Below are 90,122 nucleotides of genomic sequence, written 5' to 3' on the forward strand. Positions count from 1 at the left end.
TTGTTACTCACCCGTCCGCCGCTAAGCATCAGAGGTGCAAGCACCTCATCAACTCCGCTCGACTTGCATGTATTAGGCACGCCGCCAGCGTTCGTCCTGAGCCAGGATCAAACTCTCCAAATTGGTGTTTGAAATGCTCATTACTTTTTTATCGCTTTTTCGCTTATCCCGAAGGATTTGCGAGGCAGTTATTACTCGTTGTTCAGTTTTCAAAGAACAATTCAATCTTTCGTGTCAACCGCGTGTTTCGTATCGGCGACTTTTATAATATATCACATTCGCCCAAGTTAATGCAAGCTTTTTTTTAAATTCTTTTTTCGAAGCTTGTTTACTTACTCTTGGGGCGAGAACTAATGTAGCACATAATTGAATACAGAGTCAACCTTTTCCTTAAACCTTTTTTTAAATTTGCTAAACCACCACCCACTGGAGCCCAACAATTAAGGCTACTCCAGGTACACCTAATGTAAGTACAGTTCCTATCGTTATAGGGTTCAGCGGGATATACATCCCTGGAACAAGACCTGAATAGTTTAACAAGTACAGCAAACCAGCCGCCAGAACAAGATGAAGCGAGAAGCTGCGCAGCCATCCCCACGATAACCTGTTCTTAAGCAGTACGACTGCTAACAGGAGAGAAGATCCAATAAAAATCGATAACCATATTGTCTTCACACTCTCACCCCTCTCCATGCTGGCCAGTTCTTGCTAGTACGCTTTGCCAATCGAAGCAGCATCTCATATCGCTTTTCTGCTGTGATCATACAATATATCGCGTAATCCACTTGATCCTTGCCGACTGCGTAATTAAAGAAACGATTCGCATTTTCCCATTCACGGTGTGCCTCAACGATTTCGGCTCGGATGTCATCCATTTGTTTCATCCCTTTTTTTAATTCGAGTTGGCCTGTATTGCTCATATCTATCCCTCCCGCTTGTCCTCACTACATCATGTTCATTACTATATGTATAAGCTTGGACATTAGAATAGAACGGGATATTAAACGGAGCACCTTATCAAGACGACAAAAACGGCAGATCGAGTAATTTCTCGACCTGCCGTTTTCTATATTGATTATGACTAGTTTATTTCTCTTCGACCTTCTAATGCTTTGGACAAAGTAACCTCATCCGCATATTCAAGATCACCGCCAACAGGCAAGCCATGCGCGATACGCGTAACTCGGATACCAAATGGCTTGATCAGCCGGGATAGATACATTGCTGTGGCTTCGCCTTCAATATTCGGGTTAGTGGCCAGTATAAGCTCGTGAACGCGTTCGTCGCTCAGCCTTCTTAACAGCTCAGCGATACGAATTTCGTCTGGACCGATGCCCTCCATAGGCGAAATTGCGCCTTGAAGCACGTGATAATGGCCTTGGAAGTCCTTCATACGCTCAATCGCAACAAGATCCTTAGACTCTTGAACAACACATATGATGGAGTTGTCACGTGATTTATCCTGACAGATTCTACATGGATCTGTATCGGTTATATTGCAGCAAACCGAGCAATAGAACAAATTGCGCTTAACGCTTACTAGCGCCTTCGCAAAATCAATGACGTCGTCTTCCTTCATTCGAAGAACATGAAACGCCAGACGGGCGGCCGTTTTGGGTCCAATACCCGGTAATCGCGTAAAAGCATCAATTAATTTCGCTATCGGTTCTGGGTAATACAAAACTGGGTACAGCTCCTTTCAAGCAAAAAACGCCTTCGGTGTCCCCTGGACACTGAAGCAGCTTTGACGGGGAAATAAAAGATAAGTATACACGTAATATACTTTCCTTTATTTCAAACAGAAGCAATACTGCTTCTTAGAACAATCCTGGAATTTTCATTCCGCCTGTGAATTTACCCATATCCTTATTTGCTAGATCATCCACTTTAGTTAGCGCATCGTTAACAGCTGTAAGGACAAGATCTTGCAGCATTTCGACATCTTCCGGATCTACAGCCTCAGGTTTAATCGTAATGCTAAGAAGTTTCTTATGGCCGTTCGCAGATACGGTTACTACTCCGCCGCCCGCTGTTCCTTCAACCGTCTTTGTTTCCAACTCTTCTTGAGCCTTCATCATTTGATCTTGCATCTTCTTCACTTGCTTCATCATTTGGTTCATATTGTTCATTACAATTCACCTCATCATTAGAATTTAATCTTTATCCTTCACTACTACTAAATCTTCACCAAAAAGTTTGACGGCCTCTTCCACCCATACCGGCCGACTTGCAGCTTGTGGTGAAGCAGAAGATTCGGGCTCAAGCTGAAGCGTCTCGCTCTTCTGCGTACTAGCGCCTTGTGCCGCTGCCGCCTGCCAGTCCTTCAACATAACCGTAACAATACGGAATGAACCGCCGAGCACATCATGCATGACTTTCTCAATAATCTCGCGATTGGCCGGCTTCTCGGTCGTTTCTCGGTGCATCGTATTCTTGAATGCCACGAGAATGGCATCGTCAGCAGAAGCAACCGGCTCACCGTCTTTTAGCCAAGCATGGACCGTAATCTTAGCGTCCTTCACACCCTGCAGCACATCGTTCCACTTCATTCTGAACTGATTGAATTCTGGACTGCCTGCTGTTGCCAGGTACGGATCAAGCTTGACTGAAGACCGTACTATGCCGCCTGAGCCGCCGAATGAACTGCGAACCGCATTAGTACGTGCTGCTTGCTTGCTGGCCGCACTGTCAGCCGAAGAAGCGCTGTTCCCGCTACCTACTCCATTTTGGATCGCTTGCTCTAGTTTACGCTCCAATGCCTCAATCTGCTGACGCAAACGTCCTACTTCAGCTGATTGTCCGCCGCTTGATGCTGAAGCTGCTGTACTTGCAGAAGCCGCTCCGCCTGACGATTGCTCGTCATTTAATGTGCAAAGCTTCATAAGCGCTACTTCAAACAAGGTTTGAGGCTGCGAGGCATGCTTAAGCTCCACTTGATAACGGTTCAACGTATCAATCATAGCGAACAATCGCTCTGGAGTGAAGGCCTCGGCCATCATTTTGAAGCGTTCAGGATCAACGATCCTCTCTGTTACTGCGCCTCCCTGCGGAGCAAGCTTCATAACAAGCAAATCACGGAAATAATAAATTAAGTTTTCCATGCATTTGTCCGCACTTTTTCCGGCTTGCATCAAGCTTTCCACAAGCGGCATAACAGCTGCTACATGTCGATCCTTCACAGCTTCCGCCAGCTGGTAGAAATGATCAGCGGCCATGCCGCCTGTCACATCTACTGCCGCGTCGAGAGTAATACGATCACCTGCAAAAGCAGAAACCTGCTCCAGCAAGCTGATCGCATCGCGCATTCCGCCTTCCGACAATCTTGCAATATAAGCAAGCGCATCTTCGTCGGCCTGTATGCTCTCTTCACGGCAAATCTTAAGCAAGTGCTGCGTCTGCTCTTCAAGCGATACCTGCCTGAAATCAAACCGTTGACAACGGGAGATAATCGTAGCAGGCAGCTTATGCGGTTCGGTCGTCGCCAAGATAAAGATAACATGCCCCGGCGGCTCCTCCAATGTTTTGAGCAAGGCGTTAAATGCCTCGGCCGTAAGCATATGTACTTCATCTATAATATAAACTTTGAACCGCACTTCTGAAGGTGCATATCGCACTTTATCACGAATATCACGAATTTCATCAATACCGCGATTAGATGCAGCATCAATCTCAATTACATCCATAATATGTCCCGCGGTAATCCCTATGCAAGCATCACATTCATTACATGGCTCTTCAGCCGGACCACGTTCACAGTTCACCGCTTTGGCTAATATTTTCGCAGCGCTTGTCTTCCCGGTTCCTCGCGGCCCATTAAAAAGATAAGCATGAGATACACGCTGCTCACGAATAGAATTTTGCAGCGTTTGAATAATATGCTGTTGTCCAACCATGTCCTGAAACGTCTGCGGACGCCAGGCACGGTATAAAGCGATATGTGACACGCAGACCTTTCCTTTCAAGTTGCCTTTTCATTTACAATAAGCAAAAGCACCTTCGGTCCTGTGGACGCTGAAATTGCTTTGCATTGCGAAATATAAGAGTAGTATTAGAAAATAATATACTTTCTTATATTTTAAACCATTGCTACTCCCCTATTATACAACAACTGTGTAGCAAGCAAAACTTTCTTTTGCTAAGACTTTACCCTATTAAAACAACAGCAATAAACAAAAACACCTGCATTCGCTAATTCCGACAAAAACATCGAACAGCGATCACAGGTGCTACTTTTGCTATTAGCTAATCATATTAGAAAATTTTAGTACCGTGCACCTACTCCTGATAAATACGACCCAGGCGACATCCTTGCACTACAGCTCGAGTCAGGCACTCCCCCGGCACATGAACTAATTTACTTATGGCTGCTTCCTTCCGGACCTGACCAAGTTCATAAACGTCCATTGCGGAGGACCCAACTGTCAACACTGCTCGCAAGTGCCAAGACCCTACATCAGTATAACCTCAAGTAGGAATTCAACCTCGCTACAGCGGATTGCGAGTTACAGGGCACCGCTACCTCCCCATCTAGCACGGCAAAAATAAGTATAGCCGATTCCGTCCTAAAGCGCAACTCGCGGTTGAAATTGGACGAATGCCAAGGCTACCTTTTGGCTTCTACATGAACCTTGTACCGAGGCATATTGTACTGCACGACCGACTGTGCCTTTGCTCGGAGCTCTTCGACTTGAACGTCGGACAGTGCTTTATTTGCTTTTACATTCACATGAAGATCGGTACCGTTAAAATAAATTTGCGTGTGCTCGATACCGGAAATCGGCTTCAACACCTGCTCAATGAATTTTCCATCTGCATTATAATTAAGATACTGATAACGATTCGGTAAATTGGGATTGCTGTTGGAATAACCCATGTATCCATCATGACCATAGGTTTTCAGCCTGTTTTCTTGCTTGCTTTTCCCATTTCCACAACTTGAGAGCGTCATGGCTAACAGAAATAAACAAGCGAGTAAGGCTGCCACTTGAAATAAACCTAATCGTTTACTCAAACCGAATGTTTGTTTATTCAATCAAAAAACCTCCCTTCTATCCAATAGGATGGCTGAGGGAGGCTCTTGTATTCTGCCAAATAAAGGCGGAACGATTTGTAGGATTAAATACCGTATTTCTTCTTGAAACGATCGACGCGGCCGCCAGCATCCAGGAACTTTTGCTTACCCGTGTAGAATGGGTGGCATTGGGAACAAACCTCTACGCGAAGACTCGGTTTAACCGAACCAGTCTCGAAGGAATTTCCACAAGCGCAAGTTGCTGTAATGACGTGGTATGTCGGATGAATAGCTTGTTTCATCTCGTTCACCTCTTTCTGCCCTGAATCGCATGCGGACTCAGAGTTAAATCGCACATCTCGGATTATAGCATGAACTTATTTGCAGTTGCAATGAATAATCAGTGATTTGGTTAATATTAGCTGAATTTACTACTCAGTAGGTACTTATCGACGTAATGCGGCTGGTGGAACATGTGTATAAGAGCCAATAACTACACCCGGCAGCTCTTCACGGAAAATTTCAAGCATTTGCTTCATCCCGTAAATCTCGCCTTGTGCCTTTGGAATAATCGCCAAGTAGCTTTCAGGATCGATATTCAGGTTGCGCATTTGAATGAGTTTTAGTCCGGTTCGCTTAACGAATCCAATCATCGCTTCTATTTCTTCCTCTCGGTCAGTGACCCCTGGGAAAATCAAATAGTTGATCGACGTATATACACCATTGTCAGAAGCATATTTCAATGACTTCTCAACATTTTTTAAGTTGTAGCCGCGAGGCTTATAGTAAGCATTATAGTGATCATCAAGTGCACTGATCGTACTCACGCGCATTAGATTAAGTCCTGCATCAACAATCGCTCGCATGAAATCAGTTAGTCCAGCGTTCGTATTAATGTTAATGTAGCCAAGCGAGTTTTGACTGCGCACGCGCTTCATGGCTTCAACAATAATTTTTGCTTGTGTTGACGGTTCGCCTTCACAGCCTTGACCGAAGCTAATGATGGATTCCGGCTCGCGCAAGTGCTCCATCATAATTTCAACGATTTCATCAACAGTCGGCTTAAAATTCATCCGAGTTTGCGGAGCGACAAAACCGCTATCATCTGGTTGTTCCGAAATACATCCAAAGCAGCCTGCATTACAAGAATACGATACCGGAACAGCACCCTCCCATCTTCCTAGAAACGTGTTGGAAGAGGTTAAGCACTCATAACCTAGAGCACAGTTCGACAGATGCTTATAAAGACGATTATCCGGATATTTAGCAAGAATACGCTCTACTTGAATACCTAGTTCGCCACGGTCGCAATTAAGCGGATCCCATCTTTCAGGATCGTCACTTTGCTCAGCCGTTACATAAAAGTTACCGTCTTTCCATACGACAGCTGTATAACCGAACAATGGCAGCTTCTCGTTCTTGTCCGCTTTCACATACCCCGGCAAGCATAGACGAGTAAATCCTTGCGGAAGCAAGGCGCCGACTGCTTGAGCTCCGCCTTGCAATGCCTGCATCTCACCCGTGCTCGGATTAAGACCAATGGGTCTAGTGAAAGGCAGGCTAACAAGAGTTGCTCCATTAGGAAGCGGAATTAATTCCTCCTCCATAATTTCGACAATCATATCGCCGCTTCTTCCCAAAGCTATAAAGTCGGGATGGTCAAATACATTTCCGTTTTTATCCGCATATACGAGATTCATGTTGTTCTCCCTCCTGCGGTCTTACGATCCGTGCGTAGTTCTAGGCGTAGGACGCCTGCTGGTCGCTGTAGTACTGCTCTTTATACCGGACCGCTCCGGCTTCGCTTCAACTGTTGTATCAAGAGACATGAGGAACTGTTCGTTGTTCTCACTATCTTTAAGTTTCTTCAAGAAATTATCTACATAATCAGGCGTATCCGTCATTCCTCTGCGGATGGCCCAAACCTTCTCCAGCTCTTCCTTCGTAAGCAGCATTTCCTCACGTCTAGTTCCAGATCTGCGCAAATCAAGCGCAGGGAAAATACGACGCTCAGAAAGTTTACGGTCTAGATGAAGCTCCATATTACCCGTACCTTTAAATTCTTCATAAATGATGTCATCCATACGTGAGCCTGTTTCGATCAGCGCAGTCGCAAGTATAGTCAAGCTTCCGCCCTCTTCCACGTTTCGAGCCGAACCAAAAAACCGTTTTGGACGGTGAAACGCTGCTGGATCAATACCGCCGCTAAGCGTACGACCAGATGGAGGAATAACCAAGTTATACGCTCTAGCAAGACGGGTGATACTATCCATCAAGATGACAACGTCCTTCTTATGCTCAACAAGACGAAGCGCTCGCTCAAGTACAAGCTCTGCTACTTTGATATGGTTCTCGGGCAGCTCATCAAATGTGGAGGCGATAACTTCACCCTTCACGGAGCGCTGCATATCAGTAACTTCCTCTGGACGCTCATCAATAAGCAGAACGAACAATTTGATATCGGGACGATTTTCGGAAATGCTGTGGGCGATTTCTTTAAGAAGCAAGGTTTTACCTGTCTTCGGAGGAGCAACAATTAGACCGCGTTGGCCAAGTCCTACAGGAGCAAGCAAATCCATCATTCGAGTGGAAAGCTTCGACTGTGTCGTCTCAAGCACTAGCTTCTTTTCTGGATAAAGAGGAGTAAGCGCAGGAAAGTGCAATCGTTCGGAAGCCGTTTCCGGATTTTCGCCGTTAACAGCATTTACTTGCAATAGACCAAAATAACGCTCATTCTCTTTCGGAGGACGACATTTACCTGAAACAAGATCGCCGCTTCTCAAATCAAATCTGCGAATTTGTGATGCTGAAATATAAATATCTTCCTTGCTCGGCAAATAGTTAATAGGCCGTAAAAATCCGAAGCCTTCTGACAAAATATCGAGGACGCCTTCCATGAACATAAGGCCACTCTTCTCTGCTTGCGCTCGAAGAATTGCAAAAATTAATTCCTTCTTCTTAAGTGTTCCGTAATAGGGAACTTGAAATTGCTTCGCCAATTTATAAAGGTCGGTCAATTTCATCTCTTCTAGATCTGCGATCTGAAGGTCTGTCATGTTCTCACCACTTTATTTAATTTTCATTATGATTTTGTATATCTAGTAAAATCATAGGATTGATTATCCATCATTGCCGAATTAGACGCCGTCTATTCCACAGCGTCTGCATCGTCCTATTCCTTATGAAGTGGCTTCCGTTTCACGCCATACTTCCGCACCCAGGCGGCATAAGTTTTCTACTAGATTATCATAACCTCGGTCAATATATTCGACGCCCGAAATTTCAGTAACGCCTTCTTCAACAGTTAAAGCAGCGACAACAAGTGCAGCCCCTGCGCGTAAATCAGCAGCCTTAACTTTTGCAGCACTCAGCTTGCCGCCTTCAATAACAGCTGAACGGCCCTCAACACGAATATCCGCTCCCATGCGAGTGAGCTCAGGAACATGCTTAAATCTAGTACCGTATACATAATCAGTTAAAATACTGACTCCATTCGCTTGTGTAAGCAAGGTTGTCATTGGAGATTGTAAGTCCGTAGGGAAACCAGGGTACACAAGTGCCTTTACATCAATGGACGAATAATTAGGTCCGCCAATAATTCGGATGGATTCATCCATCTCAATAACTTGAACACCCATCTCTTCAAGCTTAGCGCTCATCGCTTCCAAGTGTTTCGGAATAACATTATCAATAAGGACATCGCCGCGCGTTGCTGCAGCTGCAATCATATACGTACCGGCTTGAATTCGATCGGGAATAATGGAATGGCGGCAGCCATGCATCTGATCGACGCCTTCAATACGAATCGTCTCAGTCCCGGCACCTTTGATTTTTGCGCCCATGGCATTAAGGAGAGTAGCTACATCTATAATTTCAGGCTCTTTTGCCGCATTTTCAATAATCGTTATTCCTTTGGCCCGCGAGGCAGCTAGCATGATATTAATCGTTGCTCCAACACTTGAAACGTCAAGGTAAATCTTTGCACCTCGTAATTGCTCAGCATGAATTCGAATAGATCCATGATCATTAGTTACCGTGGCACCTAGTGCTTCAAACCCTTTAATATGCTGATCGATAGGTCTAGGCTCAAAGTTGCAGCCCCCTGGCATTCCGATTGTCGCTTCACCAAATCTACCAAGCATTGCCCCCATCAAATAATAGGATGCACGCAGCAATTTCACTTTGCCGTTTGGCATCGGTTTGGAGACAAGCGCGGAAGGATCAATGCGCATCATATCGCCGTCACGCTTTACGACAGCACCAAGCTCCTGCAAAATTTCACTGTATACAGCTACATCACTTATAATAGGCAAATTATCCAACACAACTTCTGATTCTGCTAAAATAGCAGCAGGTACAAGAGCCACCGCGCTGTTCTTGGCTCCGCTGATTTGAACGGTACCGCGAAGCGGCCGTCCACCGCGTATCATCAATTTCTCCATCTAATTATAGTTCCTCCCGTAGATTGGAAGAGAATAAAGGAAAAACCGCCAAAGCAAGCGAGTGTTAAACCCACTTGCCGTTATGAGGCGGTTTATTCCTTTGCTCCTGTTATTACACTTAGTTGTTACTTCCGAACAAACGGATTTTTGTTAGTAACAGCCAGCTTCTCAATTCGCACAGCTGTCATGTATTGGCGTAGTTCCAATGAATCAGCGTTAGCTATTTGTTTTCTTGGAATTGTATTTGTAAAAGCAACATGTTTCTCTCAATGGTATACTGCAACTGAAATTAATATCATGATCAAAATCAAATCGATTGGAAGACTAGATTTTTTTTGGCCCCGGCACACGCCATTGCAGCAGTGAATTGAATGCCCATATATTTCAAGGTGCTTTCGCTGACCTTACAAATAAACGGTGATTTTTCTTCCTTAGCAGCTTCAACAATCGTTTGTGTAATTACCCTGATGTCTGTGTTGAACTGGACTACTGTTTCTCGCTTGCTATAAGCGCCTGGCAAAATTCATTCATAGGAACTAACAAGATCGATGTCTTCCTCGTAAATGTTATCTTTCTTCCTCCAGCTCGGTCCGACTTGTCATTCTGAGACATTATAACATAATGAGCCTTGGAATAGTAAAGCTTGTTTTGCTATTGCCAATAAATGAAAAAAACGGCATCGCCTTCAAGTAAGAGACGATGCCGTTTATTTGCTAAATTAGGAGCCTATTGCAAAACGACTTGTGGAGTTGCCGCCTCGCAGCTGCATATTAACCGCAATTCGCATCTCATCGATGTCGAAAGGTTTCGTAAAGTGCATTAATGCCCCGAGATCCGTCGCTTCTTTAATCATATCCAATTCACCATATGCGGTCATCATGATGACTTTAATGTTTCGGTCGATAGCTTTCACATGCTTTAAAATTTCCAGACCATCCATGCCGGGAATTTTCATATCCAACAGAACAAGATCAGGAGCATCGTTCTTGACGATTTCCAAAGCCAGCTTGCCATTAGACGCTTGGAACGTATTATAGCCCTCGCTGCTGAAAACTTCCATAAGCAATACGCGAATACCGTTCTGATCATCAACGATCAACACTTTCTTCTTATCCAACTCCAAATCCCCCCGCAAATGAGTTTACCCAGAAAATGGCCAACTCTTCCATAATCGTTAATATATTCGCTAAAGTGGGTATATAATCCTTCTCGTTAAGAGAAAAACTTATCTGTTGTTGTTAAAGAATCTGCCATTGATCAAAAATGCAATATATTACTCAGAATGGTTAAGCGCTGCTTGTACAAATCCGCGGAATAATGGCTGCGGACGGTTCGGTCTAGACTTGAATTCCGGGTGGAATTGAACAGCCAAGAACCAAGGATGATCAGCCATTTCCACAACCTCAACAAGACGGCCGTCTGGGGAAGTTCCAGAAATAGTAAGACCAACAGATTCAATCGCTTCACGGTACTCATTGTTAAATTCATACCGGTGACGGTGACGCTCATAAACGAGCTCRTCGCCATATTCACGCTCAGCAAGCGTGCCTGGCTTAAGTTTACAAGGGTAGAGACCAAGACGCATCGTGCCACCCATATCTTCAACATCCTTCTGATCCGGCAGCAAATCAATAACCGGATATGGAGTGGATGAATTAATTTCAGAGCTATTCGCACCAGCTAGTCCCGCCACATTGCGAGCATACTCAATGACAGCTACCTGCATGCCAAGGCAAATGCCGAAGAACGGAATTTTGTTTTCACGAGCATATTTAATCGCTGAAATTTTACCTTCAATACCGCGATCGCCAAAGCCGCCTGGCACAAGAATACCATTAACGCCTCTAAGCTGCTGCTCGACATTCTCTTCCGTAAGCTCATCTGCATGCAGCCAACGAATTTTCACTTCTGAATCGGAAGCAATACCCGCATGCTCAAGCGACTCTACAATACTGAGGTACGCATCATGCAACGAGACATATTTACCAACAATTGCAATTTCCGTCTTCTTATGAAGCGACTTTACACGCTGAACAAGGCTTTCCCATTCGCGCATATCCGGCTGTTCTGTCTTAAGCTTCAGATGATTAACAACGATCTCGTCGAGGCCTTCCTCACGAAGCATCAATGGCACTTCATACAAAGTGGACGCATCGCGGCATTCCACGACTGCATTCGCATCGATATCACAGAACAAGCCAATTTTACGTTTCAAATCTTCAGCAAGCGGATGCTCTGTACGGCATACGATTACGTTCGGTTGAATACCGATGCTGCGCAATTCCTTAACACTATGCTGCGTCGGTTTTGTTTTCACTTCACCTGCCGCTTTGATGTAAGGAATAAGCGTTACATGGATGTACATTACATTGTCGCGCCCGATATCGCTTTTGATTTGACGAATAGCTTCAAGGAAAGGCAAGCTTTCGATATCACCAACCGTACCGCCGATTTCTGTAATAACAACATCAGAACCCGCTTCTTTGCCCGCACGGAATACACGGTCTTTAATTTCGTTCGTAATATGCGGGATTACCTGAACAGTTCCACCCAAGTAGTCGCCGCGGCGCTCTTTGGTAATTACGTTGGAATAGATTTTGCCGGACGTCACATTGTTGTTCTTCGACAAGTTAATGTCAATAAACCGTTCATAGTGACCAAGATCCAAATCTGTTTCTGCACCATCATCGGTAACGAATACTTCTCCGTGCTGATATGGACTCATCGTTCCTGGGTCGACGTTGATGTATGGATCAAACTTCTGAATCGTTACTTTGAGGCCCCTGTTCTTCAGCAATCGGCCAAGCGAGGCTGCTGTTATCCCTTTGCCCAAGGACGACACTACGCCGCCGGTTACAAAAATATATTTGGTCACTGTGATGATACCCTCCAAGCCCTATGGTTAATGTTTAGGTTTGCCCATTTACTCGATAAACATGGATGCGGATACACTCCGCCTATCCATCCAATTTGTGGGAATGCATCCTACAGACCCATCCCTCACAAACAAAAAAAGTGACACCCGTAGCAACGGGGCACTTTTCCTTTTTTGGCATATATAAAAATACAAGCAAGCATCAGCAATGCGTTATGCTCTACTTCTATTTCACCGCGAAACTTGACCTTCTCGTCAAAAGACGAAAACGAGTCGTTTGCGCTTGTATGCGTTATTTGTTAACCGAATCTTAAGCCCATGAGATAGTTTACTCTGCGCTCCTAGCAACTGTCAAGCGAAACTGACTGGATATTCCTCACGCCAGTTCAAACGACTAAGCCATCTGTATAGAGCAGAGCTCGTACCGCAGAAAAGTATAAGAAGGAGGATAAGCTGGGTGCTTAAACCGCCTTATACTTTCAGCAAACATTTACTTGTCAGACTCGTCGTCGTCTTCAAATTCCTCATCATCCGACTCATCATCATCCGCATCGAGTTCACCGTCGACTTCTTCCTCGTCCAGCTCCTCGTCGTCGATTCCAACTTCCTCATCGACTTCAGCTTCCTCTTCTGCCTCTTCGAAGTCCTCGCGGTCCTCGTCGAATACATCGTAGTCTTCTTCAGCCTCTGCGTAAGTATCCTCTTCTTCGTCCGCGAATACATCATCATCTTCGAGATCATCATCATCGTTAATGATACGCGTACGCTTCGCATTACCTACAGGATCTTCAGAACGCTCAACTGGATACCAGCGTTTCAGTCCCCACATGTTGCTGCCAACGCAAGCGAAACGTCCATCAATGTTGATTTCTGTATACACTTGGGCGATGAACTGGTTGATTCCGTCTGCGGAAAGACCGCGTATTTTAGCGATCTCCATCATTAGATCGCGATAGTAGTAAGGCGTATTAGCCGCTTTCAGCACTTCAAAGGCCAAATCGACCATAGGCATTTCCTTCATACGTTCAGGATCCAGCTTTAACGTGAAATTGCTGCTGCTCATATGGACACATCCTCTCTTGCCATTCAATTTATGTACTCGTTCTTACCTATAAAATGCAAGGATCGTGTACGTTATTCTCTTATACACCGCTCACATTTAATCGCAAAACGATCGGTAACTGCCAGAGGCTCGCACCCGTCGTTTACGCTAGTCACAGTATAGTAAAACCTATTTCCTGCAAAAAAGCAAGCGGACCACGCTGCTGCAGTATAGCTTGGACTTCTATGCAAAAAGCGAAAGGATAGTCCTTCCGCTTTGACTGTATCCATCCGGCCATGACACGAGGCAACGCACCTTGGTCGTAAGAGCCCCTGAGAACTCTTTGTTCATCGTATGTCCCCAGTCGATTTTTGACACGGTTTTCAGCCTAATTATGTGAAAAAAGGCAAGTTGCTCATGCGTTATAGAGCGCTCGTTCATACAATAGTTCAGCATGGTCCGTCGGGAGGGGAAGCCAAGTTTGGACACCGTCGCTTTTATCCGTATGTTGCAGGATACGATGGCTCGCACGGACACAACGACTGTTAAGCGTATCATTCGCTTTCAGCGTGCGAGCGACTACCGATACTTCCTACAGCAATTGCCTAAAGTCACTTCATCATCTTTACCGCAAAAAAGTATTAGACAAATGCCCAGCATTCTTGGAATAGCCTGCACATTGCCGGCCGAGGAATCATTAGAGCGATTCGCCGGGCGTGTTTGGATTGAGAAAGATTGTAAAATCAGCGTGCATTCTTCTCCACAAAAGTCGATTATTGTAGATAAGGGCATCCCCTGGGGTGTAAACCAGATTAAAGCCCCGCTGGCTTGGAGCACGACAACCGGTCACCGGGTCAAGGTCGGCGTCATCGATACAGGAGCTGACTTCAGCCATCCAGATCTTCGCCAATCACTTTCTAGGGGCATCAACCTTCTCAATCGCAGCATGCTCCCTCATGATGATAACGGTCATGGTACACATATTGCAGGTACCATCGCCGCAGCAAATCAATTACAGGGCATGATTGGCGTAGCCCCGCGGGCGTTAATCTCGCCTGTCAAAGCTTTTGACCATAATGGGAGCGCCTTCGTATCCGACATTATTCTCGGTATTGAATGGTGTATCCGCAATCGCATGAACGTCATCAACATGAGCTTCGGTATGAAGACAAAAAGCAAAGCGCTGCTTGGAGCTGTCATTAATGCTCACAATGCAGGCGTCATTATCGTTGCTTCCTCCGGCAATGACGGGAAGCGCCGTTCCGTTGATTATCCGGCACGCTACCCTCAAACGATTGCTGTTGGCGCAACGAATAAACTCCGCCGCGTTGCACCTTTCAGCAATCGAGGCTCCTATATTGACGTTTACGCGCCTGGCGACAAAATCGTATCCGCATGGCTGCGCGGCAAATACAATGAAATGAGTGGAACCTCCATGGCCACCTCGCATGTCAGCGGAGCAATCGCGCTTCTGCTCGCACATAAGCCGGGACTTACGCCTACCGAGATCAAGACAATTATTAAACGATCCGTTCAGCCCCTTAGAGGCAGTAAAGCCCGCCGAACGATCGGCGAGCTTGACGTGATGCGTATGATGCAAACCGTGGATAAGGTATGAGTCCACGGTTTATTTTTATGAAACAAAGCTTACATGCGTTCTGGAGCAGAAACACCGACCAAACGCAGCACGTTCGCAATAGCGATACGTACGGCTCCAAGCAAGGCTAAGCGTGCTTGCGATTGCTCAGCATCTTCTGTGATGACGCGCTCCGCTCTATAATAGCTGTGGAACTGGGAAGCCAGCTCGTATACATAACGAATAAGACGATGAGGCGCATATTGTGCTGCAGCCTCAGAGATCTCCTGCGGCAGCTCACCAACTTTACGAAGAAGATCGAACTCGCCCTCGGCAGTCAGCTTGCTGAAATCGATAGTGTCCGTGGATTTAAGAACAATGCCTTGTTCCTCCGCTTGTCTGAAAATACTGCAAATCCGAGCGTGCGCATATTGAACATAGAACACAGGGTTCTCATTTGAAGTAGAGATCGCCAAATCCATATCGAAATCAAGATGCGAATCCATGCTCCGCATGGAGAAGAAGTAACGAATCGCATCGATGCCCACTTCATCCATCAGATCCTGCATAGTAACTGCTTTGCCCGTACGCTTCGACATTTTCATTTTCTCGCCGTTCTGGAACAAGCTGACCATCTGTGCAATTAACACGGTCAGTTTCTTCGGATCGTTGCCTAGTGCCTCCATCGCTGCTTTCACACGCGGAATGTAGCCATGGTGATCGGCACCCCAAATGTTGATCATCTGATCGAAGCCGCGTCCGTATTTATCCATATGATAGGCGATATCCGGTGTCAAATAGGTATATGAGCCGTCATTTTTCACGAGCACGCGGTTTTTGTCGTCACCAAAAGTCATGGTAGACAGCCATGTCGCTCCTTCTTCTTCATAGACATGCCCTGTCGCCTTCAGCGTTGCAAGACCTTGCTCCACTTGTCCGCTCTCGTATAATGCTGTTTCACTGTACCAAACGTCAAAACCGACGCGGAATCTTCCGAGATCGCGTTTAATTTTATCAAGCTCCCGCTCAAGGCCAAACTGGCGGAAAAACGTAAAACGTTCTTGATCAGGCAATTCCAGCAGCTTATCGCCTTCTTGCTCGACAAGAAGTTTTGCAAAACCAATAATGTCCTCGCCATAATAACCATCCTCCGGCATTTCCGCCGCTTGACCAAGCGCTTGACGGTAACGAGCTTCGATGGATACAGCTAGGTTCTCCACCTGCTTGCCCGCATCATTAATATAATATTCGCGCGTAACATCATATCCCGCATAATCAAGTACATTGCACAATGCATCGCCAACTGCGGCACCGCGAGCATGTCCAAGATGCAGGCTGCCCGTAGGATTCGCGCTCACGAATTCTACCTGTACACTTTTGCCGGAACCATCCGAAGTACGTCCGTAGTTTTCTCCCGCTTCAAGCGCTGCAGCCACAACCGGATAGAGATAGCTGTTATCCATACGGAAGTTAATAAAGCCCGGGCCTGCAATTTCCGCTGCTTGAATAGAAGCTTGCTTCGTATCCAAATGCGCAATAATCGCCTCAGCGATTTGACGAGGATTTTTCTTCGCCAGCTTCGTCAGCTGCATCGCTGCATTTGTTGCCAAATCACCGTGCGATTTATCCTTAGGAACTTCGAGCACAAACGCTGGAAGCTCTTCCCGCGCTGCCAAACCAGCCGCTACCGCTGCATCAGCGATCGCTGCTTTGACTTGTTCATACATCTTCTCTAATACATTTGCATTCATTAATTTTGTTCCTCCTGTATATGGAGCCGGATATGAAACCGACCCGACATTTGATCACCAACGTACAATTCATACTCCCATTCAAGTGTAAAAGGCAGCTGATCGGGCAATGTGTCCATCGCTTTCATTACACCATCTTCACCCGGCGCATGAAGCCGCAGCCGCAGCGTTTCTGCTTCAAGCGATAAAGATGTCATTTGTGATTGATAGCTGCCAGCTCTCCTATGACCAGGAACAAAAAGCTGCTCCGATTCTATAGCGCCGCGCCGCACAACTGACATTTCTTCCGGCCGGAATCGAATAAGCGTCCGTATTTCACCAGCTTCTGTATCGCCTTCCACTGCCGGCTCGATGTAGCGGATAAATATGGATTTCTCCTTGCGGAACCAATCCCCTTTGTAAGCATGAGTATGCGAGCTTCCATCCTGCACACTCTCCAATGTAATTCGCACTTTCCTGCTGTCTGCCATCATCTTGCTCCTGTTATCAGTCTAATCTTATGTAACTACTATATACAGGTAGGCTCCGAATTTCAACGCTAGAGCCCGGTTAACTTGTTGCAAACGGTACGATTTCACGCCATGCCTCCACACGATCCTCGAGCGTTCGCATACGCGGAGTTGGAATCGGACTGGAGGAAGGCAGCTTGAGTAACGTGATGCTTCGAAAGCTTTCATGCCCTTTATAAAATTTCTGAAAGGTATCGTATGCCTTGCTTCCGTTAAATGCAAAGCAGCGCAGCTCTGGGTATTTGGCTACAAGCTCCGGCAGCTTCTGCGGTACGATTCCACGTATGTTCACATCCAAGCTGCCTTCGCGCTCGCAAGATTCGATAACATCCCATAACGCTAAGCGATGCTCCTTTAAGAATGCGAGACGGTTGTCATATACAGGGTCTGGGTCTGACTCATTAAATAAACGATATATAATTTTCCACATAAAGTTTTGCGGGTGTCCATAAAATTGCTTATGCTCAAGCGATTTTACACTTGGTGCTGTCCCAAGAATCAGCACGCGTGATCGCTCATCGATAACAGGCGGAAACGAATAAATGCGCATGTCGTATAGCCCCCTAATCTATTTTTAAAAGCAGCAATAACGTCTTATTATAAGCCCATTCTAGCCTTGATCATACGATCGCATTCTCTGTTTGTATTAGAAAAAGACGCTTCCCGCTAAGATTACGCGGAAAACGTCTTTTTATCAATGCGAATCGATTATTTGGCCGGAATCTTTATGCTTTGACCCGGATAGATTCTATTCGGGTTCTTTAGCTTATTGTAGCTGGCTAATTTCTGCCACGTCGTTCCGTGCTCCAAAGCTATTGCATAGAGAGTGTCCCCTGCTTTAACCGTATAAACCGAAGCTTGAGGAGTCGTTGGAACAGAAGTCGTTGGCTTCTCAGGTTTAGCTGGCTCTGTCGGCTTCGTCGGTGTTGTTGGTGTTGTCGGTTTTGTTGGTTCTACCGGCAACACTACTGACTTCGCACTTAGATTAAGCTTAAACTCTGCATAGCCATCAGCTGTATCACCCGTGTAGGAAGTCAACTTATTCGCTTCCGCTGCACTCTTTGCTTCCGGTGATGTCTTGATTGTCACGTTCACGGTGTCATTAATTGCCGCTAGCGACCAGTTGCGATCCGCTGCCGGATCAATCGTCTTGAAGGAGCGAATGTAGTCAATGACAACCTGGCGGTTCTCATCCGGGGACGCAAGAATAATACGTTTGCCGTCCGGGTTAGCGAATTTGCTGGAAGATGCACGGTAGTTGTTCGTTGCAACAACGAATTTCTGATCCGCCTTAATTGGTTTTCCTTCAAACTGCAAATTAACGATCCGCTTTGCGCTTTCGTTCTTGAGCGCGCCGCCAGCTTCATACTTCGTCGGTTGTGCAACATCGATCTGATAGGTCACACCGTCAATGACATCGAAGTTGTACGTTGGAAAATCATAATTGATCAGCTCTTGCTTCTCTGTGCTCGCTGCATCGATCTGCTTGAATTGACCAGCTGACCACTCGAGCCATTCTTTAATCTCCGCTCCTGTGACGAGTACAGCATTCACAGTATTCGAGTACAAATACAAATCGGCAACATTCTTGATTGCAATATCGCCCGCCTGAATATTGGTATAATAGTTCGGTCCTTGGCGGCCGCCAGCCTTAAACGGTGCTCCTGCCGAAAGAACAGGAAGCCCCTCATATTCCGTTCCCTGCAGCTGCTTCTCTACATACCATTTTTGTGCATTCGTAACGATTTGAATGGATGGATCATCTTGAACAAGAGCAAACCAGCTGTTGATTGACGCTGTCGTCTTGCCGACAGGCCCTCGCACATACGCCAGCGTATGCTCATGATCCTCTTTCACCGCATCGACAACAGCTTTGTCAGCTTCTACAAGAGGTACCTTATTTACCGCATCAAAGATAGGCTTAACCGTGCTTTTGGAATCGACAACGGCCCATTTCCCATCCTTGTTCTCCAGTGTTAAATCAATAATCCCAAGATTATTTCCCCAGAAGCCCGGTTCAACCGCAGGCACTCCGTTAATCGTTCCTTTGGCGAGATCGACACCCGTTTTTCCTTCAAACGATTTGTCAGGGAATACTTTATGCGCATGTCCGAACAAAATCGCATTAATGCCAGCAACTTTGCTTAAATAAAGCACCGAATTTTCCATGAGCTCTGATTGCGGGATATCTTCAAAGCCCGAGTGCGGAATCGCAACAATGATATCCGCTCCCTTCGCTTTCATTTCCGGTACAAACTTTTCTGCCGTTTTGACAACATCCTTAACGATAACCTTGCCTTCTAGATGAGCTTTGTCCCATGTTGTAATTTGCGGAGGCACAAATCCAATCACGCCTACTTTCAGCTTATGCTTCGCGCCCTTGCTGTCTGTTACCTCTTTATCAATAATGAGATAAGGCTTAAACAAATTAACATCATTCGTCTCATCCTTGTCTCCATCTACTTTATAAATGTTTGCATTTACATAAGGAAAGTCTGCGCCCGCGAGCGAGGTGTCCAGAAACGATAAGCCATAATTGAATTCATGATTGCCTAAGTTGCCTGCATCGTAGTTAAGCAAATTCATAGCTTTGTACACCGGATGCGTCTCGCCCTGCTTCAGCTTATCAACCGTAGCGACATAATCACCTAGGGGATTTCCTTGAATCAAATCGCCATTATCAAATAATAGACTGTTCGGAGCTTCCTCCCGCGCTTTCTTGATGAGCGTTGCCGTCTTCGCGAACCCATATTCATCAGTAGGCTTGTCCGCAAAATAGTCATAGTTCATCATGTTCACGTGCAGGTCCGACGTTTCCATAATTCGCAGTTGCACTGTATTCCCTGCACCCGCATCAGCCATTGCCGTGAACGGCATAGCCCCTAGACTAACGGTAATAGCAGCAGCTAAAGCACCCTTCCACACCGATTTGTTAACCAACAAAAACGCCTCCTTCATTCTCTTTCTATTAATAAGATGCTCTGCTGCAAGCACAAGATGAAATAATGTTTTCCTACAATATATTAATTTAAATATTCTGAATTGTCATTTATTTATTTTGTTAATCCAAAGTACCCTTTTACAATAAAAAAAAAGGCTTCACGCCACGCGGATAAATGACCGCTGGCAGTGAAGCCTTCACTCTATTTAATGACTATTTCAAAAAGCCTAGAAGCATCTCGCGAATAACCTTCGCCGCAACAATTTGCGTTTGCTCCGTCGGATCATAAGCTGGCGCAACCTCAACGAGATCGAAGCCCACGATGTTCACGCCGGAACGTGCAATGGCATGAACGGATTCAATAAGCTCCTTCGACGTAATGCCGCCCGCTTCCGCTGTACCTGTACCTGGTGCTGCAGATGGATCAAGCACATCGATGTCGATCGTTAAATAAACCGGACGTCCTTCGAGCTCAGGAAGCACCTTCTTAAGCGGCTCCAAAACCTCGAACGGATGGAAGTTGATGTTCTCGCGTGCATATTGCCACTCTTCGCGCGATCCTGAACGAATACCGAACTGGTAAATGTTCTGTCCACCCATAAGACCAGCTGCTTTGCGTAGCGGCGTAGAGTGAGACAATGGCTCGCCTTCATACGACTCGCGCAAATCAGCGTGAGCGTCGAAGTGAATGATCGCAAGATCAGGGTACTTTTTGTACACCTCTTGGAAGATCGGCCAAGAAACAAGATGTTCGCCGCCGAGACCAACAGGAATTTTACCGTCGTCTAGCACACCACGAACGAATTCGCCGATGATTTCCAGACTGCGCGCTGCGTTTCCGAAAGGAAGCAGCAAATCACCAGCATCGAAATATTCAATGTCCTCGAGGCTGCGATCTAGGTAAGGGCTGTATTCTTCAAGTCCAATCGACACTTCGCGAATGCGAGGAGGGCCGAAACGGGAGCCTGGACGGAAGCTAACCGTGAAATCCATCGGCATGCCGTAGATAACCGCTTTGGAAGCTTCGTAGTTGTCAGAGCTCAAAATGAAGACATTGCCTGAATATTTTTGATCCAATTTCATGAGGTATGTCCCTCTCTTTCCTGAAGCGTAGCCGCTTGTTACTTCACAAGATCTTCAACAAATTTAGGAAGCACGAATGCTGCTTTGTGAAGACGAGGCGTGTAATATTTTGTATCAATTTCTGGAATTGCTGTCTCATCAACAGCAAGAGGATCGTGTTTTTTGCTGCCCATTGTGAACGTCCACAGACCGCTTGGGTAAGTAGGAATGTTGGCGCCATATACACGAACGATCGGGAATACTTCCTTCACGTCTTTGTTTACGCTTTGGATCAGGTCCGCTTTAAACCAAGGGTTGTCCGTTTGAGCAACGAAGATACCGTCTTCTTTCAATGCTTCGTAGATGCCTTGGTAGAAGCCCTTCGTAAATAGGTTTGCCGCAGGGCCAACCGGTTCAGTGGAATCAACCATAATAACGTCATAGGTGTTTTTATGATCATGAATATGCATAAAGCCGTCGTTTACAAGCACTTCAACACGCGGGTTGTCGAGCTCGCCAGCGATGGATGGCAAGTATTTTTTGGAGTACTCGATTACTTTACCGTCGATGTCGACAAGAACTGCCTTCTTCACCTTCGGATGTTTCATTACTTCACGAATAACGCCGCCGTCTCCGCCGCCAACAACAAGCACGTACTCCGGATTCGGATGCGTAAAAAGTACAGGATGCGCAACCATTTCGTGGTAAACGAACTCATCCTTAACCGTGGTCATAACCATACCGTCGAGAACAAGCATCGTTCCAAACTCTTCCGTTTCGATCATATCAAGCTGTTGAAAATCTGTTTGTTCATTAACGTAAGTCTTAGTGATCTTCGCCGTTATGCCGAAGCTATCTGTTTGTTTTTCCGTATACCACAATTCCATGGTGTTAAATCCCTTCTTTCCTTCAATCGTTCAACCTGTATTATAGTAAAATTATTAAATCACTACAAGTACTCTAGACAATCCGTGCATTAACGTTTTTCAAAGATTTTATTAAGTATAATATCCTGATTTTCCGTACGATATGTAGATGCTGTTTCACAACAAAGGCTGTCCCACATAACATGGGACAACCTTTATTCATCTTGAAAAGGTCATACCTGTTCTTTTGTATACTGTCCTTCTCAACCATTTGCCAGCTTCACGCAGCCTGTCGTTTCACGAATGATCAGCTCTACCGGCAAAGCCTTGCACCTCTCCTGAACAGGGTTGCCATCAATCTGATCGAGCAGCATGCGGATCGCTTCCTGTCCTTTCTCCAAAATATTTTGAGAGACGGTCGTTAGCGCAGGCGAAGTAAAGCTAGAGATGGACAAATTGTCAAAGCCGATTACCGAATAGTCCTCCGGCACCTTTTTGCCTAGTTCTCGCAGCCGTTTAAGCAAGCCCATCGCACTTACATCCGAAAACGAGAAGATCGCCGTCACGTCCGCAAGCTTGATGAGCTGATCCGCAGCGCGATAGCCACCATCAAGCGATGTCGGGAGCCTGATCATTAAGGCTTGATCGTATGGAATACCCGCTTCTGCCAGCGCATCCTTGTAGCCTAACCAACGCTCATGCAAAACACCGTAATATGTGATGCTCTCAAGCGGAATATCTCCAATTAAAAGCGCAATTCGTTGATGTCCTTGGTCGATTAAATAACGAATCGCGCGATAGCTTCCTTTTCTGTCCTCTAAATTAACTTGATATAGATCCTCCCGCTTCAAGTAGCTATCAATAAAGACGGCAGGCATGCCTAAGTTTACAATACGATCAACTGCCTGCGAGCCCTCATTCGTCCCCATCACGATTAACCCATCCAATCGACGCTCCTTGGCGAATGTGAATGTTTCTGTGCTCTCATCAATACCCGATAAAATAATATGAAATTGGCGATCACGAGCCCCTTCTTCTACACCTGTAAGCAGGTCCCAATAAAAAGGGTTGTCCTGCAGCCTCCCAGGCTGCATCATCGGTACGACGAGACCAACAAGATGCGTACGCCGAGTCTTTAGATTTCTAGCAGGCAGATTTGGCGTGTAGCCAAGCTCGATAATTACCCGCTCGATATTTTCTTTCGTCGTGCCCGATACCCTTCCCTTGCCGTTAATAACATTAGATACCGTCGCAATCGATACACCAGCCACCTTGGCAACGTCTACGATGCTTACTTCATTTTTCATCCTCTTATCGCTCTCTTTCGTCTCAAAGCCCATCCGGCTCCTTGAGTTAAACGTTTTATCATAGTATAGCTTATTTGTGGAGGCACTAAAATTTGTACTCCGAAAATATAAAAAAAGAAGAAGCAAACCGGCTCAAGCGAGCCAGCCTGCTTCCCCTATATTGCATACTACCAGCCGCTGTTGCCTGCACCTCTAGTTATTACAAACTGATTATTCGGATTCGATAGGCCTCCCGATGCAGCCCCTGTGACCGTTACATTGCTAAACGTCCCTGATCCTGTAACGGAATCGAACAAAATCCCATAGGTGCCGACACCGCTGATATTCACTTGATTAAAGCTCACGTTTGTTATCGATTGATTGTAGCTGAATTTCACAGCTTCGTAGGTGCTGTCATTAATTTGAACATTATCGACAACGATTGGAGCTGAAATGCTCTGATTTTCTGCATAAATCCATAAACCGCCGAAGCTCGTGTTCCAATTGCGCTCCCAGCCGCCTGTACGGTTCAGCGTATTTCGTTTCACTTCAGTCGTGCCGCTAAATGCAACGGCATTAAACCTTGTACTGACCACGATGCCTGCAGAAGCCGTCACCGTGTCTGCACCGATGTTATCCCATATCTTGTTGTCCTTGCCGCCGTAAAGGGCGTAAGTATTTGCAAGAACAGGAACCTGGGCGATATTATAGCGGAACATGCTGTTCTCATTCGGTGAGCCGTCCGACCACATCGCGAAGGCGTCGTCCCCTGTATTGCGTACACTGAAATGGCTGATCGTTGTATTTTTGACACCGCCGTGAAGGTTTACTCCATCCGCCCATGTATTGCGAATCTTACCTCCGACTACATATAAACCGTCCGTTCCAGACTGCAGCCAGAAGCCCACCTTCGTATGCTCGATCCATACATTTTGAATAAGCGAGCCTGTTCCAAAGTTTCCTTCGAAAGCAGCGTGGTCCGCACCGTCGTTCCGATACAGCGAATCTCCCGTAATCGTAAGATCGGTAATCGTTACATTTCCACCTACGCCATAAAAGCCGCCTTTTCCGTTAGTGCCTTGCAAATTAGAGTACCACATGCCAGCGCCGCGAATATGGATACCGTTCACATTCACTCGGTCATTCATTCGGAAGGTGCCTGATGGAATCCACACGCCTGCTTTGCCTGTCGACTTCGCATTAGCAATAGCGTCGCGAATCGCTTGCGTATCATCACCTGTATCGCTCGCAACAGCTCCGAAGGAGGTAATGCTCACGAAATTAGCAGGCATTGTGTAGGCGGCATCTACTTGTTCCAAGTTAATAAGATCAATCGTATAGTAAGAAGCTGTATCGCCAGAATCCTTCTGCAGCTTCACCGTAGCTCCCGCAGGAATGTTTCCGACAAGGAAGCGGCTCTCATCATAAAAGCGATGTCCTTCGCCGTTCGCAGCATTGTCGTTGTACGGATAAGCGCCATACGTCCATGCATAACGTGACGTTAGGCTGAGTGTCTGTGTTTTAGCTCCGTTCACATAAAGGCTAAGTGTTCCATTCGTACCGCCGCCCTCAGCCGAATCAGGCATACTATACCTGACAACAACAGAGTTAGCAGCTTGTGGCGCTGTCCACTGCACATAGTGCCCAGTAGATGTCAGCTTTACAGCGCGTCTTCCCGACGATTCTGATTCAACAGTCAAATAAGTACGGTTTGCTGTAAGCACCTGAGCGTTCGTCGTGCCGCTCTCCGCTTCCAGCTCTTGATAAGGTACGGTTGCTCCCCGCGCCGCCAAGCCGATTCCACCTGCTGCGGAAATGTAATCGATCGCTATTCCACCGCTATTTCCGCTGTCATATTGATACGTAATTGTATTTAAACCTTTGCGAAGGCTCAGCGTCTCGCTTTGACTGCCCCAAGTGGTTGCTCCTCCAGTTGCTGAGAGCGTTGTTGTTTTAACAAACACGCCATTCACGTAAATATTTATCGTCTTGCTCGTCCCTGTTCCATTAGCGTAGCGAAGCTCAACAGCCGAGTTCCCTTCCGCAGTCCGGTTAACGGTGAAAATAGCTCTCGCACCGACGCTTGTAAAGTTCTGCAAATAGGTCGATGCTTTGGTTACTCCACCTGAGAAAAATTGATCCTCCGCTTGATACACAAATCCCGTGCCCGGCGTTGGGGTAGGTGTTACAGTAGGCGTAGGCGTTGGTGTCACGGTTGGTGTTGGAGTTGCTGTAGGGGTTGGTGTCGGCGTTGTTGTAAGAACACCTACAACGAGGTTATCCAAATTGATATTTCCAGAATCCGTCGTATCAAATTGAAGCCGAACGGCATTGCTGCCTGCATTCAGAGTAACGACTTCCAGCTTGGTGCCCCATGTGTCCCAATTCGATGTAGCTGGAAGCGTAACCTGACGAAGCTTTGTTCCATTAAGATAAAGGCTTAATGTTTTATCGCTGCCTGTTCCATTAGCATATCGGAACGTCAGCTCACGGCTTCCGGCTGCGGCTGGCGTAACTGCAAATTGTACCGCCGCGCTTCCTTTGTTGCCATCTGTGAAGCCGCCGACAAATCCGGTTCCCGTATAGCCCGTATGATCGTTAGCTATAGTTGTTCCTCCAGTAAGAGTCGCCGCTTCTGCTTCAAGGGTGTTTGGCGCAGCTGGCGCTGCTTCAACATCAATTTTGTCTAAGTTTACGTTTCCTGTGTCTGTCGTGTCGAATTTGTAGCGGATCGTATTGCTGCCTGCTGCGAGCGTCAATGCTTCCGTGCTGGTCGTCCAGCTGTCCCAATTCGCGGTTGCATTCAGCGTCGTTTGCTTCATTTTGACGCCATTTACGTATAGGCTCAACGTCTTCGCACTGCCATTCCCATTCGCATACCGCACGGTTACGTTATGAACCCCAGCTGCTGCCGCGCTTACCGTAAACTGAGCAGCTGCATTTCCCTTATTGCCATCTGTAAAACCGCCAACGAAGCCAGACCCGGAATAACCCGTATGATCATTCGCATATAAGGCTCCCCCTGAGAGTGAAGCCGACTCCGCCTCGTAAGAAGCTGCATAGCTGGATTGTGCCTGCGCGAAGAATGTGAGCACCATACTCATAATTATTAGTACGGATAGACGTTTCTTAAGACTAATCGTCATTAATCATCACGATCCTTTTCATATAATAGAAGCTCATTTACCTGCGTTGATATGAATAAGTGCGGTTCTAATGTAAACGCATACATAAATCGTCATCCACTATGTCAGGCAACACCACCTTTCAATAGAACATTTTTTGATCCATTAGCAGCATAATAAGGAAGGTTCATGGATCTTTGCATAATACCATGCCTTATTTTACGATTATGATAACCAATTAAACGTTTAACCAAGTAACGCTCGTCATCTATGGTTAAACCTTTAATCAGAGATTATCATGCGTTTTCCTTATCGTCAACATCCTAATTTCAAGCCTATTATTTTTGTACTGCAGGCTGCTCATTCTTTTGCCACGCTACTGAATAAAGTCCGAATATCAATCTATATAATGAGTACTATTTAAATCCCTTCTACAAATATTTACGATTACGCTCCTCTTCGTGAATAGGGTGTTCTTCGTTTTTCCATACTAAGGAAAAGCGAAGTTTTGCATTGAAGGGAGCCTGCTCCATGAAAAAAAATTCCAACCAGCAGGGTAAGCTGCGCCGCAGGCCTGCTTTTCCATTTATAACCGAGAGGTTCCTTCCCCAATTTCTAAAAATGAAGAAATGGTTGAGATGGGCAGCTGCCGCATTCACCCTTTTCATACTCATCTTGGCCGGTACACTTATCTTTTTACGTACGCAATCGCTGCCAGTCACCGCTATTAGCCAAACATCTCAAATGCTTGATTTGCATGGCAATGTCATCGATACGTTTCATGCTGGAGAGAACCGCCGTTCTGTACAGTTATCCGACATTTCGCATTATGTAATTGAAGCAACCTTAGCTATTGAGGATCGCCGCTTCTATGATCATCGCGGCTTCGATATGAAGGGAATGGCGCGAGCCGTTATGGTTAACGTCCAAAGCTTCTCGGCACGCCAAGGCGCAAGCACGCTTACTCAGCAGCTCGCACGTAATCTATATTTGACGCATGAGCGAACCTGGCAGCGCAAGCTGAAGGAAGCGATGTACACGGTTCAGCTTGAAATGAATTACTCCAAAGACGAAATTCTGGGCATGTATTTGAATCAAATTTATTATGGCCACGGCTCCTATGGTATTGAAGCAGCGGCGATGATGTACTTCAATAAACACGCTTCCGAGCTCACGCTTGCAGAAAGCGCGATGCTTGCCGGCATTCCGAAGGGTCCTAAGTATTATTCGCCATACCTTAACATGAAGAATGCAAAGGACCGCCAGCTTACTATTTTGCAGGCGATGCTTGAAGGCGGCTCCATTACATCCGAGCAGGCTGATGCCGCTTATAAGGAAATGCTGAGCTTCCAGACACTTGGCTCTGGCGACCAGGAAGGGTTTGCGCCTTATTTTCGCGATTACATCAGATATATTGCTGTCGACAAGCTGGGTATTAATGAACATTTGCTGAATGAGGGCGGAATTACCATCTATACAACGCTTGATCCGTCCGCGCAAGCAACGGCTGAAGAGGTCATTGCAAAGGGCTTTCCAGAAAACTCTGAGCAGCAAGCGGCGCTCATTGCTATAGACCCGCGCACCGGATATATCAAAGCGATGGTTGGCGGAAGAAATTATAAGAACAACCAATATAATCGAGTGTTTGCAAAGACGCGCCAACCCGGCTCCTCCTTTAAGCCTTTCTTATATTTAACCGCCTTGCAAAGCGGTTTTATGTCGCCTGTTACCCGTTATAAGAGTGAACCAACTGTATTCACTTATGATGAGGGACGGAAGACGTATGAACCACGCAACTATGGTGACAAGTATTTGAATGAGCTGATTGATATGAGACAGGCGCTGGCCAGCTCGGATAATATTTATGCGGTTAACACCATCATGACCGTCGGCGCTGATAAAGTTATTGAAACGGCAAAGAAGCTGGGAATTGAAAGTCCGATGAAGCCGGTCCCTTCACTTGCGCTTGGCACCTTTCCAGTCAGCCCATTCGAAATGGCTTCTGCATTTGGCACTTTCGCAAACGGCGGCATTCACATGGAGCCGATTGCGATTCTCCGCATTGAGGATCGCAAGGGACAGGTATTATATGAAGCGAAACAAAAATCAGTGCAAGCCATCACCCCAGCCGAAGCCTATGTTATGACCAGTTTAATGGAGAGTGTATTTGAAGAAGGCGGAACAGGTTTCCGCGTATCTTCTATTATTAAGCGGCCGATAGCAGGCAAGACGGGTACGACCCCCACAGATGCATGGCTTGTTGGGTATACGCCTGAACTAGCGACAGCAGTGTGGGTAGGTTACGATAAGGATCGCAAATTAACCGTTGCCGAGGCTTACCGAGCTGCTCCCATTTTCGCGAAATTTACGGAGCAAGCGCTGACTGCCATACCGCCGAAGATTTTCCCGATTCCGGAAGGCATCGTGAACGTGTATATCGATCCGACAAGCGGCAAGCTTGCAGAAAGCAGCTGTCCGCACAGACGATTAGAAACCTTCATCAGCGGAACGGAGCCGACTGATGTATGCGGCGAGCCTGCAGGTGCAGGAAATAACGACAGTGACGCCTCTCAAAATGGGTCTGGTACAGCAGGACGACGCTCTTGGTGGAATGACTTGAAACGCTGGTGGACAGACTAAACAAACAGCAGCCTTCCTTTAACGAGGAGGGCTTTTGTTCCTTCCAATATTGAACCAACCGTGATCTTTGCGCATTTTTGTCCAACTTATGATCAAAAAGTGAATTTTCTTTGAACAAAACCACAAAGTTGTGGTATAGTATGGATAAGAAAACACTTACAATTGATCGGGAGTGTTAAATATGACAACAAAAACCGCAACAATCAGCAACATTCAGCCTTCTAAATCAGATGTCAAGCGCCTCGTAAAGGCAATGACTGCCATCTCTTGGATCGTTTTATCTATTGGCGTTTTATTAAGCCTCATTAACTTAAGCCATTTCAGCGATAAAAATGTTGGACTTATGGTCGGCATCGGATTCCTAATCGGCAGCGTTCATATTTATGTTATTGGCACAGCGATCGGACTTGTTCATGCACGCCTTAACCAAGACCAGTCGTCAAAGGATTTTAATGAGCCTCAATAATTAAAATTAACTTCATCACTCTTAACCAATAGACAGTCACATTCGGTCAATGACCAGATGCGACTGTCTATTTGCTTTTACTGGGACAAAACAATTTTATTTGGGTAAAGTTACTATATGTAAGAATAATTCGCTGTCTGAACGCTCCTAAATCTAACAGTTGTCTAAGCCGTGAACTTTCTATTACAGAATAAAGACGAATTATTGACGTAATTGTTAACCCCGCAGTTATTACCTTGTGGATCTGCTATTGTAGTCGTAAGCAGTAATTTTGAGGAGTTGAACTGATGATGAGACCGTTTCTTCGTATGCTGACACCCGCACTGATTATGCTAATGGCCGTTATGCTTTCCGGCTGCGGCGAGCAATTCATCGTGCTCGATCCGAAAGGGCCAATCGGCGAGTCTCAGAAAGATTTGATTTATTTTTCAACCATTCTGTGTGCGGTTATTATCGTGCCCGTACTTATCCTGACAGCTGTTATCGTCTGGCGGTACCGTGATAAGCCCGGCAGTAAAGCTTCCTATAAGCCTAACTGGGAGCACAGCACGAAGCTAGAGATTACCTGGTGGAGCATTCCGATTGTAGCGATCCTTGTTCTTGCTATAGTCACCGTCAAATACACGTATGCGCTCGAGCCTTCCAAACCGATTGAGTCGGCTAAGGCGCCAATTACGATTCAGGTTACTTCACTTGATTGGAAATGGTTGTTTAAATATCCAGAAGAGGATATTGCGACCGTCAACTATTTGAAGATTCCTGAAGATACGCCGATTAGATTCCAGCTAACATCGGATACGGCGATGAACTCCTTCTGGGTGCCACAACTCGGCGGACAAATTTATTCCATGTCAGGGATGGCGATGACCTTATTCCTACAGGCTGATGAGCAAGGCAGCTATTATGGCTCCGGTGCTAACTTCACAGGAAAAGATTTTGCCAAAATGACATTCAAGGTCGATGCTACGTCCGAAGAGGACTATAAAGCTTGGGTAGGCGAGGTTAAAGCATCGTCGCCTGAACTGACAATGGAAGGGTTCGAGAAGCTTACTGAACCAGGTCCTTCTAATGTGCAGTTGTTCTCCAGCTTCCCTGAAGGATTGTTCAATAAAATTGTAACGCAATATGTAAAAGGCGACGGCAGCGCTCACCAGCATCATGGTGGAGGCGCAACAGAGCCCGCCGCAGAAACGGATAAAGAATCCATTACAGCGGATACGTCTGCGACGCAAAAAGAAACGAAAAGCAAACCAGATTTAAATGCTCATATTCATGCGGGTCATTAACCCGCTTTCAAGCAAATGCTTAAGAGGCGAGTTTGTGCCACAAACTTTTAGGAGGACCCCTCATGTTAGACAAAATTAAAGATTTCGCGTCCGAATTTTTCGTCACAGGCGATCCGCTTATTTTAGGGGCTCAAGTATCCATCGGCCTGTCGGTTGTGGCGATTATATTCACGCTTACCTTTTTCAAAAAATGGCGCTGGCTTTGGACGGAATGGCTGACCAGCGTCGATCATAAGAAGATCGGTATTATGTATATCATCGCATCTATTCTTATGCTATTCCGCGGCGGCGTTGATGCGCTGCTCATGCGTGTTCAGCTCGCAGCTCCTGAAGTGGAGTTTTTGCAGCCGGATCACTATAACCAAATCTTTACGACACACGGCGTAATCATGATCTTGTTCATGGCGATGCCGCTTATGTTCGGATTATTCAATATCGTCGTCCCACTGCAAATTGGTGCCCGCGACGTTGCATTCCCGTTCTTGAACTCCCTTAGCTTCTGGATGTTCTTCTTCGGTGCCATGCTGTTTAACGTATCCTTCATTATCGGCGGTTCACCTGATGCAGGATGGCTCGCTTATCCGCCGCTCTCTGAGCTGTCAGGAAGTCCGGGACTCGGACAGGACTTCTATATATGGGGTATTCAAATCTCAGGTATCGGTTCATTGGCTACAGGTATTAACTTTATCGTTACGATTCTAAAAATGCGCGCACCAGGCATGAAGCTCATGCAAATGCCGATGTTCGTATGGTCTGTTTTGTCGTCATGTGTAACTATTATCTTCGCATTCCCAATTTTGACTGTTACCTTGTTCCTATTGTTCATCGACCGTTATCTGGGCGCTCACTTCTTTACGCTCGACGGCGGGGGCAACCCGATGATGTATATCAACCTCATCTGGATGTGGGGACATCCTGAAGTATATATTGTTATCTTGCCGGCTTTTGGTATTTTCTCTGAAATTGTTTCGGCTTTCTCGAAGAAAAAATTGTTCGGTTATAAGTCAATGGTATTCGCGCTTATGTCGATCAGCTTCTTCTCCTTCTTTACATGGGCGCATCACTTCTTCACAATGGGTTCAGGCGCCAACGTCAATGCTTTCTTCGCTTTGACAACGATGATTATCGCAATACCGACCGGGGTTAAAATATTCAACTGGCTGTTTACGATGTATCGAGGCCGAATTAGGTTTACGACTCCGATGATGTGGACGGTAGCATTTATTCCCTGCTTCGTTGTCGGTGGGATGACCGGGGTGCTCTTGTCTGTCGCACCTGCTGACTTCCAGTTCCACAACAGTTACTTCCTGATCGCGCATTTCCATCAGGTGCTTATCGGCGGCGTTGTGTTCGGTTACTTCGCAGGCCTTTACTACTGGTGGCCAAAAATGTTCGGCTTCCGTTTGCATGAAGGTCTTGGCAAATGGGCATTCTGGTTCTGGAACATCGGCTTCTATGTTTGTTTCATGCCGCAATACGCACTTGGCTTAATGGGTATGACGCGTCGTTTCAACGAATATGACTTCGATATGGGCTGGCAGCCTTTGAACGTCGTCTCTACTGTTGGAGCATTCTTGATGGGTATCGCATTTATTTTCCAAGTATGGCAAATCGCTCACAGCATCAAGTTTTTCAAGAAAGAAAAGGATGGCGATGCATGGGATGGCCGTACGCTCGAATGGTCGATTCCATCACCTGCACCGCTATATAACTTTGCTCGCTTGCCACAGGTTACTAGCCAAGACGAGTGGTGGGAAGAAAAGCAGCGCATTGCGAATGGTCAGCCTGCTAAACCACTTGCGCCGCTTGAACCGATTCATATGCCGAAAAATTCAGGTATTCCATTCATTATGTCGATCTGCTGGTTTATTGCAGGCTTCGGCTTCGTATGGGATTGGCTATGGATGGCCATACCAGGTCTAGTCGGCGTAGCCGTATGTATGCTTGTTCGTTCGTTCTCTTACGATACCGATTATTACATTCCGGTGGATGAGATTGAACGTACGGAAGCAGCGTTAAGGGGGACAAAATAATGGCACATGCAGTTTCCACTCCAGCAGGAGCGCATGGCGGACACGGCGCTGGACACGGCGGCGGTCACCATGACGATCATCACGATCAAGAATCGATGAAAATGTTCGGCTTCTGGCTGTTTCTTATAACCGACGTTATTTTGTTCGGTACGTTATTTGCAACCTATGTCGTCCTCCGTCTCAACACTGACGGCGGACCGACAGGTGCCGAATTGCTTGAGATGAACGGTATTATCATTTCGACCTTCATTCTACTGACAAGCAGCTTTACAAGCGGTATAGCCGTTCTTGAAATGAACAAAGGCAACAAGCGCGGCCTTATTCTTTGGCTCGCTATTACAGCAGTGCTCGGCGCTTCATTTATCTATCTAGAAGTAAATGAGTTCATGCATTTGGTGCACGAAGGCGCTAATATCGGAACAAGTGCCTACTGGTCAGCCTTCTTCGTTCTCGTCGGCACACACGGACTTCACGTATCGCTTGGCTTAGTCTGGATGATTGCACTAATTCTTCAGATTAGACGCCGCGGCATTACACCCGTTACGAAGCGCAAAGTAGGCATCATCAGCTTGTACTGGCATTTCCTGGACGTCGTATGGATTTTCGTATTCTCAATCGTTTATTTGATGGGGGTGATGTAGGATGGAAAACCATAACACACATTCGCAGGACGCACACGGGTCCCACGGCGGATCGATGAAGTCATATGTGATCGGCTTCCTATTCTCCATCATTCTGACAATCATTCCGCTTGTCGTAGTAATGAATGACCTGCTTAGCAAAAAAGCTGCAACGCTGCTCATCCTTGTGACGGCAGTTCTGCAATTTGCTGTTCAGCTTATCTTCTTTATGCACATACGGGATGAGGAGAAACCTCGCTTCAACCTGATGGCGCTTATTTTCGGCCTCGTTATTTTGCTGACGATCGTCGCAGGTTCTGTATGGATTATGACTTACAATGCCGTTGCCGTCGCTTCATAATCGGCAATATGAATAAATATAAAGCTGTGCTAAAGTCTCTCTGACTTTGGCGCAGCTTTTTTTCGTTTGTTATTTAATGTTTATAGTCAAACTCTCCCTATCTAGGGCTGCTTCATCCGTGCCATAATCATCTTATATGAATACCGAAACGAAAGATGAGGTGGGACGCCATGTCCATTACACTACGCCCCTTGCAGCTGCCAGAGGACTACGAGCAGCTTGCACAATTGCTTAATCAAGTGTGGTCAGAACCGACGACTGCTGAGAACCTGCATGATGCAGATAAGAAGCTTTATGAGATTGGACATACATGGATGGATGAGAACGGACTGCTTGCCGGATACGATCGCGAGCGGCAGGTTGCAGTAAATGAGCAAGGCGATATTGTCGGCTACGCCTGGACGTGGCGGGCGCCTTGGACAGAGCCTGGCTACTTATGCAATACGCTTGTCGTATCAGAGTCTTATCGCAAGCAGGGAATCGGCCAATTGCTGTTAGCTCACATTGGAAAATGGGCTTTGAAAATCGGCGCTTCTACGCTCATTACTGAAGTATGGGACGATAATGAGGATGCGATTCAGTTTGCAAAGCGACATGCTTTTGTAATTGAACGCCATGCCTTCCAGTCCGTCCTTACACTTGGTGAACATGATGGAGCGCAACAACCGCAATTTCCAAGCATGCCAGACCTTGGGGCGCTACGCTTCCTAACGCTTGCCGATGAACCCGGTGAAGAAAGCGAACAGAAGCTGTATGAGATCTATAAAGAAACACTGGTAGACATTCCCGGTTATCTTGGTGAAGTCCCTGATTTCGTCGAATGGCGCAAATGGTATTTGAAAGTAGACGGCTATGCGCCTGAGCAAGTGATTATCGCTGCTGACGGCGACCGCTTCGTAGGGGTTACTAATGTCCTGCTTAATCCACAAACAAACGGGATGTATCATGAATATACCGGCGTAAGCAGAGCTTATCGCGGTAGGAAAATTGCTTTTGCTTTAAAGCTCAAAGCGATTGAGCTTGCTCAGCAGCATCTAGCCGCATACATCCGTACAGATAATGACTCAACAAATGCACCTATTCTCAGCATTAATCGCAAGTTAGGTTATATACCTCTTCGCGGCTCTTATCGTGTCCTAGCTCCTCTTCAAGAGGTGTTGAGTAAGTTGCCCATCGAAGTACAGCAATGAACGACATCTCCTCAAATCCCCTCTCTTAAAAAAAGCAGCTTGAAGCGAGAACATCCCGCTTCAAGCTGCTTTTCCAATTTCGCTACTAACGCCCCCGTTCCACGACCTCTACATCCTTCGGTACAATTAATGTCAGCTCCGGGCTGACAGTATCTGAGATGAGGCCGCCGTCCCGGTGATCGACGGAACCAACCATGACATACATCGTTGAGCCAACAACATCGGTTTTCAGCATTTTATTGTCCAATCGCTCATACTTCTCGGATGACCAATAACGAATTTGGCCAAACAGCTTAAGCTCACGTGTTTCCATTTGCTCAAGCGTCACGCCATCCAAGGTGTGCACAACAATCTTCTTAATATCAGCAGGCACCCCTATTTTCTTCGTTTCCACGAATGCCGATCGCTGCGTCATCTGCAGCCCTCGCTGCAGCTCATCGAACAAGCCCGTTGACATGAGCAGTGCAAGCCCGAGACTGGCTGTTCCAACCATTCCTACAAAAAAGACACTCATCCAGTCATAACGAACGATAGTACGCGCACTGCTAGAAAACTTCAAGTAAAGCAGCAGCTCCGCTCCAAGCATAATGAAAACGACGGGCGCGACCCACACGAGCACCTCGTAAGCCTCCATGTCCTGCCATAGAGAGACAGCTAACGCTGTCCCCACGAGAATCAGTGTCACGCCCATGGATAATGAGCCGACGCGCCAAGTGCGAACGCCTGATGGTTGATTGACAGACGGTTCAGCCATATTTACCGTGTTGGTGTTCAATGCGAATCCTCCTCGTACTTTCTTGGCATCGGCTTATGAAGCTCTGGCGGTTTACCTTTGCTCATTACCGGAGATGCCTTGCTTCCGAAAGCTAGACGCATGCCTACAATAATCATAATAAATGCGACAACCGCCGTTGGTATCATATATTTAATTTGCATGTATTGGGAATAAAGCTCCCTTGAGAAATGAGAAGTAACCTCTACAGCTACACGATCGAGCAGGTAATAAACGCCGAATCCCAGCAGCCCAAAACCAAACCAACGCTGATAAGGGACAAGCTGGGTCAATACCGGTTCATCGGTAAGCTCCTGACGCTCATAACGAGACGTCTGCTGCAGCGCATCGAAGAAAGCAAAGCACCAGAACAGCGGAAGCAGGAAAAAAAACAGCGACAAGCGCAAATTGTCCATAATATAGACGGCGAGAAGAAAACCACCCATTAGCTGCAGGCCGCGTTTTTGCAAACCTAGATACAGATGTCCTGCACCTGGAAAAATAGCTAATGCGATAGCCAGCACTTTGCTTTTACGCCCAGAGGCGATATACGATTCCATGTCCTCAAATATAGCACGGTCCGCCACATGCTCCCCGCGCTGCTTGGCATGCAGCTGGCTGATTGCATCAAACATGCTGTATATCCAAATAACAGGAAGCGCCAAAAGAAACACGAGCAGCTCTGCCCTGTGCGTTATCGTGCCTAAGAAGACGATAATCGCAAACCAGCCAATGAAGGAAATGAGGAAGGTAATGCCCCGCTGCATAAGCCCCATATTCATATGCCCTAGACCCGGAATCAGAGAGAACATGATCGTCCGCGACTTCTCGCGCTGGCGCTCCTGCTCCAAAGGAACAAAGCCTGGCGAGAAATGATCAGCAGGATGCTCGAATGGATGCTGGTTTGCCCCGCCTGACGGCAATCCCTTGCCTAGCAGCAGGAAGATGACCATATCAATCATATTGATGATTCCAGCCATCGCCGCTATAAAAAACAAAAAGATATAAACTGTATCCTCCATATACCCGCCCATTAATCCAAATAGAATACACAATCCTATCGAACCAAAGAAAGCTCCCCCGTACAAAACCGCACGTACTGGGCGACCTGCATAGGCATGTCCTACGCCAGGTAAAAAAGAAAGAAAGAACGCCGCTAACGGGCTTTTATTCATCATTTATTCATTCCCTTCTGTCTTCTTTTTTTCATTTATCTAAATCGAGAAGCTTTTAAGCCATCGAGCCACGATCCGGTTTGATCAACCATTCTGTCTGACCAAGATTCGGAATGTCCACCTGCCGCCGCTGGCGGATTCGGCCTTATATCCTGCTGTTTATTCTCATTCATATCAAGCTGAGCCAGCTTCTGTGAGAAGGAGGCAAAAGTCCCGCTGGCAAGCAGCAGCAGCGTAATCGAAGCAGCTATGGTGTAATGCGTTACCGGATGCTGAAGCCATGTCCGCAGACGGCGAGGCTTCTCTTGTATAGTACTCGTCACAACATGTGGCCCGACTTCTCTATGATCATCTTCCTGCTCCATCATCAATTGCTCCACGACACGCTTTTCTATTTGCTCCATGTTAGGCATCGGCGTCGTTAAATCAGAATCTGCCCGCTGCATCTCGCCCTCAGCTGTTTCAATCGCAATGACGAACAGCTGCAAACAGAAATCGCAAGCAGCCAAATGCTGCTCAACCGGTATACGCTCAGCCTCAACCAGTCTGTCGTTTACGTAACGGGACATTTGATCAGAAGAGATATGCTCAATCATCATTCGAAGTCCTCCTTCCGAAAATGGCGCTTCATCCAGCCTCTTGCACGGTACAGCCTGGACTCTACGCTTTTGCGTTCTAGTCCAGTTTCGGCTGCGATTTGTTCATATGACTTGTCTTCCATATAATAAGCAGTTATGACTTCACGATAGTTTTCCGGCATTTCATCAACTCGCTCTCGTATCTGCTGCCTATCCGCCTGTTCGATGGCTAATGTTTCTGCAGCAGGAGCAGACACAAGTTCTTCATGTACTTTTTCAGACATCGCTTCGCTATCCATTAGCTCCTCTGGTTTTCGTGCACGGCTGCGTTTGAAATCGATCGCTCGATTGACGGCAATACGGGTAATCCATGTTTTGAGCCCATCCAATCGACAATCCGGAAGGGAGCGATAAATTTGCAGCAGCACTTCCTGTGTAATATCCTCCGCATCATGCGGTGAACGAAGCACTGCGAAGACTGTTCTATATATATAAGGACCATATGCCTGTACAAAAGGACCAAAATGCTCGGGCCCGCCCTTCTGTACCTCTCTGATCCAATCCTCGTCTTGAATGTCGCTCCCCTCCTTCCCAATCTAATAGACGCCAGCTTGTCCCGCATACCCTGCACTTGCTGCCAAAAAAATTTTTTAAATGCTTTAACAGCCTCTATCAACGCGGAAAACCTCACCATTCGATAGGACTAGCCTACGAACGATGAGGTTCTCATCCATAATTCACGATAACGGTAATCTGCTGCTAATAACGCTAACTGCTATACGTCCAAAGCTTGCTTAAGCTCGTCTGGGGAGCGATCCCACCACTCAAGATTATGCTCCACAAGCAGCTTGCGAAGCGCCGATTTATCGACATCGCCAAGCTCGGACAAGTTATAGCGGCGTTTGAGTGATTGATCCAGCTTGTTCACGTGATCCGGGAGAAGCTTCCACCCGCGACGCGCCTCGGAATCAATCAGCATCTCGCATGCCGTAGCGCCCGCGTAATAGGAGCCTTCTTCATTGCGGTCAACCGCTACCCATACGATCCAGCATTGACGACCGTTCGGAGTATCCTCTTTGTTAGGCGTAAACTTAATGCCACGCTCTACTTTACTCTTTGCATGCATAGCGCCAACATCAATATAAGCAACGCCATCATCAATAATAACACAGGATACCGCGCTCAAATCGATCGTTCCTGCCCCAAAACCTTTATGTTGTTTGCTGCTCACTACGTTGAGCGACAGTGATTTCTTTTCTTTCTTTACCGGCTCCGCCGGTTGTCCTTGTTCTTCCGTCATGCGTATTCACACCTTCCCCGATACAATAATTCCATTTTAGCTAATAATCATCGAAAAGCAAACATATACATGCTGTAGATGCTTGTCAACGGGAGGGAAACGTTCAATGACTCCACGCTATTTCAAACGAATTTTACTCGTAATACTCGCAGTCGCGCTGCTCGGCATATCGATGCAGCATGACTTCGGGACTGCTTGGCAATCCCAATATACTTATGCTTTCGCCCCCGCCGCTAACGCCAAGCAAGCACTAGCGCCTGCTCAAAAGTCGGTCAAGCCGCCTGCCGTGCAGGAGCCGAATACGGTCATCACACCTAAACCGCAAGAGCTGAGCAAACGTGTCGTTGAGTACCATATCAACGTGCATTTAACGAATGATGCAAAGCAGCTGAACGGTGAGCAAACCGTAACTTGGACTAACCCTGGCAAAAAAACAGTGTCCGAGCTCTATTTCCATCTGTACCCGAACGCCTTTCAATCGGGCAAAACCACGTTTATGAAAGAATCCGGCGGCAAGCTGCGCCAGGACAAAGCAACAACCAATAGCCAAGGCTATATGAACCTGCTTACGCTAGAAACGCTGAACGGTGAGAGCCTTCTGCCACGTCTTCAATATGTACAACCTGACGATGGCAATGCCAATGATTTTACTTTGGCCAAAATCCGCTTGCCGGAGCCTATCGCTCCCGGCACCTCCGTAACGCTGCGAATGAGCTACGAGGTGAAGCTCCCAGAGGTATTCGCAAGAATGGGCTATTCCGGCAACTTCGTGATGGCTGGGCAGTGGTTTCCAAAGCTCGCTGTATATGAGACAGCCGGCATGCGCGGACGTACAGCTGAGGGCTGGAATGTCCATCAGTATCATGGCAATTCTGAGTTCTACAGCGACTTCGGCATATACAGCGTTCGGATTAATGTGCCTGAGAACTACACCGTCGCTGCAACGGGCTTCCAAACAAAGCCTATCGAGATCAAGGAAGCAACAAAGATTTACCAGTTTTATGCTGATGATATTCATGATTTTGCTTGGTCGGCCTCACCGGACTTCGTTTATGAAGAGACTGCTTATTCAGATACCGGCATTCCCGGTGTACGCATTAAGCTGTATCTTGATCCTGCGCATGCTGACCTTAAGGATCGCTACATGCATGCAGCCAAGTCCGCACTCTCAAGCTACGCCAAGTGGTATGGTGAATATCCTTACAGTACGCTGTCGATCGTCGTTCCGCCCAAAGGAGCGAACGGAGCTGGCGGCATGGAGTATCCAACACTCATTACCGCTTTCGCTGCAGAAAATGATAACCCAGGCTACGATCTTGAACGTACGGTCGTTCATGAGATTGGCCATCAATATTGGTACGGAATGGTCGCCTCTAATGAATTCGAGGAGGCATGGCTGGACGAGGGGTTTACGTCCTATGCCGAGGATAAAGTAATGGAGACGGCATACGGCTTGGAGCCGAATTTGCGCATGGAAGCGAGCTATATGACCAACCCTGCACCGCTCAAGCAGCAATCTTGGTCATACGCCAGCCACTCGCAATATGCCGAGAATGTATATCTGAGGGCAAAGCTGGTGCTCATTGGTATCGAGAATCAGGTCGGCTCCAGAACGATGCAAAAAATATTGCGAACCTATTTCCAAAAGTATAAGTTCAAGCATCCATCGACAGCAGACTTCCAGCGTGTTGTCGAACAGGTAACAAAAACGAAATGGAATGATTATTTCAGCCAATATGTCTACGGCAACAAAATGGCCGACTTTTCGATCGAATCGATTCATGTACGCCCAGTCACCCAAGATGGTGCTGAGATGTATGAATCTGTTGTACTCGTTAAGAAAAACGGCGGCAGCAATGGCGAGATTAAAGTGTTGATGAAGTTTACTGACGGCACCAAAATAACAAAGCTTTGGGATACTCAGGAATCCCATATGCAATATAAACAGCTGCATTCCGCTCCGCTTGAATGGGCAGTCGTTGACCCAAACAACAGCAATGTGCTTGATAATAAGCTCATTAACAACTACATGCAGGCTCAGCTGCCAGAGGATAAACGCACAAGATGGAGCCTCGGCGTTGTCCAACTAATTGAAGGACTGCTCGGGTCGCTGAGCTGGTAAGTAATTGCGTTCAAGGAGCGATAAACGATGAAAATACATTTGAAGCAAGGCTGGCGGTTAGCGGTAAAACATTTTTACATTGTTGTTTTATTATTTCTTTATCAGCTGATCTGGGGGTTCTTCCTTTACCGCTTCATTGATTCGGTCGTAGCTCCGCTGCTGCGTCGATATCCAAGCTCCGCTCCTTCAGAAGCAGCCGTTCAGCTATTCATGACCGAAGCACAATTCCAGCTGTTCAAGACCGATCTCATTAATCCTTACGTCTGGACGCTGGGCGGTCTCCTTGTTGCCCGAATGCTGATCACTCCCTTATTCAATGCCGGTCTATTCTATTCGTTAAATCAGTCCAGATCGAATGGAGGGACACGATTTCTAGAAGGTATTCGCAAAGCTTGGAAGCCTGTAGTTCTGCTTTACTGGATCGAGGTTATTTTATCTGTGGCTCCTGCTTGGTATGTGCTGCCGCGCTCACTGGATGCGCTTCTAGAGAGCGGCTCTATTCCAGAGCTGCTGCAAACGGTGCTGCCTAGCGCCCTTCTATGGCTCCTATGGGGCACAGTACTGCATCTGCTGTTTCTAGCCATGCAATTCAGCGCTGCATCAGGAGGAAGCATATTCCGTTCCTTATGGCACGCTCTCCGAAATTTCCTCACCTATGCAGCTGTGTCGCTCATCATGTGGGGGATTGGAGCGGCTGCTGGGCTTGTGGTGACAAGTCTCTCCATGCTGTGGGCCGGGCTGATTGCACTCATCCTGCATCAAGGCTATTATCTCATTCAAACACTGATGAAGGTTTGGACGATTGCCGCGCAATATGACTTTTTGGAAACGAAAAGAATGTAGCAAACCAAAAAAGCCTTCAGCGTCCTCTAGATGCTGAAGCAAAAATAAACCTTCATTCCACGCTTTGCTGTGGTGTGGAGGTTTTTTTTACAACTAACCGCAACTAAATGATGGCAGTTCTGTATAAATAACTGAAAGAAAATCAAAAATGGGGGATATTCACAAATGATGCGTAAAAAACTAGTTATTATATCCATGGTATTGCTCTTATCGGGCGGTTCATTGGTTGCAGCAGACAAACTATTTCAAAAGGTAACGCTCCTTTATAATAATAAGCAATCCACTGACGATGCTGTCGTTGTGGATGATAAGGTTTATATTAGCATTCGTTCTTTAAGTGACAGCCTTCAAGCCTTCGTCCAATGGAAGAGCAATGATAAGAAGCTCATTATTCAGAAGCCCAATGTGCATATGTTTCTAATGAACGAGAAGCGAGCTATGTTCGGACAGGTTGATAAAGGCAGTGTTCAGAAATTTTTAGTGCAAGCACAAATCGATAATTTGAATATGGCGATTTCAGAGTTCAAAGTGACCATCGTTGATCCTAATGATAAGGAAACGACAATCGACAGCCGCAGCCAGGATGATGATGATTTTAAAGAGTTCGTCGAAAAAGACACCTTTTGGTTCAGCTCCAAGCTCGTTTCCTACGATTTCAAAAATGCCGGAAAATACAAGGTACAGTTTTGGATGCAGCAAAAAAACAACGATCCACAGCTCATTTCTGAAAAAATCGTTACTGCAAAATAAATCTTTTTTTCGATTGCCCAAAGGGGGCTGTTCTCATGAACAGCCCCCTTTGTCTATTTCTGCCGCTCTATCTGGAGCAGCAGCTAGGCTGTCTGAATCTACGCTTATTCACGAGTGATATAGATGAGATTTTTCTAATTTATGAGGAGCAAAATGGTGAAATACCGCCGTTTACGGCACTTTAAGCTAGTCCTTGCGATATAGCGCCTAAAGGACAAATCGGTATATTTTACACAACATCCACATAATTAATGAAATTGACTCCATGTATTTAGTTAGAAAGCACTACTATGGCGTGTTTATATTACAGAAAGAACGGTTTAACGAAGCAAATTGTCAAAAGGTTACATGAGAATTATTAGAAATTGCCACTAAAGGCAGGAGATCATTGAAAATAATCGAATATTTCTCAAAGCAATAAAAAAACTGCCTAATTCCCTATTGGGATACGGGGGAACCACTTTGGGTGAATTGATTCCGACGTTTGAGTTTTTTTCAAACGCCCGAGGAATCATAGGGAGCCTTCAACCGAACCCCACAGCTAACCTCGTCGGCATTGGAAGGAGTTTCACAATTGAAGAAGATTACCGCATTAATCCTGGGTCTCGTTCTCGTGCTCGCTTTTCAAGCGGGAAGCGCTTTCGCTGACTCAAAATTGAACGGAATTGTTAATGATCTTATTGGCACTCCGTACAAAAGCGGCGGAACGTCGTCGAAAGGTTTTGATTGCTCCGGCTTCACGAGCTATGTGTTCGAGAAAATGGGCATTGAGCTTTCACGTACTTCTGGTTCGCAAGCAAAAGAAGGTACAAAGGTCGCTAAGGCTGACCTCATTGCGGGAGATCTTGTGTTCTTCGACACAGTTGGCGGCAATAATAGCGCCATATCCCATGTTGGCATTTACATTGGAGATGGCAAGTTTGTACATTCATCCTCGAGCAGAGGCGTTGTAACTGACAAACTTAACTCCGAGTACTATGAGGGACGATATGTAACTGCTCGTCGTATCATGGATGCTGATTCATACCAAGCCAACGTTGACGTAAAATAGAGCAGCCTAATCCCTCTTCTTGAGGGTTGAACGGGTAGACTCATCTAGCAAAGCCGCAGTTTTTTGTCCTCTGACGACAAATGACTTGCGGCTTTGCTGTTTCATTCCAGCTGGAATGCGGCCGTTCAATGTTGCGCTTATGGAAGGAGCTATCACTGATGTATTTGTTTATTCACCGCAAGGATTTGCGTATTGCAGATTTGCGCGCTTTTGATTATTTGAAGAAAAAAGAGAAACAAGGCATTCATTTGCTAATCATAGATCCCGTTATTACAGGAGATGGCCGTTTAACTAGTCATAGCGGCCGAAATTTCATGGCGCAAGCCGCCTCGCTTCTGCACAGCTATTCTAATGCAGGGAAGGAGCTGCATGTGCTTTATGGTAATCCTGCTGCGATCACCGAAGCACTGCTGCATGCGCATCCTATTGATGAGGTTATTGTTCATACAGACTATACGCCTTACTCAAGGCAGCGAGATGAGCAGCTTGGGCTGACCACACGCAGCCTTGGCCGCCGATGGATGTCTATTGCCGATTCACCTCTTGCTGATCTAGATGCTTTCCCGGCATTTGCTCAAAAAGTGGAGCCATACAAGGTTTTCACACCCTTTTATCGCAAGTGGAGCAGCTTTATGCTGGAGTGCTATAGCCCAATGAGTGAAACGACGATTCATGAGCTTGCTACCTTAAGCGAAATCAATGCCAAGGTTGCGCAGTCTTTCGCTTTGCCTGAATCCATTTCGTGCGCCCTAGGCGGCACGAACGTACAAGGATCATCCAAAGGATTATCCAAGCTGGAACGGTTCGTACGAGAACGCCTTGCCTCTTATTCCGAGATCAGGGACGCTTATGCCGATGATCATACAAGCCAGCTCGCACGTTTCCTTAATACGGGCGCCATCTCCGCTCGCCAAGCCTACGAAATGACCCAAGGGCTTCCGGGGTCTGAATCATGGATACGGCAGCTGGCATGGCGTGATTTTTATTTATATCAAGCGATGTATCATGATGATTTCTTTCGTTACGAGCAGCTCGCTGATATGTCCAAGCTCTCAGATGCTCATCTAGAAGCATGGGCTGCAGCCGCCACTGGCATTCCAATCATTGATGCGGCCATGACGCAGCTCAATCGTACAGGTGAGCTGCCCAACCGCTTGCGAATGGTAACAGCCATGTTTTTAACTAAAAATCTGCTATGCCCCTTCACGCTTGGAGAACAATATTTCCGCCTTCACTTAAGCGATTATGACAACACGCTTAATCGCGGCGGCTGGCTGTGGTGCTCTTCACTCGGGTATGACGCAGCGCCTTACTTCCGCATCATGAATCCCGCAACTCAGTCGCAGACGCATGATCCTAGTGGCAGCTATATTAGGCGCTGGCTGCCTCATTTGAATCATCTGACAGACAAAGAGATTCATCAGCCGCAAAGCGGTGCCATCGTCGACTTGAAAGCATCACGCGCGCGCGCCATAGAGGTATACAAAACCATTCTTAAATAGCTGAAAGCATTTAGAATAACACGTTTAATAATAAATAAACCTCCACACCCGCTTTGAAACAGCGAATGTGGAGGTTTTTTTTATAATTTGCAGTCCATTTAAGCCTTGGATCTTACGCTGTGAACTTGTTTTCTTCCGAGCAGGAGCATCGCCGCTAGCAGAAGCAGCATCAGTATAACCAAGCTGCTTATATACCATAACGTTGACTCTACGTTGTACTGATCCATTATCCAGCCAGTCACTCGTGGAAAAATCGCTCCTCCAAGCCCGCCGAATGCTACCAGCAGACTCGTTGTCCTCTCCGTCATACCCGGAATGAGCTCATTGGCATAAACAAGAGCGATACCGAATATACCCGAGAAGAATAACCCGCTAAGTGCGACAAAGGCAAGCATCCAGCTAAGCTCACCCATAAACGCCATTAATACAAAAACGACCGAGGCGCCTGCTGTAGCAATCAGCAAGTATCGCGAATAACCCATGCGATCAGCCAGTACCCCAGCAAATAGACGCCCTAGCACCATCGTTCCCCAGAACAAGCTGAGCACCGCTGCCGCACTGGAATCTCCTACGCCTGAACGAACAATGAGAATAGAAGGCAGATAATTGGAGAAGCTCATTTCCATTCCTACATAAAGCATAAAAAATAAAGCCGATAACAAGAGAAATGGAAGTGCTTTGCGCGGATAGCCAAAAAAAACAGATCCGCGAGTGGTTTGCAATCCTTCCAACTCATTCGAATGGCCTTCCTTCACTTCCGGTGTTCGAGCAACTATACCAAGCTCATCATCCAGCTCTCCAAAGGACATCGTCAGCCAGAGAACAAAGGTGATGCCTGACATCGCTGCCAGAATCGGAAAGGAAACCTGCCATATGCTATGCTGAATCAGATAAGCCGCTGCAATTGGAATCAACAATGCGCCAACACCAAAAAAGGTTTCCAATCGGCTCATCGCCGATGCCTTGCCGTTTTTCGCCATATCAATAATCATTGCGCCGACGACCGCTTCCGTCATCCCAAAGCCAAGACCCGCAAGAGGGGCAATCGCGAGCATCCAGCCCCATGGAAGCAGCAAGCTGTATGCCGCCTCACTCAGCGTCAGTACACCCATCGCAATCAGTACTGCGCCTCTTTTTCCAACTCTCGCAGTAATAGATGGCGCTAGCAGAACACCCACCAGGAACCCGAGGAATTGATTCATAATCCATTGCCCGCCATCTTTATAGGTTAAACCATAATGAGCAATGAGCTGTTCCAAGATAGATCCGCCCACAACATGGGCAACGCCGATGACTAAATATGACAAGCAGCCTAGCCAGATCAACTTCTTCATTTTGATGCTTCTCCTTATTTACGCGCGATCAACGCACGCCTATCTGTTATAATAAACCTATTTCATTCGACATTCGCTCTATTCAGCTACTTTTTTTCAAGCGGAGGTAAAAACAAATGACAAGCCATCAAAGCTCTATTCATTATAATCGAGATGAAGGCGATATGACCATATGCCCGCTCGAAACCGTTCATGCACAGCAACTATGCGGCTGGCGCTACGAGGCTCCATTTGATGTTTATAACTGGCCGGCTTGGGAGCAAATGAAAAAAGACGAAATCGAATTTGGCGATTCCGTCCTTCGTGCTGCCCAATATATGGCTGTCCTAGACGCTCAGTCTGCGCTCATTGGGTTCGCGCAGTTTTTTCCTTTAACAGGCGTAACGCGGCTTGGTCTTGGATTGCGGCCTGATCTTTGCGGTAAAGGCCTCGGCCTTGCCTTCACACGTCTCATTGTCGCAGAGGCAATAAGGCGCACCCCTCAAAACGAAATTGATTTGGAGGTACTTACTTGGAACACTCGTGCGATGCGCGTTTATGAACAAGCCGGCTTCCATATTACAGACACCTATGCGCGTTCTACACCCACTGGCTTTGCCGAATGCCATTGTATGGTTTATGAGCCAGCAGCTGCACATTATAGACGCTGAGCTCCTCGCTCAGAATCCTTCAAATCCATAAGTAAAATAAGACCTGGCGCTGCTAGAACAGATACGGTTCTAATCCATGCGTGTGAATCGAGATCGGTATAGGCGCGCGAAACGATTGCACGTCGATGCTCATTGAGCTGGACGAGATTAGGAACAAAATAGGGACGCCAACACCAATTGGCACCGCGGTATTGATCCTCTCGCCTCCAAGCCTTGTCCGCATCGCGATAATAGTTGGATGAGAGCTGAATACCGCTCTCATTGCACAAATATACCCGAATGCAATGGTCATAAAGCTCGGGAAGCAGCCCCTCTATCCATTCATCCTCATGATCCAGGTAACGCGTCTCCTGAACAAGCGCAACCCACTGCTCTGCCAGCTTCTCCGATTGCCGCTGCCAATAGCGTTCAGTTCCAACGAAATGCAGCAGATGCTGATCAAGCTCCGCTTCAATTAGAGATGCAAAACAAGCAGGCTCACGAAACTCCGGCTCTGCCCTTGCAAACATATAGCCTTGGACGTAACGGGCGCCTGCCTGAATTGCGCGAGCTAAATCCTCCCTTGTCTCCACTCCCTCGACGAGCAGCGAAGCTCCAATTTGCTCTGCTAAATCAGAGAAGGATCGCAGCACACCGAAATAACCGTCATGAGTCGCGCTTTTCTTAATCATATGAATATCGATTTTGAGCAGGTTAGGCTGAATGTGAGCAATCCGATCCGTATTGCTAAAACCACTGCCTACATCGTCGATTGCAATTAGACAACCCCTTGCCCGGTATATGTCGACAACAGAACGAAGCCTATCCATGGAACCTTGGAAGCTTTCCTCCGTTATCTCTATGACAATTCGTTTCGGGTCAATTCCGTACTTATCAAGCAGCGACAACGTGTAGAGCTCGCCGATCTCCTCATACCGATAAATCCAAGACGGCTTCAAATTAATGAATAACATCGGCTGCTCTTCTTCCATTGAAGCCAGCTTCGAGAATGCCTGCTCCCGCAGTATCCGGTCCACAATAATGTGGTCCTCTTCTGGAATTTGTTCATTGCAGAAGAAAGGTCCAAGACTCCGCACGGAATCACCCTTTACAGCTCGAGCAAGCACCTCGTAGCCCATAATGCGTCTTGTATCCATCGCTATAATGGGCTGATAAAATGCAGTTAATGTTTCACCATCTAATTCAAGCGCTTTCGGCAACAGCAACGATGATGAGCACTCATTCATGTCGTTCTCCTCTATGTTAGATCAATGTCAAATTATATGTCATGTTGTATTGAATAACATTGTAATAGAGTCGACATTAATTGTAAAGATCCGACAAGAGCACTACTTATATGAATTTTTATGCCGAATGCTTAGATCAATCTAATGATTTGTGTCACCTTATCGTCTTGTGAAACCTCTATGATGTGATGTTTGCTATTATACGTAATGACACCGCTGCCTACCTCAATGACCGGATTCTCTCCTAGCCCAAAGAAAACATCATCCGCCAAAGCCTCCATCACTTCATGCCGATCGCTTACAGGCAGCTGAGCCCATTCATCTGGTTCCATTTCAAAAAAAGTATAGCTATTCTCAATTTCAGCCACAGCTGCTGTAAAATCCTTCAATATATCTGAATATTCTCTTGCATGTCTTACGCCCATTTGCGTATACCACCTTTGCTATCGTCATTTTTTGTACATATCTCTCTACTATTCTACCGCATTTTATCATTTTTTAACGCATTCGCCTTAAATCATTCCATATACTCTAACTTCAGAATACCCATTTGTCGATAATATAAGAAGTAGAGAAATGTCGAAAATGTATTGGACGGGGTGTATGATGAAAAATTCAACAATTATTGGTTTGGTGCTAGGATTAGTCGCTGTACTTGGAGGCATGGTTTTAAAGGGAGCACACCTGTCCTCTCTTGCAAATCCAGCTGCTTTTATGATTATTATTTTGGGAACTATAGCCTCCGTCATGATCGCCTTCCCGATGTCCGAGCTATCTAAAGTGGGTAAACTATTCAAAATGGTGTTCACTGAGCAAAAGCTGCCTATGCGTGATGAGCTGATTCAGCGCTTCATGGAATGGGCTTCCATTACACGTCGCGAGGGTTTGCTCGCTCTTGAAGCAAAAGTTGACGAGATTGAAGATACATTTCTTCGTAACGGCATGCGTATGATTATTGACGGAAATGATCAAGATTTTGTACGCGATGTTTTACTTGAGGATATTGCCGCAACAGAAGACCGCCATAAAGCGGGGGCACTTATTTTTACGCAAGCAGGTACATATGCCCCTACACTTGGGGTACTCGGAGCAGTTGTAGGCCTCGTTGCCGCACTTGCTGATATGAGCGATATGGGAAAACTCGCACATGCCATCGCAGGCGCTTTTATCGCAACACTTCTAGGTATCTTTACAGGTTATGTATTATGGCATCCTATTGCTAATAAACTGAAGCGCATGTCTAAGAAAGAAATTCAAATCCGTCTTATGATGGTGGAAGGCCTTCTTTCTATTCAATCCGGCGTATCAACGATCGCTATTAATCAGAAGCTGTCTGTTTTCCTTACACCTACAGAAAGATTGAAGATGAGGGAAAAGGAGGAAGGCGCCGTTGAGCAGAAAGCATAGACATGAAGAACACGAGGAGCATGTGGATGAATCATGGCTCATTCCTTACGCCGATTTGCTCACCCTGCTGCTAGCACTTTTTATCGTGTTGTACTCCATGAACTCCGTCGACGTAAAGAAGTTTGAAGAAATGTCGAAAGCATTTAGTTTAGCACTCAGCACTGGCAGCGGTATTCTAACCGAAACGTCCGCTGTGAAAAGCGGCGAGGATGACGGGAAGAAGCAAAAAGAAGAAGGCGGCAAGCTTCCCGACAAGGATGTAAACAAAAATCAATCAGATGAAGAGAAAGCTCGCGAGGAACTTATTAAGCAGGAGCAGAAGGATCTCGAGGATCTGAAGAAAAAAGTAGATGCCTATATTAAGAAAAACGGCCTGACATCTGATCTTGAGACGAAGTTAAATCTCTCACAGCTGATGATTACGATTAGCGACAACGCATTATTTGCACCGGCACAAGCAACTGTTAAGCCTGAATCGAAGGAGCTTGCCGTTGCGATCAGCAAAATGCTGCAGCAGTACCCTGATTATGAGGTCATCGTTTCCGGTCATACCGATACAACGCCGATCTCGACTTACCAATTTAAATCAAACTGGGATTTGAGCTCTATGAGGGCGATTCGTTTCTTGGACGTTTTGCTCGAAAATAAACAACTGAAACCCGAGCGCTTTAGCGCAATCGGTTACGGTGAGTATCGTCCTGTTGCCGACAACGAGACGGTTGCAGGCAAATCCAAAAACCGTCGTGTAGAGGTTTCAATCATTCATACGTACGCCGATGTCACGAATGCCCAGCAATTAAATGTGAAAAAACCATAATGAAAAAACCTGAATCAACTCGCCCTAAGCGTGTGATTCAGGTTTTTTTGTCGTTATACGAATGAATGCTTCCTGCTTAGACCGGCTCATAACTTAATGTCTCGAACAAAGTCGCCTTCTCGGCTTCGCTCAAATCACGCCATTTGCCAACATGAAGACCGCCGAGCTGGATGTTCATAATACGCTGCCGCTGCAGTCTCCGAACATGATAACCGAATGCTTCGCACATTCTACGAATTTGACGATTGCGGCCTTCCGTTAAAATAATGCGGAATACGCGGTCCGTCACTCTTGTTATAACACATGGCAATGTCATGCTGCCTAGAATATGAACTCCGCTTGCCATTCCTTTTAAGAACGCTTCTGTCATCGGTTTATCTACAGTAACCAAATATTCTTTCTCATGCTTGCCCTCCGAGCGTAGAATCGGATTGACGATATCACCGTCATTCGTGAGGAGAATTAATCCCTCCGAATCCTTGTCCAGCCTCCCGATCGGGAAGATACGCTCCTCATGACCAACAAAATCAACAATATTGCCTCTAATATGAAGCTCGGTTGTACAGGTAATGCCTACCGGCTTATTAAGCGCAATATAAACATGATTTTTTTGCTCGCCGATTTTGCGGCCATCAACACGTACATCGTCACCTATTTCAGCTTGGCTGCCGAGCTGTGCCTTTTCTCCATTGATCGTAACACGTCCGCTGTCTACGAGCTTATCCGCCTCACGTCTGGAGCAATAACCTGTTTCACTAATAAACTTATTGATTCTCAAAGCTGCTTCACCCCGTTGTATGTAATGCCAAGTCGGCAATTTTGTCCGATGAATAATACTGAATCATCGATGACTTGCTTGCTGCCTTCATTTGTCCAGCTTGTCCCGCCGCTCTTCTCATTGCCAAAGCTACATCCTCACCCTTAATCGGCCGATACTTGCGCAGCGGACCAACCATTGCAAATTGCAGCCCTTTCGAAACGACAGCTCCAAACGCTTCACCAGGTCGAGCCTGCGGTCTTTCGCCTAGCAGAAGCGAGGGTTGGAACACTTGAACTAGCGGAATGCTCAGCTTAGCAATCGCATCCTGCAGTTCCCCTTTCACTCTGCTGTAAAATATTTTCGAGCTGGAGGAAGCCCCCATAGCCGTCACGATAGAAAATAATGAAGCATTCGTGCGTTCTGCAAACCGGGCAAGCGTGAGCGGATATTCGTAATCTACTTTGCGAAAGGCTTCTTGCGTCTTCGCAACCTTGATCGTCGTACCGAGCGTGCAAAATATGACGTCTGCATGTACCTGCTCCAGCGTTTGATCCAAATCCTCAAAGGAGATAACGATCATATTCAGTTTGGAGAGCTCATTTGCGCTGCCCAAAGTTTTCGTCTCTAGCGGCCGCCTTACAATAACGGTTACCATCGTCACCAGCGGATCACGAAGCAGCTGACGGAGCAAAGCTGCTCCGATCAAACCAGTAGCTCCTACGAGTAAGGCGCTGTAGCCTGAAGCATCATGAAGCACGTTCCCTTTTTGCCATGAACCATCTACAGAAGATTCCTGCTTCAACGAGAATCCCTCCTCTTACATTTCCGTTAGAAGCCCGATCTGTGCTTATGCTTCCAGTATACCGCTCTCCCGTGTTTCTTTCAAAGCTGGCAGCAGCAAATGTATCGTTGTTCCGACATTAACCTGGCTTTTAATATCCATCGTTCCGCGGTGGCTGTTAATAATACGCTGACTAACCATAATGCCGAGCCCTGTGCCCGTTTCCTTCGCTGTAAAAAAGGGATCTCCAATTTTCGGTATCATATCGTCCGGGATGCCCATTCCTTCATCCGTTATCGTGATCGAAATGTATTCCCGTTTATGATTAATATGAATATGGATTCGTCCACCATTTGGCATCGCTTCAATCGCATTTTTCAGCAAATTAATAAACACTTGCTTCAATTGATTTTCTTCACATGAAATTAAGCAAGAATCATCGGTTAGAGTAACACAAAACTCGATATTATGAAGAAGTGCTTCACTGTTCATTAACGCAATAACATCTTGCAGTACATCCCGTATGTCCTTGGTGACAAACCTCGTCGCTTGCGGCTTCGCAAGAATGAGAAACTCGCCAACAATGAGATTGATCCGGTCAAGCTCCGATAACATAAGCGTTACGTGGGAAAGTGCCAGCTTCTTGCTCTCCTGCTGGAGCTGCAGGAAACCGCGCAGCGTCGTCAGCGGGTTGCGAATTTCATGGGCTACGCCTGCTGCTAGCTGCCCTACTGTCGTCAGCTTCTCCGACCTGCGCAGCAGCTCTTCCATTTTGTTACGGCTCCTCATGTCTCTTGAAATGCTGGCAAAGGCACGAATCGTTCCGTCCGAATCACGAATTGGCGATATGGTTACACTTACAGGTATCAGCTCTCCAAGCTTTGTCATTCGTATCGTTTCCTGAGCTGGCAGTACTTTGCCCGACAAGATCTGGTTTAACATATCCCTCATCTCTGCATGATGAGAGTCGGGAAGAATAGGATTTATGAGACCAATTGCTTCTTCTTCCTCATAACCAAAGAGCAGCTCGAAAGCACGGTTTACTTGAATAACCTTACCATCCAAATCAATAAGATGAATCGCATCGCTCGTGTGATTAATAAATGACTCCAAATGCTCCTTCATCCGGCGGTTTTCCTCAAACGCTCTGCGCAGCTTGTTCATATATATACTTAGATTTTGCGACATCGCATTGACCTTAAGAGCCAGCAAGCCGAATTCATCCTTACGTTTAATTCGAATCGGCTGTTGAAACCTTGCAGATGAAACCTCGTTAACCTTCCATAAGATATCTTTTAGAGGTCTAATCATTACTCCTACCAGCCAATAGCTAATAAAGAGGACGAGCACCATCGATATGCCCGTATAAATGAATGAATCATTTCGCTTCTCCGCGATAAGCTCATTAATTCCCTTTCTGTCATAAACGACACTTATAATGTAATTACCCATCTGCTTCGTGTAATAATAACTTCTAAAATAACATTTTCCGTTGATCTCCATCTTTCGAAGCTCAAAACCTGTTTTCTTCACATCGGTTATAATAGATTGATCGCTATTTGAATCCAAATACGTGTAAGTACCGTAACGCACAGCCAACGTATCTTGCTCAAATACTGTAATTTCATTTATATTTGGATTTAATGTTTTTACGATATCAAAGATATGCCCAGGGCCTGAGCGATCCTTCTCCGGAAAGATATAGCCTGAACCTGACTTCTTCTCGTAAGAGGAAAATGTGTTCGCCACATGCATGGAAGTATCGTGCATCGCTCGTTTTGCTTGCTCACGCATGCTTTGAATCATCGAATACTCACTAAGCATGTGTTGGAATATAAAAAACGTCAAAACGATAAGCGTGATCAAGACTGAAAATTTCATCTTTATTGACAATGAATGACACATCCTTTTACACAAAAACGTTTTTATTAACAACTTATACACAATATCCACAATTACTGTGCACAGCTCTGAATAAATTGTGAGTATTTATGTGTATATCATGATAGTTATCCACAATGTTATCCACGACATGTTAACAACGGAATATTTGTTCGTTGTATAATGAATAAATAGTAAAGGAGTTATTGTATATGACAAGAGAGCAAGAAGATCAGAAATGGATGCTGGAAGCTATTGAAGAAGCCAAAAAAGCCGAGCAAATTGGAGAGGTTCCTATCGGGGCTGTTATCGTCAGAAACAATGAAATCATCGGAAGAGGCTACAATTTGCGTGAGACGAGGTTTGATCCAACCGCTCATGCCGAAATGGTAGCTATTCGTGACGCCTGCGATCGCATCGGCGCATGGAGATTATTAGATTGTACATTGTATGTCACGTTGGAGCCTTGTCCAATGTGCGCCGGCGCCATTGTTCAATCTCGGGTTAAACGTGTCGTTTATGGAACAACCGACCCGAAGGCTGGATGTGCTGGGACGCTCATGAATTTACTGCAAGAGCCCCGTTTCAACCATGAAACGGAGCTCACTAGTGGTATTTTACAGCCTGAATGCTCAAACCTGTTGACTCAATTTTTCCGACGGCTTCGAGAGAGATAATATTCTCTACATATCGTCGCGGCGTATCGTAATATGTGTTAGCTCGTTTCTTTGTATATGCTGTAACGCAACAATTAGTTGATCGGCCTCTTCGCTAATCGCTAGAACATCCGGATCTGTCAGACTGCCGCGCGCTTCGGCTATTTCATGAAGCTTTAGCCGCAACGACTGCAATTGTTTAAGCAAGTGTTTTTTGTCCATAGCTCGCTTCGGGGCACGCTCCTTATCTAGCACTCGTGTGGTAATGCTTCTATTATACTCGTAGAGCAATAAGGAGTTTGTAAAAACTTGTCGACGAACGTAGACAATTTTCGGGCATTATTCGACAAAATGAAGTTATTTTATCCAATTTCTAGTTCTTTTTAACTAGTAAAATCGATCAATATATGGAAAAAGTTACTTGCGTTAAATACAGAATAGTAAAATATACATATATATGAATAATTGAAAAATGTTAATAAAATCACAAATATGCTAATAACGCTCATCAAGTGCTTTAATGTTAACAATTCCGATAAATGGTTTCAGCTATTTACGGGTAATGGTGTCGAATGCCAGAAAAAACGGCTGTTAAAGAAGCTGTTTTAAGCGGCAGCATGCGCCTCGGATTTGGTCCAAATCCTCCACATCTTTGTAGCTATTATGAGGATAAATCCATTTGTATTATAAGAAAGTATGAAGTAAAATTATTTAAAACATTAGTCGTAATACAGGGAAATGAACATAAATTAGGATGTCGGGATGTGCCTTTGTGAATAATAAAGCAGTAATTTTGGGTTGTAATTATTATATAGGTTTAAGCACCATTCGTTGCCTAGGCATTAACGGTGTACATACGGTTGCCGTAGATTATTCGACTAAAGATACCTATGGCGCCGATTCAAAATATACGTCTGAGAGACTAATCTCTCCTCATTATAAAGAAGACACGGCAGCGTTCATTCGTTTCTTGAAGGAATATGCCCGCAAGCAAAGCGCTCCTCCTGTCCTTATTCCATGCCACGATTCTTATCTTGAGGTTATCGATGAGCATTTGGAAGAGCTTAGAGAACACTATCTCATACCACAAGACATTCCGGGCATATACTCGGATATGATGAATAAAGAAGTGCTGCAGCGCCTTTCTCTAGAAAATGGCGTAGCTGTTCCCGAAACGGTCCGTGTAGACGAAGATCGTTTTTTTGAGAAGATCGACGAAATCATTAAATATCCTTGTATCGTCAAACCAACAGATTCTCCGTCCTTCGTTGCCAAGTTTAGACGCAAGCTCTTTAAGGTACACAGCCGCGCTGAGCTCGAACAAGCGCTGGCCAAAGCGAAGGAAGCGAGCTTGGAAGTCATCGTACAGCGTATCATCCCGGGTTTCGACGATCATATGTATACGTTCGACGCGTATTTAAACCAAGATTCAAAGGTCACTCACTGGGTCACTTGTCAAAAATTCCGCCAATATCCGATTAACTTCGGCGCATCGGTGTATACAGGGCAGAGATACGTACAAGAGCTGTTCGATATCGGAGCTCCTTTTCTAGAGAAGATGAAATGGAAAGGCTTCGCGGAAATTGAATTCAAAAAAGACGCCGAAACTGGCCGTTTTTATTTAATCGAAGTCAATTGCCGGATTACCAACCTGAACAACCTGCTGTACCGAGTTGGGGTAAATATTCCATGGATTACTTACCAAGAGTTAACTGGCGGCAACCTTGTGCCTCCCAAAGCCGTCAAAGAGAATACGAACCGTGTTTTCTGGTACGGATATGAGGACATGCTTGCTGTTCGCGATTACATCAAGACAGGTCAATTGACTTGGAAGCAAGTATTCGTATCCTTGTTTAAACCGAAAGCTTATGCGATCTGGGATTGGAAGGACCCGAAACCAGCCTTTTCCTATGCGGCTATCATCGGTGGCAAGCTTACGAAAAAGCTTCTAAGAAGATAGCCTGCGAAAATAGTAATAGGTAATAGAATGGAGCTGATCGTATGTTATTGACCTCCTTACTGAAAGATCTGGATTACACGCTCGTGAAAGGCGATTTGCATATTGAAGTAAGCTCCATTGCCTTTGATTCAAGGGAAGCCGCAGCTGGCGGCGTGTTTGTTGCGATCACTGGCTTTTCGGTTGACGGACACCGTTTCATTGATAAAGCGATCGCACTTGGTGCGACGGTTGTTATTATAGAGAAGGATGTTGATGTACCCGAAGGCATAACTGTGTTGCTCGTTAACGACACGCGTGAGGCGCTCGCCCTGGTATCCGCTAACTTCTATCATCGTCCGACTGAGCAAATGAATCTTCTCGGCATCACTGGAACAAACGGGAAGACATCGACCACATATTTTCTAAAATCTATATTCGAGCAAACGGGGACAGCCCTCGGAATTATCGGCACGATCGGCACAGTTATCGGCGACAAGCTGATTCAAAACAAAAATACGACGCCGGAATCGCTGTATTTGCAACGAATCTTCGCCGATATGATCGAATCACATATGAAGCATTGCGTCATGGAGGTTTCTTCGCATGCGCTCAATTTGAAACGCGTTGCTCATTCCAGCTTCAAAACTGGCATTTTCACAAATCTAACGCCGGATCATTTGGAGCTTCACCATACGATGGAGGAATATTTCGAAGCGAAGGCTTTGCTGTTCGACATGACGACGGACTTTAACATTATTAATGCAGATGATAAATTTGGCCGTATTCTCATTGACCGCTTGCAGTATAAAGGTCCAAAGCTGGTTACTTATGGCATTGAGCAGGAAGCTGACATTTACGCGACGGATATTACTTATTATGCCGACTATACGACTTATAATGTAAATACGCCAAAGGGCAGCATCGCAATTAAAGTAAACCTGCCTGGGACGATCTACGTATATAATAGTCTAGCCGCTATTGCAACGGCTTATTGCAATCAATTTACGCTACAGCAAATTGCAGATGGCATTGTGGCTGTTGAGGGTATTAAAGGCCGGCTGGAAGTTGTTTATCAAGATGAGGATACGAAGATCATCGTCGATTTTGCTCATACCGAGGACAGCCTAGAGAAGGCATTAAAAACAATCAGGCCTTTTACCAAAGGCAAAATCATTCTCGTGTTCGGCGTTTACGCATCTGATGGGGAATCAGGCACAGAGAAACGTAGAGCGATGGCTAAGGTAGCCGCTACATTTGCTGATTTTTCCGTAATCACCTCTGATAATCCCAAGGAGCAGGATAATAACCTGATTATTAGGGAAATTATTGAAGGAGTCGAAGCTTATAACGGAGCTTATGAGGCCGTTATCGACAGGAGAGACGCTATTGCTTTTGCCATTGATATCAGCAGAAAAGACGATGTCATTCTCATAGCCGGCAAAGGTCATGAAACGTCGCAAATTATTGGGAAAACGGAAATCCCATTTAATGAATCGGAAATCGTCAGGGAAATCAAATTAAAAACGATGTGACTGCGCTTAAAACAATAAAGTTAATGAAAGGTATTCCACATGTGCGGTTTTGTAGGTTTTGCAGATAGTCGTCCCGACGTTGATCAAGTAGCCATAATTAAAGATATGATGGATATGATCGTTCATAGAGGTCCCGATAGTGGCGGTATCTATTCAGATGAGGAAGTAACTTTAGGGTTTAGACGCCTCAAAATTATAGATATGTCTGAAGAAGCCAGCCAACCGATTTACAACGAGGATAAAAGCTGTGTTCTTGTATTTAATGGAGAAATCTACAATTATCAAGAGCTGCGCGAAGAGTTGATTCAGTGCGGGCATACCTTTGTTAGCCATACGGACAGCGAGGTTATCATTCATGCTTATGAAGAGTATGGAACCTCGCTGCTTCAGAAGCTAAGAGGCATGTTTGCTTTTGCGATATGGGATACGAATACGGAAACGATGTTTCTCGCCAGGGATTTCTTTGGCATAAAGCCGTTGTATTATACACAAAACACAACGGATAATTCCTTCCTATTCAGCTCTGAAATCAAAGCTTTCTTAAAGCAGCCTGCCTTTCGCAAAGAGCTGAACAAGGATGCGCTCAAGCCTTACCTGACCTTTCAATACTCCGTGCTTGATGAAACGTTTTTTAAAGGCGTGTACAAGCTGAAGCCTGGTCACTATATGCTTTACAAACAAGGCAAGCTAGAAGTGAAGCCTTATTGGGACGTTAACTTTGCAGAAGAACCGAACAGCCTGTCTCATTACGTAAACCAAATTAAAAGCACAGTGAAAGAATCTGTCGCCTATCACCAAATTAGCGATGTGCCGGTCGGGTCTTTTTTGTCCGGAGGCATTGATTCCAGTTATATTACCGCTTTGCTAAAACCAAACAAAACATTTTCCGTCGGCTTTGAGGATTATGAAGGCAACTTTAATGAGACGAACCTCGCAGAGGATTTGTCAGAAATTTTAAACATCGAAAACTATAAACGACTGGTTTCAGCGGATGAGTGCTTCAAAATGCTGCCAACGATTCAGTATCATATGGACGAACCGCAGTCCAACCCTTCCTCCGTGCCTCTCTATTTCCTAGCAGAGCTTGCGAGCAAGCATGTGACCGTGGTGCTCTCTGGAGAAGGCGCAGACGAAATTTTCGGCGGTTATGATTGGTACGATACGACACCAGCGATGAAAAAATACAAGAAGCTTCCGTTTGCAATCAGGCGGCCGTTATCATTATTAAGCGGCAAGCTGTCCAAAAACAGAATCACCTCCTTTGTCGTAAAAGGCGGACAGCGGGTTGAGGAACGTTTTATCGGACAAGCGCATGTGTTTGAAGAAGCTGACGCCTTAGCTGTATTGAAGGACGAATATAAGCAAGGACCATCCGTACAAAGCATTACGAAGACTGTATATGATCAAGTGCGGGGTAAAGATGATATAACCAAAATGCAATATCTCGATCTGAAGCTTTGGCTTCCGGGAGATATTCTTCTTAAGGCAGACAAAATGAGCCTCGCCCATTCTATTGAGCTGAGAGTTCCATTTTTAGACAAAATGGTTATGGATCTGGCTTCAAAGCTGCCTACTGATCTTCGTGTACATCCAAGCAATACGAAGTATGCACTGCGTACAGCTGCGAAGGAAGTACTTCCCGATGAATGGGCGAATCGACCAAAGGTTGGTTTTCCTGTACCTATTAGGCACTGGCTAAGACAAGAGAAATATTATAAGCTCGTTAAGGACATGTTTCTCTCGGACCGAGCGAAGCTGTTCTTTCATACCGATGAGCTGATGAAATATCTGGATTCGCATTATTCAGGCAAGCAGAACTACGCTAGATACATTTGGACAGTGTATGTGTTCCTTATATGGCATAAGACGTTCTTCGAGCAAGCGTAACAGGCATAGGGCAGCCACCGGCTGCCTGCTCGTTACACACTGTCGCATAACTATTACGGCTATAAAGTAAAGGAGCCACCAACATGAAGAGAATGATCAAGCTCCTGGTGTTATTGGGTATTATATTTTTTATTTATACATTGTTTACGAAAGAAGATGCAAAACCTGTATTCAATGAGAAAGTCGATTCTACACCAACGACTGCCCCTACTCCAGAAATAGAGCAAGGAACAATTACAATAATAAGCAAAGACGAAGCAACGCAGCAGCCGATTAAAGATGCTGTATTTACGATAACCGCTGCGAATAGCGGATCAGTTATCGGCACCATGACAACAGACGAAATGGGTAAAGCAACATCTATTTTGCTCGATTACGGTACCAGCTATAAGATAAAACAACAGAAGGTCGGCAGGCCTTATCAGCTGTCGGAGGAAGAGCATCAAATAGCGGTTAACAGCCCTGCACAAGAGCTGACAACCACCAACAAAACGTTTGAATATGTGAAGAATTATGAGCGGGCAGCTGATGGCTCCATTAACATTAAGAAGGTTTATATCGATGTCGATACCATCATGCAGAAGCCTGAGCTGCCTAACGGCTGTGAAATTACTTCATTAACCGCGGTACTCAATTATTACGGATATGACGTTACCAAAACAGAAATGTCGGATAATTATTTGCCGAAGCAAGCTTTTATCACCAAAAACAATAAATTGTATGGGCCTGATCCCTATAAATCATACGCTGGCGAACCTAGGTCGTTAAAAGGCGGATTTTTCAGCTTTGCACCTCCTATCGTGGAGGCGGCTAACTTGTATTTTGATGTCGCAGGGCGCAGCAACAGTACTTCAGATATTAGCGGCAGCACGCGAGAGGAAATTATCGAGCAGCTTAATAATGGGATCCCTGTCGTAACTTGGATTACGCTTGATCTCACGCCGCCAAAAATGAATTACGCTTGGTATTTCAGTGATACTGGTGAATATTATTCAGCTCCTATTAATTTGCACGTGGTTGTCCTAAATGGATATGAAGATGGTAAAGTACATGTAATGAATCCGTTAAAAGGACAAGTTACTTACGATGCAGACACTTTTTTTAACAGCTATGACGCAATGGGAAGCCATGCTATGATCGTTGAATAACTAAATCATTTCAATTAAACACTTCATCAAAAGTAGGTTGAGGCAATGGAAGCTAAAAGCTTAGGCATCATAGGCGGGATGGGCCCAAAAGCAACATCCGTATTTTTCGATATGATTATCGAGCAAACGGCAGCAGACCGTGATCAAGAGCATATTGATATCGTCATTCTCAATCATGCCACTTTGCCAGATCGAACAGGTGTCATATTAGAAAACAAAGGCGAGTTGTTTCTCAAAGCGGTTGCTAAAGATTTCAAAATCCTTGAGGCAGCAGGTGTATCTAATATTGCGATTCCTTGCAATACGTCGCATTATTTCTATAATGATATGCAGCAAATGACAAGCATAAATATAATCAACATGGTGGATGAGACGCTGAAAAAGATCCATGACACCTTTGGAGAACACTGTAAGATTGGTATTCTAGCTACAAATGGAACGGTTAGCAGCGGCGTGTATCGTCAAGGCTGCAATCAGTATAATATGCATCTTCACGAGCCTGAAGAAGCCATTCAGGAGCATGTGATGGACATTATCTACAACAAGGTCAAACGCAATTTGCCTGTTGAGCCTTCCGAGTTTGAAGGCATCATTAACCACTTGCTCGTGCAGGATGAGTGCCAGTGTGTGATCATCGCATGCACTGAATTATCCTGCATACCGATCCAAAAAGACGTCGCAGCCTTTTGTGTAGATGCAATGACGGTGCTTGTACAAAGATCTATTGAGCTGTCGGGCAAACAAACCATCGCGAAATAAGAACATCACAAAAAATCCGGAGATCATTCTCCGGATTTTTTGTGCTTTGGGCTTGTATTATTTTAGATTAAAGAAGATTGAGTTCTACATTAATGTTGCCTCTAGTGGCTCTAGAATACGGACATACCTGATGAGCGGCTTCGACCAATTCCTTCGCTACGTCTGCTTCAACGCCCTCAAGCGCAATATCCAGCTTCACAGCCAGCTCATATCCGCCATCTGCATCCTTGCCAAGCGTAACATGAGCGGTTACTTCGGTTTTCTCCACTTTAATTTTCTTCATCCGGCACACAACGTTAAGAGCACTCTCGAAGCAAGCTGCGTAACCTCCTGCAAACAATTGCTCCGGGTTTGTTGCGCCACCCACTCCTCCAAGCTCTTTAGGAGCTCTCACATCTACATTCAAAATATTATCGCTTGAAACAAGCTTCCCATCTCTTCCACCTGTTGCCGTTACCGTAGCTGTATATAAGTTTTGCATCATTAATTCCTCCGTTTAGGTTTTTTTTGAGTACGTTACTTTGCAAGCTCTAGACCTTGAAGCTCCTCATGAAAAAGCACCTTATCGACAATGGCCTTTTATTTAACCTCCGTTACTTGAAATAACTTCTTGTTTTCTTATTGCCAAAGAGAGCCTTCTCTATTCTCCTCATGCAATTTGGTGCAGTGAAGATTTTGTATTTTATACAATTTAATTTTATAAAATTTAATATACACTCGCTCATAGGCGATGTCAATAGTGCGAAGTGAAATATGCTGAACTAACAAAAAAAGATTTCCTCCCAAACTGACGGGAAGAAATCTTGTTGTTTAATTATATTCAGTTGAAATAGGAATCCTCATTGGATCTTAGAAATTCGCTCTGTTACCCATTAAGTTGAGGGTTCTAGACTAATCTCGATTGTTTTCTTTCCTAACCGTTTGTTCAAATAATCACGATTTGCCAAAATGCGCTCGTCCGTCGGCCGGAATTGTGCTGCTTTTTCATTGTGATCGTAAGCGGCTTCGTAATCACCTATGCCATCGTAACAAACGCATAGCTGCAGCTGCGGCAGCCATGTAGAACAAGCTAAATTCTCAAAGCCCCAGTTCTGCTCTGGCTTCTCTGTGCTCAGCGCTAATTTATACCAATAAATTGCCAGCTTATACTCTTGACGCTGTAAGAAATAATAACCGAGGCGGCAACAAAATTCCGGACGAGGCTTGTCGTAATGAAAAGAGCGAAAGATCGAATCGACCACATTGCGTACTTCATTAAGCTCGCTGTAGCAATCCGCAAGCCTGCCGCAAGAAGCAATGTTATCCTCAATCCATCCTTTGCCCGTCGCAAGAAACTTTTCGTAGTACCTTATAGCAGCCTCATATTTCCCATGGTCCTTAAGTTCATTGGCATAATAGAATAAATCGCGCGGAGAAAAGATTTCCCCTTTAGCCAGTCGTTTCTCATAAATGTTCAAATTGCGATCACTGTCATGATGTATACTGCTATGGGTTACGGCGATATCGCTGCTCAATATATCCCCGTAAACTTCAAGGTATTCATGAACCGGACCAATCCATTTGAAAGCCCGCGATCTTTTTACAATTCGGTTTCGTCTTAGCTTTGAAGTTACATTACCGAATTCATCAAACGCCAAGTGGTATTCCATAGAAATGGAGTCGACGGCAGGATCTACATTTTGTTTTAGCGCCAGCAGTTTCTGCTGATCGATTTCCTTCAAAATATCATCTGCATCCAGCCACATAATATGGGATTTGGTTGCTAAAGAAAAAGCATAGTTGCGAGCTGCCGCAAAATCATCGATCCATGTAAAATGTTCGATGCGATCGGTAAACTCGCTCGCAACCTGCTTCGTTAAATCCGTGGAACCCGTATCCACAATAATAATCTCATCAGCGATATCCTTCATGGAAGCTAGACATCGACCGAGCGTTTTCTCTTCATTTTTGACAATGAGGCACAAGCTGATGGAAATCAACAAAACCACACTCCCGTGAGTCGATTAGATTGATACATCATATTCTCATGCCATTGTCCTGTTACTTCTGCTTTATTAACTAACCCGAATGATGGTCAAAGCCGCACCTGCTCCGCCGCCTAACAGCGTTGCTGTTCCTAATAATCCAAACATTTGAAGCGTTATGGTACTGCCTGCTGACAAAGTAACAATAATATCGTTATTAAAGCTTGATAAGCTTAGAACTGGAGCCACCGTAGAAGGAAGATTCGCTGCACCATTAATTAGAAGACGAGTACTGAGCAGTAAGGCAGCGGTGGTGTTGATCTGATAAGTGATATAGTATCTGCCTGCATTAACAACTGTAAAGGTATCATTAGCTCCGTTGACGGTAATATTCGGGCTTAGGTTTTGTGAGCTCGGGAGTGGTACATTCGTTCCTCCGAGCACAACAGCGATAAGTGCACCCGTTGTATTGCCAGCATAACTAGAATCGGCCGTTGGTTCAGCACCTGTTACACCTGTGGCTCCCGTAGTTCCAGTTGCTCCTGTTGCTCCTGTTACGCCATTCGTTCCAGTGGCACCCGTTGCCCCTGTTACGCCATTTGTTCCGGTGGCTCCCGTTGCCCCAGCCGTTCCTGTCGCACCTGTTACACCGTCGGCTCCTGTTGCTCCTGTGGAGCCCGTTACACCCGTTGCTCCTGCTACTCCTGTTGCTCCTGTGGAGCCYGTTRCACCCGTTGCTCCTGCCACTCCTGTCGCACCWGTTACACCGTCGGCTCCTGTTGCTCCTGTGGAGCCTGTTGCACCCGTTRCTCCTGCTACCCCTGTCGCACCTGTTACACCGTCAGCTCCTGTTGCTCCTGTGGAGCCCGTTACACCCGTTGCTCCTGCYACTCCTGTCGCACCTGTTGCCCCAGCAGTTCCTGTCGCACCTGTTACACCGTCAGCTCCTGTTGCTCCTGTGGAGCCCGTTACACCCGTTGCTCCTGCTACTCCTGTCGCACCTGTTGCCCCAGCCGTTCCTGTCGCTCCAGTTACACCGTCGGCTCCTGTTCCTCCTGTAGAACCCGTTGCACCCGTTGCTCCTGCYACTCCTGTCGCACCTGTTACACCGTCTGCTCCTGTTGCTCCTGTGGAGCCCGTTACACCCGTTGCTCCTGCTACTCCTGTCGCGCCTGTTGCCCCAGCCGTTCCTGTCGCTCCAGTTACACCGTCGGCTCCTGTTACTCCTGTAGAGCCCGTTGCACCCGTTGCTCCTGCTGTTCCTGTCGCGCCTGTTGCCCCATCCGTTCCTGTCACACCAGTTACACCGTCGGCTCCTGTTGCTCCTGTGGAGCCCGTTACACCCGTTGCTCCTGCTGTTCCTGTCGCGCCTGTTGCCCCATCCGTTCCTGTCGCTCCAGTTTCACCGTCGGCTCCTGTTACTCCTGTAGAGCCCGTTACACCCGTTGCTCCTGCTGTTCCTGTCGCGCCTGTTGCCCCAGCCGTTCCTGTCGCACCTGTTACACCGTCGGCTCCTGTTGCTCCTGTGGAGCCCGTTACACCCGTTGCTCCTGCTACTCCTGTCGCGCCTGTTGCCCCAGCCGTTCCTGTCGCTCCAGTTACACCGTCGGCTCCTATTGCTCCTGTAGAGCCCGTTACACCTGTTGCTCCTGTTGCTCCTGCTGTTCCTGTCGCGCCTGTTGCCCCATCCGTTCCTGTCGCACCTGTTACACCGTCTGCTCCTGTTGCTCCTGTTGCTCCTGTGGAGCCCGTTACACCCGTTGCTCCTGCTACTCCTGTCGCACCTGTTGCCCCAGCAGTTCCTGTCGCACCAGTTACGCCGTCGGCTCCTGTTGTTCCTGTAGAGCCCGTTGCACCCGTCGTTCCTGGTAATCCAGTCGCCCCGGTCGCTCCTGTTACTCCTTCTCCAGTCGCGCCGGTTGCTCCTGTAGCACCACTCGCTGCAATCAGTGTATAATCCGGCGATGTTCCTGGTGTGCCTGTTGGCGGCGCCGTATTCACGATATACGTGCTTCCATTAAACGTTACGACCTGACCTACTGGATAGCCTGGCGCTGCGAGTGGATCAAATGCTACAATTCCGCTTAGTCCGACTCCTGTAGCTCCGGTAGATCCCGTCGTTCCTGATGCTCCTGTTACTCCTACTCCTGTCGCACCTGTTGCTCCCGCTCCCGTTGCACCCGTAGCACCTGTAGCACCACTCGCTGCAATCAGCGTATAATCCGGCGAAGTTCCAGGTGTCCCTGTTGGCGGTGCAGTATTCACGATATACGTGCTTCCATTAAACGTTACGACCTGACCTACTGGATAGCCTGGTGCTGCGAGTGGATCAAATACTACAATTCCGCTTAGTCCGACTCCTGTAGCTCCGGTAGATCCCGTCGTTCCTGTCGCACCTGTTGCACCGACAGATCCAGTTGCTCCTGTGGAACCTGTTACACCTGTGGCTCCATCTGTTCCCGTTGCACCTGTTGCTCCCGCTCCCGTAGCACCCGTAGAACCTGTAGCACCACTCGCCGCAAGCAGTGTATAATCCGGTGAAGTTCCTGGTGTGCCTGTTGGCAGAACTGTATTCACGATATAAGTGCTGCCGTTAAACGTCACAACTTGACCAAGAGGATAGCCCGGTGCTTCGAGTGGATCAAATACTACTGCTCCGCCTAGACCAACTCCTGTCGCACCAGTAGATCCCGTTGTTCCTGTTGCACCTGTTACTCCCGCTCCTGTTGCACCCGTCACGCCTGTAGCACCACTCGCCGCAAGCAGTGTATAATCCGGTGAAGTTCCAGGTGTGCCTGTTGGCGGAACTGTATTCACGATATAAGTGCTGCCGTTAAACGTCACAACTTGACCAAGAGGATAGCCCGGAGCTGCGAGCGGATTAAATACTACTGCTCCGCCCAGACCAACTCCTGTCGCACCAGCAGATCCCGTTGTTCCTGTTGCACCTGTTACTCCCGCTCCTGTTGCACCCGTCGCGCCTGTAGCACCACTCGCTGCAAGAAGCGTATAATCCGGCGAAGTACCCGGTGTGCCTGTTGGCGGCGCCGTATTTACCACATACGTGTTTCCATCAAACGTTACGACCTGACCTACTGGATAGCCTGATGCTGCGAGTGAATCATAAGTCACGACACCGTCTAGACCTACTCCCGTTGCACCAGTTACTCCGCTTGCTGCAAGCAGCGTATAGTCTGGCGAAACACCGGGTGTTCCTACTGGAGAAGACGTATTTACAACATACGAGCTCCTATTAAACGTAACCACTTGGCCTGCTTGATAGCCAAGTGCTGCGAGTGGATTAAATGCAACAATACCATTTAAGCCTGCTCCTGTAGCACCTGTAGTTCCTGTAGCACCTGTAGTTCCTGTAGCTCCCGTGGCACCTGTTGACCCAGCAGCACCTGCTGCCCCAGGACTGCCCGCAGCTCCCGTTGCCCCGGTTGCTCCTTTTGCACCTGTATCTCCATCCGTTCCACGAAAACCTCTGTGCCCCCTCAAACCTCGAGGTCCTCTATCTCCCTTCGGCCCTCTATACCCACTTGGCCCCCTTACGCACCTTTTTACTCTTTTACTCGGTTTTGAAGAATGGCCGCCCAGGCATTTCAAAGCACTATTGAGGATTATGATAGAGTCCTTCACATCAACTTTAGCTCTTCTAATTTTATCTCTACGTGTAAGCCTTCTGGCCTTCCGCAGCTCAACAATCGCTAAGTTTAGTTTTCTTAAGCATTTCGACTGTTTATGCGCCAACTCTATACACCTCCAATAAGATCAGATTTTGCATTTTTCTTCCGTTTTTTATGAACAATACTGCCCATCGAAGCGACTGCTTCATGTATTTGCTGCTCAGCGTGTTTTAAGTGTTTCGTTTTAATTAAATTTTTCGCTGATTCCAATTTGTAAATCGCTTCATTTATTTTCTGCCCTTGAAGCCTTTTGTTCATAGACGTTTTATCACCCTCCGCTATTTAGCTTGTAATCCGCTCTAGCTTATAAAGTGTTTATAATAACTAAATCAGTCTATGTCCAAAATGGTTTTCGAACACGGTAAATACCTAGCCTTTCAAGCAAAGTACAAGCAAGCGCCCTATATTTATTAAATCAAAGCTTGGACGACACTGAATTTAAAAACAAAAAAGACCTCATTGGGTTCACCCCAACAAGGTCTGCAAGCAGCTTCTACTCCTTCTCCAGCCAATCAGCATCACGATCTCTTATTTCCAAAAGAAGCGGCAGCTGTTCAAAAAAAGCATCTACCACCTGAGGGTCAAAATGCCTCCCCCGTTCTTCTTTGATCAGTCCCAAAATGCGATCCATCCCCCAAGCCTCTTTGTACATTCTTGCGCTGCTTAAAGCATCAAATACATCTGCCAGCGCAGTAATTCGCCCATATATATGAATAGCCTCACCCTTAAGGCCTTGCGGATATCCGGTACCGTCCCACTTTTCATGATGCTGCCAAGCCACGATCGCCGCAGCCTGCAACAGCGGTCTCTTGGAATTGTGCAATAATCGGTAACCGATAATGGCATGCTCCTTAATCTGCTCATACTCTTCTGCCGTTAGCTTCCCTGGTTTTTTCAACACAGCATCCGGAATAGCTACTTTGCCGATATCATGCATTGGAGATGCGCTGCGCAGCATGTCTGCTTCAGGATCACTCATGCCTAGTCCTTTTGCCAAAACATATGAATATTGTGCAACCCGTTTTACATGATTGCCCGTTTCTTGCGAGCGGCCTTCACCGATTTTTCCCATTGCCAAAATAATCTCTTTTTGCGTCTCAATTATTTCCTCATACAGCATGATGGACTCAAGCGACTTGCCTGAGTAAGAGGCAGCAAGCGATAAGTATTCCATATCTTTCACCGAGAATATCTGCTTCTCTGTTAATTTGTTTATGGCTTGATAGGCACCAATTACTTCTCCTTGATTATTGTGAAAAGGGATCGTCATAATCGATTTCGTCCGATAACCGGTCTTTAAGTCGTTATCCGGATTATGCCTTGGATCTTCATAGGCGTCATCTATAAATATAGATTGTCCCGTGCTTATAGCACTTCCTACCAGCCCGCTGCCGTAAGGAATCCGTATCTCGCAAGCCCCGTGAGCTACCGCTGTAAAAAGCTCACTGCGAGCAGCATCAATCAACCAGACGGTGCACCGATCTGCAACGACCATCTCTCTGCCCATATTGGCCATTAAGATAAGGACAGCATCCAGCTTCTTTTCATTCGCTATTTTAGCTGTATATTCAAAAATCACCTTAAGCATTTGTTCAGGCGACAAATCCAATCGAAACGATTGCGGTTCATTTTGGAATTCAAGCATTCGAACAATCCTCCAGCCGATCAAACTCGTTATCCTTACCTCTATTCGCCTTTACAAGCTTTTTATCCTCTTGATTCCATATAAAAGCGCAGTTATTCGACAAAAAAATACAATAGTCTTACACTAAAATGGTTAATCTTGCTTCACCTAAAGCACCCATGCTATAATCAATGTTGCTGCGCGTCCGTAGCTCATCCGGATAGAGCAAACGTTTCCTAAACGTTAGGTGGGAGGTTCGAGCCCTCTCGGGCGCGCCATTTCTTTCACGAATATATAAAGCTTATTGCTAATGCCAGCAATAAGCTTTTTTTGTTTTCATCCAAACCGCACCAACAGGCAAGTGTCGAATAATTTTTATAAGACACCTGGTCAGGATACATTGACTACGGAACGTTTGTTCGCATATAATGTGCATGAGGTGATTTACAAATGGCCATGCCGTTGTCCAAAGTAAACAATTCATATCTGTACCATCCACCTGCTCACGATGAGATACAGCTTCTTCACAAAGCTATTATCCTTCCTCTAGCTCTCGTTATTGTTGAACGAAATAGACGCGAGCTTGAGAGAAAAGCGCGAACTTTACGATCTATTTTTACTAGGGCAGCAGACATTATGATTGCAAAAATGATAACAGATTTAACAACAAATACACAGCAGCTCCTTCAGAAAAGCATAACTCTGTGCATGTATAAAAACACTGCTGAACAGATCAGCTATTGCTATAATTGCCGCGGTTTTGAAGACCAGATTGCTTATTCGCATGCCTATATACGTAATGAGATAAATAAGTGTATTTCAACCTATAGTGCTGAGATTTTCACTAAATAAGCATCCCTCGATGATCAAAAAAACAGACGATCCTCTTAAAGCTTCTTAAGAAGTCTCACTATTGAAGTGAGGCTCTTTTTTCTACTCGTAATTTCGTCATACAACGCTATAATCTTCCATTCCAATCTGCTATACTACAAATAGTTTCATATCGTTCTACAAAACATACAGTTTTAACCAAAATTATTGTCGAAAAAACAGCTTTTTATTATGCATTGAGGAGGCAGTTCATATGGGAATTAATTTAAATCCGCCAGGAAGACCATCCAACATTCTTGGAGGCCAAGGCGGCATTCAACAGGGCGGTATTCAGCAAGGCGGTATCCAACAAGGGGGTATTCAGGGCGGATCAATAAATAACGCTTTTGGCGCAGCTCCCGCTCCTCAGGCCAGTCCTAATGGTGGGCTTATCCTTACCAAAGGACAGAAGCTGGATTTGACCAAAAATAATGCAGGGCTTGATTTATTGAAAATCGGACTTGGATGGGACACAAATAACCTGCAAGGCCAGAGCTATGACCTAGATGCAGAGGTGTTTATGCTGAATCAGACAAACACGGTTTCTTCCACTAGTCATATCGTTTTCTACAACAATCTCGTGAGCCCCGATGGATCAACACGTTATAAGGGTGATAACCGTGACGGACAAGGCAGCGGTGACGATGAGACGGTTGAAATTCAATTATCTAGAGTAGCTTTGGATATCCAAAAAATCGTATTTACCGTTACAATTGATGAAGCTATTCGCAAAAACCAAAACTTTGGACAAGTTTCCAATGCATATATCCGTGTCGTGAACCAAGCAAACGGAGCCGAGATCTGCCGATTTGATCTATCCGAGGACTACTCCACCTCAATCTCCATCCTAGCTGGAGAAGTATATCGCCACGGCAATGAATGGAAATTTAATGCTGTTGGAACAGGCTTGTCGCTTGATCTAGCGGGCATATGTGCGCATTACGGGGCAATGTAACAGCTTACTTGTTAATGAAGCAGCTATAATTTCATTTTATATATTATATGGAGGTTACCCCGCATGCCGTTTCAATTCCAGGTCGAACGGGAATTATTTTTGAAAGCAGAAGGACAAGGCCAGTTTTTTGCCAAAAAAGGATCGATGGTTGCTGATCAAGCCTATAACAAGAAATTCAAATATTCTAAGCGGTTGTTAGGAACGAATTCCGGAAATGTTATCGGACAAGTGATCAACCATGGTATGCGTAAAGTAACGGGAGAAAACTTAGAGATTATGGAAGTCGAAGGACAAGGCATCGTATATCTCGCGGATGAGAACTCTCATGTTACAATCATTAATTTAGAGCAAGGCGGACCATGGCAAAGCGTAAGTGTTGAGAGTGAAGATCTGCTCGCATTTACGGACACTTGTCATTATGGCGTTACCATCATTGGAACGGGTGTCCTCTCCCAGCGCGGCTTGTTTACATCCAAACTTACTTACAACGGACAGGGTGCACAGGTTGCCGTAAAAACCAAAGGCAATCCACTGGTTTTGCAAGGCCCTTGCCGTGTAGATCCTGATGCCATCGTTGCTTGGACAGGTCCTTCCCCAAGTGTGAAGATCGATGTCAACTGGAAAACGCTTATCGGCCAAACCTCCGGGGAATCTTATATGTACGAATTCAGTGACCCTAATCAGGTTGTTATTATACAGCCATTTGAACGTGAGAGCGGCGTGAAATTCGGTATGGATGACAACCGTTACCAACCGCAAACGCAGAGCAGCGCATTCAACAACACCTTTGGCGGCAGCCAAGGAGGGCATGACAGCAACAGTGGGCTTGGTGGAATTATCGGCAAGTTTCTGAAATAAGCATCGTATAATGATATAAGCCTTGCCGTATCGTTCGGCAGGGCTGTTTTCTTTGAAAACCAGCTGCTCTCCTATGGATAGCTGCCTTTTTGCTTGAAAGCATGTAACCCGGATCGCTTTCGCTGCGTACAAAGATAAACAGAAAACAAAAACTGCCCCATAGAATGATTTAAATATAGAAATAGGAGGAAAATAAAATGAAAGCTGCAGGTACACTTTTACTAGTCACTGCTATTATTGAAGGCATCTTAGGAATCCCCTTGCTGGGTGGCACCCTAGTCATGTTATCTGGATACACGCTATTATTTGCAACGCTCATTCTTCATATCGTAACGCTTGTTCTTTGCTCGCAACATAATAAGCCAGTCGTAGGCAGTATTTTGGGGATCATTACATCTGTATTAGCATGGATACCTATTCTCGGCATGATCATGCATCTTACTACAGCCCTATTCCTGTTCATTGGCGTTTCCAAAAACAATCAGCAAAATTACCCTACCCGTCCACCCGCTCCAGGCAGCTTCTAATCAAGAGGGCTATCCTACTGTAGATATTCTACAATAGGATAGCCCTTTTTTGTTATCTTGATGGCTCGCGATTTAATAAGCTGATCATATTTTTTCTCCGATTGACGCTTAGCAGCAATCCCATGACCATTAATTCGATAATGCCGTTTATTCCGCTATACGATACGAAAGGCATCGTCATGCTATTCATAGGCAGCAGCCCAAATGACATCAGAATATTCCATACGAAATGCAGACCAATAATTGAAAATAAGCCAATGACTAAACCTTTAGCATATACATCCTTGAGCGTTTTTGCCATGCCGATCACTTTAACAATCAGTAATACGGCTAGCAGCACTATAGCTATACCAAAAACCAAACCAAGACTGTAGATCAAATAAGTAAAGACCATTTCACTATAAATATAGCGAATATTGGGGTTCTCAACGCCAAATCCTTGCCCCCACATCCCTCCCAAACGAATAGATTCCAAGGAGCGCTGGAGCAAATAATTCACATCATCAGTGGAAGAATTGGGATTTAGAAAAGCGGTATACCGTTCCCATCCATATTTATAGCGATATGGATCAATTGTTACAAACACCGCTCCTGCAGCTATGATTGAACTCGCAATGGTTAAAAACAGCCTATACGTTTTCGCAACAAACAGCATTAATACGGTCAGTCCAAATAAATATAAAATAAAATTAAGATAGGAGTTCGCCTTGCTATACAGTATGGTGGGCACGATCGCATATAAAAGCACCATTTTTCCGAAGTAAAGTGAATTTCTGAATAGTCCTTGCTTCTCCTTATGCTTAACAAGCAGTGTCCCTGCAAAAGCAATCATAAATAAATAAGGAGAAGTGCCATATACATCAAAGGTAAAAGACCCGATTGTGAGCCAGCTTTTCGAACCATTGACTTCGACTGCATAAAAAATACAGGCTACCATCAGAAAAATCGTGCCGCTGTAAATGTACCACGAATACTTTTCCCATTTTCGATAGTCCAAAAAATAAATACCAATGATGAACACGATGCCTATCGCTGTGAAAACTGCCTTCTTAAGAAAAAATTGAAATCCGCTATACATATTTTGATCACTATAAGCGAACTCCATTGCATACATAGCAAGCAGGCCAATACCCACCATAATTGCGACAAGTGCGGCTAATCCCCATTCCATAACCGGCTTATGTGCTGCATGAAGCTGCTTGCCGATCTGATCAGGATCACCCATCTGGACTAGAGCAGCACGAACCGCCTCTTCCTCTGATAACCCTTCGTTTAGCTTATCCTCCACCAGCTCGTCCAGATGGTTCTGCATTTCAACCTTGATGTCACGATGCACATCTCTTGCTTTTACATGTCTGCAAACCTGCACTAAGTATTCCTGAATCGACTCATACTGAACAGGTTTGTTATTCATGCATGGCCCTCCCCGATTACGCGGTCTACCGTCGTCCGAAACAACGTCCACTCCTGCTTCTTCTCCTCCAGCTGCCCTCTTCCACGCGCTGTGATGCGATAATATTTCCGTTTGCGGCTGCCTTCTTCATTCCAGTACGATTCAACCAGCTGTTCCACCTCAAGCGTATGTAAGATCGGATAAAGCGTCCCTTCTTTAAAAGTAAACACACCGCTCGAGCTTTTTTCAATTTCTTTGGTCATTTCATAGCCATACATTTCCTTACGGTCAAGCAGTGTCAAAATAAGAATAACGGTACTGCCTTTCATAAGCTCCTTATTAATTTTCATAACGCCCTCCTGTTTAAGTATCGCATTTCTATGCATCGATTATCTATGTATAAGTATATAGTTGACCACCACCGATTACAACATCATTTTAGGAATGGATTCCCATAATAGCTAATCGGTGATATATTTATGCATATCTTATCGCTGCGTTAACGTATAAGTACATAAGTCACATTAATCGGCGGTTTTCAATTTAAGGGAGGCAATACACAATGAATCAATCTTTCGGACTTCATAAGGAAGAAAAAACGTACGGCATGCTTTGCCATCTGCTTGCTTTTAGCGGTGTAATTATTCCGCTCGGCAACATTCTTGGACCACTCATCATTTGGCTTCTGAAGAAGGATCAATCCAGCTATGTGGATATGCATGGCAAGGAATCACTCAATTTTCAGATCAGCAATATGATTTATTCCATTATTTCCGGTTTGCTCATTTTTGTTCTCATCGGATTTATTACTACACCGCTTTTGTTTATTTTCTGGATTGCATTTACCATCATTGGGTCTATGCGTGCTTCAGAGGGCAATGGCTATCGCTATCCTCTAACCATTCGTTTCTTCAAATAAAACATAGAACCGCCGGGACGCAAATCGTTCCGGCGGTTCTATTATTTAGGAAGCTGCGAGCTATATTTTTTCCTCATCACATGCAAGCGGTCCAATTGGTCAAACGCCTGCTGCCCGCACCGCTTTGTAACGGCTACTGACAGTGCATCAAGAAGCGCAACTGGCGCTGCCATCGAATGAAAGCCCTCCAGTTCCCCCCGATCAACCTGCAGCACGAGATCGCTCTGCTCCAGCATATCGGATACGAGCAAATCCGTAATCAGTATTGTAGTGTAGCCTGCCTCTTTGGCATGCTCAAGCAGCACCGTTAATTCAGGTGAGCGCCTGACAAAGCCGAACATAAGCAGCACATCGCTGGAATCAGCATGAACAAGCGTTTCAAGCAGCTCGCTGCCACTCCCCGCCATACCTTCGATTTGCACATTTATCCGATTCAGACGAAATCGGATGAGCTCGATCAAGCTAGCTGCTGCTCCCGTTCCAAATACATACACTTTTCTAGCCTTATGAATGGCCTCCACCGCTTGATGAAACTGCTCACGGTCTACACGCTTTGAAGTAACCTCTACGTTAGCTGCTGCAATCTCCAGCATTTCACTTACAATATCAGCCTCTTCATGATCTACCTTATTCAATATTTTCTTCATTTTATGGGCAGGCGTCGCATGCTCGCTTTTCAGCAGCGTTTTCTTAAATGCCTTCAAATTAGCAAACCCAATCGTCCGCCAAAACCGCGATACCGTCGCCGTACTGACACCTACAGCCATCGCAATATCTTCCTCTGTACAATAAGGAATCTGCTGCAGTGCACCCACTACGTAATTAGCAATGGATTGGTGGCTTTTTGACATATTATCCAAGTCCATATCCAAATGAAAAGCCGTCATCTTTAATTCCTCCTGCCTGTACCAACATCGCAGCATATTTTCTAAACGGAGTATATCACCTTTTGATTAAAAATGATAATTTTATTTCATTTTTATTTTTTTGTAATTTATTTTACGTAATCGAAATAATTTGTTGATGATCTGATAACATTCGATCTCTATATTGTAGAAGAATTCGTTTTGAATCGAGGCATTCGAGACGCATTCCGCCTCAAAAACAAATTAGGAGGAATCACAATGGTTACAGCGCCTAAGCGCCGTTATGAGCTAACGCAATCGCAGAAGCTTATGGTATTCATTTTATCGATGTCCTTGTACGGTATTTCCAACATGTTCTCCGAGCTTATTCCTGAGCTAAAGCTTGGTCCCATTGAGCTGAAGGTCGAATACTTCGCTTTTATCCCATTAACGCTCTGTATTCTATTTAATCCGCTGTATGCTGCACTTGGCGCATCCTTCGGCGAGGTTATATTCGGGGAACTGCTGCTTGGACAATTCGGCGGACTCGGAGAATTGGAAAAATTCATAGAATTTACGATTGCCATGTACATAGCTGGCCTGCTCGTAAGCGATCCACGAAATCGTAAACAACTCGCACTCGCTTCGTTCGTTGCAGTAGGTATTGACCAGATGCTTGGAGCGATTGTCGACATCAGCAAGGTTTGGTTTGGGATCGAAGAGCTCGAAGCTGTTCCAGGCATTCCCGAAAGCATATTGCTTATCGAAGGCGTAGGTTTCCTTAACGCCATGCTCATAACCGGCATCTTTTTCTCCCTGCTGCCTACTTTATTTCTCGTACCGCGTCTATATGGAAAAATCGAACCGCTTCTCGGCATAAAACCACGCGACAGCAGAGTTTCTATATCATTCGGACAGCTAATAACACCGCGGCTGCTTATTACCGCTATTATATTTGTTTTTATTGGGATCGTTGCAGAATTTTTGTCTGAGTCTGATATTAACTTTGCTGTATGGGAGCCAGAATTTATTGAGCAATATGGCAGTGGGTTCATCTGGATTAGTGCTGCTGCAGCCGCATTAGTGCTCATATTAACACTCATCGCAGCATTTCGTGTCAAATCCAAATCTGCGCGCACGACGGAGGATGTTAAGCTTTGAGACCTTCATCCTTCCAAGCCAATCAGCAGGGGCCGCAGCATGCGGCTCCCATCATTAAGCTGCAGGACATTCAATTTCAATATCCCGGAGCGGAGAACAAGGCGCTCCACAACATTCAGCTTACTGTTCAACCCGGCGAGTTTATCGCTATAGCAGGTACGAATGGCAGTGGCAAGTCAACGCTTTGCAAATGTTTAAACGGCCTTATTCCAAACTATTATGTCGGCGATTTAGACGGCTCCATTGAAGTTGCAGGGCTAATAGCTGTCGAGGAAACGGTATCCTCCTTGTCACGCAAGGTCGCTTATGTGTTTCAGGATTTTGAGAACCAGCTCGTTCGGCCGACCGTCTATGATGAAGCCTGCTTTGCTCCACTTAATTATGGCTTTAGCGATTACCGTGAACGCGGACTTCGAGCTTTGTCCATGCTTGGCATTGATCATTTGAAGGATCAGTGGATTTGGCAGCTAAGCGGCGGACAAAAGCATCTTACGGCGCTTGCTGGCGCTTTATCCCTCGATCCAGAAATTATTATTATCGATGAGCCCGTGGCGCAGCTAGATCCCTTTCATGCTAGACTCATCTACGACAAACTTAAGCTGCTGAATGAAAAGCATGGCAAAACAATCATCGTCATTGAGCACCATACCGAGTTTATTGCAAACTATTGCAATAGGGTCGTACTTATGGATAGCGGCACAATACGCTGGGTGAAGCCTGTCCATGAGGCATTATCTGCAGTTGATGAGCTTGCTGAACTGCATATATTACCGCCGCAGGTTACGCTTGCTGTTTGTACACTAGAGGCTGCTTCCGGAAAAGCAAAAAGTGAGGATTCATCACAATACCCGATCACCATCGATGAAGCAGTCGCTTATTTTGAGAAGATGCTTAAACCGTCATTCACGCTTTCAGAAGATCTTACGGATAAGTCTATTTCTAATAATGAACATATTAAGCAGCCCCTTGCTACGTTTGCTAATGTCTCCTATAGCTACAAAACAATTGCAAGAACGATGCATCCCGTCATTCGGAACATGAGCATCAGCTTTTATGAAGGCGATCGTATTGCTCTTGTCGGCAATAATGGCGCTGGCAAATCAACGCTGCTCAAACTCCTTTCGGGCATTCGGCGCCCTACGGAAGGACACTTAACCGTATGCGGGCATATTACGAAGCAATCTTCACCTGAACTGCTGTCTGATTTTGTCTCCTATATTTATCAGAATCCAGAGGAGATGTTTATTGAAGATTCCGTCCGCAAGGATGTTGAATATTTTCTAAAAGCCCGCGGAATTGCTGATTATCACCCTTTTGTTGATGAAATTCTGGAGAGGCTGCGGCTAACCGCCCTGCAGGATCGAGATGGCAGACTGCTCAGCGGCGGACAGCAGCGCAGAGCGACATTAGCGATCGGACTCGCCATGCGTCCCACTGTCATGCTGCTGGATGAACCGACAGCCAGCCTTGATGCAGCGAGCCGCCGTGAAATGACTGAAATGCTGGCGCAGCTGCAGGATCATGTAAAAACGACCATCATAGCGACACATGATATGCAGCTGGTTGCCGAATGGGCAAATCGCGTTATCGTTATGCATGATGGCTGCGTCGCACTTGATACAGATGTACGCTCGTTATTCAGCCATGTTGCCATTCTCAAACAAGCAGGTCTCATTGCGCCGCAAATCGCTTTGCTTAGTCAAAGACTGGGTTTCGAGCCGCCTTGCCTATCTGTCAATGAATTCACCACGCGGCTTATCAAAAATATAAATCCGTCAAACCCATTTGAGCAGGAGGAGATTACGGTTGGAAGCAATTAAACAAAGCATGCTCGACAAGCTGAGCGTAGAACAAATTAAAATTGAGCTGATGCGTACCGCTTTCGGCAGACAATCGACCTTTCTGTCGCGCTTTGATCCGCGTATCCTCCTGATTTGGTATTCCTTTTTCGCCATAGCGCCTTGGTTCTTTCATAATAAAGCCATTCTGCTTGGCTTGCTTATTCCAATGCTTGTTCTTACTTTATCTTCAAAGGTAAGTCCACTTGTTCTACTTATTATGGGCGTCGGCCTGGTAAGTGAGATTAGTTATATTTTTTTCGGCTCCATCTTCTTCGGAGGGAGTCTAGCGGGCGTATGGCCGTTATTGACCTTAACATTAAAAATATTAATCATCTCGCTGGCCAGCATTGCCGTGTTCTCTAGCATGGATCCCGAGAAGCTGAGTGACGCCCTGCTTAGTATGGGGATGCCTGGACAATTCAGCTTTGGTGTGTCCTACGGCTATAGGATGCTTCCGATTCTAATTGAGGAGTACCATAACCTTATTCACTCATTCCGATTGCGCGGCCGCGCTCCCCGCAATAAGGGTTTTCTTCACTGGCGTTCAATTATATACATGGCGAAGATTAGCGTTTATGCCTTTTATCCGCTCATTCTGAATACAGCTAAGCGAACGAGAACGACGGTCGAAGCATTAGAGGTGCGCGGCTTTACCTATTCGCTTGTCAGCCCTGAGACGAAGAAGCTTAAGCTTGCCCATATGCAGGTTCGACCGCATGATTTTATTTTCTTAAGCTGCTCCCTGTTCTATATGATCGGGCTGGTTGCTTTTGGACAATTCATTTCCTTTTAAAATTACATAATTGAATGGAGATAACACACTAATGATGAGCATCGATTTGCATACACATGGCAAGCTGTCAAAGAAAACAAATTTTTCACTCGACTACTTCCTTTCCATGGCTCGCGAAGCCAAAGAAAACGGTCTGCACGCGGTGGCGTTGACCGAGCATTTTAACACGCTTCACTTTGCCGATATGATGGATCAGCTGGATCATCATTTTGAATACAAAGGTGATTATTATGTCGTGGAGGGCTTGAAGGTTTTCTCTGGCATGGAGATTGATGTAGCGAATAAAGGCCATATTCTAATCATTGGAAACCGCAGCCATATTCGTGATCTGAGGCAGCAGCTTGAACCCCATACCGCAAAAGATAGCTTTATCGCTTTAGAAGAGCTGCTGAACCGCACCGACGGCTATCCCTTGCTTCGAATTGGTGCTCATCCCATGAGAGAAAGCACGCCGCTCACTCACCATGATGCTGACACACTCAGACGCCTCGATGCGCTTGATATAAATGCAAAAGATTTATTCCAATATGGTTTCGGCATGGCTGATCAGGTTCGACAGTTCGCAGATCATCTTGGCTTAAAGGTCATTGCAGGAAGCGACTCACATCAGCCTCTACAGTTCGGCAGCGTTGTTAATCATGTAGATAACGTTTGCGAAACAGCTGAACAACTGCGCAACGAGCTGCTGAGTGGCAATTATCAGCTTGAAATTTCCGCTTGCTTGAATGTTAAAGTTAAAGCTGCTCAAATGATGAAAGAGCTTCTAAAAAAATCGATGGTTGTCGCTTTGTAAGAACACCCGCTTCACTAAAAAAGCAGCTCCTGACACTCAGGAGCTGCTTCATTTTCAATCTATTACATACCAACTGGCAATTGGAACATCTGTGTCAGTTCGTCCAGTGTAATCGCATCCGTAGGAATTTCACCTTCGAACTTCGCATCTTTATTAATCTCGGAGTAAGTAACATCATAATGAAGGCCAAGCTTCATCTTCTGGCCGCTCTCTTTGTCAGAGCCTTCAATGCTTACCTTACCCGATTGGTAAGCAAGATATCCATCTGTGATAGCGCCCGTTACTTTCAGAGTATTCACTTTAACATCATTTTTAAATGTGGTTAGAATCTCTGCTTTGTTCGTCTCAAGATCCGACTTCATCTTCTCGATGTCCGCCTTATCAAGCTGAAGAGTCTTTAATGATGCTTCATTAGCAAGCAATACATTTAGCACCTCAGGCAGCACTTGGTTAACGATGGTTTCTACTGTTTTTGGATAGTTGCTTTCATTAATCTCAAAGGCGATGATTTGATCTGCTTTCATATCAGCAGGCAGGCCAGCTGCCTCAGCCTTAGGCTGGCTGAAATATGTTTTCTCGTCAAAATGCTTAAGCATTACTTCTCCAAGTTCCTTGCCTAACTTTTGTTGTGCAGCAAGATCCAGCTTAGCCGTGCCTTCTTTCTCAGCAAGCTCCTTTAGATCAATTTTAATAAATTTACTTGTAATCTTCTCCGGCAATGGCAGCATCGGAACTTGCGGTATTTTCACATACAGCGCTTCCTCAGTCATAATCATAGGTACCGTTAACTTCATCTCCATGTCGCCTGGCACTACGATTTGCATATTCATATCGGTACGCATCGGTTTTTTCTTATATACAGCATCAACTGTAATGGTTGCATCTTTAATCAAACCTACGATTGCTGCTGTAGCAGCTGCGTTGCCTTCCAAAGTTGCCGTTTGTGGAACTTCCAATTCATCCAAGCCAAATGACATTTTTACTGCATATGAGTCCGCTTCATTAATTTTCGTCATAGCCGCCTGCAAAGCTTCCTTCGGTGGTTTTGCCGAGCTGCAGCCTGCAATAACAACTAAAATAACGGCTAACATAAGAACCGCTATTTTTTGAACATTCTTCATGTAGTATGTTCCTCCCTATCTTTTTGTGAGCACCTCCATTCTATACTAAAATAACTTCATTTAGAAGTTATATCCAAAAAATCCCGTTTCAGCGTACTGAAACGGGACGTTTGGCCTAGCTTTTAACAGCACATTGATCTATCCTTGCGGGTTATGATGATCCACATGATTACGCTGCTTCGTTTTCTTAGATCCAGAAAGCGGCTCTTGCTGCCCGCCTCCGTCATTACGCTTCCGATTATTTTGCGGATTGCTTTCCGGCACCGGAATGCTGTCTGGCTTCGACATTTGAATTCCTCCTATTTAGATCTCATCGGCTTCGAGGGAAGCGTTAATTTTTTTGATGTTCTAAATCTGTTGGATGATCATGATTTATGTCATCCTGATTGCTTCGATCGTTCTTATCCTGCTGCAATTGCTGAGCTTGATGGCTGTTAACCGCCTCAACCTCCAAAGCTTCTACCACATTAGATAAGTTCTTATCAGCCGTTCCTTGTGCCTTTGTCATAAGCAGCCCTCTCCTCTAAGCATGCGTCAAGCGTTGCAGCGCTTGAGCACATTCATGCAGATGTCTAGTGTAATTTTGTATCAGCTCTTGAATGATGTCTCCACGCTCATCGATGGATACCTTGTCTTTCTCCACATCGATAAGCTCAACCTTCACTTCACGGCTATCTACATAAGTAACTTTAAAATCAAACGAATACATTTGATGTCCGGCTGTATCGATCGTTACGCGCAGCGCTTTGGAATCTGACTCATCAGGCAGCACTCTGCTGCGGTCAGCGTCTTTTAGCGTCTCTGGCAAGGTTTGACGCCAAGCATCTGCCAAGTTTTCTTGATTCATTTGCAGTTCATCTGATTTACCCATTAAATGAAGCACCTCCACATCGTATAACATGCGATGTGCGGCATTATTTTATACGAGGGGATAGAATGAAAAAAAAGCCCAAACGCTTAGCGTCTGGGCTTGTCATGTACATTTTAAAAAATATGGAGGAGAGAGTGGGACTCGAACCCACGTGGGCTTGCGCCCTAACAGTTTTCAAGACTGCCCCGTTATGACCGCTTCGGTATCTCTCCATCGTTCATTTGTCACAAGAAATATAATACCACAGGTCAAAATAAAAATGCAAGTGTATTTTGACCATGTGGCAAAAAAAAATTTAAAGCTTTGTTGAATCGATTGAACTAATGCCGCCCATATACGGACGCAGTACTTCTGGGATCGTCACAGAACCGTCCGCTTGCTGGAAGTTCTCGATGATTGCCGCAAAAGTACGACCTACAGCAAGTCCCGAACCATTCAGTGTATGAACGAATTCCGGCTTGCTCTTCGTATCTCTGCGGAAACGAATACCCGCACGGCGAGCTTGGAAATCCTCTACATTTGAGCAGGACGAAATTTCACGATACGTGCCTGCACTTGGCAGCCACACTTCAAGGTCATATGTTTTAGCCGCTGTGAAGCCCATATCTCCCGTACAAAGCGTTAGAACACGGTAAGGAAGTCCAAGTAGCTGCAAAACCTTCTCCGCGTTAGCGGTCATTTTCTCCAGCTCTTCGTATGAATCCTCCGGTTTCGTCAATTTGATCAATTCAACCTTGTTGAACTGATGCTGACGAATCAAACCACGTGTATCACGCCCAGCAGAACCTGCTTCTGAACGGAAGCACGAGCTGTAAGCCACAAAATATTTCGGAAGCTCTTCAATCGGCAAAATCTCTTCGCGGTGCAGGTTTGTAACTGGAACCTCTGCAGTCGGAATGAGGAAATAATCCGAATCCGAAATTTTGAATAAATCCTCTTCAAACTTCGGAAGCTGACCCGTACCGATCAAGCTGTCACGATTAACGATATAAGGAGGCAATACTTCCTCATAACCGTGCTTATCGCTGTGAAGATCCATCATAAAGCTGATAAGCGCACGCTCAAGACGAGCTCCAAGGCCGCGGTAGAACGTGAAACGTGATCCCGTTACCTTCGCTGCACGCTCGAAATCCAATATGCCGAGTGATTGCGCAAGCTCCCAATGTGGCTTGGGCTCAAAATCAAAGGTTGGAACTTCGCCATTTTTGCGCAGCTCTACATTATCTTCCTCCGACTTGCCGACTGGCACGCTATCGCTAGGAATGTTCGGAATCGCTTGAGTCAGCTCAATCACTTGTACATCCAGCTCACGAAGTTCATCGTCAAGCTCTTTAATGCGGTCGCCAACCTCTCTCATCTCAAGGATAAGCGATTCTGCGTCGCCGCCTGTGCGTTTGAGTTTAGCTACATCCTGCGAAACCGTATTGCGTCTGCTCTTCAGCTGCTCCGTCTCTTGAATAAGATCACGGCGCCTAGTGTCGAGCGCAGGAAAATTAGCAATAAGATCAAGGGAAGCTCCGCGATCAAGCAGCGCTTTCTCAACCTTCTCAAATTCATTTCTTAACAATTTTACATCCAGCACGATCCAAAAGCCCCTCTCTGAAGGGAGTAATTTTATTATTGTAAACGTTTATTCCTTGCTTGCAGCTGCTTCCTTCACCATATCAACGAAGTATGCATGCAGCCTATAATCGTCCGTTAGCTCCGGATGATACGATACAGCTAGAAGATGTCCCTGTCTTGCTGTTACAATTTCATCTCGGTATGTAGACAATACGTCTACGCCTGCTCCAACTTTTTTGATCAATGGAGCTCGGATAAATACAGCGCGAACCGGTTCGTCAATGCCTTTGACATCCAAATCCGTCTCAAAGCTTTCTTGTTGACGCCCGAATGCGTTTCTTGCAACGGTCATATCCATAAGGCGCAAATGCGCATCCTCTTGGCCTTCTATTTCATCAGCCAAAACGATAAGACCAGCACAAGTGCCGAACAATGGCTTGCCTTGTGCAGAGAAATCCTTAATAGCTTCCATGAAGCCATAATTGCGCATCAGCTTGCCGATCGTCGTGCTTTCGCCGCCTGGAATAACAAGCCCTTGCAGCTCTTCAAGCTGCTCAACCCGCTTAACGGCGACCGCCTCTGCGCCCGCCGCTTCTAAGCTTCGTATATGCTCTGCCACTGCGCCTTGAAGCGCTAGTACGCCTATCTTCATCGCTCTACTCGCCTTCCTTTACGGGCAAGAGCCGGCAGCACTATTCGCGCTAAGCCGGCACCTGCATATTACAACTATTAGATACCGCGGTCTTGCATACGCTCGGAGGAGTTAAGCTTGGAAATTTCGATTCCCTTCATAGCTGCTCCCAAGTTTTTCGACACTTCAGCAATTAGCTTGTAATCTTGGTAATGTGTCGTTGCTTCAACGATTGCACGAGCGAATTTCTCTGGGTTTTCTGATGTGAAAATACCAGAACCAACGAATACGCCGTCTGCTCCAAGATGCATCATCAAAGCTGCATCGGATGGAGTAGCTACTCCGCCTGCTGCGAAGTTAACGACAGGAAGCTTACCCGTTTCATGTACGTTAAGAAGCAAGTCGTAAGCTACGCCTAGAACCTTAGCTTCATGATAAAGCTCGTCCTTCGACAAACCTTGGATTTTACGAATTTGTCCATTGATCAAGCGAAGGTGACGAACAGCCTCTACGATATTGCCTGTTCCCGGCTCACCTTTCGTACGAAGCATTGCTGCTCCCTCTTGAATACGGCGCAACGCTTCTCCAAGATCTTTTGCTCCGCATACGAATGGAATCGTAAACTCATGCTTGCTGATGTGGAATACTTCATCTGCTGGTGTAAGTACTTCACTCTCATCGATATAGTCAACGCCCATGGATTCGAGCACTTTTGCTTCTACATAATGCCCGATACGAGCTTTTGCCATAACTGGAATCGATACAACTTTCATTACTTCTTCTACAATTGTCGGATCAGCCATACGAGCTACTCCGCCTGCTGCACGAATTTCGGAAGGGACGCGCTCAAGCGCCATTACCGCTGTTGCTCCTGCTGCTTCTGCTACTTTCGCTTGCTCGGCGCTCATAACGTCCATAATGACGCCGCCTTTTTGCATTTCTGCCATGCCGCGTTTTACGCGCGATGTACCTGTTTCCATGCTAAAATCCTCCTATTTTCATCCATTAATTTGTATATTACCGCAGTTGTTCTAACCATTGATTTTACAGGATGCAAGAATAATCGACAAGCCTTGATTTGCTTTATTCCCCTGTTTTCTACTCGGATTAGAACAAATTGACGATTCCATTAAATAAACCTGAGAAAAAATCTCCAATTCCACGGAACATCAAGCGGAACCAGCCTGCTTTCGTTCCATCCTCCGTTGTAACGAGGTTAACCGTTTTTTTGAGCTCTTGTTTCGTTTCGGCATCCGTGTACTTGTAAGTTACTGTACCTACAACCGTGCCTGCTGGAATCGGAGCTACCAGCTCAGCTTCTGACTTCACATCGCTGGATACAACCTCGATTTTAGGCTCTACGCCCTTCTTAACCATAAACGTAATATCTTTTTCCGTTACGATCGGCAAGGTTTTCTTTTTACCCTTTTTAATCTTAACCGTTTTCGCTGTTTCTACCACAGATTTTGGCGCAAGCACCGTCTTTTTCTCAAAAGTGCTGAAACCGTAGTTATACATCTTAGCCGTTTCATTAAAACGAGCAGACTTTGTAGCAGTATCCATAACGACGCTAATAAAACGCTGCTCGCCTCTTTTTACAGTACCCGTGAAATTGTAGCCAGCAGCATTAATGAAGCCTGTTTTCATGCCGTCAACGCCTTCATAAGCTAAGTGCTTAAGGCCCTTTTGATTCACGTTTGTACCAAGCATCCAGTTAATGTTGATGATTGGATCCTTGTCGCGTTCACGGAATTTATATTCCTGCAGCTTAGAATAATCCAAAAATTCAGGGTGCTTGCTCAAAATAATTTGAGCTAGCTTCGCCATGTCCGTCGCAGAAATAACAGTTGTCTCCGATAGACCAGTCGCACTTGTAAAAATAGCTGTTTTAAGACCCAACTCCGCAGCTACCTCATTCATCTTCTTAACAAATCCTTGCTCACTTCCAGCTATTTGCGATGCTAATGCAATCGTTGCATCATTCGCAGAACCAACTGCCATTGCTTTGTACAAATCTCTAACCGTATGTTGATCTCCTTGAGCTAAAAATACAGATGATCCATCCGATGGCGTTGAGGCCGCTTCCGCACTAGTGGTAATAACCTCATCCCAGGACAGGCGTTCATTCGTAATTTCCTCAAGAACGATATATTCCGTCATTAACTTCGTCATACTTGCTGCAGGGAGCGGCTCCTCTGAATTAACTTCATACAAAACTTGTCCTGAATCCGCATCAATTAGAATAGCAGCTTTCACTTGTAAACCTAAATCGTTTTTCGTACTTTCTCTTCCTTGGTATCCATTCGCCATTGCTACCGCAGAACCAAGCGACAGCATTACCATCCAAACCGCCAAACTTGCAGCGATGACCGTCTTTATTCGAACCGGCCTTACCATTTCCTTCAACGTCGTCTCCCCTTTTCCCACTTGGTTTGTCCGTTGTTAATTGTAACATATCGAAGCCTAACAATTAAACCACAAACAGGTTACAGAACAATGAGTAATCCTTCATAAAAAAAACAGACAAGGGCCAGCGACTCAGTCGCCTTTCCTTGTCTGTTATTATCGTATCTAGATAGTATAGCTTAAAGTGAATAGTTTGGTGCTTCTTTCGTAATTTGCACATCATGTGGATGGCTTTCACGAAGACCAGAACCTGTAATACGAACGAATTGTGTATCGTTCTTAAGCTCGTCCAGAGAAGCTGTACCGCAATAGCCCATACCTGAACGCAAGCCGCCGAGCAATTGATGCACAGTGTCAGCAAGCGGCCCTTTGTAAGGAACGCGTCCTTCGATACCTTCCGGAACAAGCTTGTTCTCGTTCTCTTGGAAGTAACGATCCTTGCTTCCTTCCTTCATAGCGCCAAGCGAGCCCATTCCACGGTAGACTTTAAAGCTGCGTCCTTGGAAAATTTCAGTTTCGCCAGGGCTTTCAGCTGTACCTGCGAACAAGCTTCCGATCATAATCGCGCTTGCTCCAGATGCGATTGCTTTCGTAATGTCACCGGAGTACTTAATACCGCCGTCTGCAATAACCGGAATATTGTATTCACGAGCAACTGACGCGCAATCATAAATCGCAGTAATTTGTGGAACACCGATACCAGCGATAACGCGAGTTGTACAGATCGATCCAGGACCAATCCCTACTTTAACTACGGAAGCGCCTGCTTCGATAAGATCACGGGTAGCATCGCCAGTAGCAACGTTACCTGCAATAATAGTAAGGTCTGGGTAAGTAGCACGTAGCTTACGAACTGCATCCAAAATATTAATGTGGTGACCATGTGCCGAGTCTACAACAAGAACATCAATTCCTGATTGAACCAATGCTTCTGCACGATCCATTGTATCCTTCGAAATACCAACCGCTGCTCCGCAAAGTAAGCGACCATGCTTATCTTTAGCCGCATTAGGGAATTGGATTGCTTTCTCAATATCTTTTATCGTAATAAGACCTTTAAGTGTATTGGACTCATCAATCAGCGGCAGCTTCTCAATCTTGTGCTTTTGAAGAAGTCCCTCCGCTTCCTGCAGCGTTGTGCCAACAGGTGCCGTTACAAGGTTGTTACGAGTCATAACTTCATTTATCTTAATTGAATAATCATGTACGAAACGCAAATCACGGTTGGTCAAAATACCTACAAGCTTCTTATCTTGATCAACAATCGGTACGCCTGAGATGCGGTATTTTCCCATCAATTCTTCTGCGTCGTAAACATGGTGATCAGGCGTAAGCGAAAACGGATTTGTAATTACACCGCTCTCCGAACGTTTTACACGGTCAACTTCCTCCGCTTGCTGTGTAATCGACATGTTCTTATGGATAATGCCGATACCACCCTCACGCGCAATTGCAATCGCCAATGCGGCTTCTGTAACGGTGTCCATACCAGCGCTAATGAGCGGAATGTTTAGCTTAATGTCCTCGCTTAATCGAATCGAGATGTCAACTTCCCTAGGCAGCACTTCTGATTTGCGCGGAATAAGCAGGACGTCGTCAAACGTTAGCCCTTCTTTGGCGAATTTCGTTTCCCACACGAGTATGTTCCTCCCTTATTTTAAGTACGTCTCACATATATTATTAGCAATATTAGCAGAGGGGGTATAGGCTGTCAAGGCTGATGAATACCTTTGTTCATCCTGTTTTATACTCGATTTGGATGTCTCAAAACCTGCTATTTCTTTAGAAAAAGTCAGGTAAATACGTAGTTCGTTCGGGAATACGAGATTGTAAGCGTTTAACCAATCCTATATCTCCTTCTATGCGTGCGAATTGGGCTAATTGCTCTAACTGAATATACCCAAATAGCACAATCGTAAAGGAACCAATATCCAGTTTAATTGCCTCATCTATTTTTTCACTATCGTCCTTACGACGAAGTGAAGCTTTCCCAGACGCATCGATATGAAGTAAAAAATGACCATTATTCCATGGAGCTTGAGCGTCGATCAGTTGAATATGAATATCATCGGCATGATCTGCTGCTTTAAAATCATATTGGCTCACAAAAGCTTCCGCATCCACAATTCGAGCCATAAAATAAGGGGTGATTTCCTGTTTTATTCTCGGATTGCTCAGCAAGTAGGGAAGGCGATCGTTAGATGGCATTTTAATCGTCAGCTCTTCGATCATTGAATCATGCTGTGCAAGAAATGACCATATCGCAGCTCTTGCAGGCTCATTTAAATGAACAAACTCATGAACCGTTAACCGGCTGTTTTTAACTTCATAAATGACGTAGCCTTGTGCTGCTCCGCTCTTATCGTAATAAAGTGCAGTTTGTCCTGGTTTTCTTCTGTTAATCCGATACTTCCACCAGAAGTCGTCACGCACCAATGAGCCATTAAATTGAGATGCATAGGCTTGATAGACATCGTTCAGCAAACCATAGTTTCCTGTAATGCGCTCAAACCTACCCTCGTATGCTATTCTCGCTGGAAGCATGTCCGTCTTAATCGTATATGTTTTAAGTTCAGTGTAGGTTTCCCATCCAAATTTACGGTAAAAGCTGAATGAAAAAGGATGAAGAAAAGAAACCGTTTGACCGTTCTCCTTCATCTCTATTAGCGATTGAATGAGTATTTGAGCAACTAGCCCCTGCCTCCTGAACTCTGGCCATGTCGCAACACCTGCAACACCTCCCATATCAAAAACCTTGCCTCCGATATATGTTTGCAGCTTTAGCACTGCAGCTTGCGCAGCCAACTGATTATTGACATACGCTCCGTACCTTACAGTAGGCTCACTCTCATACTGCTCTTTCGTTTGTTCTAGTTCTGCAGCAGAACGTTCATATTGAAATGCAAATTGAGATAAAGCCATACTCTCGTCAAATTGCTCAACACCGGTATGCTTAATAACGATACGTGTTTCCAATTCGAAGCACCTCCAAATTTGATATAACCCTATCATACCGCATAAACGACAAAAAAACCTATCGCATCACATGCGATAGGTCTCTCGTGCTTGGCGACGTCCTACTCTCCCAAGACCCTGCGGTCTAAGTACCATCGGCGCTGAAGGGCTTAACGGTCGTGTTCGGTATGGGAACGCGTGGTTCCCCTCCGCCATCGCCACCAAACGTAGCGTGTTGCACGCTGAAAACTGGATACGAAAGATTAGGCTTGCTGAAGCCTTTATGCTGCTGTCTACTGGATGTATGGGTCACAGTAAACGTGTTTAGGATAAGCCCTCGACCGATTAGTATTCGTCAGCTACACACATTGCTGTGCTTCCACCCCGAACC

At 45.7% G+C, this 90,122-nt stretch carries 85 protein-coding genes, 2 tRNA genes, 2 rRNA genes, 1 other RNA gene and 1 riboswitch; of the genes, 34 read left to right on the forward strand and 56 right to left on the reverse strand.

Going from position 1 to position 90,122, the window contains the following annotated elements; genetic code table 11:
- From AB4Z50_RS28715 to rpoE, 16 genes are all read right to left on the reverse strand, one after another.
- Positions 1-123: ribosomal RNA gene (locus AB4Z50_RS28715) — 16S ribosomal RNA — on the reverse strand; the annotation flags it as partial.
- Between the two features lie 288 nt (positions 124-411).
- On the reverse strand, positions 412-675 hold the full coding sequence (locus tag AB4Z50_RS28720; protein WP_076271600.1) for a pro-sigmaK processing inhibitor BofA family protein: 264 nt from the start codon (positions 673-675) through the stop codon (positions 412-414).
- Positions 672-920: a DUF2508 family protein gene (locus AB4Z50_RS28725; RefSeq protein ID WP_441884763.1), complete on the reverse strand. Its 249-nt coding sequence runs from the start codon at positions 918-920 to the stop codon at positions 672-674. The genes AB4Z50_RS28720 and AB4Z50_RS28725 overlap by 4 nt, the downstream gene beginning before the upstream one ends.
- A gap of 161 nt (positions 921-1,081) precedes the next feature.
- Positions 1,082-1,681, reverse strand: coding sequence for a recombination mediator RecR (gene recR / locus AB4Z50_RS28730; RefSeq protein WP_441884765.1), 600 nt, complete (start codon positions 1,679-1,681; stop codon positions 1,082-1,084).
- Positions 1,682-1,817: 136 nt separating this feature from the next.
- The gene (locus AB4Z50_RS28735; RefSeq protein ID WP_054025909.1) at positions 1,818-2,129 is read right to left on the reverse strand and encodes a YbaB/EbfC family nucleoid-associated protein; all 312 of its coding nucleotides are present in this window, start codon (positions 2,127-2,129) and stop codon (positions 1,818-1,820) included.
- Positions 2,130-2,153: 24 nt separating this feature from the next.
- Positions 2,154-3,944, reverse strand: a complete 1,791-nt coding sequence (gene dnaX, locus AB4Z50_RS28740) for a DNA polymerase III subunit gamma/tau (protein WP_441884767.1) — start codon at positions 3,942-3,944, stop codon at positions 2,154-2,156.
- A gap of 323 nt (positions 3,945-4,267) precedes the next feature.
- An RNA gene (gene ffs, locus AB4Z50_RS28745) (signal recognition particle sRNA large type) lies at positions 4,268-4,536 on the reverse strand.
- Between the two features lie 67 nt (positions 4,537-4,603).
- Positions 4,604-5,032, reverse strand: coding sequence for a hypothetical protein (locus AB4Z50_RS28750; protein ID WP_441884769.1), 429 nt, complete (start codon positions 5,030-5,032; stop codon positions 4,604-4,606).
- Positions 5,033-5,115: 83 nt separating this feature from the next.
- The gene (rpmE, locus tag AB4Z50_RS28755) at positions 5,116-5,313 is read right to left on the reverse strand and encodes a 50S ribosomal protein L31 (RefSeq protein ID WP_076271595.1); all 198 of its coding nucleotides are present in this window, start codon (positions 5,311-5,313) and stop codon (positions 5,116-5,118) included.
- Positions 5,314-5,457: 144 nt separating this feature from the next.
- Positions 5,458-6,711, reverse strand: a complete 1,254-nt coding sequence (locus tag AB4Z50_RS28760) for a radical SAM protein (RefSeq protein ID WP_441884771.1) — start codon at positions 6,709-6,711, stop codon at positions 5,458-5,460.
- A 21-nt stretch (positions 6,712-6,732) separates the two neighbouring features.
- Positions 6,733-8,067, reverse strand: coding sequence for a transcription termination factor Rho (rho, locus tag AB4Z50_RS28765; protein WP_339205993.1), 1,335 nt, complete (start codon positions 8,065-8,067; stop codon positions 6,733-6,735).
- A gap of 123 nt (positions 8,068-8,190) precedes the next feature.
- Entirely contained in the window at positions 8,191-9,453 is a 1,263-nt protein-coding gene (locus tag AB4Z50_RS28770) for a UDP-N-acetylglucosamine 1-carboxyvinyltransferase (protein WP_076271592.1), read from the reverse strand.
- A 307-nt stretch (positions 9,454-9,760) separates the two neighbouring features.
- Entirely contained in the window at positions 9,761-9,973 is a 213-nt protein-coding gene (locus AB4Z50_RS28775; RefSeq protein WP_441884774.1) for a class II fructose-bisphosphate aldolase, read from the reverse strand.
- Positions 9,974-10,171: 198 nt separating this feature from the next.
- Entirely contained in the window at positions 10,172-10,570 is a 399-nt protein-coding gene (locus tag AB4Z50_RS28780) for a response regulator (RefSeq protein WP_076271590.1), read from the reverse strand.
- A gap of 156 nt (positions 10,571-10,726) precedes the next feature.
- Positions 10,727-12,328 (reverse strand): CTP synthase, encoded by a 1,602-nt coding sequence (locus AB4Z50_RS28785; RefSeq protein WP_441884776.1) that lies wholly within the window; start codon positions 12,326-12,328, stop codon positions 10,727-10,729.
- 490 nt (positions 12,329-12,818) lie between these two features.
- Complete coding sequence (gene rpoE / locus AB4Z50_RS28790; RefSeq protein ID WP_076271588.1) at positions 12,819-13,391, reverse strand: DNA-directed RNA polymerase subunit delta; 573 nt, start codon at positions 13,389-13,391, stop codon at positions 12,819-12,821.
- A gap of 460 nt (positions 13,392-13,851) precedes the next feature.
- Here rpoE and AB4Z50_RS28795 point away from each other — a divergent pair, with 460 nt between their 5' ends.
- Positions 13,852-14,988 carry a S8 family peptidase gene (locus AB4Z50_RS28795; protein ID WP_339205988.1) on the forward strand — a complete coding sequence of 379 codons (1,137 nt, stop codon included), beginning with the start codon at positions 13,852-13,854 and terminating at the stop codon, positions 14,986-14,988.
- 29 nt (positions 14,989-15,017) lie between these two features.
- Here AB4Z50_RS28795 and argS read toward each other — a convergent pair whose 3' ends face one another.
- From argS to AB4Z50_RS28835, 8 genes are all read right to left on the reverse strand, one after another.
- A complete protein-coding gene (gene argS, locus AB4Z50_RS28800) occupies positions 15,018-16,697 on the reverse strand; it encodes an arginine--tRNA ligase (protein ID WP_441884779.1) in 1,680 nt (559 codons plus the stop codon).
- Complete coding sequence (locus tag AB4Z50_RS28805; RefSeq protein WP_441884781.1) at positions 16,697-17,167, reverse strand: DUF1934 domain-containing protein; 471 nt, start codon at positions 17,165-17,167, stop codon at positions 16,697-16,699. Before AB4Z50_RS28805 ends, argS begins: the two co-directional genes overlap by 1 nt.
- A gap of 79 nt (positions 17,168-17,246) precedes the next feature.
- Positions 17,247-17,756 carry a DNA-deoxyinosine glycosylase gene (locus AB4Z50_RS28810; protein WP_076271584.1) on the reverse strand — a complete coding sequence of 170 codons (510 nt, stop codon included), beginning with the start codon at positions 17,754-17,756 and terminating at the stop codon, positions 17,247-17,249.
- A 158-nt stretch (positions 17,757-17,914) separates the two neighbouring features.
- On the reverse strand, positions 17,915-20,164 hold the full coding sequence (locus tag AB4Z50_RS28815) for a bifunctional 2',3'-cyclic-nucleotide 2'-phosphodiesterase/3'-nucleotidase (protein WP_441884783.1): 2,250 nt from the start codon (positions 20,162-20,164) through the stop codon (positions 17,915-17,917).
- A 196-nt stretch (positions 20,165-20,360) separates the two neighbouring features.
- Positions 20,361-21,230 carry an agmatinase gene (gene speB / locus AB4Z50_RS28820; protein ID WP_076271583.1) on the reverse strand — a complete coding sequence of 290 codons (870 nt, stop codon included), beginning with the start codon at positions 21,228-21,230 and terminating at the stop codon, positions 20,361-20,363.
- A 38-nt stretch (positions 21,231-21,268) separates the two neighbouring features.
- A complete protein-coding gene (speE, locus tag AB4Z50_RS28825) occupies positions 21,269-22,096 on the reverse strand; it encodes a polyamine aminopropyltransferase (RefSeq protein WP_054025894.1) in 828 nt (275 codons plus the stop codon).
- 242 nt (positions 22,097-22,338) lie between these two features.
- Positions 22,339-23,382, reverse strand: a complete 1,044-nt coding sequence (locus tag AB4Z50_RS28830) for a LacI family DNA-binding transcriptional regulator (RefSeq protein ID WP_441884786.1) — start codon at positions 23,380-23,382, stop codon at positions 22,339-22,341.
- Between the two features lie 167 nt (positions 23,383-23,549).
- The gene (locus tag AB4Z50_RS28835; RefSeq protein WP_441884788.1) at positions 23,550-26,507 is read right to left on the reverse strand and encodes a carbohydrate-binding protein; all 2,958 of its coding nucleotides are present in this window, start codon (positions 26,505-26,507) and stop codon (positions 23,550-23,552) included.
- A gap of 510 nt (positions 26,508-27,017) precedes the next feature.
- Between AB4Z50_RS28835 and AB4Z50_RS28840 the strand changes: the two genes are divergently transcribed.
- The 7 genes from AB4Z50_RS28840 (at position 27,018) to AB4Z50_RS28870 (ending at position 35,082) form a co-directional block, all read left to right on the forward strand.
- A complete protein-coding gene (locus AB4Z50_RS28840) occupies positions 27,018-29,126 on the forward strand; it encodes a transglycosylase domain-containing protein (RefSeq protein ID WP_441884790.1) in 2,109 nt (702 codons plus the stop codon).
- A gap of 181 nt (positions 29,127-29,307) precedes the next feature.
- The gene (locus AB4Z50_RS28845) at positions 29,308-29,592 is read left to right on the forward strand and encodes a hypothetical protein (protein ID WP_339205979.1); all 285 of its coding nucleotides are present in this window, start codon (positions 29,308-29,310) and stop codon (positions 29,590-29,592) included.
- 287 nt (positions 29,593-29,879) lie between these two features.
- Positions 29,880-30,878 (forward strand): ubiquinol oxidase subunit II, encoded by a 999-nt coding sequence (cyoA, locus tag AB4Z50_RS28850; RefSeq protein ID WP_441884792.1) that lies wholly within the window; start codon positions 29,880-29,882, stop codon positions 30,876-30,878.
- Between the two features lie 62 nt (positions 30,879-30,940).
- Positions 30,941-32,911 carry a cbb3-type cytochrome c oxidase subunit I gene (locus AB4Z50_RS28855; protein WP_076271580.1) on the forward strand — a complete coding sequence of 657 codons (1,971 nt, stop codon included), beginning with the start codon at positions 30,941-30,943 and terminating at the stop codon, positions 32,909-32,911.
- Positions 32,911-33,552, forward strand: coding sequence for a cytochrome o ubiquinol oxidase subunit III (gene cyoC / locus AB4Z50_RS28860; RefSeq protein WP_076271579.1), 642 nt, complete (start codon positions 32,911-32,913; stop codon positions 33,550-33,552). The genes AB4Z50_RS28855 and cyoC overlap by 1 nt, the downstream gene beginning before the upstream one ends.
- A gap of 1 nt (position 33,553) precedes the next feature.
- A complete protein-coding gene (gene cyoD / locus AB4Z50_RS28865; RefSeq protein WP_076271578.1) occupies positions 33,554-33,892 on the forward strand; it encodes a cytochrome o ubiquinol oxidase subunit IV in 339 nt (112 codons plus the stop codon).
- Between the two features lie 170 nt (positions 33,893-34,062).
- On the forward strand, positions 34,063-35,082 hold the full coding sequence (locus AB4Z50_RS28870; protein WP_441884795.1) for a GNAT family N-acetyltransferase: 1,020 nt from the start codon (positions 34,063-34,065) through the stop codon (positions 35,080-35,082).
- A gap of 85 nt (positions 35,083-35,167) precedes the next feature.
- Here the strand turns inward: AB4Z50_RS28870 and AB4Z50_RS28875 are convergent, their stop codons facing one another.
- From AB4Z50_RS28875 to AB4Z50_RS28895, 5 genes are all read right to left on the reverse strand, one after another.
- Complete coding sequence (locus tag AB4Z50_RS28875; RefSeq protein WP_441884797.1) at positions 35,168-35,857, reverse strand: hypothetical protein; 690 nt, start codon at positions 35,855-35,857, stop codon at positions 35,168-35,170.
- Positions 35,854-37,032 (reverse strand): hypothetical protein, encoded by a 1,179-nt coding sequence (locus AB4Z50_RS28880; protein ID WP_441884799.1) that lies wholly within the window; start codon positions 37,030-37,032, stop codon positions 35,854-35,856. The genes AB4Z50_RS28875 and AB4Z50_RS28880 overlap by 4 nt, the downstream gene beginning before the upstream one ends.
- 32 nt (positions 37,033-37,064) lie before the next feature.
- On the reverse strand, positions 37,065-37,628 hold the full coding sequence (locus AB4Z50_RS28885) for a hypothetical protein (protein WP_441884801.1): 564 nt from the start codon (positions 37,626-37,628) through the stop codon (positions 37,065-37,067).
- Positions 37,625-38,077: a sigma-70 family RNA polymerase sigma factor gene (locus AB4Z50_RS28890; protein ID WP_339205969.1), complete on the reverse strand. Its 453-nt coding sequence runs from the start codon at positions 38,075-38,077 to the stop codon at positions 37,625-37,627. Before AB4Z50_RS28890 ends, AB4Z50_RS28885 begins: the two co-directional genes overlap by 4 nt.
- Positions 38,078-38,382: 305 nt before the next feature.
- Positions 38,383-38,907, reverse strand: coding sequence for a YwhD family protein (locus AB4Z50_RS28895; protein ID WP_441884804.1), 525 nt, complete (start codon positions 38,905-38,907; stop codon positions 38,383-38,385).
- Between the two features lie 106 nt (positions 38,908-39,013).
- Between AB4Z50_RS28895 and AB4Z50_RS28900 the strand changes: the two genes are divergently transcribed.
- The 6 genes from AB4Z50_RS28900 (at position 39,014) to AB4Z50_RS28925 (ending at position 45,175) form a co-directional block, all read left to right on the forward strand.
- The gene (locus AB4Z50_RS28900) at positions 39,014-41,029 is read left to right on the forward strand and encodes a M1 family metallopeptidase (RefSeq protein ID WP_441884806.1); all 2,016 of its coding nucleotides are present in this window, start codon (positions 39,014-39,016) and stop codon (positions 41,027-41,029) included.
- A 27-nt stretch (positions 41,030-41,056) separates the two neighbouring features.
- A complete protein-coding gene (locus tag AB4Z50_RS28905; protein ID WP_441884808.1) occupies positions 41,057-41,872 on the forward strand; it encodes a hypothetical protein in 816 nt (271 codons plus the stop codon).
- A gap of 165 nt (positions 41,873-42,037) precedes the next feature.
- On the forward strand, positions 42,038-42,622 hold the full coding sequence (locus tag AB4Z50_RS28910; RefSeq protein WP_441884810.1) for a hypothetical protein: 585 nt from the start codon (positions 42,038-42,040) through the stop codon (positions 42,620-42,622).
- A gap of 35 nt (positions 42,623-42,657) precedes the next feature.
- On the forward strand, positions 42,658-42,807 hold the full coding sequence (locus tag AB4Z50_RS28915; RefSeq protein ID WP_441884812.1) for a hypothetical protein: 150 nt from the start codon (positions 42,658-42,660) through the stop codon (positions 42,805-42,807).
- Between the two features lie 232 nt (positions 42,808-43,039).
- A riboswitch (cyclic di-AMP (ydaO/yuaA leader) is annotated at positions 43,040-43,193 on the forward strand.
- Between the two features lie 3 nt (positions 43,194-43,196).
- Complete coding sequence (locus AB4Z50_RS28920; RefSeq protein ID WP_076271568.1) at positions 43,197-43,673, forward strand: C40 family peptidase; 477 nt, start codon at positions 43,197-43,199, stop codon at positions 43,671-43,673.
- Positions 43,674-43,831: 158 nt separating this feature from the next.
- Entirely contained in the window at positions 43,832-45,175 is a 1,344-nt protein-coding gene (locus AB4Z50_RS28925; protein ID WP_441884814.1) for an FAD-binding domain-containing protein, read from the forward strand.
- Between the two features lie 98 nt (positions 45,176-45,273).
- Here the strand turns inward: AB4Z50_RS28925 and AB4Z50_RS28930 are convergent, their stop codons facing one another.
- Entirely contained in the window at positions 45,274-46,509 is a 1,236-nt protein-coding gene (locus tag AB4Z50_RS28930) for an MFS transporter (protein ID WP_441884816.1), read from the reverse strand.
- Between the two features lie 116 nt (positions 46,510-46,625).
- Here AB4Z50_RS28930 and AB4Z50_RS28935 point away from each other — a divergent pair, with 116 nt between their 5' ends.
- On the forward strand, positions 46,626-47,159 hold the full coding sequence (locus AB4Z50_RS28935; protein WP_441884818.1) for a GNAT family N-acetyltransferase: 534 nt from the start codon (positions 46,626-46,628) through the stop codon (positions 47,157-47,159).
- On the opposite strand, the gene AB4Z50_RS28940 is transcribed toward AB4Z50_RS28935, so the two are convergent.
- Entirely contained in the window at positions 47,147-48,364 is a 1,218-nt protein-coding gene (locus AB4Z50_RS28940) for an EAL domain-containing protein (protein ID WP_441884820.1), read from the reverse strand. The two genes, AB4Z50_RS28935 and AB4Z50_RS28940, sit on opposite strands and share 13 nt — an antisense overlap.
- Before the next feature lie 152 nt (positions 48,365-48,516).
- The gene (locus tag AB4Z50_RS28945; RefSeq protein ID WP_076271564.1) at positions 48,517-48,810 is read right to left on the reverse strand and encodes a hypothetical protein; all 294 of its coding nucleotides are present in this window, start codon (positions 48,808-48,810) and stop codon (positions 48,517-48,519) included.
- Between the two features lie 181 nt (positions 48,811-48,991).
- On the opposite strand from AB4Z50_RS28945, the gene motA reads away from it, so the two are divergent.
- A complete protein-coding gene (motA, locus tag AB4Z50_RS28950; RefSeq protein WP_054027115.1) occupies positions 48,992-49,792 on the forward strand; it encodes a flagellar motor stator protein MotA in 801 nt (266 codons plus the stop codon).
- Entirely contained in the window at positions 49,776-50,609 is an 834-nt protein-coding gene (locus AB4Z50_RS28955; RefSeq protein WP_441884823.1) for a flagellar motor protein MotB, read from the forward strand. The genes motA and AB4Z50_RS28955 overlap by 17 nt, the downstream gene beginning before the upstream one ends.
- Positions 50,610-50,685: 76 nt before the next feature.
- Here the strand turns inward: AB4Z50_RS28955 and rluF are convergent, their stop codons facing one another.
- Genes rluF through AB4Z50_RS28970 form a run of 3 tightly spaced genes read right to left on the reverse strand, consistent with a single transcriptional unit; the run spans position 50,686 to position 54,043 of the window.
- Positions 50,686-51,387: a 23S rRNA pseudouridine(2604) synthase RluF gene (rluF, locus tag AB4Z50_RS28960; protein ID WP_441884825.1), complete on the reverse strand. Its 702-nt coding sequence runs from the start codon at positions 51,385-51,387 to the stop codon at positions 50,686-50,688.
- 7 nt (positions 51,388-51,394) lie between these two features.
- A complete protein-coding gene (locus AB4Z50_RS28965; protein WP_441884826.1) occupies positions 51,395-52,171 on the reverse strand; it encodes an NAD(P)H-binding protein in 777 nt (258 codons plus the stop codon).
- Between the two features lie 45 nt (positions 52,172-52,216).
- Entirely contained in the window at positions 52,217-54,043 is a 1,827-nt protein-coding gene (locus AB4Z50_RS28970; RefSeq protein WP_441884828.1) for an ATP-binding protein, read from the reverse strand.
- Between the two features lie 200 nt (positions 54,044-54,243).
- Here AB4Z50_RS28970 and tadA point away from each other — a divergent pair, with 200 nt between their 5' ends.
- Positions 54,244-54,708, forward strand: coding sequence for a tRNA adenosine(34) deaminase TadA (tadA, locus tag AB4Z50_RS28975; RefSeq protein ID WP_076271560.1), 465 nt, complete (start codon positions 54,244-54,246; stop codon positions 54,706-54,708).
- Positions 54,709-54,714: 6 nt separating this feature from the next.
- Here tadA and AB4Z50_RS28980 read toward each other — a convergent pair whose 3' ends face one another.
- Complete coding sequence (locus AB4Z50_RS28980) at positions 54,715-54,909, reverse strand: aspartyl-phosphate phosphatase Spo0E family protein (RefSeq protein WP_076271559.1); 195 nt, start codon at positions 54,907-54,909, stop codon at positions 54,715-54,717.
- Positions 54,910-55,259: 350 nt separating this feature from the next.
- Here AB4Z50_RS28980 and AB4Z50_RS28985 point away from each other — a divergent pair, with 350 nt between their 5' ends.
- The 6 genes from AB4Z50_RS28985 to AB4Z50_RS29010 all read left to right on the forward strand — a co-directional run bounded on the left by AB4Z50_RS28985 (position 55,260) and on the right by AB4Z50_RS29010 (position 61,952).
- Entirely contained in the window at positions 55,260-55,463 is a 204-nt protein-coding gene (locus AB4Z50_RS28985) for a hypothetical protein (protein WP_339205953.1), read from the forward strand.
- The gene (locus AB4Z50_RS28990) at positions 55,460-56,647 is read left to right on the forward strand and encodes a carboxylate--amine ligase (RefSeq protein ID WP_076271558.1); all 1,188 of its coding nucleotides are present in this window, start codon (positions 55,460-55,462) and stop codon (positions 56,645-56,647) included. Before AB4Z50_RS28985 ends, AB4Z50_RS28990 begins: the two co-directional genes overlap by 4 nt.
- Before the next feature lie 41 nt (positions 56,648-56,688).
- A complete protein-coding gene (locus AB4Z50_RS28995; protein ID WP_441884830.1) occupies positions 56,689-58,158 on the forward strand; it encodes a UDP-N-acetylmuramoyl-L-alanyl-D-glutamate--2,6-diaminopimelate ligase in 1,470 nt (489 codons plus the stop codon).
- A gap of 39 nt (positions 58,159-58,197) precedes the next feature.
- A complete protein-coding gene (gene asnB / locus AB4Z50_RS29000) occupies positions 58,198-60,045 on the forward strand; it encodes an asparagine synthase (glutamine-hydrolyzing) (RefSeq protein ID WP_441884832.1) in 1,848 nt (615 codons plus the stop codon).
- Between the two features lie 83 nt (positions 60,046-60,128).
- A complete protein-coding gene (locus tag AB4Z50_RS29005; protein ID WP_441884834.1) occupies positions 60,129-61,193 on the forward strand; it encodes a C39 family peptidase in 1,065 nt (354 codons plus the stop codon).
- A 45-nt stretch (positions 61,194-61,238) separates the two neighbouring features.
- Positions 61,239-61,952: an aspartate/glutamate racemase family protein gene (locus tag AB4Z50_RS29010; protein WP_441884836.1), complete on the forward strand. Its 714-nt coding sequence runs from the start codon at positions 61,239-61,241 to the stop codon at positions 61,950-61,952.
- A 67-nt stretch (positions 61,953-62,019) separates the two neighbouring features.
- Here AB4Z50_RS29010 and AB4Z50_RS29015 read toward each other — a convergent pair whose 3' ends face one another.
- From AB4Z50_RS29015 to AB4Z50_RS29035, 5 genes are all read right to left on the reverse strand, one after another.
- On the reverse strand, positions 62,020-62,433 hold the full coding sequence (locus tag AB4Z50_RS29015) for an organic hydroperoxide resistance protein (protein ID WP_076271553.1): 414 nt from the start codon (positions 62,431-62,433) through the stop codon (positions 62,020-62,022).
- Positions 62,434-62,824: 391 nt separating this feature from the next.
- Complete coding sequence (locus tag AB4Z50_RS29020; RefSeq protein ID WP_441884870.1) at positions 62,825-63,931, reverse strand: glycosyltransferase; 1,107 nt, start codon at positions 63,929-63,931, stop codon at positions 62,825-62,827.
- A 75-nt stretch (positions 63,932-64,006) separates the two neighbouring features.
- On the reverse strand, positions 64,007-67,417 hold the full coding sequence (locus AB4Z50_RS29025; RefSeq protein ID WP_441884839.1) for a BclA C-terminal domain-containing protein: 3,411 nt from the start codon (positions 67,415-67,417) through the stop codon (positions 64,007-64,009).
- Positions 67,418-67,671: 254 nt separating this feature from the next.
- On the reverse strand, positions 67,672-67,863 hold the full coding sequence (locus tag AB4Z50_RS29030; protein ID WP_441884841.1) for a hypothetical protein: 192 nt from the start codon (positions 67,861-67,863) through the stop codon (positions 67,672-67,674).
- Between the two features lie 235 nt (positions 67,864-68,098).
- The gene (locus AB4Z50_RS29035; protein WP_441884843.1) at positions 68,099-69,250 is read right to left on the reverse strand and encodes an HD domain-containing phosphohydrolase; all 1,152 of its coding nucleotides are present in this window, start codon (positions 69,248-69,250) and stop codon (positions 68,099-68,101) included.
- 180 nt (positions 69,251-69,430) lie between these two features.
- Here AB4Z50_RS29035 and AB4Z50_RS29040 point away from each other — a divergent pair.
- The 5 genes from AB4Z50_RS29040 (at position 69,431) to AB4Z50_RS29060 (ending at position 72,439) form a co-directional block, all read left to right on the forward strand.
- A tRNA-Arg gene (locus AB4Z50_RS29040) sits at positions 69,431-69,507 on the forward strand.
- Between the two features lie 172 nt (positions 69,508-69,679).
- Positions 69,680-70,081 carry a hypothetical protein gene (locus tag AB4Z50_RS29045; RefSeq protein ID WP_441884845.1) on the forward strand — a complete coding sequence of 134 codons (402 nt, stop codon included), beginning with the start codon at positions 69,680-69,682 and terminating at the stop codon, positions 70,079-70,081.
- Positions 70,082-70,490: 409 nt separating this feature from the next.
- The gene (locus tag AB4Z50_RS29050) at positions 70,491-71,054 is read left to right on the forward strand and encodes a TerD family protein (protein ID WP_256711106.1); all 564 of its coding nucleotides are present in this window, start codon (positions 70,491-70,493) and stop codon (positions 71,052-71,054) included.
- Between the two features lie 63 nt (positions 71,055-71,117).
- Positions 71,118-71,912 carry an AIM24 family protein gene (locus AB4Z50_RS29055; protein ID WP_076271771.1) on the forward strand — a complete coding sequence of 265 codons (795 nt, stop codon included), beginning with the start codon at positions 71,118-71,120 and terminating at the stop codon, positions 71,910-71,912.
- A 197-nt stretch (positions 71,913-72,109) separates the two neighbouring features.
- A complete protein-coding gene (locus AB4Z50_RS29060) occupies positions 72,110-72,439 on the forward strand; it encodes a hypothetical protein (protein ID WP_076271770.1) in 330 nt (109 codons plus the stop codon).
- 52 nt (positions 72,440-72,491) lie between these two features.
- Here AB4Z50_RS29060 and AB4Z50_RS29065 read toward each other — a convergent pair whose 3' ends face one another.
- Both AB4Z50_RS29065 and AB4Z50_RS29070 read right to left on the reverse strand, forming a co-directional pair.
- Positions 72,492-73,853 carry an FtsW/RodA/SpoVE family cell cycle protein gene (locus tag AB4Z50_RS29065; protein WP_441884848.1) on the reverse strand — a complete coding sequence of 454 codons (1,362 nt, stop codon included), beginning with the start codon at positions 73,851-73,853 and terminating at the stop codon, positions 72,492-72,494.
- Complete coding sequence (locus tag AB4Z50_RS29070; RefSeq protein ID WP_430063448.1) at positions 73,850-74,182, reverse strand: PadR family transcriptional regulator; 333 nt, start codon at positions 74,180-74,182, stop codon at positions 73,850-73,852. The genes AB4Z50_RS29065 and AB4Z50_RS29070 overlap by 4 nt, the downstream gene beginning before the upstream one ends.
- Before the next feature lie 212 nt (positions 74,183-74,394).
- Between AB4Z50_RS29070 and AB4Z50_RS29075 the strand changes: the two genes are divergently transcribed.
- A complete protein-coding gene (locus AB4Z50_RS29075; protein ID WP_339205934.1) occupies positions 74,395-74,751 on the forward strand; it encodes a DUF4870 domain-containing protein in 357 nt (118 codons plus the stop codon).
- Between the two features lie 41 nt (positions 74,752-74,792).
- Here AB4Z50_RS29075 and AB4Z50_RS29080 read toward each other — a convergent pair whose 3' ends face one another.
- The gene (locus tag AB4Z50_RS29080; RefSeq protein WP_441884851.1) at positions 74,793-75,638 is read right to left on the reverse strand and encodes a MurR/RpiR family transcriptional regulator; all 846 of its coding nucleotides are present in this window, start codon (positions 75,636-75,638) and stop codon (positions 74,793-74,795) included.
- Between the two features lie 237 nt (positions 75,639-75,875).
- Between AB4Z50_RS29080 and AB4Z50_RS29085 the strand changes: the two genes are divergently transcribed.
- From AB4Z50_RS29085 to AB4Z50_RS29100, 4 genes are read left to right on the forward strand one after another with little or no spacing between them, the layout of a single operon-like run.
- Complete coding sequence (locus AB4Z50_RS29085) at positions 75,876-76,757, forward strand: cell division protein FtsQ (protein WP_441884853.1); 882 nt, start codon at positions 75,876-75,878, stop codon at positions 76,755-76,757.
- Complete coding sequence (locus AB4Z50_RS29090) at positions 76,754-78,577, forward strand: ABC transporter ATP-binding protein (protein ID WP_441884855.1); 1,824 nt, start codon at positions 76,754-76,756, stop codon at positions 78,575-78,577. The genes AB4Z50_RS29085 and AB4Z50_RS29090 overlap by 4 nt, the downstream gene beginning before the upstream one ends.
- On the forward strand, positions 78,564-79,391 hold the full coding sequence (locus AB4Z50_RS29095) for an energy-coupling factor transporter transmembrane component T family protein (protein WP_430063456.1): 828 nt from the start codon (positions 78,564-78,566) through the stop codon (positions 79,389-79,391). Before AB4Z50_RS29090 ends, AB4Z50_RS29095 begins: the two co-directional genes overlap by 14 nt.
- Before the next feature lie 31 nt (positions 79,392-79,422).
- Positions 79,423-80,184, forward strand: a complete 762-nt coding sequence (locus tag AB4Z50_RS29100) for a PHP-associated domain-containing protein (protein WP_441884858.1) — start codon at positions 79,423-79,425, stop codon at positions 80,182-80,184.
- 62 nt (positions 80,185-80,246) lie between these two features.
- Here the strand turns inward: AB4Z50_RS29100 and AB4Z50_RS29105 are convergent, their stop codons facing one another.
- The 12 genes from AB4Z50_RS29105 to rrf form a co-directional block, all read right to left on the reverse strand.
- Positions 80,247-81,305, reverse strand: a complete 1,059-nt coding sequence (locus AB4Z50_RS29105) for a hypothetical protein (RefSeq protein ID WP_441884860.1) — start codon at positions 81,303-81,305, stop codon at positions 80,247-80,249.
- A gap of 138 nt (positions 81,306-81,443) precedes the next feature.
- Positions 81,444-81,593: a small acid-soluble spore protein P gene (locus tag AB4Z50_RS29110; protein WP_076271763.1), complete on the reverse strand. Its 150-nt coding sequence runs from the start codon at positions 81,591-81,593 to the stop codon at positions 81,444-81,446.
- Between the two features lie 43 nt (positions 81,594-81,636).
- Positions 81,637-81,813, reverse strand: coding sequence for a hypothetical protein (locus tag AB4Z50_RS29115; RefSeq protein WP_441884862.1), 177 nt, complete (start codon positions 81,811-81,813; stop codon positions 81,637-81,639).
- Between the two features lie 15 nt (positions 81,814-81,828).
- Positions 81,829-82,176, reverse strand: a complete 348-nt coding sequence (locus AB4Z50_RS29120; RefSeq protein ID WP_083682741.1) for a hypothetical protein — start codon at positions 82,174-82,176, stop codon at positions 81,829-81,831.
- A 123-nt stretch (positions 82,177-82,299) separates the two neighbouring features.
- Positions 82,300-82,388 (reverse strand) — tRNA-Ser (locus AB4Z50_RS29125).
- A gap of 83 nt (positions 82,389-82,471) precedes the next feature.
- Positions 82,472-83,758 carry a serine--tRNA ligase gene (gene serS / locus AB4Z50_RS29130; RefSeq protein WP_441884864.1) on the reverse strand — a complete coding sequence of 429 codons (1,287 nt, stop codon included), beginning with the start codon at positions 83,756-83,758 and terminating at the stop codon, positions 82,472-82,474.
- Positions 83,759-83,806: 48 nt separating this feature from the next.
- Positions 83,807-84,391, reverse strand: coding sequence for a pyridoxal 5'-phosphate synthase glutaminase subunit PdxT (pdxT, locus tag AB4Z50_RS29135; protein WP_339205921.1), 585 nt, complete (start codon positions 84,389-84,391; stop codon positions 83,807-83,809).
- Positions 84,392-84,468: 77 nt separating this feature from the next.
- On the reverse strand, positions 84,469-85,350 hold the full coding sequence (pdxS, locus tag AB4Z50_RS29140; protein WP_076271759.1) for a pyridoxal 5'-phosphate synthase lyase subunit PdxS: 882 nt from the start codon (positions 85,348-85,350) through the stop codon (positions 84,469-84,471).
- A gap of 127 nt (positions 85,351-85,477) precedes the next feature.
- Entirely contained in the window at positions 85,478-86,767 is a 1,290-nt protein-coding gene (locus AB4Z50_RS29145) for a D-alanyl-D-alanine carboxypeptidase family protein (RefSeq protein WP_441884872.1), read from the reverse strand.
- 188 nt (positions 86,768-86,955) lie between these two features.
- Positions 86,956-88,413: an IMP dehydrogenase gene (guaB, locus tag AB4Z50_RS29150; RefSeq protein WP_076271758.1), complete on the reverse strand. Its 1,458-nt coding sequence runs from the start codon at positions 88,411-88,413 to the stop codon at positions 86,956-86,958.
- 145 nt (positions 88,414-88,558) lie between these two features.
- Complete coding sequence (locus tag AB4Z50_RS29155) at positions 88,559-89,752, reverse strand: GNAT family N-acetyltransferase (RefSeq protein WP_441884867.1); 1,194 nt, start codon at positions 89,750-89,752, stop codon at positions 88,559-88,561.
- Positions 89,753-89,840: 88 nt separating this feature from the next.
- A 5S ribosomal RNA gene (rrf, locus tag AB4Z50_RS29160) occupies positions 89,841-89,957 on the reverse strand.
- Positions 89,958-90,122 lie beyond the last annotated feature (165 nt).

The sequence above is a fragment of the Paenibacillus sp. 2TAB26 genome (assembly GCF_052115145.1).
GTDB lineage: Bacteria > Bacillota > Bacilli > Paenibacillales > Paenibacillaceae > Pristimantibacillus.

Bases quoted from the DNA above. Each gene is read 5' to 3' on its own strand.
- AB4Z50_RS29110 (WP_076271763.1), bottom strand. From the start codon at position 81,593: ATGTCGAAGCCAGACAGCATTCCGGTGCCGGAAAGCAATCCGCAAAAT.
- rpoE (WP_076271588.1), bottom strand. From the start codon at position 13,391: ATGAGCAGCAGCAATTTCACGTTAAAGCTGGATCCTGAACGTATGAAG.
- AB4Z50_RS28805 (WP_441884781.1), bottom strand. From the start codon at position 17,167: ATGGCAGACAGCAGGAAAGTGCGAATTACATTGGAGAGTGTGCAGGAT.
- AB4Z50_RS28855 (WP_076271580.1), top strand. From the start codon at position 30,941: ATGTTAGACAAAATTAAAGATTTCGCGTCCGAATTTTTCGTCACAGGC.
- AB4Z50_RS28870 (WP_441884795.1), top strand. From the start codon at position 34,063: ATGTCCATTACACTACGCCCCTTGCAGCTGCCAGAGGACTACGAGCAG.
- AB4Z50_RS28915 (WP_441884812.1), top strand. From the start codon at position 42,658: ATGAACAGCCCCCTTTGTCTATTTCTGCCGCTCTATCTGGAGCAGCAG.
- AB4Z50_RS28910 (WP_441884810.1), top strand. From the start codon at position 42,038: ATGATGCGTAAAAAACTAGTTATTATATCCATGGTATTGCTCTTATCG.
- AB4Z50_RS28895 (WP_441884804.1), bottom strand. From the start codon at position 38,907: ATGACGGAAGAACAAGGACAACCGGCGGAGCCGGTAAAGAAAGAAAAG.
- AB4Z50_RS29100 (WP_441884858.1), top strand. From the start codon at position 79,423: ATGATGAGCATCGATTTGCATACACATGGCAAGCTGTCAAAGAAAACA.
- AB4Z50_RS29145 (WP_441884872.1), bottom strand. From the start codon at position 86,767: ATGGTAAGGCCGGTTCGAATAAAGACGGTCATCGCTGCAAGTTTGGCG.
- AB4Z50_RS29105 (WP_441884860.1), bottom strand. From the start codon at position 81,305: ATGAAGAATGTTCAAAAAATAGCGGTTCTTATGTTAGCCGTTATTTTA.
- AB4Z50_RS29070 (WP_430063448.1), bottom strand. From the start codon at position 74,182: ATGAAAATTAATAAGGAGCTTATGAAAGGCAGTACCGTTATTCTTATT.
- rho (WP_339205993.1), bottom strand. From the start codon at position 8,067: ATGACAGACCTTCAGATCGCAGATCTAGAAGAGATGAAATTGACCGAC.
- AB4Z50_RS28840 (WP_441884790.1), top strand. From the start codon at position 27,018: ATGAAAAAAAATTCCAACCAGCAGGGTAAGCTGCGCCGCAGGCCTGCT.
- cyoA (WP_441884792.1), top strand. From the start codon at position 29,880: ATGATGAGACCGTTTCTTCGTATGCTGACACCCGCACTGATTATGCTA.
- AB4Z50_RS28760 (WP_441884771.1), bottom strand. From the start codon at position 6,711: ATGAATCTCGTATATGCGGATAAAAACGGAAATGTATTTGACCATCCC.
- AB4Z50_RS29085 (WP_441884853.1), top strand. From the start codon at position 75,876: ATGGTTACAGCGCCTAAGCGCCGTTATGAGCTAACGCAATCGCAGAAG.
- AB4Z50_RS29075 (WP_339205934.1), top strand. From the start codon at position 74,395: ATGAATCAATCTTTCGGACTTCATAAGGAAGAAAAAACGTACGGCATG.
- cyoD (WP_076271578.1), top strand. From the start codon at position 33,554: ATGGAAAACCATAACACACATTCGCAGGACGCACACGGGTCCCACGGC.
- AB4Z50_RS29080 (WP_441884851.1), bottom strand. From the start codon at position 75,638: ATGACGGCTTTTCATTTGGATATGGACTTGGATAATATGTCAAAAAGC.
- speE (WP_054025894.1), bottom strand. From the start codon at position 22,096: ATGGAATTGTGGTATACGGAAAAACAAACAGATAGCTTCGGCATAACG.
- speB (WP_076271583.1), bottom strand. From the start codon at position 21,230: ATGAAATTGGATCAAAAATATTCAGGCAATGTCTTCATTTTGAGCTCT.
- asnB (WP_441884832.1), top strand. From the start codon at position 58,198: ATGTGCGGTTTTGTAGGTTTTGCAGATAGTCGTCCCGACGTTGATCAA.
- AB4Z50_RS28770 (WP_076271592.1), bottom strand. From the start codon at position 9,453: ATGGAGAAATTGATGATACGCGGTGGACGGCCGCTTCGCGGTACCGTT.
- AB4Z50_RS28735 (WP_054025909.1), bottom strand. From the start codon at position 2,129: ATGAACAATATGAACCAAATGATGAAGCAAGTGAAGAAGATGCAAGAT.
- AB4Z50_RS28835 (WP_441884788.1), bottom strand. From the start codon at position 26,507: ATGACGATTAGTCTTAAGAAACGTCTATCCGTACTAATAATTATGAGT.
- AB4Z50_RS29055 (WP_076271771.1), top strand. From the start codon at position 71,118: ATGCCGTTTCAATTCCAGGTCGAACGGGAATTATTTTTGAAAGCAGAA.
- pdxT (WP_339205921.1), bottom strand. From the start codon at position 84,391: ATGAAGATAGGCGTACTAGCGCTTCAAGGCGCAGTGGCAGAGCATATA.
- AB4Z50_RS28885 (WP_441884801.1), bottom strand. From the start codon at position 37,628: ATGATGATTGAGCATATCTCTTCTGATCAAATGTCCCGTTACGTAAAC.
- AB4Z50_RS29045 (WP_441884845.1), top strand. From the start codon at position 69,680: ATGGCCATGCCGTTGTCCAAAGTAAACAATTCATATCTGTACCATCCA.
- AB4Z50_RS28845 (WP_339205979.1), top strand. From the start codon at position 29,308: ATGACAACAAAAACCGCAACAATCAGCAACATTCAGCCTTCTAAATCA.
- AB4Z50_RS28995 (WP_441884830.1), top strand. From the start codon at position 56,689: ATGTTATTGACCTCCTTACTGAAAGATCTGGATTACACGCTCGTGAAA.
- AB4Z50_RS28815 (WP_441884783.1), bottom strand. From the start codon at position 20,164: ATGAAGGAGGCGTTTTTGTTGGTTAACAAATCGGTGTGGAAGGGTGCT.
- AB4Z50_RS28945 (WP_076271564.1), bottom strand. From the start codon at position 48,810: ATGGGCGTAAGACATGCAAGAGAATATTCAGATATATTGAAGGATTTT.
- AB4Z50_RS29120 (WP_083682741.1), bottom strand. From the start codon at position 82,176: ATGGGTAAATCAGATGAACTGCAAATGAATCAAGAAAACTTGGCAGAT.
- AB4Z50_RS29005 (WP_441884834.1), top strand. From the start codon at position 60,129: ATGAAGAGAATGATCAAGCTCCTGGTGTTATTGGGTATTATATTTTTT.
- AB4Z50_RS29060 (WP_076271770.1), top strand. From the start codon at position 72,110: ATGAAAGCTGCAGGTACACTTTTACTAGTCACTGCTATTATTGAAGGC.
- AB4Z50_RS29015 (WP_076271553.1), bottom strand. From the start codon at position 62,433: ATGCAAAACTTATATACAGCTACGGTAACGGCAACAGGTGGAAGAGAT.
- AB4Z50_RS28905 (WP_441884808.1), top strand. From the start codon at position 41,057: ATGAAAATACATTTGAAGCAAGGCTGGCGGTTAGCGGTAAAACATTTT.
- pdxS (WP_076271759.1), bottom strand. From the start codon at position 85,350: ATGGAAACAGGTACATCGCGCGTAAAACGCGGCATGGCAGAAATGCAA.
- cyoC (WP_076271579.1), top strand. From the start codon at position 32,911: ATGGCACATGCAGTTTCCACTCCAGCAGGAGCGCATGGCGGACACGGC.
- rpmE (WP_076271595.1), bottom strand. From the start codon at position 5,313: ATGAAACAAGCTATTCATCCGACATACCACGTCATTACAGCAACTTGC.
- argS (WP_441884779.1), bottom strand. From the start codon at position 16,697: ATGAATGCAAATGTATTAGAGAAGATGTATGAACAAGTCAAAGCAGCG.
- AB4Z50_RS28980 (WP_076271559.1), bottom strand. From the start codon at position 54,909: ATGGACAAAAAACACTTGCTTAAACAATTGCAGTCGTTGCGGCTAAAG.
- AB4Z50_RS28925 (WP_441884814.1), top strand. From the start codon at position 43,832: ATGTATTTGTTTATTCACCGCAAGGATTTGCGTATTGCAGATTTGCGC.
- AB4Z50_RS28725 (WP_441884763.1), bottom strand. From the start codon at position 920: ATGAGCAATACAGGCCAACTCGAATTAAAAAAAGGGATGAAACAAATG.
- AB4Z50_RS29010 (WP_441884836.1), top strand. From the start codon at position 61,239: ATGGAAGCTAAAAGCTTAGGCATCATAGGCGGGATGGGCCCAAAAGCA.
- AB4Z50_RS28930 (WP_441884816.1), bottom strand. From the start codon at position 46,509: ATGAAGAAGTTGATCTGGCTAGGCTGCTTGTCATATTTAGTCATCGGC.
- AB4Z50_RS29035 (WP_441884843.1), bottom strand. From the start codon at position 69,250: ATGCTTGAATTCCAAAATGAACCGCAATCGTTTCGATTGGATTTGTCG.
- AB4Z50_RS28935 (WP_441884818.1), top strand. From the start codon at position 46,626: ATGACAAGCCATCAAAGCTCTATTCATTATAATCGAGATGAAGGCGAT.
- AB4Z50_RS28900 (WP_441884806.1), top strand. From the start codon at position 39,014: ATGACTCCACGCTATTTCAAACGAATTTTACTCGTAATACTCGCAGTC.
- AB4Z50_RS28880 (WP_441884799.1), bottom strand. From the start codon at position 37,032: ATGATGAATAAAAGCCCGTTAGCGGCGTTCTTTCTTTCTTTTTTACCT.
- tadA (WP_076271560.1), top strand. From the start codon at position 54,244: ATGACAAGAGAGCAAGAAGATCAGAAATGGATGCTGGAAGCTATTGAA.
- AB4Z50_RS29065 (WP_441884848.1), bottom strand. From the start codon at position 73,853: ATGAATAACAAACCTGTTCAGTATGAGTCGATTCAGGAATACTTAGTG.
- motA (WP_054027115.1), top strand. From the start codon at position 48,992: ATGAAAAATTCAACAATTATTGGTTTGGTGCTAGGATTAGTCGCTGTA.
- AB4Z50_RS28830 (WP_441884786.1), bottom strand. From the start codon at position 23,382: ATGAAAAATGAAGTAAGCATCGTAGACGTTGCCAAGGTGGCTGGTGTA.
- AB4Z50_RS29115 (WP_441884862.1), bottom strand. From the start codon at position 81,813: ATGACAAAGGCACAAGGAACGGCTGATAAGAACTTATCTAATGTGGTA.
- AB4Z50_RS28985 (WP_339205953.1), top strand. From the start codon at position 55,260: ATGCCAGAAAAAACGGCTGTTAAAGAAGCTGTTTTAAGCGGCAGCATG.
- AB4Z50_RS28810 (WP_076271584.1), bottom strand. From the start codon at position 17,756: ATGCGCATTTATTCGTTTCCGCCTGTTATCGATGAGCGATCACGCGTG.
- AB4Z50_RS29030 (WP_441884841.1), bottom strand. From the start codon at position 67,863: ATGAACAAAAGGCTTCAAGGGCAGAAAATAAATGAAGCGATTTACAAA.